The 103,730-nt window shown below is 64.3% G+C and carries 87 protein-coding genes and 1 pseudogene; 41 read left to right on the forward strand and 47 right to left on the reverse strand.

What is annotated here, in order from left to right:
* Window positions 1-172: 172 nt before the first annotated feature.
* The 5 genes from ACFE70_RS09605 to ACFE70_RS09625 all read right to left on the reverse strand — a co-directional run bounded on the left by ACFE70_RS09605 (window position 173) and on the right by ACFE70_RS09625 (window position 5,084).
* Window positions 173-535, reverse strand: a complete 363-nt coding sequence (locus ACFE70_RS09605; protein WP_375417519.1) for an endonuclease domain-containing protein — start codon at window positions 533-535, stop codon at window positions 173-175.
* Between the two features lie 114 nt (window positions 536-649).
* A complete protein-coding gene (locus ACFE70_RS09610; protein WP_375417520.1) occupies window positions 650-1,513 on the reverse strand; it encodes a transketolase in 864 nt (287 codons plus the stop codon).
* 104 nt (window positions 1,514-1,617) lie between these two features.
* Window positions 1,618-2,070 (reverse strand): thioredoxin-dependent thiol peroxidase, encoded by a 453-nt coding sequence (gene bcp / locus ACFE70_RS09615; RefSeq protein WP_375417521.1) that lies wholly within the window; start codon window positions 2,068-2,070, stop codon window positions 1,618-1,620.
* 255 nt (window positions 2,071-2,325) lie between these two features.
* Window positions 2,326-4,338 (reverse strand): M23 family metallopeptidase, encoded by a 2,013-nt coding sequence (locus tag ACFE70_RS09620; RefSeq protein ID WP_375417522.1) that lies wholly within the window; start codon window positions 4,336-4,338, stop codon window positions 2,326-2,328.
* A 131-nt stretch (window positions 4,339-4,469) separates the two neighbouring features.
* Window positions 4,470-5,084 carry a fumarylacetoacetate hydrolase family protein gene (locus ACFE70_RS09625; RefSeq protein WP_375417523.1) on the reverse strand — a complete coding sequence of 205 codons (615 nt, stop codon included), beginning with the start codon at window positions 5,082-5,084 and terminating at the stop codon, window positions 4,470-4,472.
* A gap of 241 nt (window positions 5,085-5,325) precedes the next feature.
* Between ACFE70_RS09625 and ACFE70_RS09630 the strand changes: the two genes are divergently transcribed.
* Both ACFE70_RS09630 and ACFE70_RS09635 read left to right on the forward strand, forming a co-directional pair.
* Window positions 5,326-6,120 carry a M48 family metallopeptidase gene (locus tag ACFE70_RS09630; RefSeq protein WP_375417524.1) on the forward strand — a complete coding sequence of 265 codons (795 nt, stop codon included), beginning with the start codon at window positions 5,326-5,328 and terminating at the stop codon, window positions 6,118-6,120.
* A 119-nt stretch (window positions 6,121-6,239) separates the two neighbouring features.
* Window positions 6,240-6,845, forward strand: a complete 606-nt coding sequence (locus ACFE70_RS09635; RefSeq protein ID WP_375417525.1) for a hypothetical protein — start codon at window positions 6,240-6,242, stop codon at window positions 6,843-6,845.
* 283 nt (window positions 6,846-7,128) lie between these two features.
* Here the strand turns inward: ACFE70_RS09635 and murC are convergent, their stop codons facing one another.
* A complete protein-coding gene (gene murC / locus ACFE70_RS09640) occupies window positions 7,129-8,550 on the reverse strand; it encodes a UDP-N-acetylmuramate--L-alanine ligase (protein ID WP_375417603.1) in 1,422 nt (473 codons plus the stop codon).
* A gap of 226 nt (window positions 8,551-8,776) precedes the next feature.
* Here murC and dnaB point away from each other — a divergent pair, with 226 nt between their 5' ends.
* From dnaB to ACFE70_RS09655, 3 genes are read left to right on the forward strand one after another with little or no spacing between them, the layout of a single operon-like run.
* Window positions 8,777-11,446 carry a replicative DNA helicase gene (gene dnaB, locus ACFE70_RS09645; RefSeq protein WP_375417604.1) on the forward strand — a complete coding sequence of 890 codons (2,670 nt, stop codon included), beginning with the start codon at window positions 8,777-8,779 and terminating at the stop codon, window positions 11,444-11,446.
* Window positions 11,447-11,479: 33 nt separating this feature from the next.
* Entirely contained in the window at window positions 11,480-11,860 is a 381-nt protein-coding gene (locus tag ACFE70_RS09650; protein ID WP_375417526.1) for a hypothetical protein, read from the forward strand.
* A gap of 11 nt (window positions 11,861-11,871) precedes the next feature.
* On the forward strand, window positions 11,872-12,642 hold the full coding sequence (locus tag ACFE70_RS09655) for a sulfite exporter TauE/SafE family protein (RefSeq protein WP_375417527.1): 771 nt from the start codon (window positions 11,872-11,874) through the stop codon (window positions 12,640-12,642).
* A gap of 75 nt (window positions 12,643-12,717) precedes the next feature.
* Here ACFE70_RS09655 and ACFE70_RS09660 read toward each other — a convergent pair whose 3' ends face one another.
* Both ACFE70_RS09660 and ACFE70_RS09665 read right to left on the reverse strand, forming a co-directional pair.
* Window positions 12,718-13,923, reverse strand: a complete 1,206-nt coding sequence (locus ACFE70_RS09660; protein ID WP_375417528.1) for a PepSY-associated TM helix domain-containing protein — start codon at window positions 13,921-13,923, stop codon at window positions 12,718-12,720.
* 675 nt (window positions 13,924-14,598) lie between these two features.
* On the reverse strand, window positions 14,599-15,657 hold the full coding sequence (locus ACFE70_RS09665; RefSeq protein ID WP_375417529.1) for an LLM class flavin-dependent oxidoreductase: 1,059 nt from the start codon (window positions 15,655-15,657) through the stop codon (window positions 14,599-14,601).
* A gap of 212 nt (window positions 15,658-15,869) precedes the next feature.
* On the opposite strand from ACFE70_RS09665, the gene ACFE70_RS09670 reads away from it, so the two are divergent.
* Window positions 15,870-16,583, forward strand: coding sequence for a dienelactone hydrolase family protein (locus tag ACFE70_RS09670; RefSeq protein ID WP_375417530.1), 714 nt, complete (start codon window positions 15,870-15,872; stop codon window positions 16,581-16,583).
* Window positions 16,584-16,667: 84 nt separating this feature from the next.
* Here the strand turns inward: ACFE70_RS09670 and ACFE70_RS09675 are convergent, their stop codons facing one another.
* Complete coding sequence (locus tag ACFE70_RS09675) at window positions 16,668-17,711, reverse strand: bile acid:sodium symporter family protein (RefSeq protein WP_375417531.1); 1,044 nt, start codon at window positions 17,709-17,711, stop codon at window positions 16,668-16,670.
* Between the two features lie 179 nt (window positions 17,712-17,890).
* Window positions 17,891-18,424: a hypothetical protein gene (locus ACFE70_RS09680; RefSeq protein WP_375417532.1), complete on the reverse strand. Its 534-nt coding sequence runs from the start codon at window positions 18,422-18,424 to the stop codon at window positions 17,891-17,893.
* Window positions 18,425-18,589: 165 nt separating this feature from the next.
* Here ACFE70_RS09680 and ACFE70_RS09685 point away from each other — a divergent pair, with 165 nt between their 5' ends.
* Window positions 18,590-19,639, forward strand: coding sequence for an SDR family NAD(P)-dependent oxidoreductase (locus ACFE70_RS09685; RefSeq protein ID WP_375417533.1), 1,050 nt, complete (start codon window positions 18,590-18,592; stop codon window positions 19,637-19,639).
* Between the two features lie 40 nt (window positions 19,640-19,679).
* Here the strand turns inward: ACFE70_RS09685 and mutM are convergent, their stop codons facing one another.
* Together mutM and ACFE70_RS09695 are read right to left on the reverse strand one after the other, a co-directional pair.
* Complete coding sequence (gene mutM / locus ACFE70_RS09690) at window positions 19,680-20,528, reverse strand: DNA-formamidopyrimidine glycosylase (protein ID WP_375417534.1); 849 nt, start codon at window positions 20,526-20,528, stop codon at window positions 19,680-19,682.
* Between the two features lie 167 nt (window positions 20,529-20,695).
* Entirely contained in the window at window positions 20,696-21,637 is a 942-nt protein-coding gene (locus ACFE70_RS09695; protein ID WP_375417535.1) for a membrane-binding protein, read from the reverse strand.
* A 348-nt stretch (window positions 21,638-21,985) separates the two neighbouring features.
* Between ACFE70_RS09695 and ACFE70_RS09700 the strand changes: the two genes are divergently transcribed.
* Window positions 21,986-22,798 carry a polyphosphate kinase 2 family protein gene (locus ACFE70_RS09700; RefSeq protein ID WP_375417536.1) on the forward strand — a complete coding sequence of 271 codons (813 nt, stop codon included), beginning with the start codon at window positions 21,986-21,988 and terminating at the stop codon, window positions 22,796-22,798.
* A gap of 153 nt (window positions 22,799-22,951) precedes the next feature.
* Here ACFE70_RS09700 and ACFE70_RS09705 read toward each other — a convergent pair whose 3' ends face one another.
* The 6 genes from ACFE70_RS09705 to ACFE70_RS09730 all read right to left on the reverse strand — a co-directional run bounded on the left by ACFE70_RS09705 (window position 22,952) and on the right by ACFE70_RS09730 (window position 28,535).
* A complete protein-coding gene (locus tag ACFE70_RS09705; RefSeq protein WP_375417537.1) occupies window positions 22,952-24,733 on the reverse strand; it encodes an ABC transporter ATP-binding protein in 1,782 nt (593 codons plus the stop codon).
* Window positions 24,734-24,927: 194 nt separating this feature from the next.
* Window positions 24,928-25,305, reverse strand: coding sequence for a DoxX family protein (locus tag ACFE70_RS09710; protein ID WP_375417538.1), 378 nt, complete (start codon window positions 25,303-25,305; stop codon window positions 24,928-24,930).
* 625 nt (window positions 25,306-25,930) lie between these two features.
* Entirely contained in the window at window positions 25,931-26,206 is a 276-nt protein-coding gene (locus ACFE70_RS09715; protein ID WP_375417539.1) for a hypothetical protein, read from the reverse strand.
* A gap of 172 nt (window positions 26,207-26,378) precedes the next feature.
* On the reverse strand, window positions 26,379-26,624 hold the full coding sequence (locus tag ACFE70_RS09720) for a hypothetical protein (RefSeq protein ID WP_375417540.1): 246 nt from the start codon (window positions 26,622-26,624) through the stop codon (window positions 26,379-26,381).
* A 316-nt stretch (window positions 26,625-26,940) separates the two neighbouring features.
* On the reverse strand, window positions 26,941-27,156 hold the full coding sequence (locus tag ACFE70_RS09725; RefSeq protein WP_375417541.1) for a KGG domain-containing protein: 216 nt from the start codon (window positions 27,154-27,156) through the stop codon (window positions 26,941-26,943).
* Between the two features lie 182 nt (window positions 27,157-27,338).
* Window positions 27,339-28,535 (reverse strand): chemotaxis protein CheB, encoded by a 1,197-nt coding sequence (locus ACFE70_RS09730; protein WP_375417542.1) that lies wholly within the window; start codon window positions 28,533-28,535, stop codon window positions 27,339-27,341.
* A gap of 241 nt (window positions 28,536-28,776) precedes the next feature.
* Between ACFE70_RS09730 and ACFE70_RS09735 the strand changes: the two genes are divergently transcribed.
* The 4 genes from ACFE70_RS09735 to ACFE70_RS09750 all read left to right on the forward strand — a co-directional run bounded on the left by ACFE70_RS09735 (window position 28,777) and on the right by ACFE70_RS09750 (window position 38,421).
* Window positions 28,777-31,902: a CheR family methyltransferase gene (locus ACFE70_RS09735; protein ID WP_375417543.1), complete on the forward strand. Its 3,126-nt coding sequence runs from the start codon at window positions 28,777-28,779 to the stop codon at window positions 31,900-31,902.
* Between the two features lie 903 nt (window positions 31,903-32,805).
* Complete coding sequence (locus ACFE70_RS09740) at window positions 32,806-33,246, forward strand: hypothetical protein (RefSeq protein ID WP_375417544.1); 441 nt, start codon at window positions 32,806-32,808, stop codon at window positions 33,244-33,246.
* A gap of 118 nt (window positions 33,247-33,364) precedes the next feature.
* On the forward strand, window positions 33,365-35,824 hold the full coding sequence (locus ACFE70_RS09745; RefSeq protein WP_375417545.1) for a PAS domain S-box protein: 2,460 nt from the start codon (window positions 33,365-33,367) through the stop codon (window positions 35,822-35,824).
* Window positions 35,825-36,018: 194 nt separating this feature from the next.
* Window positions 36,019-38,421, forward strand: coding sequence for a beta-glucosidase (locus ACFE70_RS09750; RefSeq protein ID WP_375417546.1), 2,403 nt, complete (start codon window positions 36,019-36,021; stop codon window positions 38,419-38,421).
* Between the two features lie 55 nt (window positions 38,422-38,476).
* Here the strand turns inward: ACFE70_RS09750 and ACFE70_RS09755 are convergent, their stop codons facing one another.
* Window positions 38,477-39,130 (reverse strand): NTP transferase domain-containing protein, encoded by a 654-nt coding sequence (locus ACFE70_RS09755; protein WP_375417547.1) that lies wholly within the window; start codon window positions 39,128-39,130, stop codon window positions 38,477-38,479.
* 259 nt (window positions 39,131-39,389) lie between these two features.
* Here ACFE70_RS09755 and ACFE70_RS09760 point away from each other — a divergent pair, with 259 nt between their 5' ends.
* On the forward strand, window positions 39,390-39,674 hold the full coding sequence (locus tag ACFE70_RS09760) for a hypothetical protein (protein WP_375417548.1): 285 nt from the start codon (window positions 39,390-39,392) through the stop codon (window positions 39,672-39,674).
* Between the two features lie 123 nt (window positions 39,675-39,797).
* On the opposite strand, the gene ACFE70_RS09765 is transcribed toward ACFE70_RS09760, so the two are convergent.
* The 7 genes from ACFE70_RS09765 to ACFE70_RS09795 form a co-directional block, all read right to left on the reverse strand.
* The gene (locus ACFE70_RS09765) at window positions 39,798-40,946 is read right to left on the reverse strand and encodes an XdhC family protein (RefSeq protein ID WP_375417549.1); all 1,149 of its coding nucleotides are present in this window, start codon (window positions 40,944-40,946) and stop codon (window positions 39,798-39,800) included.
* 109 nt (window positions 40,947-41,055) lie between these two features.
* Entirely contained in the window at window positions 41,056-43,383 is a 2,328-nt protein-coding gene (locus ACFE70_RS09770; RefSeq protein ID WP_375417550.1) for a xanthine dehydrogenase family protein molybdopterin-binding subunit, read from the reverse strand.
* Between the two features lie 76 nt (window positions 43,384-43,459).
* A complete protein-coding gene (locus ACFE70_RS09775) occupies window positions 43,460-43,960 on the reverse strand; it encodes a cupin domain-containing protein (RefSeq protein WP_375417551.1) in 501 nt (166 codons plus the stop codon).
* 68 nt (window positions 43,961-44,028) lie between these two features.
* Window positions 44,029-45,015 (reverse strand): FAD binding domain-containing protein, encoded by a 987-nt coding sequence (locus ACFE70_RS09780; RefSeq protein WP_375417552.1) that lies wholly within the window; start codon window positions 45,013-45,015, stop codon window positions 44,029-44,031.
* A 155-nt stretch (window positions 45,016-45,170) separates the two neighbouring features.
* Entirely contained in the window at window positions 45,171-45,839 is a 669-nt protein-coding gene (locus tag ACFE70_RS09785) for a (2Fe-2S)-binding protein (RefSeq protein ID WP_375417553.1), read from the reverse strand.
* Between the two features lie 338 nt (window positions 45,840-46,177).
* Window positions 46,178-47,167 carry a cation diffusion facilitator family transporter gene (locus tag ACFE70_RS09790; RefSeq protein ID WP_375417554.1) on the reverse strand — a complete coding sequence of 330 codons (990 nt, stop codon included), beginning with the start codon at window positions 47,165-47,167 and terminating at the stop codon, window positions 46,178-46,180.
* A 312-nt stretch (window positions 47,168-47,479) separates the two neighbouring features.
* Window positions 47,480-48,514: a Brp/Blh family beta-carotene 15,15'-dioxygenase gene (locus ACFE70_RS09795; protein WP_375417555.1), complete on the reverse strand. Its 1,035-nt coding sequence runs from the start codon at window positions 48,512-48,514 to the stop codon at window positions 47,480-47,482.
* Window positions 48,515-49,010: 496 nt separating this feature from the next.
* On the opposite strand from ACFE70_RS09795, the gene ACFE70_RS09800 reads away from it, so the two are divergent.
* The 3 genes from ACFE70_RS09800 to ACFE70_RS09810 all read left to right on the forward strand — a co-directional run bounded on the left by ACFE70_RS09800 (window position 49,011) and on the right by ACFE70_RS09810 (window position 53,226).
* A complete protein-coding gene (locus ACFE70_RS09800; protein ID WP_375417556.1) occupies window positions 49,011-51,725 on the forward strand; it encodes a putative Ig domain-containing protein in 2,715 nt (904 codons plus the stop codon).
* A 236-nt stretch (window positions 51,726-51,961) separates the two neighbouring features.
* On the forward strand, window positions 51,962-52,621 hold the full coding sequence (locus ACFE70_RS09805; RefSeq protein WP_375417557.1) for a response regulator: 660 nt from the start codon (window positions 51,962-51,964) through the stop codon (window positions 52,619-52,621).
* A gap of 266 nt (window positions 52,622-52,887) precedes the next feature.
* Window positions 52,888-53,226 (forward strand): hypothetical protein, encoded by a 339-nt coding sequence (locus tag ACFE70_RS09810; protein WP_375417558.1) that lies wholly within the window; start codon window positions 52,888-52,890, stop codon window positions 53,224-53,226.
* A gap of 455 nt (window positions 53,227-53,681) precedes the next feature.
* Here ACFE70_RS09810 and ACFE70_RS09815 read toward each other — a convergent pair whose 3' ends face one another.
* Window positions 53,682-55,253, reverse strand: coding sequence for a hypothetical protein (locus ACFE70_RS09815; RefSeq protein WP_375417559.1), 1,572 nt, complete (start codon window positions 55,251-55,253; stop codon window positions 53,682-53,684).
* 106 nt (window positions 55,254-55,359) lie between these two features.
* Between ACFE70_RS09815 and ACFE70_RS09820 the strand changes: the two genes are divergently transcribed.
* Both ACFE70_RS09820 and ACFE70_RS09825 read left to right on the forward strand, forming a co-directional pair.
* Window positions 55,360-55,635, forward strand: coding sequence for a hypothetical protein (locus ACFE70_RS09820; RefSeq protein ID WP_375417560.1), 276 nt, complete (start codon window positions 55,360-55,362; stop codon window positions 55,633-55,635).
* Between the two features lie 57 nt (window positions 55,636-55,692).
* Window positions 55,693-56,118, forward strand: a complete 426-nt coding sequence (locus tag ACFE70_RS09825; RefSeq protein ID WP_375417561.1) for a hypothetical protein — start codon at window positions 55,693-55,695, stop codon at window positions 56,116-56,118.
* Window positions 56,119-56,289: 171 nt separating this feature from the next.
* Here the strand turns inward: ACFE70_RS09825 and ACFE70_RS09830 are convergent, their stop codons facing one another.
* Window positions 56,290-57,201 carry a diacylglycerol/lipid kinase family protein gene (locus ACFE70_RS09830; RefSeq protein WP_375417562.1) on the reverse strand — a complete coding sequence of 304 codons (912 nt, stop codon included), beginning with the start codon at window positions 57,199-57,201 and terminating at the stop codon, window positions 56,290-56,292.
* 274 nt (window positions 57,202-57,475) lie between these two features.
* Here ACFE70_RS09830 and ACFE70_RS09835 point away from each other — a divergent pair, with 274 nt between their 5' ends.
* The 3 genes from ACFE70_RS09835 (at window position 57,476) to ACFE70_RS09845 (ending at window position 60,097) form a co-directional block, all read left to right on the forward strand.
* Entirely contained in the window at window positions 57,476-58,480 is a 1,005-nt protein-coding gene (locus ACFE70_RS09835; RefSeq protein ID WP_375417563.1) for an App1 family protein, read from the forward strand.
* A 142-nt stretch (window positions 58,481-58,622) separates the two neighbouring features.
* The gene (locus tag ACFE70_RS09840) at window positions 58,623-59,030 is read left to right on the forward strand and encodes a response regulator (protein WP_375417564.1); all 408 of its coding nucleotides are present in this window, start codon (window positions 58,623-58,625) and stop codon (window positions 59,028-59,030) included.
* 17 nt (window positions 59,031-59,047) lie between these two features.
* Window positions 59,048-60,097, forward strand: a complete 1,050-nt coding sequence (locus tag ACFE70_RS09845; RefSeq protein WP_375417565.1) for an adenylate/guanylate cyclase domain-containing protein — start codon at window positions 59,048-59,050, stop codon at window positions 60,095-60,097.
* Between the two features lie 83 nt (window positions 60,098-60,180).
* On the opposite strand, the gene ACFE70_RS09850 is transcribed toward ACFE70_RS09845, so the two are convergent.
* The 6 genes from ACFE70_RS09850 to ACFE70_RS09875 form a co-directional block, all read right to left on the reverse strand.
* On the reverse strand, window positions 60,181-63,393 hold the full coding sequence (locus ACFE70_RS09850; protein WP_375417566.1) for a cyclic nucleotide-binding domain-containing protein: 3,213 nt from the start codon (window positions 63,391-63,393) through the stop codon (window positions 60,181-60,183).
* A gap of 124 nt (window positions 63,394-63,517) precedes the next feature.
* Window positions 63,518-64,465, reverse strand: a complete 948-nt coding sequence (locus ACFE70_RS09855; protein WP_375417567.1) for a YitT family protein — start codon at window positions 64,463-64,465, stop codon at window positions 63,518-63,520.
* 64 nt (window positions 64,466-64,529) lie between these two features.
* A complete protein-coding gene (locus ACFE70_RS09860; RefSeq protein WP_375417568.1) occupies window positions 64,530-66,584 on the reverse strand; it encodes a tetratricopeptide repeat protein in 2,055 nt (684 codons plus the stop codon).
* A gap of 301 nt (window positions 66,585-66,885) precedes the next feature.
* Complete coding sequence (locus tag ACFE70_RS09865; RefSeq protein WP_375417569.1) at window positions 66,886-67,509, reverse strand: hypothetical protein; 624 nt, start codon at window positions 67,507-67,509, stop codon at window positions 66,886-66,888.
* A 548-nt stretch (window positions 67,510-68,057) separates the two neighbouring features.
* Window positions 68,058-68,918 (reverse strand): hypothetical protein, encoded by an 861-nt coding sequence (locus ACFE70_RS09870; RefSeq protein WP_375417570.1) that lies wholly within the window; start codon window positions 68,916-68,918, stop codon window positions 68,058-68,060.
* A gap of 298 nt (window positions 68,919-69,216) precedes the next feature.
* Window positions 69,217-69,378: a hypothetical protein gene (locus ACFE70_RS09875; RefSeq protein ID WP_375417571.1), complete on the reverse strand. Its 162-nt coding sequence runs from the start codon at window positions 69,376-69,378 to the stop codon at window positions 69,217-69,219.
* 491 nt (window positions 69,379-69,869) lie between these two features.
* On the opposite strand from ACFE70_RS09875, the gene ACFE70_RS09880 reads away from it, so the two are divergent.
* The 5 genes from ACFE70_RS09880 (at window position 69,870) to ACFE70_RS09900 (ending at window position 73,987) form a co-directional block, all read left to right on the forward strand.
* Window positions 69,870-70,604, forward strand: coding sequence for a cytochrome b/b6 domain-containing protein (locus tag ACFE70_RS09880; protein ID WP_375417572.1), 735 nt, complete (start codon window positions 69,870-69,872; stop codon window positions 70,602-70,604).
* A gap of 13 nt (window positions 70,605-70,617) precedes the next feature.
* Window positions 70,618-71,466, forward strand: a complete 849-nt coding sequence (locus ACFE70_RS09885) for a molybdopterin-dependent oxidoreductase (protein WP_375417573.1) — start codon at window positions 70,618-70,620, stop codon at window positions 71,464-71,466.
* A 703-nt stretch (window positions 71,467-72,169) separates the two neighbouring features.
* Window positions 72,170-72,778, forward strand: coding sequence for a sigma-70 family RNA polymerase sigma factor (locus tag ACFE70_RS09890; RefSeq protein WP_375417574.1), 609 nt, complete (start codon window positions 72,170-72,172; stop codon window positions 72,776-72,778).
* On the forward strand, window positions 72,775-73,050 hold the full coding sequence (locus tag ACFE70_RS09895; protein WP_375417575.1) for a hypothetical protein: 276 nt from the start codon (window positions 72,775-72,777) through the stop codon (window positions 73,048-73,050). Before ACFE70_RS09890 ends, ACFE70_RS09895 begins: the two co-directional genes overlap by 4 nt.
* Window positions 73,051-73,219: 169 nt before the next feature.
* Window positions 73,220-73,987 (forward strand): SDR family oxidoreductase, encoded by a 768-nt coding sequence (locus ACFE70_RS09900; protein WP_375417576.1) that lies wholly within the window; start codon window positions 73,220-73,222, stop codon window positions 73,985-73,987.
* A gap of 53 nt (window positions 73,988-74,040) precedes the next feature.
* Here ACFE70_RS09900 and ACFE70_RS09905 read toward each other — a convergent pair whose 3' ends face one another.
* The 6 genes from ACFE70_RS09905 to ACFE70_RS09930 form a co-directional block, all read right to left on the reverse strand.
* Window positions 74,041-74,205 (reverse strand): hypothetical protein, encoded by a 165-nt coding sequence (locus ACFE70_RS09905; protein WP_375417577.1) that lies wholly within the window; start codon window positions 74,203-74,205, stop codon window positions 74,041-74,043.
* Window positions 74,206-74,593: 388 nt separating this feature from the next.
* Window positions 74,594-75,331 carry an SDR family oxidoreductase gene (locus ACFE70_RS09910; RefSeq protein WP_375417578.1) on the reverse strand — a complete coding sequence of 246 codons (738 nt, stop codon included), beginning with the start codon at window positions 75,329-75,331 and terminating at the stop codon, window positions 74,594-74,596.
* A gap of 106 nt (window positions 75,332-75,437) precedes the next feature.
* Window positions 75,438-76,388 (reverse strand): helix-turn-helix domain-containing protein, encoded by a 951-nt coding sequence (locus ACFE70_RS09915; protein ID WP_375417579.1) that lies wholly within the window; start codon window positions 76,386-76,388, stop codon window positions 75,438-75,440.
* A 52-nt stretch (window positions 76,389-76,440) separates the two neighbouring features.
* Entirely contained in the window at window positions 76,441-76,806 is a 366-nt protein-coding gene (locus tag ACFE70_RS09920) for an FAD-dependent oxidoreductase (protein ID WP_375417580.1), read from the reverse strand.
* Between the two features lie 164 nt (window positions 76,807-76,970).
* Window positions 76,971-77,528: an SDR family NAD(P)-dependent oxidoreductase gene (locus ACFE70_RS09925; protein WP_375417581.1), complete on the reverse strand. Its 558-nt coding sequence runs from the start codon at window positions 77,526-77,528 to the stop codon at window positions 76,971-76,973.
* 67 nt (window positions 77,529-77,595) lie between these two features.
* Entirely contained in the window at window positions 77,596-78,123 is a 528-nt protein-coding gene (locus tag ACFE70_RS09930) for a DUF417 family protein (RefSeq protein WP_375417582.1), read from the reverse strand.
* A gap of 424 nt (window positions 78,124-78,547) precedes the next feature.
* Here ACFE70_RS09930 and ACFE70_RS09935 point away from each other — a divergent pair, with 424 nt between their 5' ends.
* Entirely contained in the window at window positions 78,548-79,372 is an 825-nt protein-coding gene (locus ACFE70_RS09935; RefSeq protein WP_375417583.1) for a DUF1223 domain-containing protein, read from the forward strand.
* A gap of 120 nt (window positions 79,373-79,492) precedes the next feature.
* Window positions 79,493-80,047: a chlorite dismutase family protein gene (locus ACFE70_RS09940; protein WP_375417584.1), complete on the forward strand. Its 555-nt coding sequence runs from the start codon at window positions 79,493-79,495 to the stop codon at window positions 80,045-80,047.
* Between the two features lie 100 nt (window positions 80,048-80,147).
* Here the strand turns inward: ACFE70_RS09940 and ACFE70_RS09945 are convergent, their stop codons facing one another.
* Complete coding sequence (locus ACFE70_RS09945) at window positions 80,148-80,516, reverse strand: winged helix-turn-helix transcriptional regulator (RefSeq protein WP_375417585.1); 369 nt, start codon at window positions 80,514-80,516, stop codon at window positions 80,148-80,150.
* 364 nt (window positions 80,517-80,880) lie between these two features.
* Here ACFE70_RS09945 and ACFE70_RS09950 point away from each other — a divergent pair, with 364 nt between their 5' ends.
* From ACFE70_RS09950 to ACFE70_RS09965, 4 genes are all read left to right on the forward strand, one after another.
* Complete coding sequence (locus ACFE70_RS09950) at window positions 80,881-81,612, forward strand: SDR family NAD(P)-dependent oxidoreductase (protein WP_375417586.1); 732 nt, start codon at window positions 80,881-80,883, stop codon at window positions 81,610-81,612.
* Window positions 81,613-81,859: 247 nt separating this feature from the next.
* Window positions 81,860-83,404 (forward strand): aldehyde dehydrogenase family protein, encoded by a 1,545-nt coding sequence (locus ACFE70_RS09955; protein ID WP_375417587.1) that lies wholly within the window; start codon window positions 81,860-81,862, stop codon window positions 83,402-83,404.
* Window positions 83,405-83,621: 217 nt separating this feature from the next.
* The gene (locus ACFE70_RS09960) at window positions 83,622-83,783 is read left to right on the forward strand and encodes a hypothetical protein (RefSeq protein WP_375417588.1); all 162 of its coding nucleotides are present in this window, start codon (window positions 83,622-83,624) and stop codon (window positions 83,781-83,783) included.
* 85 nt (window positions 83,784-83,868) lie between these two features.
* Entirely contained in the window at window positions 83,869-84,054 is a 186-nt protein-coding gene (locus ACFE70_RS09965) for a zinc-binding dehydrogenase (RefSeq protein WP_375417589.1), read from the forward strand.
* 367 nt (window positions 84,055-84,421) lie between these two features.
* Here the strand turns inward: ACFE70_RS09965 and ACFE70_RS09970 are convergent, their stop codons facing one another.
* Together ACFE70_RS09970 and ACFE70_RS09975 are read right to left on the reverse strand one after the other, a co-directional pair.
* On the reverse strand, window positions 84,422-85,330 hold the full coding sequence (locus ACFE70_RS09970; protein ID WP_375417590.1) for a helix-turn-helix domain-containing protein: 909 nt from the start codon (window positions 85,328-85,330) through the stop codon (window positions 84,422-84,424).
* On the reverse strand, window positions 85,327-86,301 hold the full coding sequence (locus tag ACFE70_RS09975; RefSeq protein WP_375417591.1) for an NADP-dependent oxidoreductase: 975 nt from the start codon (window positions 86,299-86,301) through the stop codon (window positions 85,327-85,329). Before ACFE70_RS09975 ends, ACFE70_RS09970 begins: the two co-directional genes overlap by 4 nt.
* Window positions 86,302-86,735: 434 nt before the next feature.
* On the opposite strand from ACFE70_RS09975, the gene ACFE70_RS09980 reads away from it, so the two are divergent.
* The 6 genes and pseudogenes from ACFE70_RS09980 to ACFE70_RS10005 form a co-directional block, all read left to right on the forward strand.
* The gene (locus ACFE70_RS09980; RefSeq protein ID WP_375417592.1) at window positions 86,736-90,068 is read left to right on the forward strand and encodes an efflux RND transporter permease subunit; all 3,333 of its coding nucleotides are present in this window, start codon (window positions 86,736-86,738) and stop codon (window positions 90,066-90,068) included.
* 186 nt (window positions 90,069-90,254) lie between these two features.
* Window positions 90,255-91,439 (forward strand): efflux RND transporter periplasmic adaptor subunit, encoded by a 1,185-nt coding sequence (locus ACFE70_RS09985; protein WP_375417593.1) that lies wholly within the window; start codon window positions 90,255-90,257, stop codon window positions 91,437-91,439.
* 336 nt (window positions 91,440-91,775) lie between these two features.
* The gene (locus ACFE70_RS09990) at window positions 91,776-93,335 is read left to right on the forward strand and encodes an efflux transporter outer membrane subunit (RefSeq protein ID WP_375417594.1); all 1,560 of its coding nucleotides are present in this window, start codon (window positions 91,776-91,778) and stop codon (window positions 93,333-93,335) included.
* Window positions 93,336-93,732: 397 nt separating this feature from the next.
* Entirely contained in the window at window positions 93,733-93,897 is a 165-nt protein-coding gene (locus ACFE70_RS09995) for a helix-turn-helix domain-containing protein (protein ID WP_375417605.1), read from the forward strand.
* A gap of 51 nt (window positions 93,898-93,948) precedes the next feature.
* Window positions 93,949-94,236, forward strand: coding sequence for a hypothetical protein (locus ACFE70_RS10000; RefSeq protein WP_375417595.1), 288 nt, complete (start codon window positions 93,949-93,951; stop codon window positions 94,234-94,236).
* Between the two features lie 60 nt (window positions 94,237-94,296).
* Window positions 94,297-94,770: pseudogene (locus ACFE70_RS10005) on the forward strand (transposase); the annotation flags it as partial.
* A gap of 294 nt (window positions 94,771-95,064) precedes the next feature.
* Here the strand turns inward: ACFE70_RS10005 and ACFE70_RS10010 are convergent.
* From ACFE70_RS10010 to ACFE70_RS10020, 3 genes are all read right to left on the reverse strand, one after another.
* Entirely contained in the window at window positions 95,065-96,285 is a 1,221-nt protein-coding gene (locus ACFE70_RS10010) for a family 1 glycosylhydrolase (protein ID WP_375417596.1), read from the reverse strand.
* 185 nt (window positions 96,286-96,470) lie between these two features.
* Window positions 96,471-98,015: an aldehyde dehydrogenase family protein gene (locus ACFE70_RS10015; RefSeq protein ID WP_375417597.1), complete on the reverse strand. Its 1,545-nt coding sequence runs from the start codon at window positions 98,013-98,015 to the stop codon at window positions 96,471-96,473.
* Window positions 98,016-99,073: 1,058 nt separating this feature from the next.
* Window positions 99,074-99,931 carry an IS3 family transposase gene (locus ACFE70_RS10020; RefSeq protein ID WP_375417598.1) on the reverse strand — a complete coding sequence of 286 codons (858 nt, stop codon included), beginning with the start codon at window positions 99,929-99,931 and terminating at the stop codon, window positions 99,074-99,076.
* 641 nt (window positions 99,932-100,572) lie between these two features.
* Here ACFE70_RS10020 and ACFE70_RS10025 point away from each other — a divergent pair.
* The 3 genes from ACFE70_RS10025 to ACFE70_RS10035 all read left to right on the forward strand — a co-directional run bounded on the left by ACFE70_RS10025 (window position 100,573) and on the right by ACFE70_RS10035 (window position 103,437).
* Window positions 100,573-101,178 carry a TetR/AcrR family transcriptional regulator gene (locus tag ACFE70_RS10025; protein ID WP_375417599.1) on the forward strand — a complete coding sequence of 202 codons (606 nt, stop codon included), beginning with the start codon at window positions 100,573-100,575 and terminating at the stop codon, window positions 101,176-101,178.
* Between the two features lie 86 nt (window positions 101,179-101,264).
* On the forward strand, window positions 101,265-102,059 hold the full coding sequence (locus ACFE70_RS10030; protein ID WP_375417600.1) for an SDR family NAD(P)-dependent oxidoreductase: 795 nt from the start codon (window positions 101,265-101,267) through the stop codon (window positions 102,057-102,059).
* 343 nt (window positions 102,060-102,402) lie between these two features.
* Complete coding sequence (locus tag ACFE70_RS10035; protein WP_375417601.1) at window positions 102,403-103,437, forward strand: aldo/keto reductase; 1,035 nt, start codon at window positions 102,403-102,405, stop codon at window positions 103,435-103,437.
* 97 nt (window positions 103,438-103,534) lie between these two features.
* Here ACFE70_RS10035 and ACFE70_RS10040 read toward each other — a convergent pair.
* Window positions 103,535-103,730, reverse strand: a 196-nt coding sequence (locus tag ACFE70_RS10040) for a LytTR family transcriptional regulator DNA-binding domain-containing protein (protein ID WP_375417602.1), incomplete at its 5' end; no start/stop codon positions are given.

Raw genomic sequence — 103,730 nt, forward strand, 5'->3', positions numbered from 1 at the left:
GCTCGTGCAGGCCGGCGCCGAAGCCGCTGCGGGTGTCTTTGGAGTCGGCGTAGGGATAGTCTTTCATGGAGGGGGTAGGAAATTAGTAGAACGTCCAACTCCCCTTCTTTTTTAAGGAGGGGATGTTTCAGCGAAGCTGAAACGGGGGTGGTGCGTGTCGTTGAACAGAAACTCAGGTCGCCGTAAAATGGGCGGCAATATGATGCAAAACGCTGGCTAAATCCGACCAGACAACCTTGTTCTCGAACCGCAGCACCCGAATGCCGAGTGAATTCAAATAGGCTGTCCGGTGTGCATCGTGTAAATTACCGGTCACGGTAGAGTGGCCAGCGCCATCCAGCTCAATCGCTAGCCGTTCTTCGGGGCAGTAGAAATCGAGAATGTAAGCACTAACGCTGTGCTGGCGACGGAATTTGCGGCCGTCGAGCTGAGCGTTTTTGAGGCTGAACCAAAGTTTGGCTTCGGCAGGAGTGAGGCTATTGCGGAGAGTCTGGCGTTGATCTTTTTTGTTGGGAAGGTTGTGGTAGGTGGGCATAGAATCGGCTCATGCGGGCATAAATCGTTCAACGAGGGGCACCACCCCAGTTGCGCCTGCGGCGCAACGTCCCCTCCTTAAAAAAGGAGGGGAGTTTGTCGTTCTAGTTTCTGCCTAGTAGTCCGAAGCCGCCTCCACGCTGAGCTGCTGCAAGGCCAGCCCCAGCTGCTCATCATTCGGCGCCACGCCGTGCCACTTGTGGCTGCCCATCATAAAATCGACGCCGTAGCCCATTTGGGTGTCCATGAGGATGAGCACGGGCTGGCCCTGGCCGCTGCGCTGCTGGGCATCGGCCAGCGTGGGCAGGAGCTGGTCGAAGTCGTTGCCGTCGGTGGCCAGCACCTGCCAGCCGAAGGCCTCGAACTTGGCGCGCAGGTCGCCGTTGCCGCCGACCTGGGCCGTGGGGCCGTCAATCTGCTGGCCGTTGTTGTCGACGACGGCAATGAGGTTGTCGATTTTGTGGTGGGCGGCGTAGAGGGCGGCCTCCCAAATCTGCCCTTCCTGCAATTCGCCGTCGCCCATGAGCACGAACACGCGGCGGTCGTCGGCGTTGAGCTTTTTGGCCTGGGCCGCGCCGCAGGCCACGCTCAGGCCCTGGCCGAGCGAGCCGGAAGCCACGCGCACGCCGGGCAGGCCCTCGTGGGTGGTGGGATGGCCTTGCAGGCGCGAATCGAGCTTGCGAAACGTCATCAGCTCACTCACCGGGAAGTAGCCGCTACGGGCCAGCACGGAGTAGAAAACCGGCGAGATGTGACCGTTGGAGAGAAAAAATAGGTCCTGACCGGCGCCGTTCAGGTCGAAGTTTTCGGGCGAGTGGCGCATGACGTGGAAGTAGAGCGCGACCAGCAAATCGGCGCAGCCGAGTGAGCCGCCGGGGTGGCCCGAGTTCACGGCGTGCACCATACGCACGATGTCGCGCCGCACCTGGGCGGCCAGCTGGCGGAGTTCGACGGTGGTTTTCTCGGCGGTTGCGGACATAAGAGGGGGGTAGGGATTTGGGCAAAGGTAGACGCTGCGCTTAATGAAGAATTAAGAAGGAGGAATGAAGAAGTACCGGGAAAGCAATTCTTCATTCCTCCTTCTTAATTCTTCATTAATTCAGCAGCGTGATTCTTCGTGTCGGGGCGCTTGATAATTTTATCGATAAGACCCTCAGCGTCAATCAGAAAGGTGGTGCGCACGGTGCCCAGGTAGGTTTTGCCGTAGTTTTTCTTCTCCTGCCACACGCCGTAGGCCTGCACGATGGTCTTGTCCGGGTCGGCCAGCAGCGGGAAGGGCAGCTCGTATTTGAGGGCAAATTTCTGGTGCGACTGCGCGCCGTCCACGCTCACGCCGACGACCTGAATGTTCTGGGCCAGCAGCTCGGCGCGGTGGTCGCGCAGGTTGCAGGCCTGGGCGGTGCAGCCGGGCGTGTCGTCTTTGGGGTAGAAGTACAGCGCCACGCGCCGGCCGCGAAAATCTTGGAGGCGAATGAGGTTGCCGTCCTGGTCGGGGGCGGCGAAGTCAGGGGCTGGCTGGCCGGGTTCTAGGGGCATGAGGCAGTTTGGAGGGGGTAGGGAATAGTGGAGGGGAAAAACTCCCCTCCTTTTTTAAGGAGGGGATGTTTTAGCGAAGCTAAAACTGGGGTGGTGCCCGTCGTTGAACGACTTCGGCTGCAAAGAGGGGGTAGGGAAGCAGCCGGAGACTCGTCGTTCGGATGCTGTTCAACGACGCGCACCACCCCAGTTCAGCCGGCGGCTGAACGTCCCCTCCTTAAAAAAGGCGGGGAGCTTGCCGTTCTATTTTGTCTCTTAAAGTTTTAAAGATATGACCCGCTTATTCCCCGCCTGGTCGGCCAGGTGCAATTCCGCTGGGCCGCGCAAGGCGGAGCCGAGCGTGTCGCCGGCGATGGTGACGAGCGTGGCGTTTTTGTGCTCGAAGCGCAGCAGGCGGAAGCGCCCGCCGATGAGCAGCTGGTAGCTGGCCAGGCCTGACAAATCATCACCGACTTTAAAGAGCAGCTGCCCGCCGGGCCGGCCGATGAGCCGGCCGGAGGGGGGTAGGGAATCGGTGAGGATGCGGAAGGAGCCGAAGCGCCGGATGTCGACCGAAATCTGGCTCTGCCCGTCCCACTTGCCGCCCACGTAGGCCCGGCCGCCACCGGCCGCCACGCTATAGATGGCCGACTTATCCGGCTCGGCGGGCGCCGCACTAGGCTTGAGCGTCAGGCGCAGCGGGCGGTAGAGGGGCGTGAGGGCCGAGCCGACAGTCCAGAGGCCGCGGCCAGTGGGCTCAGGGCGGTAGGCGGTGCTCAGGTAGAGGTTGTCGAACAGGGTTTGGGGGCCGAAGGCTAAGGTGAGCTGCGCGGTGGCGTAGCTCACTTCCTCGCCGGCCCGAATCAGCGCCTGCCGGTCAAACCGCTTCATCAGCGGGCCGAAGCGCAGGGAATCCGGCCGGCCGGCGCGCAGGTCGTAGAGGTAGACGTTTTCGCTGCTCTGCGTGTAGCTGGGCCGGATTTCGAGGCGCTTGGGGCCCTGGTATAATTGCAGGTTAGCACCCGCCGCGGCCGTGTCGGGATGGACGGCGAATACCTTGAGCAGGTTGCGGCTGATTTCGTAGCGCAGGCTGGGCTTGCGCACTGCGGCCGAGCGGGTTTGGAAGTAGGCCGGGGCCTGCCCGCGCAGCACCACGCGCAGCGGCGTGCGGTTGCCATAGGAATCAGCGAGCGTGATATCAATCGTATAGACTTTGCCCGCCTCGACCTGCAGACGGCCGCTGCCGAGGCCGGCCGGGGTGTAAAAAACCAGGTCGTTGCCGGCATCGACCCACAGCTTTTGCAGGGACCGGCCGCTGAGGTACTGGTACTGAAAATCAACGAAATTAGCCACCTGCCGCGTGCCTATCACGAAGGGCACGCGGTCAATAGTATGCTCGTAGTGCGGCTGCCCGTTCACCTGCACCGTCACCTGCTGGATGCCGTTCTTGTTCCAGGCTTTGTCAAACCTGTCGAAGCCCTGCACCAGCAGGCCGATGCTGCCGAAGCACGAAATCGTGTCGGGCCACACGGTTGCTACGCCGGGGCCGGGCAGCACCTTGGGCACCAGCACGGCCTTCTCAAAGCGCTGATTGACGCGCGAGCTGATGTCGAGCGGCTCGACGGCGAAGGCTTGCAGCTGCGGGGCCACGTGGTCCTGGATTTCGGGGAAGCCACCCCACTGCAAGGGGTTGAGCTGCCGGTCCTGCTGGTCGCGCACTTCCCAGTGCAGGTGCGGGCCGGCCGAGCCGCCGGTGTTCCCCGACAAGGCCACGACTTCGCCGCGCCGGACGGGGTAGGCGCCGGGCTCCGGAAACATTTCCAGCTCGTAGCTCTGCTGCGCGTACTGGCGGCGGCGCAGCTCCTGGGCTACGGGCCCGCGAAACTCGTTCAGGTGGCCGTAAACGGTCGTCAGCCCGTTGGGATGCGTGATGTAGAGCACGTTGCCGTAGCCAAATGACGACTGCTTGAGCCGCGACACGTAGCCATCGGTGCTGGCATAGACGGGCCGGTTGACGGCGCCCTGCGTCTTGATGTCGAGGCCGCCGTGGAAGTGGTTGGGGCGCAGCTCGCCCATGCTGCCGGTGAGGTAGTTGGGCTGGCCGGGCGCAATCGGGAACAGGAAATAGCCCTTGGGCACGGCCACCCTCGCGCCCGCGGCGGCGCTCAGCGTCAGGTGTTTTTCGTCCGACGTGTCGGCTTCCTGGCCGCTGACCTGGCTGGTTATCAGGCCGGCGGCCAGGGCCAGCAGGGCCAGTAGGAGTTTGAGATTAATATTCTTCGTCAGCAAAATTTTCCTCGTCTTCAGGTTTTATTTAAAGCGTAGAGTGCGGGGCTTGCCCGCGCCCAGACGCCCGCGCCGTTTAATTAGCAACTCAGTTAAGTATCGTTCCCGCGCCGGGCGGGGGCAGGCCCCGCCCCCTACTTCACGGCCACTTCCAGCAGCTTTTCGCCTTCCAGGTAGCCCGTGAGCTGGTCGCCAATCTGCACCGGGCCCACGCCGGCGGGCGTGCCGGTAAAAATCAGGTCGCCCTGCTTGAGCGTGATATACTGCGAGACAAAAGCCAGAATTTTAGCGAACGGGTGCAGCATCAGCCCGGAGTTGCCCTGCTGGCGGGTCTGGCCGTTCACTTCGAGGTGAAAGCTGAGGTTGGCCAGGTCAGCAAAATCACTCACCGGTTTAAAGGTGGCCGAAATGGGCGCCGCGCCATCGAAGCCCTTGGCCAGCTCCCAGGGCAGGCCTTTGGCCTTGAGCTGGCTCTGCACGTCGCGGGCCGTGAAGTCGATGCCGAGGCCGATTTCATCAAAGTAAGTATGGGCAAACTCCTCCTCGATGTGGCGGCCATTCTTGCTGATGCGCAAAACCAGTTCCAGCTCGTGGTGAATATCCTGGGAGAAGGCGGGGTAGAAAAACGGCTGCCCGCGCTGTAAGAGCGCCGTGTCGGGCTTGAGGAAGATGACCGGCGCGGCGGGCGTCTCGTTGTGCAGCTCGGCGATGTGGTCGGCGTAGTTGCGGCCGATGCAGATGATTTTCATGGCAGAATAAAGACGTGGGAGAAGGCTTGCGAGCGGAGAAGGGGGGTAGGGGACGGGCCGCAATAGGCCGGCCGAAGCGGCGTTTGGCGAAGGGCAGCCCCAACTTCCGCGCCCCCCGCCTACGTATAGGTAGTACCAGCGCGCCGCCTGCTTGCGGCCCCAAAACTGCAACCGCCGCAGCAGATGCGCCCCGCCATTCCCTACCCCCTTGCGTTCTGCCAACCCTAAGTGCTTCATTCCCATGCTTAAAAAAGCGTTGCTTCTGACCTCGTTAGCATTGGCCACGGCCTGCGCCACGGTGCCCATCACTGGCCGCCGTCAGCTCAATCTGGTCTCGGATTCGGAAATTAACAGCCTCGCCGCCCAGCAATACCAGCAGGTGCTGGCCCAGAGCCGGCTCTCCACCGATGCCCAGCAAACGGCGATGGTGCGGCGCGTGGGTCAGCGCATTCAGGCGGCCGTTGAGACGTATTTCCGCCAGCAGAATGCCTCCGACCAGCTCGCTGGCTACCAGTGGGCGTTCAACCTGATTCAGGACGACAAGCAGCAGAACGCCTGGTGTATGCCCGGCGGCAAGGTGGCCGTGTACACTGGCATTCTGCCCATCACGCAGGACGAAAATGGCCTGGCCGTGGTCATGGGCCACGAAATTGCGCACGCCGTGGCCAAGCACGGCAACGAGCGCATGAGCCAGGGCCTGCTCACGCAGTTTGGTGGGGCGGCCCTGTCGTCAGCGCTGGGCGCCAACTCGACGGCCACGCGCGAGCTGGCCTCGCAGGCCTTTGGCGTGACCACGGGCGTGGCTTCGCTTAAGTTTGGGCGCGGCCAGGAAAGCGAGGCCGACCGCCTGGGCCTGATTTTCATGGCCATCGCCGGCTACAATCCTGACGGCGCCATCACGTTCTGGCAGCGCATGGCCGCCCGCGAAAGCCAGGCCTCGCCGCCCGAATTTCTCTCTACCCACCCCAGCAACGATACGCGCATCGCCGATATTCAGCGTGAGTTGCCGGAGGCGCGCAAATACTACAAAAAATAATAAATTAGCTATAAACAATGCAGCATCGGTTGCCCAGGCTAGTCTGCTATTTGCTAAGCGGCTCGCGTCCGCCATCATTGTTCATACCCGACGTGCTCACTGTTTATTACTCCCTGAAAATGCGTTTGCTTCCTCGTCTGCTGGGTCTGGGCCTGCTGAGCCTGCTATTTGCCCTGCTGACCATGTCGTGCGAAACCAGCCGCCGCGGCACCGAGGAATACGTGCGGCCCGACCGCGTCAAGGCCGTAGATGGCAGCCCCAGCGCCGACGAGCGGCCGTCAGAGGTAGCCAGCCGCCAGATTGCCCAGCTCAGCGAAACCGGGCAGATGGAGTACAAAACGTCGCAATCGGAGTTGGCGCGGGCCTTCATCCGGCAGTTTGGCGACGGCACCGTGATTGACAAGGTGATGGTGCGCAAGGCCCCTGGCAAGGGCCAGGAAGCGGCCGGCTATTTTCTGGTGGGCTTGGGCCTGCGCAGCGGCATGTTCCGGGCTATGGCCCTGCCGCTGCAAAACGGCGGCGACAACACGTTCTCGCTCAGCTCAGCCGCCACGCGCTACATCATCAGCGGTGTGGGTTGCAATAGCTGCACCTTCAATTTCGAGGGCACCCGCATCGTGGGCACGACCTGCGCCGATAACTCCGGCGGCTCCCGCTGCGATTTGCGCGTCGAGCCCACCAACTCCCTTTTCACGCGGCGTCCCGGCGCCGCCCCCGCCCGATGAGCAACGGACAGAAATGGCTGGTGCGCCTGGCCCTGACGGCGCTGGCCGTGCTGCTGACCAATGACTCCGGGCCCCGCAAGCCTAAGAAATAAGCGTACCTCCCTTCCCTACCCCTCTCCAAAAAAGAGGGGGCGCCACGGCAGCGTGGTTGAGCCGAAGCCGAAGTCTAGCATAGAAAAGCTCGCTGCTTACTTGCAGCGGGCTTTTTAATTTCTCTACTGTACCTGCCTTGTGCCGTGGCGCCCCCTCTTTTTTGGAGAGGGGTAGGGAGGGGAGGTGCACGTTAGCCCACCACCTGCCGCGCCAACGCCACTAAATCCAGCCCATCAAACGTGCCCGACGACATGAGCAGCAAATTCGTGTCGGCCCACCTTTCGCCTTCCAAGTAAGCGGCCAACTCCCGGCTGTCGGTAAACACGCGCAGGTCCGGCCGCTGAAAGGCTTCGGCCACTTGGGCGGCGGCGAGGGGGGGTAGGCGCTTGTGGGTCAGCACTTGCGGGTTGAAATAGACCACGGCCACGTCGGGCGCATCGAAACAGTGGGCGTACTGCGGCAGAAACGCCGGGTTGAGTGAGCTGAACGTGTGCAGCTCCAGGCAGGCCACCAGGCGCCGCTGCGGGAACTGCGCTTTCAGGGCCGCCGACGTGGCCTTGAGCTTGCTCGGCGCATGGGCGAAGTCCTTATAAACTACGGAGGTAGCGCCGGCTTGCAGCAGCTCCAGGCGGCGGGCCGCGCCGGGGAAGGTCTCGACGGCTCGGTAAAAATCCTTACCCTTGATGCCGAGCTGCTTGCAGACCTCGCGCGCCGCCGAGATATTGCGCAGGTTGTGCGGCCCGAACACCTGAATCGGCACTTCCTCGTCTTTCTTGGTTACTAAAAACGTGCGCCCGTCGCGGATGATGTGCTCGTGCGGGCCGTAGCCGATATACTTGACGTCGGGGTTGTTGGGCACGGTCACGAGCTGCACCTGCTCGTCGTCGTGGTCGTAAATCAGCACGCCGGCCTTGGGCGTCATATCGGCGAAGATGCGGAACTGCTCGCGGTAGTTTTCCTCGGTCGGAAAGACGTTGATGTGGTCCCAGCTGATGCCCGAAATCACGCCGATGTGGTGCTGGTAGAGGTGAAATTTGGGCCGCCGGTCGACGGGCGAGGACAGGTATTCGTCGCCCTCGATGATGATGATGGGCGCCTCCTCGGTGAGCTGCACCATCAGGTCGAAGCCCGCGAGCTGCGCGCCCACGGCGTAGTCAAAAGGCTGATTATAAAACCTGAGCACGTGCAGAATGAGCGCCGTGATGCTGGTTTTGCCGTGCGAGCCGCCAATGACGATGCGCTGCTTGTCGCGGCTGGCTTCGTAGATATACTCGGGAAAAGAATAGATTTTCAGGCCCAGCTCCTGCGCCCGCAGCAGCTCTGGGTTGTCGGCGCGGGCGTGCATCCCGACGATGACGGCCGTCAGGTCCGGGGTGACGCGGGCCGCGTCCCAGCCTTCGCGGGGGGGTAGGAGGCCGGCGGCGGCCAGGCGCGCGCGCGCGGGCTCAAAAATCTCGTCGTCGGAGCCCGTGACCTGAGCCCCGCGCCGGGCCAGGGCCAGGGCCAGGTTGTGCATGATGCTGCCGCCCACCGCAATCAGGTGCAGGCGCTCGGGGGCGGGCAGGGCCGTAACCGGCGCTAAATCAGAAACTTGGGGGACAGAAGCTGTCATGCGGCGGAAATAGAAACGGGCAGGTTGGCCCGGCCAGGGGGGTAGGGATGGGGCGGCGAAAGTACGGCCGTTCGGCCGCCGGGCACGTTCGGCGCCGGAAGGGGGGTAGGGATTCATAGCAAAAAGAAACGGAAAATCCAGGTCAATTTTTGCCTTCGTTTCGGGTTAGCTTTGTTGTTCGACGCCTGGCAACATGCCGGTAACCTGGCGCCGGCTTTGCCCCATGATGAACGACAAGATGGACGACCGCCTCAAGCAATCCGCGGCCCGCGCCAAGGCCGCGCTGGCGGGCCGCAACGCGCCACAAGCGTATCAGGGCGGCCCTTCGGGCAAGCTGCCGCCCCAGGCCCTGGAGCTGGAAGCGGCCGTGCTCGGCGCCCTGATGCTGGAAAAAGATGCCCTGACGACGGTTATCGACATCCTCAAGCCCATCAGCTTCTACAAGGATGGGCACCAGCGCATCTTCAAGGCCATTCTGAATTTGTTCGACAAATCGGAGCCCATCGACGTGCTCACCGTGGTGCAGGAACTGCGCGAGATGGGCGAGCTGGAAGCGGCCGGCGGCGGCCTCTACGTGGGTAACCTGACCTATAAAGTGAACTCGGCGGCCAACGTCGAGTACCACGCCCGCATCATCACGGAGGCCGCCATCAAGCGCGAGCTAATCCGCGTGGCCAGCGAAATCCAGCGCGACGCCTTCGAGGACACGACCGACGTGTTTGAGCTGCTGGACAAGACCGAGCAGTCGCTCTACGAAATCTCGGAATCCAACATCCGCAAGAACTTCGACGACATGCGCTCGCTGATGGGTAAGGCCATCAAGGAGTTGGAAGAAAAGAAAAACCAGAAGGACGGCCTGACCGGCGTACCCAGCGGCTTCTCGGCCCTGGACCGCGTGACGAGCGGCTGGCAAAACTCTGACTTAGTAATAGTTGCAGCGAGACCGGGCATGGGCAAGTGCCTCGGAAAAGGCACGAAAGTGCTCATGTTCGACGGCACGCTGCGCAACGTGGAAGACGTGCAAGCCGGCGAGCTGCTGATGGGCGACGACTCGACGCCGCGCCGGGTGCTGAGCCTGGCCCGCGGGCGCGAGCCGATGTACTGGGTGCGCCAGAACAAGGGCGACGACTACCGCGTGAACGAGAGCCACATTCTCTCCCTCAAACGCTCCCGCAACGAAGGCCCGCACCGCCGCGGCGACGTGCTCAACATTACGGTGAGGGATTATATTAAGAAGGGACCGAAGTTTCGTTCAAATTATAAGGGCTACAAAGCGGCCGTGGAGTTTGCCGAGAAGACCTTGCCGATTGACCCATATTTCCTAGGTGTGTGGTTGGGCGATGGCTCCAGCAATAATTGCCGCATCACGGGCCAGGACAGCGAAATCATCGACTATCTGCATGAATACGCCGGCCAGCTAAATATGCAGGTTACGGTCGGTACGGCCCCGGACCGCTGCAACAGCTACGGCATCACGCGCGGGCAGCAAGGCGGCAGCCTGCGGCAGTATTCGCTGCAAAATGAGCTGCGCCAACTAGATGTGCTTGGCAACAAGCACATTCCGCAGCGCTTCCTGATTAACTCAGCCCAAAACCGCCTGCGCCTGCTGGCGGGCCTGATTGACTCTGACGGGCACCTCGACCCGGTGTCGAATGGCTACGAAATCACGCAGAAGAACTACGAGTTGGCGCGGCAGATTAAGTTTCTCTGCGACACGCTCGGCTTCCGAACCTCGCTGATTAAGAGGAAAGCTAGCATTGCCCGCATCGGCTACGAGAGCGAAGTGTACCGGGTGCGCATTTACGGCGACATCAGCCGGGTGCCGGTGCGTGTGGCCCGCAAAAAGGCCCTGCCCTGGGCCAGTCCGGTGGACTGGCGCCTGACGGGCATTGCCGTCGAGACTGATGGCGAAGATGACTACTACGGCTTCGAGATTGACGGCAACCGGCTGTTTTTGCTGCAAGACTGCACCGTGACGCACAACACGGCCTTCGTGGTCTCGGCCATGCGCAATGCGGCGGTGGACTTTGGTAAGCCAGTAGCGATTTTCTCGCTGGAAATGTCGTCGTTGCAGCTCGTGAATCGTCTGATTTCGGCGGAGGCGGAGCTGGACTCGGAGAAAATCAAGAAGGGCAGCCTAGCCGAGCACGAATGGGCGCAGCTCAACCACAAAATCGCGGCGCTTTCGGCGGCGCCGATATTCATTGACGACACGCCCGCGCTCAGCATTCGGGAGTTGCGCACCAAGTGCCGCCGCCTCAAGGCGCACCACGACGTGTCGCTGATTATCGTGGATTACTTGCAGCTTATGTCGGGCAACACCGACGGGCGCGGCGGCAACCGCGAGCAGGAAATTGCCTCCATCTCGCGGGCGCTCAAGGGCATTGCCAAGGAGCTGAATGTGCCCGTGATTGCCCTCTCGCAGCTCTCGCGCTCGGTAGAGACGCGCGGCGGCGACAAGAAGCCGCAACTCTCGGACCTGCGCGAATCGGGCTCCATCGAGCAGGATGCGGACATGGTTATTTTCCTCTACCGGCCGGAATATTATAAGATTACCGAGGACGAGATGGGCAATCCGACGCAGGGCATGGGCGAGGTCATTATCGCCAAGCACCGCAACGGCTCGCTGGAAACCGTGCAGCTTAAGTTTATCGGCCGCTTCACCAAGTTTGGCGACCTCGACGGTGACGGCTTTGCTGACGGGGGCAGCTTTGCCGGGGGCGGGGCGCCCGCGTTCAGCCCCGGCGGGCTGCCGAGCAGCAACTTTGACAACGAGCCCGGTGGGGGAAATTTTGCGCCGAATACGATTCGACTGGGCAGCAAGATTAATGAGGCGCCCAGCCCTACCCCCTTCCCCAAGGGCAACGCGGCGCGCGACGAGGAGCCGCCGTTTTAGATTTAACGTTCGTACTGCTATTTTCACTCTCCTATGCCTACCCCCGAGCAACGCCTCGATCAATTGGAGCCAGTTGTCAGCGAAATGCTGGCCAAGCAGGACGAAATCGCCGCAAAAGTGGAACGTGTGTCCGCGCAGGTACGGCAGCTGGCCGTCAGCACGACCACCGCGCTCACTGCGCAGAGTGAAAATATCGTCTTCTTACTGAATCAAGCGCAACAGCTGAAAGAAGGCCAGGCCAAGTTGGAGCAAGGTCAGGCTAGGCTGGAGCAGAGTGTGGGGGAGTTGGAGCAAGGCCAAGCCAAGCTAGAGCAGGGCCAGGCCAAGCTGGAACAGAGTGTGGGGGAGTTGAAACAGCAGATGACCCAGGGCTTCAGTCAGCTTTTCACACTGCTGAATGAGAAACTTAGGTAGAGTCCGATTGCATGAGTAGTACGCTGCTTCTGCTGTGTTTGGCCGCCTTGCTGGCGGGCTTTATAGATGCCGTGGTGGGCGGTGGGGGCCTGATCCAATTGCCGGCCATGCTGCTGCTGTTGCCCAACGTGCCGGTGCCCACGGTATTCGGCACGGGCAAGGTGTCGAGTTTGGCGGGCACGGCGGCAGCGTTGCGGCGCTACCTGGCGGGTGGGCTGGCGGGGGCGGTGCGCTGGCCAGTGGTGGGCACGTTGGCGCTGGCAGCGGGGGTAGGCGCGCTGCTGGGCGCGCGGGCCGTCAGCCTTTTGCCCAAGGAGTTGGTGCGCCCGCTGGTGCTGGCCTTGCTGGTCGTGATGGCCATCTACACGCTCTGGCGCCAGGATTTCGGGCAGCTGCACCGGCCGCGGCTGGCCGGGCGCCGGGCCTACGTGGTGGCGGCCGGGCTGGGGCTGAGCCTGGGCTTTTACGACGGCTTTTTCGGACCGGGCACGGGCAGCCTGCTACTGTTTACGTTCGTGGGCGTGTTCGGCTATGATTTTCTGGCGGCCTCGGCTTCGGCCAAGCTCGTGAACGTAGCCACAAACCTAGCCAGCCTCGTGTATTTCATCCTCAGCAAGCAGGTACTCTTCGCCGTGGCCTTGCCAATGGCGGCCTGCAATGTCCTGGGTTCGACGCTGGGCGCGCGGCTGGCGCAGCGCCGGGGCACGGGCTTCGTGCGGGCGCTGTTTCTGGTTGTGGTCAGCGCCTTTATTCTGAAGCTGGGCTGGGAAGTGCTGGCGTGAGCCTTTAGGGAGTTAGAAGTAAAGAGTTAAAAGGACCAATTGCCTTTTAACTCTTTACTTCTAACTCCTTATTGATCAGCCCACTGCTTGCAATTGGCGGGGCCGGTTGCGGTTTCGGCGGCGACGGTTGAGCCACAGCAGCGTGCCGGTGATGGGGAAGGTGGCGCCCAGCAGACCCACGGCCAGCGCCAGCAGCTTGGTGGGCCAGCCCCCGACGGCACCCGTGTGCACGGGCTTGAACAGGCCGCGAATGCGCTGGCCCAGCGGGCGCTGCTCGTAGGTCTGCTGGCTGAGCACCCGGCCCGAATACTGGTCCAGGTACACTTCATCAGTGGCGTTTTCGAGGCTTCGGCCGGGCCGGAGCGTGGCGACGCGGATGCTGCCGGTCGGCTCCTTGGGCAGTTGCAGATTGTAATACTCGGCGGCGGGCGCCTGCCGGCGGGCGGCGGCCAGCGCCGCGGCCAGGGGCAGGGCCGCGGCGCCCGGCGCCGGCGCGGCCGACAGCGGCGGCTCCGGCCGCTTCGGGGGCGAGCTGGTCAGCTTGTTAATGCCCGCGCCGACCCAATCGAACGACATCCCTACCCCCGTCAGGGCCATGATGAGCAGGAAAAGGGCCGAGTAAAAGCCCAGCACGGTGTGCCAGTCATACGTCAGCTTCTTGGCGCTGCCGCCCCGCTTTATTTGCAGCCGCGCCGAGAGCGCCCGGCGCGTGGCCGGCCACCAGAGCACCAGCCCGGTGCTCAGAATAAAGAGAAAAACGGCGGCACTCACGCCCATCACCAGCTTGCCGGTGGGGCCGGCCACCAGGCCGCGGTGCAGCTGCTCGACGGTGTGAAAAAACGTGTCGCGCGGGTTCAGCTCGCCCGTGATGGCGGCCGTGTAGGGGTTCAGGTAGAGGCGCAGCCCGCCGCCGTCGCCCTTGCCGCCGGGGCCGCCTTTGCCCTCCTTGCCGGGCTTGGGGCCGGCCGGGGGGGGTAGGGAGTTGGCCGGGGCCGGCGCGGCCAGGCTGATTTCGACGGTGCGGGCCGGGTCGGCGTACACTTTCAGGCCCGTGATGCGGGCTTCGGGCCTGGCGGCTTGCACGGCGGCCAGCAGGCGCTCCGGCGGCAGCGGCGCGGCGGCAGCGGACGTCACGAAATAGCGCGCCGGGTACAGGGCCTGCTCGATTTCCTTCTCGAATGCCAGCACGCTGCCCGTCAGGCACGCGAACACGATGAGCAATCCCGAAGCCAGCCCCAACCAGCGGTGCACTTGCAGAAACACGGTTTTAGTCGGACTCATGGGCGTATTCTTCTGTTAGGGAGCGCCGCGCTAAATGGGTTTCACGCAGGGTTGCGCAGGGTTAAAACGCAGGGTCTAGCTTCGCCGTACTTTGGTTCGCAGGGCGCAAATGGCGCTCAGGTGCAAAATTGAGGTTTATTAATTTAACGGCTAGATTCCCTACCCCCTCCCAAGAGCTGAATCTGTGCAATTTATTTAATTCGGGCCATTCACGCTTACAGCTTGTAGCTCAGCGAGGCCGAAAAATTACGCGGGGCGATGGGGTTGCTGCTGTTGTCGTGCACGTTGTAGCTCAGCTCGTCGGGCAGGTTGGCCAGCTTCAGGCGCAGCGAAAACCGCTCGTAGGCGTAGCCCAGCGGGGCATCGGGCAGGAAGTAGTTGGGCAGGGCAACGTACTTGTTGGCGTCGCCAGTGGCCGGGAAAGGCCGGCCGGTGGCGAGGGTAGGAAAGTGGTTTGATGAGCAGTAGCTTCGACGGTCAGCTCCTGGGGTACGTAGCCTAAGTTGCTGATGGTGAGCACCTACCAGCCGGCCGCCAGCCGCAGCTGAAAGCGGCTGTCAGCGTCGGGCGTGGTGCCGCAGTTGCTGCCCTTTACCCGCACCGCTACTTGGTCGGCGAGCTGGCCGTCGGCCAGGGCCACGCGGCCCACGGTACCGCCGCTCCGAAGGCTGCATTTTATTCGGCTAACTCCGCCACCGGCTCGGCGGCGGAAGTAGCAGCCGTTAGGGCGAAAGCTTCGGCCAGCAGCTCGTAGGAGCGGCGGCGGTCGGCGAAGTCGGCCGTGATAGTGACGGCCGTCACCTCGTCCACGCCGCAGTTGGCGGCGAGGCGAGTAAGCTGGACGTGCACCTGCTCGGGCGTGCCGCTCACGATGCGCGACTGATTATAAACCAGTTGCGCCTGGTCTTGGGCGGAAAACCGGTAGGCGCGCACCTCGGCGGGAGTAGGAAACAGACCCCGCTCGCCCTTGCCGAAGCGCAGCAGCTGCAGCTCCATCGCGGCGCGCAACTCCTGGGCTTTCGTCTCATCATCAGCGCAAAGCACGAACACGGCCACGTTGGCCAGCGGCGCGGCTAGCTCCAGAGAAGGCTGGAACCGCGCCCGATAGGACTGCACCGCCTCGGCCGCGCCGTGGCCGTTGATAAATTGGGCAAACGAAAACGCCAGGCCCAGGTGCGCCGCAAATAGTCCGCTCTGCCCGCTGGAGCTGAGCAGCCACAGCTCCGGCGCCGTGGCCGCCAGCGGAATGGCCTGCACCCGCTCGTGGATGGTGTCGGGCACGCGCTCATCGCGCAGATACGCTTGCAAGTCAAGCAGTTGATTTACAAAGTCCTGCTCGCTGAAGGTGTTGGCGGGATTGAGGGCGTGGGCCGTGAGCCGGTCGCCGCCGGGCGCGCGGCCCATGCCCAAATCGATGCGGCCCGGAAACAGACTTTCGAGCACCCGGAAGCTTTCGGCCACTTTCAGGGCGCTGTAGTGGGGCAGCATCACGCCGCCCGAGCCCAGCCGGATGCGCCGCGTCAGGCCGCCGAGGTGGGCGATGAGCACTTCCGGCGCCGAGCCGGCCAGCATGTTGGTGTTGTGGTGCTCCGAGACCCAGAAGCGGGCATAGCCCAGGCGGTCAGCGAGTTGGGCCAGCTCGACGGTTTCGAGCAGGGCCTGGCGCGGGGTGCTGCCGGGCCGCACCGGCGACTGGTCGAGCACGTTGAGGCGCAGGGAGGGGGTAGGAACCATGTTGGCAGTGGAAAAAGCCCGCGGGCCCAAAAGCCAGCCGGGCCGCGGAAGGGAAACGCTAGAACCGCCCGCCGCCGGTTCCGGTTCGAGCCGCGGAAGGGGGGTAGGGAATTGGAAGGCGAAGCAGGCGGGAGCTGGGACGCCGCCCGCACCATGAACAATCGCCGGCTCAGCTGTTAGGCATCCAACTTCTTGCCCCACTTCCCTCCTCCATGAGCGACCAGAACTTCGTTTCCCTGCCCGTAGCCAGCGCCCCCGACATGCGCGCCTACACCGTATTTCCCGCCGCGGCGGGCCCGGCGCCGGGCATTATTCTACTCCAAGAGGCCTTCGGCGTGAACCAGCACATCCGCAGCGTGGCCGACCGGCTGGCGGCGGCCGGCTACGCCGTCATTGCGCCGGAGCTGTTTCACCGCACGGCCGCGCCGGGGCTGGAAATTCCTTATTCCGACTTTGCCAGCGCCATGCCGCACTTCCAGGCCATTTCGGTGGAGGGGCTGACCGCCGACTTGCAAGCCGCTCACGGTTGGCTGAGTGCGCAGTCCCAGGTGGTGGCCGATAAAATCGGCAGCGTGGGGTTTTGCCTGGGTGGGCGGGTGTCGTTTCTGGCGAATGCGGTGCTGCCGCTCGCGGCGGCCGTCTCGTACTACGGCGGTGGCACGCAGCTGCTAAAAGACCGCGCCGCCGAGTTGCACGCGCCGCACCTGTTCTTCTGGGGCGGGCTCGACCAGCACATCAGCCAAGCGCACGTAGCCGAGGTCGTGGCCGCGGTGGAGGCGGCCGGCAAGCCCTTTATCAACACTGTCATCTCTTACGCCGACCACGGCTTTCACTGTGATGAGCGCCCTAGCTACCACCCGCAGGCCGCCCAGGAGGCCTGGGCGCTGACGCTGGCCTTTTTTCAGGAGAAGCTGGGCAGCAAGTAGCGCGGGCCCTGTAGTCCGCGAGTGCACCATTAAGCTTGTTCACTCGCGGACTACAACCGAAGGACAGCGCAGCTAAAGTCCGCGCTACTGGTTCTGGCGGCCCAGGTACTGCGCCATGCTGCTGGCCAGAATGATTTGCAGGGCGTGGTAGAGCATGAGCGGCAGCAGAATCAGGCCCGTGGCGGCGCTGGCCGGAAACAGCAAGCTCGCCATCACGCTGCCGTGGACGAGCGACTTTTTGGAGCCGCAGAACACGGCCACCATTTGGTCGGCCCGCGGCAGGCCCAGCAGGCGGCTCAGGCCCCAGATGAGGGCGACAACCAGCAGGTATAAACCCGTCAGGCCCAGGCCCAGCCAGGCCACGTCGGCGGGCTGGTAGCGGTGGAAGATGCCCTCGGCAAACGACTCGCAAAAGGCCGTGAACACGATGAGCAGGATGGTGAGCTGGTCGAAGATGCGCAGGCCGGCGCGGTGGCGCTCGGCCCAGGCGCCCAGGCGGCTGTGCAGCAGAATCCCAAGCCCGACCGGCAGCACCACCTGCCAGAGCAGTTGCGTCGCCAGGCTCCAGAGCTGCCCGCCGGCCGCCGTGGTGTGCAGAAACCAGCCCGTGAGCAGCGGTGTGAGAGCTATGCCCAGCAGGCTGGAAATGCTGGCGTTGAAGATAGCCGCCGGCAGGTTGCCGCCCGCGATGCTCACCATCACCACCGACGTGGAAACCGTGCTCGGCAGCGCGCACAAAAAGAAGAGGCCCGGCCAAAGCAAAGTATCGGCTTCGGGCCCAAAAAACGGCCGGGCCGCCAGCGCTAGCGCCGGAAAAAGCGCGAACGTGGCCAGCTGCACCAGCGCGTGCAGCCGCCAGGTGCGCATTCCGGCGCGCAGCTTTTCCAGGCTCAGCTTCAGGCCATACGAGAAAAAAACCAGCGCCACGCCGGCCGTAGTAATGGCCTTCCAGGGCACCACGCTGGCCCGGCTGCCCAGGCCCGGCGCGAAGTAGGCCAAGGCCACCACGCCCAGCAAGGCCAGCAAAAACCAGTCGAGACCGGCGCGGGTCAGCAGTGCCGCGAAGCCAGTGGAGGTTGGGTTGGGGGCGGCAGGGGGGGTAGGGATGGGAGCAGCGGGCGGCATCATGCGGCAAATACGCCAAGCGCCGCCTGCATGGCTGAGCGAGCCGGTGCCGCCGCGCACGAGCCAGGAAGCAAAAAAGCGTCCGGCTGCCGAAGCCGGACGCTGAAAAGCAGGCTGTTAAGGGTAAATTCCTCCGGTAAGGGGGGTAGGGGCTGAGCCGTTTCTGATGGAAGCTTAGTGAGCTACTCGACCGCGCCGCCGGGCAGGCCGGGCACGGCCGTGCCGGTAGTGGCCGGGGCGCTGGGCAGGCCCATTTTCTCTTCGCGCTTGCGCTGATATTTGTTGAACTGGGCGGGCGTGAGCACGTCTTTCAGGGCCGAGAGGCGCGAGGAGCCCACATCTTCGATGTAGGCTTGCAGCTTGCGCGGGTTGGTGCGGTAGCGCAGGCGGGCCTGCTCGACGTTGCGCACGCCCGTGGTATTGATGGTGCGCACCTTCTCGGTTTGCTGGGGCGTCAGGGCCAGGGCCGCGCGCATGTTGTCGGTCAGGGCGTTGGCGCGGGCGGCGACGCGCTCATCATCGAGAGAGGGGGTAGGACCGGCCTCGGCAGGAGCACCGGACCTGGTGGTGGCCAAGGCGGTGCCCGACTTGGACTTGGCGCTGGGCAGGCCGGCGGTCTTCGTTTTGGTCTTGACCGTGGCCGGCCGGGCGGGTGCCTGGGCGGCGGCCAGCTGCGCACTCAGGGCCAGCAGGCCGAAAAGCAGGGAGAATCTCATGAGAAGTGAAAAGACGAAGTAAGGGAACAGGGCAGCTCAGGGCCTCACCGATGCCGCTAAACGCCGGGCCGGTGGCTTTGGTGCAGGCAGGCTCAGCCAAAAATAATGCCGCCCGCCGCCGGGTCCGCCGTAACCTTTCGGGCGGTCTTTACATACAGCTTACCTATGAAAAAGACAAACCAGAACTGGCTGCTGGCCGCCGGCGTGAGCGGTGCCCTGGCCGCCTTCACGCTATGGAGCAACCGCCGCGGCAGCTATGATTTGCAGGGCAAAGTGGTGCTTATCACCGGCGGCAGCCGCGGCCTGGGGCTGGTGCTGGCCCGGCAGGCCGTGGCCGAAGGCGCCCGCGTAGCCATCTGCGCCCGCGATGAGGCCGAGCTGGCGCGCGCAGGCCAGGAGCTGGCCGAGCTGGCCGGCGATGCCACCCACATCCTGGCCCTGGCGCGCGACATCACGCAGGCCGAGGAGGTGCGCAGCCTGGTAAGCGAGGTCGAACGCCGCCTGGGCCCCGTCGATGTGCTGATAAACAATGCCGGCATCATCACGGCCGGGCCACTCGAAAACCTGGACGTGCGCGACTTCGAGGACTGCATGAACACCCATTTCTGGGCGCCGCTGCACGCCATTCAGGCGGTGCTGCCGGCCATGCGCCGCCGCGGCGAAGGCCGCATCGTCAATATCTCCTCGCTCGGCGGCAAGGTGGCGCTGCCGCACATGTCGGCGTATTCGGCCAGCAAGTTTGCCCTCACTGGCCTCTCCGAGGGCTTCCGCGCCGAGCTGAGCCAGCACGGCATTCGCGTCACGACGGTGTGTCCGGGCCTGCTGCGCACCGGCAGTCCCCGGCAGGCGCTGGTCAAGGGCCAGCACCAGAAGGAGTACGCCGTGTTCAGCATCGCCGACTCGCTGCCGGGCCTGACGATGAGCGCCGACCAGGCCGCCCGCAAAATCTGGAACGCCACCCGCCGCGGCGACGGCGAAATTATCCTTTCCCTACCCGCCAAGCTGCTGGCCACCTTCCACGGTGTGCTGCCCGGCACCACCACCGACGTGCTGGGCTGGCTTAACCGCACCCTGCCCAGCCCCAGCGAAAGCGGCGCCGGCAACGAGCGCCGCAAGGGCTACGAAAGCGAATCGGCCCTGAGCCGCTCGCCGCTCACGGGCCTGAATAAAATAGAAGCGGAGAAGAACAACCAGCACGGCCCGGGCCGGCACTAGCCTGGAGTCGCCGTCTCCGGGCCCGTTGGTGTCCGGTGCGCTAAGCGGGGGTAGGGAATTGTGGCGGCGCTGGCTGGCACTCGCCGCACACGTAGGTCGCCCGGCCGCCGACGTAGTATTTGCCGATAGCCGTCTCGGGGTGGCGGGGGCAAAACTTGTGGGCGTCGGAGCCGGGCGTGCCGTGGGCGGCCTCATCCCATTCGCGGGCATGAATGAGAAAGGAAGCCGGAAAGTGCCGGTAGTTGGCCTCGTGGCTGATGGCCGTGGTCAGCACCAGCTGGATAGCCTCGTGCAAGACTTGAAACTCTGCTTCAACCAGCGAGAGAGCTGGCCGCTCGGGATGAATCCGGGCCTGAAACAAGACCTCATCCACAATCCAGTTGCCCAGCCCGGCCGTGATGCCCTGGTCGAGTAGCAGGGGCTTGATGGCCACTTTGCGGCGGCCCAGCTTGGCTTGCAGCTCGGCAGCCGTGATGGCCAAGGCATCGGGGCCAAGCTTCTTGGCTTTTTGATGCGCGGCCACGCTCTCGGCCACGCGGATGCGGCCAAACTTGCGCGGGTCGATGAAGGCGAGCTTGAGGCCGGAATCCTGGAGGTGCAGGGCCACGCGGGTGAAACGCGGGGCGTCGGCCTCATCCCGGTAGGCGCCAATGTCGCCGGTCATACCGAAGTGCAAGACCAAAACCCGACCGTCATCTAATTGCAGAAAACAGTTTTTGCCCAGCCGCCCGGTGCCCGTAATGGTGCGGCCGGCGAGGGCCGCGCGCAACTCATCTTCGGGCTGGGCCAGCACGTGGGCATCATTAACCTGCACGGCGGCAATGGTCTGGCCTACGGCGATTTCATCAATAAAGCGGCGGTAGGTTTCAACTTCGGGTAATTCGGGCATCTTGGTAGCAGGAGGGGGTAGGGAATAAAAATGTCTGTCATGCTGCGCCCGCGAGTCATCTTATTAGATAAGGACGAGCACTAACAATTAGTTACTGCGTCGTTCTCCGGTGATAAGATGCTTCGCGGGGCGCAGCATGACAGACGAAAAGGAAGCACCAGCCGCGCCTAAATCATCTTCGCTACGCGCTGGCCGGCCTGGTTGTACACGTCGCCGCGGGCGGTGATGAAGAGGTGGCGCTGCTGGCGGTCTTCGAGCACGAAGGGAAAGTCGGGGCTGCTGGTGCGGCGCACGCGGCCCACCACTTCAGCCGCCCGGGGCTCCTCGCTGTCCTCGTCGAGGCGCACCACGCTCAGGTTACTGGTGAGGTAGTAGGGCTGGTCGGGCTGGTCGCGGAAGGTGAGCTGCCCTACCACCTGCACGGGAGTAGAAGCAGCGCTGGCGACCGGACGGCGGGGCGCACTAGCCCCAATGGGCGCGCTGGTTTCGGCCGGCTGCCGGGCCGGGCGGCTCAAGGCTACCGGCGCGGCCGAGGGGTGGGGCTGGCGGACGCTGGCCACGAGCTGCCCTTCGGCGCGCTGCCAGCCGGCGCCGATGGCCGCCAGGCGCGGGGTGCGGCCGGGGTGCGTGGGCGAGCCTTCATCAGTAGCGACGGCCGCCAGGGCGGCCTGCGACTGGGCCAGGCTGGCGCCCATCTTGCGCAGCACGAAGCCCGAAAACTCGTCGGCTTCCAACTCGTCGGCCGGCTGCGAGCCGCCGCCGCGCAGCGTGTGGCCGTTGAGGTGGTGGCCCATTTCGTGCGCCAGGATGCTGATGCCGGCCCAATTGGTGCGGCCGGCGCGGTTCACGGCCGCCAAAAATTCGGGGTTATAGAAGAGGTAGCGCTGGCCGTTATACATGACGGCGGCGGCATTTTCTACCTCCGTGGTGGCGCGCAACTCAAAGCGGGGCTTGAGGCCCACCACGTCCGTGATTTCGCGCAGCACATTGCTGGGGCCGGGCGCGGCGGCTGGCTGCGCCTGCGTAGCCGCCGGGGCAGCCGCGAACAACAGGGCCGCCAGGGGCAGCGCGGCGCCGAAACGGCGAAGGAAAGCGGGAAGCAAGGTCATGGCAAAAAGATAAGAATATGAAGCCTAAATGCAATTCAGAGGCCAGAATCAGGCCCGACAGGCAGCACCGGCGGCTGGCTATAGAACGTCGGAAAGCAGCGGTTTCGTTTGTTTTGCCGTAAGAAAACCAGCCGCTGGCAAAGGGCGAGTTTCTGCCTTGGAAGGCTGCTCTTGGTGGAAAAATCGGCAGTCAGGGCTGCCTGGCGCAAGGAGGGGGGGGTAGGGAATCTGACGATTAAAATCCTCTCCTTGCGGTACCTTTCCAGCCAGGCTGCCTGGGCTCCGTAGCGCTGCCCGCAGCAGGCCAGGCTGTTGCTCTTTGCTTATCATTCCCAATCCCCTCTGCTTATGAAATACCCCGCTACGCCCGCCGTGCTCGTCACGGACGCTGACTTCCAGTTAGCCGATATCAAGCCCGATTCCGACAAGCACTTCAAGGATAAAGACGACGCCGAGAAGCGCCTGGCCAAGCTGCGCCCGCGCCTGGCCGACTTGCAGGAAAACCTCTACGCCGAGCACCAGCGCAGCCTGCTGCTCGTGTTTCAGGCCCTCGACACCGGCGGCAAAGACGGCGCCATCGAGAAGCTGCTCACCGGCGTAAACCCGGCCGGCGTGCAGGTGGCCTCGTTCAAAGCGCCCTCGCACGAGGAACTGGCCCACGACTTTCTCTGGCGCATCCACGCCCAGACGCCCAAGCGGGGCCACATCGGCGTATTCAACCGCTCGCACTACGAGGACGTGCTCGTGACTAGGGTGCACAAGCTGATTGAAAAGCCCGTCTGGACGACCCGCTACCAGCACATCAACCAGTTTGAGGAACTGCTCACGGCCAACGGCACGCGCATCCTCAAGTTCTTCCTGCACATCAGCAAAGAGGAGCAGGCCGAGCGCCTGCAAGCCCGCCTCGATGACCCGGCCAAGCGCTGGAAGTTTGACCCCAACGACCTCAAGGAGCGCGCCCTGTGGGATGAGTACCAGGCCGCGTTTCAGGACGCACTGGCTAATTGCAGCACCGCAGCTGCGCCTTGGTTTGTGGTGCCGGCCGACAAGAAGTGGGCGCGGGATTTGGCCATTACAGAAATCGTGGTGGCCGTGCTAGAAGATATGAATCCGCAGCCGCCAGCCGCCGAGTTCGACGTGAGCGCGATGGTGATTGAGTGAGGTATCAGCCCGCCCGACGGAGTACTTCACCCCCGGCCCCCTTTTTAAAAAAGAGTTAAAAGTTAAAAGTGAAGAGTTAAAAGAACCGCCTGCTTTTTAACTCTTCACTTTTAACTTTTAACTCTTTTTTAAAAAGGGGGCCGGGGGTGAAGTTTACGCCGCCGCCAACTCCCCCGCCGGCTCCTTGCGCTCGCCAATCTGCTGGCGCCACATGGCATAGTAGAGGCCTTTTTGGGCCAGCAGCTCGGCGTGGCGGCCCTGCTCGGCCACGTGGCCGCGCTCCAGCACGAAGATGCGGTCGGCGTGCAGGATGGTGCTCAGGCGGTGGGCGATGAGGATGGTGACGTGCTGGCGCGAGCCCGACAGCTCCCGCACGGTGCGGCCGATTTCCTCTTCCGTGAGCGAGTCGAGGGCCGAGGTGGCTTCGTCGAAAACCAGGAGGGTAGGGTGGCGCAGCAGCGCGCGCGCGATGCTCAGGCGCTGCTTTTCGCCGCCCGATACTTTCACGCCGCCTTCGCCGATGACCGTGTCGAGGCCGAGCGGCGCGCGGGCCAGCAGCGTATCGGCCGCTGCCTGATGCAGCGCGCGCAGGCATTCTTCGTCGGTGGCGTTGGGGGCCACGAAGCGCAGGTTTTCGCGGATAGTGCCAGCGAAGAGCTGCGTGTCCTGGGTCACGAAGCCGATTTGCTCGCGTAGCACGTCCAAATCCAGCCTCGCGCCGGAGACGCCGTTGTAGAGGATTTGGCCGGACAGGGGGGGGTAGAGACCCACCAGCAGCTTGACCAGCGTGGTTTTTCCGGAGCCCGATGGCCCGACAAAAGCAATGGTTTCGCCCAACTCGGCCCGGAAGGTGATGCCGTCCAGGGCCGGCACGTTGGCCGTGAGGTGCCGGAAGCTGACCTCCTCGAAAGCCAGGGTTTGCAGCCGGCCGATGTCCTGTGGGTGGGCGGGCTTGACTTCCTGGGGCGTGTCGAGGATGGCCTGGTAATTGGCCAGCGACGCCTCGGTTTCGCGGTAGGTGCTGATGATGCTGCCCAGCTCCTGCAAGGGCCCAAAAATGGCGAACGAGTAGATGAAGAACGAGAAAAATTCGCCCAGCGTGATGCGCTGCTGCACCAGCACGAAGAGCAGCAAAAACAAAATCACGTTGCGCAGCAGGTTCACGAACGTGCCCTGCACGAAGCTCAGCGAGCGCAGGTAGCGCACCTTGCGCAGCTCCAGCTTCAGGATTTTGACCGTCGTCGCGTTCAGGCGCTGGGTTTCCTGCTGGGCCAGGCCCAGGCTCTTAATCAGCTCGATGTTGCGCAAACTCTCGGTGGTGGAGCCGGCCAGGGCCGTGGTTTCGGCCACGATGGTTTTCTGAATGACCTTGATTTTGCGGCTCAGAAAGTAGCTCAGCAGGCCCAGCGAGGGAATGGTGAGAAAATAGACCGCCGCGATGGGCCAGTAAACGCTGGCCGCGTACCAAATCACGAACACGATGCCGACGAGCGCCGTGAAGAGCACGTTCACGAACGAGGCAATGAGCTTCTCGACGTCGGTGCGCACCTTCTGGAGCTTGCCCAGCGTCTCGCCCGAGCGCTGGTCCTCAAACACCTGGTAGGGCAGCTCCAGCGAGTGGCGCAGGCCATCGGAGTACAGCTCGGCGCCCAAGCGCTGGGTGATGACGTTGACGTAATAGTCCTGAAAGTTCTTGGCAATGCGCGAGACCATCGCCACGCCCATCGCGGCCAGAATCAGCGGCCCGGCGACTTGCAGAAACGGGCCAAAGGCAAACTCGACCCGCGGCGCCCCCACTTTGGGCACCACCCGGTCGACAATTTGTCGAAAAATATAGGGGTCGAGCAGCGAGAATATCTGGTTGATAGCGGCCAGCACCAGGGCCAGCACCAGCAGGCTCCAGTAATGACGCAGGTAGGAATAAAGCAATTTCATAAGAAAGGAATCAGGGTAAAAAACCAGTCATCCTGCGCAGCGCGAAGGACTTTATCACGCTGGAACGACCGTCGCAACAACGAGTTGTTCCAGCGTGATAAAGTCTCTCGCGCTGCGCAGGATGACCGGTTTGGCTAGGAGGATGACAAAGGGCCGGGGCAAAGGGTGCCGAAATCCCTACCCCCTTCCCACACCTATACCGCCATGCGGTCGGTGGTCAGCGGCTCGGGGCGGCGCAGGAAGTAGAGGATGGCCAGGCCCACCAGCAGGCCGATGGCGAACGTGCCCCCGCTAATGCCGCCCGGAATCTTGGTGGCGTGCATCACGACGGCGCCCAGCATGATGGCCATCAGGCCCAGCGCGGCCAGGCGCGTGGTGCGCGGCACCAGCAGGCCGATGCCGCCGAGCAACTCGGCCCCACCGACGAGGGCAGCCATCCAGCCCGGCAGGCCCATGCTGCCGAACATACCCGTGGTCTTGTCCAGGTCGCTGAGCTTGTCGAAGCCGGACTTGATGAATACAACGGCGAGCAGAACGGCCAGAACCCAGGCGATGATATTGCGAATATTCATGGGTAGTAGGAAGTAGATGATGAGGTTGAAAGACGGAAATTACCTCCCTGATGTTTTGCGGCCAGTCGTTTTGAGCGCGTTTTTTTGGCTGGGGCCGGCCGCCACCGGCCATCAGAGGCGCCTGCGCGGGCGGCGAGTCTGGGAAAGCTCCGCCGAAAGATTCGGAGCTTAAATTAAAAAACACCGGCAAAATACCGGAAAACGGGTATTTCGCCGGCCTTTTAGGAGGGCGTTCTTTGTAGTGGTCGTGCCGCACCCGCTGGGGCGGGCCGAACCGTATTGGGGCCGGGTATCGTGGTGGAGAGCCGGCCCCCAGCCCCCGACGCTGGCTGCCCGCTGCTCTCCCTGGCGAGACCGGGCAGCCAGTTTTGGGCAAGCCGGCAAGGCCCGGCGGCGCCCGCTGTTCGCCAGGCAGCTGCCCTGCCCAGACGGGCGAACAGCTATCCCGCCATCAGGCCACGCCACAGCCCCGACGGGCGTCTGGCAGGGCCTGAGTTGCTGAAGGGGGGTAGGAAGCAGGCGCTGGCGGAGAAGCCAGCGAGCCGAAGCAGCCGGCGATGCCCGTGTGGTTCGGCCACGCGGCTCTTTGGCGCCAAACGCGAAAGGGAAGGGGGTAGGAAACCCGCTAGGCGACCAGCACGGCCTCTTCCAGGCCGAGCTGCCGCAGCAGCTGCTCCATGCTCAGCACCACGCCCTGGCAGTAGCGCTGCGGCCGGGCCCAGTCGCCCACGAAGGCCACAACCTCATCGGGGCGCTCCAGCGGGCACAGCACGTAGATAGCCGGCTGGCCCGGCCCCTGCAAGCGCACGTAAAGCGGCGCGAAGGCATCGCCGGGCCAGTAGGGGCCGGGCGAGGACGTGCAAGGCTGGAAGCCGGCGGCAGTGAGCTGTTCGGGGGTCATGGCCAACGCGAAAAAATAGAAACCGATGGGTTGGCGCGGGCAGCAGTCGCGCCTGACTGTGAAGGTGTTGCAAATCTACAAGTAATTATGCAAATAATTATACCTGAAAATGGGTATTTTTCGGGTACAGCTATTCGTTTTATAGCGGCTGGAGGGCTCCGGCGCGCACCGCTCAGCTCAGGCGGCGCAGCAGCTGCTTGAGCGTGGGCTCGTAGCCCCAGCAGTACCAGTAGGTCCAGGGCCGGGCCCAGTCGCCCACGAAGGCCTCCACCTCGCCGGACGTGCCGGTCAGGTGGCGCACATAGGCAGTGCCTTGCGCCTGCATTCGGGTGTAAAAGGTGCCCATCTCCTGCCGCCAGCAAAGTGGTGGCTGGGGGCACAGCTGAAAGCCGGCGGCGTAAAAATCCTGCGGTGTCATAGCTGAATCAGGGAAAAAGATAGCGCAGCGCGTACTGTCCAAACAGACCGGTTTATGAGGCAAGCTCCCTCAGCTCAGCCTACAAATATCTCTACCCTATCACCGGTATTATATCCGTAAAAAACAGGATTTTTACCGGCGTTAAATACGTATTTCGCTTGTTCGCTATTAGTGTGCTGCCGCCAGCGCCCGCCGGCGCGGCCTCCGGAGCCTCACCAAGCGAAGCCGACGACTACCCGGCTGAAAAGAGTTCAGCCCGCTGGCGCGACCAGAAGTCGCACCAGCGGGCTGAAACAAGTAGTTACGGGCCGCTAGCTTAGCGCAGGGTGCCCGACGCGGCGCTGGCGCGGGCCTGGCCGCCCTTGCGGCCGGCGTCGCGAGCCGACTCCGAGGTCCACTTGTGGGCGCGGCCACTCTCGTGCGAGGCCCGGCCGCCTTCGCTGGCGATGCGGCGCTGGGTCTCGGGACTCATGGCGGCGAAGCCGCGCTTGGCGGGGGTAGCAACCGCCTGCTGGGAGGAAGTAAGTTTCATGAAGTGTATTGGCTTGAAAAGGGTGAATAAGTTGAACACTCCCTCCAACGGCCCGGCCGGACTCGCGGCTGTCCCATCAGCTTGAAAAACTCCCTTTTAATCTTAAAATACCACCTTCTACCGAGCAGCTCTGCGGGCATTACGTAGCTGAGCTTGCGGCTATTGCGGAGCTAGCCTGCCACCTACGAATTATGAGCCGGACCGCCGGTCGTCAGCGGGCCAGTTGCCGGGTCGGAGGGGGGTAGGGAATGGCCATTGGCGCCGGGCGCGAAGCCGTTGGCCTCGGGCGCGGTGCCGTTGGCGCTAGCATTGCTGGGGCCGGACGTGCCGTTGAGCAGAAACTCGCGCAGGCGGTTGATGTGGGTCTTGATTTCGGCGATGCGCTCCTGCTGCTGCACGCTGTAGGGCCCCTCGCCACGGGTGGCCATGCTGCTGAGCAGATTGCGGCGCTCTTCCAGCTGGCGCAGCGCCACCCAGAGGCTTTCCTCGAGCAGGTGCTGGCCGCTTTCGAGCAGGGCCTGGGCCGTGAAGGCGTGGCCGGTGTGGCAGCGGTAGCGCAGCACGTTGCCGGCCTTCAGCTCCCAGAGCGAGCCCCCGCAGTCGGGGCAGGTGATGGAGGCCGGATGGCCCAGCTGGTTTACTTCTTCGATGGTTCCCACGATGCGTTCGGCAATGTTGGCTTCAACTCTTAAATCATCCGGAATAGTCCCGGCACCGGGCGGGGCGGCGGGCGGGTTGAGGGCCATTTCGCGCAGCAGCGGCCCCATGCTGCTCACGGGCACCACGTAGTCGACGGCCACGTGGCGCAGGGCGCTCTCGGGCATACTCGGAAACTCGGCGTCGGCGGGGTCCTGCACCACGGCCCGGCCCCCGCAGCGCTTAATGTAGTCGAGGCCGGCCGTGCCGTCGTGCAGCATTCCGGTCAGCACCACGCCCACCACGCGCGGCCCGTAGGCCACAGCCGCCGAGCGAAACAGGGTGTCAGCGGCGGGGCGGTAGCCGTTTTCGTGGGGGCCTTTGGTCACCAGCAGCTGGCCGCTGTCGCCCACCAGCAGGTGGCGGTCGGGCGGGGCCAGGTAGAGGCAGCCCGCTTGCAGGCGCTCGCCGTGCCGGGCCTGGCGGCAACTCAGGCCGGTGTGCTGGCCCAGGCGGGCCACCAGGTATTCGGCGCGCTGGTCGGGGGCCAGGTGCTGCACCACCAGCACGGCGGCGGGCAGCCCGGCGGGCAGCTGCTGCACCAGGTCGATGAGGGCGGGCATCCCGCCGGCCGAGGTGCCCACGACAATGAGCGCGCCCGGCGCCGCCCGCGGCGCTGCGTCGGCGGCCAGGTGGGGGGTAGGGGCCGCAGAAGCCGAAGCAGGGGAGGGGTCAGGGAGCATGGCGGAAATAGAACGCGAGCAGCAGGGGCCGCTGATACTCCTACGAGATTACGCCCGGCCGGGACTAACTTTGAGCATTACCCGGTCGCGAGCAAGGCAGTGCCTGAAGAAGGCCCGGCAGCTGGCCGCCACCCTAAATCCCGGTGGGCTCGCCGGGCACCGTCGGGGCAGGCGGCGCTGCCGCCGCGCTCCGGCTCAGGGCGGCGGCTGGCCGTTTCCCTACCCCCCCTTCCGCCGCCGCATGGCCGTTCAAACCTCTCCCGCTGCTCCCGCCCGCCCGAATCTCAGCCCGGCGGTAGCCAGCTCTACCCCCGCCGCCGTCCCCGAACTACCGGAGGTGGTGCCGGGGCGGCGCCTGCGCGCCGATGCGCCCGTCACGTTTCCGGTGGTGGCGCTGGGCGGCTCGGCGGGGGCGCTGGAAGCGTATGAGCGGTTTTTCCGGCAGCTGCCGGCTACGTGCGGGCTGGCCGTGGTGGTGGTGCAGCACCTGCTGGCCGAGGTGCCCAGCGCCCTGCCCGAGGTGCTGCGCGGCTTCACCAAGCTGCCGGTGCAGGAGGCCACCGACGGCCTGGCCCTGCAAGTCAATCACGTGTACGTGGCCCCGCCGGGCCAGGAGCTGAGCCTCTTGCACGGCACGTTCGTGCTGCTGCCGCCCACGCTGCCCGCCGCCCAGCGCCTGCCCATCGACTTCTTTTTTCAGAGCCTGGCCAAGGACGCCCGCGAGCGGGCCGTGTGCGTCATTCTGTCGGGCGCGGGCTCGGATGGGGCGCTGGGCCTGAAGCTGGTGATGGAAAACTTCGGCATGGTGATGGTGCAGGACCCGGCCACGGCCGCCTGCGACAGTATGCCGCGCGCGGCGCTAACCACCGAGTTCGTCGATTTCGTGCTGGCCCCGGAGCTGATGCCGGCCCAGCTGCTCGACTACGTGGCCCGCCTGGAGCAGCAGCGCCTGCCGCGCCGCGCCGCCCGCCCGCCCGATGCGCCACCGGCCGGCTTGCAGGGCGTCGGCACGGGCGAGGGCCAGCCCGTGGGCGCCCGCCCGGCCCACGCCCTGCAAAAGATATTCGTGCTTATCCGCCAGCAGTCGGGCCACGACTTCAGCCTCTACAAGCGCAACACGATGCTGCGGCGCATCGAGCGGCGTATGAACTCGCACCAGATTCAGGAGTTCGGCCACTACGTGCGCTACTTGCAGGAAAACCCGCCCGAGGTGGCCCTGCTCTTCAAGGAGCTGCTGATTGGCGTCACCAAGTTTTTCCGCGACGCCGAAGCCTTCGAGGCGCTGCGCGGCCACCTGCGCGAGCTGCTGAGCCAGCGGCCGGCGGGCACCACCATCCGGGTCTGGGCGCCGGGCTGCTCGACGGGCGAGGAAACCTACTCGCTGGCCATGCTGCTGCACGAAACCGCGGCCGAGCTGCGCCCCCGGCATCCGCTGCGCTTTCAGCTTTTCGCCACCGACCTCAACCCCGAAGGCGTGGACGCCGCCCGCCACGGCCGCTACCCCGCCAACATCGAGGGCGACGTGAGCCCGGCCCGGCTGCTGGCTTACTTCACCAAAACGCCCGGGGGCGGCTACCAAATCAAGAAAGAGCTGCGCCAAATGGTGATTTTCGCCGTGCACAACCTCAACCGCGACCCGCCCTTCACCAAGCTCGACCTGCTGGTGTGCCGCAACCTGCTCATCTACCTCAGTGCCGAGTTGCAGCGCAACCTGCTGCCCGTGTTTCACTACGCCCTGCAACCGGGCGGCCTGCTGTTTCTGGGGCCCAGCGAGAGCATCGGTGGGCTGAGCGAGTTGTTCACGCCCCTGGACGCGAAATGGAAAATCGCGCGCCGCGCCGAGCTGCCCGTCCCGCTGCAGCCGCTCAGCAGCTTCTTTCCGCTTTCTGCCACCCTGCCTTCGCCGGCCACGGCCCTGACTTCTGCCATGCACTCCCCTGCCACCACCGCCCGCCCGCGCCGCGAGGGCGGCACCTTCGCCACCCTGGTGCAGCAGCGCCTGCTGCTGCACTATGCCCCGCCGGCCGTCGTGGTCAATGCCAAGGGCGAAATCATGTTCGTGCACGGGCGCACCGGCCGCTACCTGGAGCCGGCCCCCGGCCTGGGCACGCTTAACCTGCTCGACATGGCCCGCGAGGGGCTCAACTTCGAGCTGAGCACGGCCGTGCACCGCGCCGCCCAGGAGCGCGCCGACGTGCAGCTCGACGGCGTGCGGGTGCAAACCGACGCCGGCCCGCAGCTCCTGCGCCTGCACGTGCGCTACCTGCGCGAGCCCGACGCCCTGGCCGGCCTGCTGCTCATCACCTTCGAAGACCAGCCTACCCCCCCCCGCCGCGCCCGGCGCCCGGCCGGCACCGCCCCCGCCGAGCCGGAGCGCGACGCCCTGGTGACGGCCCTGGACAAGGAGTTGAGCTTCACCAAGCACCGCCTGCAAACCACCATCGAGGAGATGGAAGGCGGCCTGGAGGAGCTGAAAAGCACCAACGAGGAGTTGCAGTCGGCCAACGAGGAGCTGCAAAGCACCAACGAGGAGACCATGACCAACAAGGAGGAAATGCAGAGCCTCAATGAGGAGCTGATGACCCTCAACCTGGAATACCAGACCAAGAGCGAGGAGCTGGGCCAGGTGGCGGCCCTCGACCTCAAAAACCTGCTCGACGCCACCGAAATCGCCATTCTCTTCGTCGATAATGAGCTGGTCATAAAGCGTTTCACGGCCGCCGTGGCCCGCATCATCAACCTGGCGCCCGGCGACGAGGGCCGGCCGCTGGCCCACTTCGCGCCCAGCCTGCGCCACAGCCCCCTGCTGGCCGAAACCCGGCAGGTGCTCGACCGCCTCGTGGCCCACGAAAGCCAAATCCAAACCACGGCCGGCGAGTGGTTTGCCCTGCGCATCGTGCCCTACCGCACCCTCGACAACTACATCAGCGGGGCCATCATCACCTTCACCGAAATCAACCAGCTCAAGCAGCTCGAAGGCCGCCTGCAAACCAGCGTGCGCCTGGCCGAAGGCATTGTGGCGGCCGCGCGCGAGCCCCTGCTGGCCCTCGACGCCAGCCTGCGCGTGCTGGCCCTGAACCCGGCGTTTGCCGCCTTGTTTGCGCTCGACGCGGGCGCCGCCCAGGGCCAGCCGCTGGCCGCCCTCAACGGCGGGGCCTGGCAGCCGCCGACCCTGCACCAGCAGCTGCTCAGCCTGCTCGACCCCACCGGCCCCACCGAACTGAACGGCCTGCCCCCGGCCGCCGACTTCGAGTCGGCCAGTCCCCACCGCCTGCGCCTCTACGCCCGCCGCCTGCCCGCCGCCGAAGACGGCCAGGCTGCCGGGGTGCTGCTGGGCCTGGAGTCGGGCGACGGGGGTAGGGACTAGTGATTAATGGGTGGGGAGGCGGGGCGACCCATTGGTAGAAGTCCCTACCCCCTTCCCGGTGAGCAAAGCCCCGGCGGGGCGACCCAACTGGCTGCGCGCGTCCGGCGCGAATAGTTTGGGTTGCCCCGCCGGGGCTTTCCGGCTTCCCGGCGCCCCCATTTCACCGATGAAACCAGGCAGCGTGCGCGGCGGCGCAGCGGAATAAGCAAATAAGCGGTAAGCAAATAAATTGGTGGGCGGCGGGACAGGAGTCGCGAGTCATGGGCACACGGACGAGCCAGAAAAGCCGGGGCGGGGCGGGGTAATATGCCGGGAAACTTTTGCAGGTTTGAAAGGTGGGCGCTGAACTCCGCGCGCCCGGCCCGGCTCCGGCGCGCGGGCTTCCGGCCCATGAATCAGGAATAAAAACGCCTTGGCATACTCGACTATCGGCTGGGCTTTCTCCTGAGAAACTAATTAATTATCAAGCCCTTGTCTTCGCACCAGCTAAACGCTCCGGCTCCGGCGTGCCTCTTTCTCGTGTTCGCGTCGGCGCGGCCGCGGCCGGTATTTTCCCTGCTCGCCGGCTGGCGGAGCCGGGCCGGGCCGGCGCTGCCTTGCCGCGTTGGTGCCCTGGCGGCGGCGCCGGCACCCGCTCCTAATACACTATACCCGCTATATTTAGGGCCGCTAGTTACTGCTTACTGATTGAAGCTGTTTAGGAAGTCCTAAAAACCAATTTAGCATGTCCTGCGGAGCTTGTCGCAGCATCGCTACCGCTTCGTTGGGGTTGTTCAACGAAGCGGTAGCGATGCTGCGACAAGCGGACGCTAGATAAAGCAGGACCGTCTTTCGACTTCCTAAACAGCTTCATTATTAAATCCTTTTCCTGCATCTATTCTCCTACCCCTACTTCTTTTTCCGATGCTGATTCATTCGCTATCAGACACCGACGGCAGCCGGTGCCGCCTGGTTTTTGAGGAACATAACCAGTGGCTGCGGGCCACCTGGAGCGGCTACGTCGACTACCTGGAAGCCATGCGCGGGGCCGAGTCGTACCTGGCCCGCGTGGCGCCCTTCCACTGCTCCTGCCTGCTCAACGACAACCTGGCCCTGGAGGGCCCCTGGTTTGACTCGCTCGACTGGCTGGAGCACGCCTGGCTGCCCCACGCCCAGCGCCTGGGCCTGCGCTACGTGGCCCACGTGGTGCAGGCCGACACGCGCACCGATATCATCAGCCGCTCGTGCCCCCGGCCGCTGCCCAACGGGCTGGACCTGCAAATCTTCCACCGGCTGGCCGAGGCCGAAGAGTGGCTGCGCCAGTGCCAGCGGCACCCGCAGCCGCTGGTGCGGCAGGGGGCCTGAGGGCTGCTCAGCCCGTGCCGCGCCGGGCTGCCCGGCCGGCCGGAAAAGGGGCCGGAAAAGGGCCGGTTGGCGCCGCAAGGTTGGGTGGGTAGGCGGCCAGGCCTTACTTTCGGAAATAATGGCCGAATCCCTACCCCCCCCTCACGGAGCCGATGCCCCCCGCGCCCTCCCCGCCAGCGAGTCGGCGGCGGCGCTGCTGGCCCTGCGCCAGCGCGCCGAGCAGCGCCGCCACCTCGTCACGCAGCCCGTCCAGGGGCAGTCGCCCGACGAGCTGCAGCGCCTGGTGCAGGAGCTGCAAATTCACCAGATTGAGCTGGAAATGCAGAACGAGGAGCTGCTGCTGGCCCAGGCCGAGGTCCAGCAGGCGCGGGCCCAGTACGTCGATTTGTATGATTTCGCGCCCGTGGGCTACGTCACGCTCAGCGCGGCCGGCCTCATTGAGCAGCTTAACCTGAGCGCCGCCCGCCTGCTGGGCACCAGCCGCCAGCGCCTGGAAGGGCGCCGCCTGGCCTTGTTCGTGGCGCCCGCCGACCGGCCCGCGTTCCACGGCTTTCTAACCCAGGCCCAAGCCGCCGAGCACAGCCTGAGCTGCGAGCTGCGCCTGCTGCGCGAGGATGGCACGCTGTTCTTCGCGCAGCTCGAGGCCCTGCGCGCCGCCGAGCCGGCCGGCCTCCCGGCGGGTGCCCACCCCGCATCGGCGCCCGCCGCGCGCGTGCGGCTGGCTCTGCTCGACAGCACGGCCCGCCACGAAGCCACCACCGAGCTGGCGGCGCTGGCGGCCCGCCACGCGGCCACCGCCGAGCGGGAAGCCAGCGCCGCCCGCTTCCGCAGCCTGTTCGAGCAAAGCCCCGATGGGATGCTGCTGATTGATAATGACCGCTTCGTGGATGGCAACGCTGCCGCGCTGCGCCTCTTTGGCCTGACCGATAAAAGTCAGCTGCACGGCCAGCCCGTGGACATCTTCTCGCCCGAGCGGCAGCCCGATGGGCGCCGCTCGGGCGAGAAGATGCCCGAGCACCTGGCGGCGGCCCGGCACCAGGGCTGGAGCCGCTTCGAGTGGTACCGGCAGGATGCGGCCGGCCAGCCCCAGTGGCTGGAAATAACGGCCGCGCCCGTGGTCATCGGGCCGCAGTCACTGATGCAGATGGCCGTCCGCGACATCACGGCCCAGCGCGCGGCCCGCGAGCAGCTGCAAGCCAGCGAGGCGCGCCAGCAGCTGGCGCTGGCCGCCACGGAGTCGGGGGTGTGGCGGCGCGACCTGCGCACGGGGCTGTTTGAGGGCGACGCCCGCACCTGGAGTATCCTGGGGTGGGCCGGACAGCCGGAGCCGCTGCCGCTGAGCGAAACCGACCGGGGCGTTCACCCCGACGACCTGCCGCTGCTGCTGGCGGGCGTGGAGCGGGCCCTGCGCGAGCAAACGCCCATCGAGATGGAGCACCGCTACTACCGGCCCGACGGCGAGCTGCTCTACCTCCAGGTGAGGGGCCGGCTGGAGCCCGCCGGGCCGGACGGCGAGTCGGCCAGCTTCACGGGCCTGGTGCGCGACGTGACGGCCCGGCACCAGACCGAGGAGGAACTGAATTATAAAAACCGCCTGCTCGACCGTCTGCTTCATAACCTGCCCGTGGTGCTAAGCCAGATTACCCCCGAAGGCCGCTACCTGGAGCTGGCCGGCCAGGGCCTGCGCCGGCTTGGCATCGCCGACAACACCTGCGCCGGCGCCCAGATTGAGGACGTGTTTCCGGCCCTGGCGCCGGCCTTGTATGAGCTGCACGCCGGCGGCCCGCTCAGCTTCGTGAGCCGCACCGAGCTGCGCGGCGAGCCGGCCTACTACCAGCACTACGGCTTTTTCGACGAGCAGCGGCAGCGGGTGGTAGTGTTTTCTATTGATGTGACCGAGCGCGAGCACCTGCGCGAGGAAAGCCTGCGCCAGCAGCGTGCCCAGCAGCACGCCCAGCAGCAGCAGGTGCTGGGCGCCACGCTCGAAGCCCAGGAAGCCGAACGCCGCCGCATCGCCGAGAGCCTGCACAACGGCCTGGGGCAGCTGCTCTACGCCGCCAAGCTGACCTTGGCGGGGCCGCCGGACGTGGCCGTCCGCCGGGCGCTGCCCCTGCTCGACGAGGCCATCCGGGCCACGCGCACCATCTCCTTCGAGCTGACGCCGGGCGTGCTCAATGATTTCGGGCTGGCCACCGCCCTGCAAGAGCTGGCCAAGCGCCTGCCGCGCGAGGCCCTGCGCCTGCGCCTGCACCTGCACGGGCTGGGCGCCCAGCGCCTGCCCCCGGCCGTGGAGATGGCCGCCTACCGCATTGCCCAGGAGCTGCTCAACAACGTCATCAAGCACGCGCAGGCCCGCGAGGCCAACCTGCACGTGACGCTGCTGGCCGGCCCGCCCGCCGAGCTGCACCTGCTCATGCAGGACGACGGCCGCGGCTTCGACCCCGCCGAACCACTCCCCCTGGGCGGTGGCAGCGGCCTGCGCAGCATCCGCCACCGCGTCGAGCTGCTCGACGGCCGCCTGCGGCTGGACTCGCGGCCCGGCCAGGGCACGGCCATCGCCGTCGAGCTGCCGCTGTGAAGGCGTAGTGAAAGCGCCGTCACTGGCGGGGCACCCGGCCGCCCGGCGGGCCGGTGCAGCCCGGCGAGAGGGGCGCCGCCGCATTGCCGTTCTATGTTTCGTAGGCTGCGTTAAGCGCCACCAAAAAGGAAGCGCGCCCCTTCCTCACTTAGCAGCCCCACCCCCGAGTTTCCTACCCCCCCTCGCTTTCGCCAATGCCTACCCACTCAACTTTTTTTGCCGCCGGCTCGAAACGTCTGCGGCGCTGCGGCCCGCTCACCGGCGCGGTGCTGCTGGCCGGCACCGTGCTGGCGGCGGCGCAGGCCCCGCGCGCCCCGCAGCTGGGCCAGGCGCCGCTGAAAGAAATTCTGGCCGCCCTCACGCCGGAGGAGAAAATCCGGCTCGTGGTTGGCGTCGGCTACCCGACCGGCGCCCCCGGGCCGGAGTCACTGGCTGGCAATCCCGCCGAGGACAAGACGCCGCAGAAAGTGCCCGGCGCAGCCGGCCGCACCCACGCCGTGCCGCGGCTGGGCATCCCGCAGCTCACCCTTTCCGACGGCCCGGCCGGGGTGCGCATCGACCCAATTCGGGGCGGCGACAGCACCAGAACCTACTACGCCACGGCCTTCCCGGTGGCCACGCTGCTGGCGTCGAGCTGGGACACGACGCTGGTGCACCGGGTGGGCGTGGCTTTCGGCAGCGAGGTGCGCGCCTACGGCATCGACGTGCTGCTGGCGCCGGGCCTGAACATCCACCGCAACCCGCTGGGCGGGCGCAACTTCGAGTATTATTCCGAAGACCCCGTGGTGGCCGGCCACATGGCGGCGGCCTTCGTCAATGGGATTGAATCGAATGGCGTGGGCACGTCCATCAAGCATTACGCGGCCAATAACCAGGAGTTCAACCGCCTCAAGCTCAATTCCAACGTGAGCGAGCGGGCCCTGCGCGAGACTTATCTGAAGGGCTTCGGCATCGCCGTGAAACGCTCGCAGCCCTGGACGGTGATGTCGTCCTACAACCTGGTCAATGGCACCTACACCTCCGAAAGCCGCGACCTGCTCACGAGCATTTTGCGCGATGAGTTTAACTTTAAAGGTCTGGTAATGACCGACTGGTGGGGCGGCAAAAACGCCGTAGCCCAGCTCCAGGCCGGCAACGACCTGCTCATGCCTGGCACCCTCAACCAGCTGGAAGCCCTGCGCGCGGCCCTGAAAAGCGGCCAGCTCACCCCGGCCCAGCTCGATGCCAACGTAGCCCGCGTGCTGGCGCTGGTACTCAAGTCGCCCACCTTTAAAGGCGACAAATACAGCAATCAGCCCGCCCTGAAGGCCGATGCCGAAGTAGCCCGCCAGGCCGCCGCCGAAAGCGTGGTGCTCTTGCGCAACGAGGGCGCCGCCCTACCCCTGCCTGCCGGGCGCAAGGTGGCCGTGTACGGCACGGCGGCCTACAACCTGATTGCGGGCGGCACCGGCAGCGGCAACGTGAGCAAGGCCTACAGCATCTCCGTGGCCCAGGGCCTGGCCGATGCCGGCTTCGCCGTCGAGGCGTCGCTGCGCCAGCGCTACACCCAGTACCTGCAAGCCGAAAAAGCCCGCCTGCCCAAAACCAGCCCGTTTGACCCCGTGCCGGTTATCGCCGAGCTGGTGCCCGACGCCGCCCAGCTGCAAGCCCAGGCCCAGGCCAACGACGTGGCCGTGCTCAGCATCGGCCGCAGCGCCGGCGAGGGCGGCGACCGCAAAGTAGCCGACGACTTCACCCTCACCGCCGCCGAGCAAACCCTGTTGAAGCAAGTGAGCACGGCGTTTCATGCGGCGGGCAAGAAGGTGATTGTGGTACTCAACGTGGGCGGCGTGATTGAAGTCGCCAGCTGGCGCGAGCAGGCCGACGCCCTGCTGCTGGCCTGGCAGCCCGGCCAGGAAGGCGGCCACGCCGTGGCCGACGTGCTCAGCGGCCAAGTCAACCCGTCGGGCAAGCTGGCCACCACCTTCCCAGTCAAGTACGAGGACGTGCCCTACGGCGCCGACTTCCCCGGCAAGGTGCGGCCGGGCGCCGCGCCGCCCACCAACTTCATGGGCGGACAGGATGCGGACAACACGTATTCGGAAGGCATCTACGTCGGCTACCGCTACTACAACACCTTCAAAGTCAAGCCTGCCTATGAGTTCGGCTACGGCCTGAGCTACACCACGTTTGGCTATGGCCCGCTCAAGCTGAGCGCGCCGGTTTTCAGCGGCAAAATGACCGCCACGCTCACGCTCACCAACACCGGCAACGTGGCGGGCCGCGAGGTGGTGCAACTCTACGTGAGTGCGCCCGCTGGCCGGCTCGACAAGCCCGAAAGCGAGCTGAAAGCCTTCGCAAAAACCAGCCTGCTCCGGCCCGGCCAGTCACAGACGCTCACGTTCACCCTGACGGCCGCCGACTTGGCTTCGTTCAACACCGCAACCTCGGCCTGGGTGGCCGACGCGGGTACCTACTTGGTGAAGGCCGGCGCGTCGTCGCTGAATATCAAGCAGAAAGCGGTCTTTCAGCTGCCCAAGCAGTTAGTAGTGGAAAAAAGCCGCAAGCTGGTCACGCCGCAGGTGCAGTTTGCTGAGCTGAAACCAGCAAAAAAGTAAGTAGCAGCAGGAGGTAGCGACGCGGAGTATCGCGTCGCTACCTCCTGCTGCCCTCCTAATACTGGGGCCCGTCTGCCAGCAGCTGCGCGTACTGCGCGGGCGTATCCACGTCGACGGCGCCGGCCGGAAAGTCAATGGTCGCCAGCTCGGAGGGGGGTAGGGAAGCCAGCAGCTGCTGGGCGCCGGCCGCGCCGCTAAGCGTCCGCAGCCGCTCAAACAACGCCGACCCGAACACCACCGGCACGCCCGCCGTGCCCGCGTAGGCCGAAGCCACGGCCACCCGGCCCGTTTCGTGCTGCACCCGCAGCAGCGCTTGCAGGTGCGCGGCCGTGAGCAGGGGCTGGTCGCAGAGCAGGAGCAGCACGGCCGGCGGCGGGCCTTCAGCAGCAGCAGTAGCAGAGGGGGGGTAGGCGGCCAGCGCCGCCATCCCGGCCCGCACCGAGGCGCCCAGGCCCTCGGCCCACTGCGCGTTGCGCGCCACCAGAAAGGGCAGGCCGGCCACCTCCGGCAGCAGTTCCTCGTGCAGGGCGCCGGTGACGAGTACCAGCGGCCGGCAGCCGGCGGCGGCGGCCGTTTCGGCGGCGCGGCGCAGCAGGGTTTGACCCCGGTAGGCCAGCAGTTGCTTGGGCTGACCCAGCCGGACGGAGGCGCCGGCGGCGAGCAGCAGCAGGGCGGGCGGAACGGTTGCCGGAGTTGGCGAAAAAAGCATGGGGTAGGGAAGGAGCGGCCGTCAGCGAAGAGCCAGACTGGGGCGCGAGCCGAAAGTTTTTGCGTCCCGGCGTTAAACTTCGTGGTCGGGATTTTATCTAACGGCAGTTACTGAGAAGCAAATCAGGAAGTGGCGCTGCCCGCCGCCAGGCGCGCGAAACTAACCGCGGCGCGGCGAGCGCCGAAAATTATTCCAGCCTCCAATTTGTTTATTTCAGTGGCATTTACCTTCAATTAAACGCGCTTCGGCGCCTTACGCCATGAGAATTAAATCGTTGTTTTTCGCTTTCGGACTAAGTCTGCTTGTGCTGGGTGGCCTCAGCGGCTGCGTGGCCTCCGCCGGGGTGGGCCCCGACTATGGCTACTACCCGCCCGTGCGGCAGCCCTACTACCGGCCTTATCCGCCCCGGCCGGTAGTGGTGGTGCCGGCGCCCTACTACCGCCGCCCGGTGTACCGGCCCGCCTACCCACCGGCGTATCGCCCTGCCTACCGGCCGCGCTACGACGGCTACCGGGGCGGGCCTTATGGGCGGCGGGGCCGCTAAGTCGGGCCAGTTTTCTGACTGACGTTGCCTTTGAGCCGGGCTGTTCACTGCATAAGCGGGCAGCCCGGTTTTTGCTGGTAGTCAGAATTTTGGCTGACTGATGGTCCGCCAAAAGAGATAATTTTATTCTGCCGTTAGGAAGAGGCCATGCACGGCGCCGGCCCGCTCGCGCAGCGGACGCCCGTCGCGCCGGTGGCGGCGGGCCTGGATTTCGGCCACGATAGTCAGTGCGATTTCCTCGGGGGTTTCGCTGCCCAAATCCAGGCCGATGGGGCTGTGCAGGCGGGTGCTTAGCAGCTCGGCCTGCTCTTCTTCGGCGAGTTCCAGCTCAGTGAGCAGCCGGCCGGCCTTGGCGCGGGGGCCCAGCAAGCCGATGTAGGGCGTGGCGGCGGGCAGGTGGCGGACCAGGGCCGCGAGGTCATAGGCGTAGTTGTGGCTCAGCAGCACGGCGTAGGCGTCGCCGGGCGGCGGCTCGTGCCCGATGGCGCTCACCGGCACCACGCGCACGGCGGCCGCCTCGGGGAAACGGGCCGCGGTGGCCAGGTTGGGGCGGCCATCGAGCACGGTGAGGTGCCAGCCCAGCGAAGCAGCCAGGCGCACAAGCGGCTGCGCGTCGTTGCCGGCGCCGTAGATAATAACTTTTAGCGGCGGCATCAGCAATTCCAGCAGCGCCCGGACGGGGCCGGCATCGGTGTCCAAGTCCAGCACCTGCGTGGTGCCCAGGTCGCCGCGAGCCAGCGTGGCGCGGGCGGCCTCGGCCAGCGGGGCGGCCAGGGTGGGCGCCCCGCTGGCCGAGGCCGCGCCGGCCGCCGTCAGCAGCAGGCGCTGCCCTACCCCCGCCTGCAAGCCCAGGGCCTCATCGGTGCTGAAAACCGTGGCCAGCACGGCCGGCTCGGGATGCTGGGCGAAGCCGCGCAGCAGTTCCACGGGGTTGTCGGGCGCGGCAAAATCCAGCGGCTCCAGCAGGATGCGCACCACGCCCTGGCAGCCAGGGCCGAGGCCGTGGCGCGGGTCGTCTTCGTCGCGGGTGTCATACGTGACCAGCGCCGGCTGGCCCCGGAAAATGGCCTGCCGTGCCCGCTGCCGCGCATCACCCTCCAGGCAGCCCCCGCTGATGGCGCCCGTGAGCTGCCCGTCCTCGGCCACTAACATCCGCGCCCCTGGTCGGCGGTAGGCGGAGCCCAGCACCTCCACCACCGTGGCCAGCGCGCAGGGCCGGCCGGCGGCGCGGTGCTGGTCGTAGGCCAGGAGCAGGCGTTGGAGTTCGGTCATAATTTCAGCGAGGGGGTAGGGCGAGGGGGAACACGGGGGTTAGGTTAAGAACAAAACAGGCGCTCATGGCGCGCGCAGCGCAGCAGGAGCGCCTGTTTTGCTCACTGCGCTATACCACGACCCCGCCGAGTACTTTTTCCGGCGTCAGGGGCAGGTCGCGCAGGCGCTTGCCGGTGGCGTGAAACACGGCGTTGGCGACGGCGGCGGCCACGCCCACGGTGGCAATTTCGCCGATGCCCTTCACGCCCATTGCGTTAATGAACGGGTCGTTTTCTTCCATGAACTCGACGGTCATGGCTGGAATGTCGGCGTTGGTCGGGATGTGGTAGCCGGCCAAATCGGCGTTGGTGTAGCGGGCGAAGTGCGGGTCGCGCTCGGTATATTCCATCAAGACCGAGCCGATGCCGAACACGGCGCCGCCGATAATCTGCGAGCGGGCCGTCTTGGCGTTCAGAATGCGGCCCGCGCCGATGACGCTCACCCAGCGCGTGACGCGCACCGTGCCCAAGTCGGCATCAACGCGCACCTCGCAAAAGTGCGCCCCAAACGAGTGCATGGAGTGACCGCCGCTGTCTTCCTGGTGGCCGGAGTCGGCGCCGCCGGGGGCGCGGCCGGTTTCGTAGCCGGCGCCGTACTTGCCGTTGCCCATGCCTTCGAGGTCGGTCATGGTGTTGCGGTTCATGAGTTCGGCGAACCCCTCGCTTTTCTGCTTGTTGGACTTGAGCATGAGCCGGCCGTTTTCGCCCACCACATCTTCCGCTTTCGCCCCGAACAACGGCGACTTTTTATCGGCCACGGCCTGCTTGGCCAGCTTCTGATACACGTCCTGCACGGCCATGAAAATGGACGACGACACCGTACCCGCCGCCACCGAGCCGCCGGAGTTGGGCGCCGTGGGCAGGGTCGTATCGCCCAGCTCAAACCGGATTTTGTTCAGTGGCAGGCCCAGCGCGTCGGCCGCTACCTGCGTCATCACGGTGTAGGTGCCGGTGCCCAGGTCAGTGGCGCCGCTCTGCACCACGGCGTGGCCGTCGGCGTAGAGGCGCACGCGCGCGGTGCCCTGCGAATTATGAACGGGGTAGGAAGCCGTGGCCATGCCGATGCCCATCAGGTAGCGGCCCTGCCGGGTGGCGCCGGGCCGCGGGTTGCGGCTTTTCCAGCCAATCAGCTCGGCGCCGCGCGCGTAGCACTGCTTGAGGCTCTTGCTGCTCCAGGGCTTATTAACGCTGAAATCCTTGTCGGCGTAATTGCGCAGCCGGAGTTCAATGGGGTCAATGTTGAGCTTGTAAGCCAAGTCATCCATCAGGCTTTCGAGCGCGAACGAGCCCGGACCCTCGCCCGGCGCGCGGGTGAAGGTCGAGGTCATCACGTCGGCGCGGGCCATGTCGTAGTGGCTCTCAAAGTTGTCGCAGGCGTAGAGCAGGTTGATAATCTTGCTGTTCGACTCAGCGTAGGTGTCGAAGGGCGAAGTGGTGGAGGTTTTCTCGTGCTTGAGGGCCAGCAGCTTGCCCTCGTTGGTGGCGCCCAGGCTCAGTGTCTGGCTCTGGTCTTCACGGTGGCCCATGCTCGTGAACATCTGCTGGCGGGTCAGGGCCAGCTTCACCGGCCGGTTCACGACCTTGGCCGCCAGCGCCGTGAGCACCGTGTGGGGCCAGCACGAGCCCTTGCACCCAAAGCCGCCGCCGATGTACTTAGTTATAACCCGCACCTGCTCGCGCGGCAAACCCAGCATCTGCGAGAGCGCGGTTTGGGTGCGCGTCACGCCCTGCGCCGCGTCGTACACCGTCAGGCGGTCAGGGCCTTCCCAGACGGCCGTCGTGGCGCCGGGCTCTATCGGGCTGTGATGATAGACGGGGTGCGAATAAGTGGCCGTCATTTTGACGGGCGCGGCGGCCATCGCGGCGGCTACGTTGCCGCGCTTGGTGTGGCCGGGCTGCTTGCCATCCTGGGTGGAGAGGGGGTCAAACAGCTTTGCCTTGGGGTCGCGGAAGGTGGCAATAAGTGCCGGGGCCGCCTCGTAGCGCACCTGGAGCCGGGCGGCAGCTTCCCTGGCGCGGTCCAGCGTGTCGGCCACTACCACGGCTACGGGCTGGCCGGCGTAGTGAATCTCCGGCCCGGTGAGGGGTAGGAACCCCATCGGCGCGCCGATGTCCTTCTTGCCCTGCGCGTCGTTGGGCGTCTTAGCCAGCTTAGGCAGGTTGAGGTGGGTGAGCACGGCCAGCACGCCCGGCTCCTTGAGCGTGGCGGCCGTGTCGATGCTCAGAATCCGGCCCTTGGCGATGGAGCTGGTCGCCAGCACGCCGTGCACGAGCCCCGGCAGCGGAAACTCGGCGGAGTACTTAGCCGCGCCGGTCACCTTGGCGTGACCATCAACGCGGCTCACGGGCTGCCCGACAAGGCCGCCAGCGGTGTTGGAGAAGAAAGGTTCGGGTGTCATTTAGCAGATAGCGTTTAACGGGCCGACAAAGCGAAGAAGCCGTTCGGTAATCCTGATGGGTAGACTTTAGCGCCTTTTACTTGGTGAGATAATCGGGCGGAAACAGCTCCTGGCCATACCTTTTGGCTACTTCCGCCAGCCTTTGCTGGTCGGCCGGGCTCATCGGCGGGGGCGGGGGTAGGAAAGCGCCGGCCGCCACGGGCTGCCCGATTTCCTGGAAAAACTTCTCCAGACCCGCCGGCACGACGGTGCATAAGAGACGCGCCACCGCATCGGTTTCATTTTTAAAGCTGTGCACCGGGCCACCGAGGGGAATACTGACAAAAGCGCCCTGGCGGGCCGTGTAGGTTTGCGACTCGCTGCGCACCACGACTTCGCCTTCCAGCACATAAAACGACTCCTGGAAACCAGCGTGCGCGTGGGGTCCCGGCCCACCGCCGGGCGGTATTAGCATCTCGATGGTGGCGTAGGCCCCGCCGGTTTGCTCGCCGGTTATCACCAAGCGGTAAGTATCGCCGATTACCGACAGTTCCTGACCGTCCGGCGCATCAATGGTTATCACAGCGGTTGGTCTCATGGGGTTGTTTGGCTAGGAATTGAAGGTGGCAGGTGGGCTGGCTCCGCAGCCCGCGCCCTTAGTGTTGGTTACCCCAGCGCCGCCACATCCGTTAAGGCCCGCACGAGCGTGCGCTGGGCCAAGTCCACTTTAAACTTATTGTGCTCGCGGGGCGAGGCCTCGCGCACCGCCGCCGCCGCCGCCGCCCGGAAAGTCGCCTCCGTGGGCGCCTGGCCCACGAGCAGCTTCTCGGCCGCCTGCGCCCGCCACGGCACCGTCCCTACCCCCCCCAGCGCCACGCGGGCCGAGCGGATGACGCCCGCCTGCACATCGAGCCCCACGGCGGCCGAAACCAGCGCGTAGGCGTAGGAAGCGCGGTCGCGCACTTTCAGATACAAGGACCGGCGGGCGTGAGCGGCGTTGGGTATTGTTATCGCCGTAATCAGCTCACCGGGCTGCAACTGGTTCTCAATGTGCGGCGTGAGGCCGGGCAGCTTGTAGAAATCGAGCAGCGGCACCTGCCGGGTCTGGCCCTTGGCATCGGTGAGGCTGAGCACCGCGTCGAAGGCAACCAGGGGCACGGTGAAATCAGAGGCGTGGGTGGCGATGCAGGCCGGGCTGGTGCCCAGGATGGCCAGCGTGCGGTTGTCGCCGGTTTGGGCGGGGCAGCCGGAGCCGGGCACGCGCTTGTTGCACGGAAATGCCACGTCGCGGAAGTAGGGGCAGCGCGTGCGCTGAAGCAGGTTGCCGCCCAGGCTGGCCATGTTGCGCAGCTGCGGCGAGGCCGACAGCAGCAAGGCCTGCGACACGGCCGGAAACTCCTTTACCACCAGCGTGTTTTCGGCCGTGTCGCTCATGCGCTCCAGGGCGCCGAGCCGCAGGCCGGTGGCCGTGGCGCTGATGCCCAGCAGCGGCAGCCGGTTGATGTCCACGAGCTGCGAATGGTCCTCGACGTGGGCCTTCATCAGGTCCACCAGGGCCGTGCCCCCAGCGATGAAAGCGGCCTGCTTATCGGCTTTGAGGGCGGCGCCGGCTTGCTGCGCCGTAGTGGCGGGCGTGTAGCTGAAGTTGTTCATAGTCTATTGCTGATAGCAGAGAAAAGCGGTCATGCAGAGCGCAAGCGAAGCACCTCGCGTGCAGCAGTAATCAAGCTTAACCTAACGATTAGGTTAGTGCCGCGCGCGAGATGCTTCGCGGGGCTCAGCATGACGTTGTTTTTAGCCAGCTCTTTTTAGCCCTTACTATTGCCCGTGCCCGCCACTTCGCGCACGGCGGCCAAAATATTGGGGTAGGCGCCGCAGCGGCACAGGTTGCCGCTCATCCACTCGCGAGCCTGGTCGTCGGTGCCGGCGTGGCCTTCCTTGACGCAGGCCACGGCCGACATAATCTGGCCGGGGGTGCAGTAGCCGCACTGAAAGCCGTCGTGCTTGAGAAACGCGGCCTGCATGGGGTGCAGCTCCTCGCCTTTGGCCAAGCCTTCGATGGTCGTGATTTCCTTGCCCTGGCTCATGATGGCCAAACTCAGGCAGGCATTGACGCGGCGGCCATCCACGAGCACGGTGCAGGAGCCGCACTGGCCGTGGTCGCAGCCTTTTTTGGAGCCGGTCAGGTCCAGGTACTCGCGCAGCGCGTCGAGCAGGCTGGTGCGGGGCTCGGCGCGCAGGCTGCGGGTGGCACCGTTGATTTTGAGCTTGATTTCCGTCACGCCGCGCACGGTGGCGGCCGGGCTGGCGGCGTCCACGCCCGCGGCCAGCGCGCCGGCCGGGCCCAGCAGGGGCGGGGCCAGCGCAGCACCCAGCAGGCCGCCGGTTTGCTTGAGAAAGTTGCGGCGCGAGGCGCCGCCGGTGCCGGGCGCTTGGGCGTCGGAGGTGTCGTCGGGGGGTAGGGGCGGAGCTTGCATGGTGAAAAGGTACGAAAAAGTTGAATTTTAGCCTCTTGTTCAGTTCTTAATTACCCTAATCTTTTCTGCGGCGGGCCGGGGGTGGGGCGGACTTCCGCCCGCCGCTCGTGCCGCTTGGCTTAGAGCCTATTATGTACTTTCCAGCACGTGGATGCAGTTTCCGGCGCGCATTGCCTGTTGTCGAATCGACAGAATCAGACCAGCGCATCAAAAATTGCTGCCACAGGCTGCAAAACGCATAAAAAGTGCATAACAGGCTCTAGTAGTGCAACGAAGGCCGTTCTTGCGCCGGACGGGGGGCTTCCCCTTCCCTACCCCCCCCTCACCGTCCCTACCCTTCAACGACAAACGCCCGGCTCATCCGGCAAGGCCACGAGCTGCTCGATTTGTACAGTGCAGTGGCTGATGCGAAACTGCGCCCGCAAATCCCGCTGGAGCTGTGCCAAAAAGGGATTGTCGCCGCCGCTAGGCCGCACGAGGTGGGCGGTGAGCGCAGTTTCGGTGGTGCCCAGGGGCCAGACGTGCAAGTCGTGAACCTCACTAACTCCTGGCTGTGCCAGCAAAAAGGCCCGGATTTTCGCTAAATCAACGCCCGCTGGCGCCGCCTGCACGCTCAGGTGCAGGGTTTCGCGCAGCAGGCCCCAGGAGCCGTAGCCTACAAGTCCTAAAATGACGAAGCTCAGCAGCGGGTCAATCCAGCGCCAGCCCGTGAAATAGACCACGGCCCCGCCCACCACCACGCCCGCCGACACGAGCGCGTCGGTGAGCAGGTGCAGGTAGGCGCCGCGCACGTTCACGTCGGCGCCGTGCTCGCCGCGCCGGAACAGCCAGGCGCTGAAGCCATTAATGACAATGCCCAGCCCGGCCAGCAGCATGACGAGCTGGCCGTTCACCGGGGCCGGGTCGCGCAGGTGCTGAATGGTTTCCCACAAAATGACGCCCAGCGCCGCGTAGAGCAGTAGCGCATTGAGCAGCGCCGCCTGAATCGTAAGCCCCTTCAAACCATACGTATAGCGCCCCGCGGCGGGGCGCCGCGCCAGCCGGCCCGCGCCCCAGGCCAGGCCCAAACCCAGCACGTCGCCCAGGTTGTGGCCCGCATCCGAGAGCAGCGCCGCCGAGTTGGCCCAGTAGCCGCCCCCGGCCTCGGCCAGCACGAACACCGCGTTCAGCAGAATCCCTACCCCGAACGCCAGGTTGAACGGCATGTCGGGCGAGGGGCCGTGGTGATGGTGGCCGGGCGCGCCGTGGTCGTGGCCCGAATGGTCGTGGCCCGAATGGTCGTGCTCGGGTTGATGTTGACTTGGAGCGGAAGAAAGAGCGTCAGCCATGAGAGAAAAGCGGCAAAGTGCCAGGCCCACAAAACGATGGAGTAACCGGGAGCCGAAAAGGTGGCCTCGGCGCCCGCCCGGCAAGCTACGCCAGGTAGCTGGCTGGCAGCTTGATTAAACACCGAAAAGCCCGCCACAATTACGCGGCGGGCCTTGTTGAGCTAAATCTTATAGTTGGACAGCACTAGCTGCTCAGCCAGCCACCGAGCGGTTTCAAGACGCCCTCTCGTAGCTGCGGCCACGGTGCTCATAGGCTCTGCTTACTAGCTCATTACCTTGCAGTTGCGGTAAGGAGGTGAGTGAATGTGCCGCTCAACTAGCCAGCACGCGCTGCGCGGGGCCGGCGGCTGTTGCGGCCGGCCCCGCGGGGCGGGGCCGCCACTTGGCTGCATCCATCACCAGCGTTACCAGCACGGCGTGGGGTAGGGTCACGACCGAGGCCACCACCAGCGCCAGGCTGAACCAGGCCGCCCCATCGGGCAGGCGGGCGGCCAGCAGATAGCCCAGCACCAGCAGTGCCGCGCAGCTCAGCAGCAGCAGCGGTGCGGCCCGACGAATGAAAAAGCCCAGTTGGCGTAGCAGCTCCCGCCCCGGCTGGCCGGGCACCCCGGCCGGCGCGGCGTAGCCCAGCAGTGGCGTCAGGCGCAGCACGTGCTGCAAGCTGTGCCAGAAGATGAAGTAGACGCCCACCGACAGCAGGGGGGGTAGGGATACGAACAGCAGCAGCAGCACCGCCACATCGCGCGCGTCCAGCCCCAAAGCGGCCCAGTGGCGGCGGGCGGCGTAGCCGCCCCACAACGCCAGGTGCCCGGCCGCTACCACCAGCCCCAACCCCGTGGCGGCCGCCCCGAAAGCGCCGGCCGCCACAGGCCGGGCCCCGGCGAAAGTGAGCAGCCCATTAATGATGCCCAGCGTGTCGGCGGGCCAGGCCAGGGCGGGCACGGCAAACAGCAGCAGCCCCCGCAACAGGCTGTGGGCCAGCCACTGGCCGGGCCGCTGGGGTTGCTCCGGCGCATCGGCCGAGCCCCAGTGCCAGACGGTCATCCCAAAAAACAAGCCCACCGTCATCGCCGGCCAGCGCCACCACAAGGCCAGCACCAGACCCGCCAGCCCCAGGTAGCCGAGCAGAAACCAGCCCCAGTAGCGCCCCGAGCGCAGCGACACGGCCGGCCGCGCGCCCGGCACCACCAGCTGGTCGCAGGCGCCGTGGGCAATGCCCAGGCCCACCAGGCCCACGGCCAGCAGCGGCGCCAGCACCGGGCCCGCCGCCTGCGGCGCCGCCGCGCCCAGGCCCGCGGCGGCCAGCACGGCCGCGTAGGAGTAGCGGCGGGAGATAAAAGGAGGCATAAACGCGGTAGTAATAAGGTTCATAATATTTAATAAGTAAAGTATTCAGACCGCTAAAGCCCGTTGCCGGGCTAGTGTTTGGGGCTGACGCTAGTTTGTTGTTTAATAGCTGTTTACTCTTCTAATAATTCAGTTTCGCAGCTTGATAAGGTGCTTGGCCGCGGCCGGACCGCCGGGCCAAAGCCCGCTGGGCCGGCCGGGTAGCTCAGGCTCGCCATCGGCGCTGGGCTGGGCCGGGCCTTACCGGGGGACGGGGGGGTAGGAAAATCAGAGTTCATCGCTCTTTGGGACCAGTTGGTCGAAAATTCTTCCTAGTGGGCTTGGAGAAGTGGGACACTGCTATAAATTTGATTTTTATAATATTATATGTATAAAATAAGTATTTAGTTAATTATTAGTAGGACAATAAACAGCGTGCGTTGCGGGACAACTGCAAAGACTGTCAGGTTTTTTCACTGAATTTTCATACTCCCCACTTTACCCTTTCCTTTTTACCATGAAACAGCTCGACTCAATTACCAATGACTTGCTGGCGCTGCCCGCGGGGGCGGCTTCCGGCTCGCGGCCGGCTGGCTGGCTGCTGTGGCGGGCGCTGCTGCTCGGCCTCGTGCTGGCCTTTGGCGCCGCCCGCCCGGCCCAGGCCGGCCATTTCCGCTACGGCTCGCTCACCTGGCGCACCATCGCCACCGACCCAAGTAAGCAAACCGTACAGTTCAAGGTCAGCCAGTCGTGGCGGCGCAGCTTTAGTGCGTTCGAGAACGTGACTGTGGGCTCGACGGTGCTGACCGACGTGCTGGACTTCGGCGACGGCAGCACGGCCGATATCGTGCTCACCGTCACGTCGGTGGATGTGGCCGGCGACAGCTTCTACGGCGAAGCCGCCATCACCCACACCTACGCGGCGGCCGGCAACTACCGGGCTTTCTTCACCAACTGCTGCCGCCTCTCGACGCTGGCCAACAATGCCAACGGCAGCTGGTTTGTGAACTCGCTGGTGAACGCCGGCACCGGCAACAACTCGCCGGTTTCGACCGTGGCGCCGATGGTGAACCTGGCCACGGGCCAGAACCCGGCCTCGTTTCTGCTGCCCGTGAGCGACCCCGACGGCGATGCCGTCACCTTCGCACTAGCCACGGTGGCCGACTTCAGCGGCAACCCGTTTCAGAATGCGCCCACGCTGGCCGTGGATGCGCGCACGGGCCGCGTGACCTTCAACACGGCCATCATGGCCGTCGGGCAGCTCTACAATGCCGTTATCAAAGTCAGCGACGGCCAGACCAGCATTTTGGTCGATTTTATTATCAGCATCACGGCCACCTCGACGGCTCCGGTGTTCGACTACAGCCTGACGCCGCCCAACGGCTTCGTGTACCGGCTCGCGCCGGGCCAGCCGCTCACCTTCGGCGTGCGCGCCACCGACAGCGACCCCGGCGACCAGGTGCGCTTGCAGGCCTTCGGGCTGCCGCTGGGCGCGGGCACCGCGCCCGCGCTGCCCACCACCGCCAACCCCGTGCAGAGCACTTTCACCTGGACGCCGACGGTGGCCAACCTGGGCACCAGTATCATCAACTTCGTGGCCCAGGACCTGGCTGGCGTGCAAGCTTCCACCTCGGTGACGATTGAAGTAACCCAGCGGCCGGTGTTCGACGTGCCGCCTACCCCCGCCTACGGCAGCGTAGTGCAGGCCACGCCCGGCACCGCGCTGAGCTTTCCTATCCAGGCCTCGGACCCCGACGCCACCGACCGGGTAAGCCTGGTGAGCGCGACCGGGCTGCCCGCCGGCGCCGGCTTTTCGCCAGCCCTGCCCACGGTGGCGGCCAACCCCAGCCGCACGCAGCTGAGCTGGACGCCGGCCGTGGCCAACTGGGGCCCGCACGCCGTCACGCTTACGGCCCGCGACACCCACGGCGACCAGGCCACCCACACGCTCAACTTCCTCATCAACTCGGCGCCTGCTTTCACGTCGCAGCCCGGCAACCTGGCGCTGGTGGCGGGCCAGCCTTTCCGCTACAACATTAGCGCCACCGACCCCGACCTGCCCTACGGCGACCGGCTGGCCTTGGAAGGCCCGGTGCTGCCGGCTTGGCTCCGGCTCGTCGACAATGGCAACGGCACGGCCACGCTCAGCGGCACGCCCGGCCCCGCCGACCTGGGCCGCCACCCCGTCACGCTGGCGGCGGAGGACACCTACCACCACGGCAACACCTACGGTCATATCACGCAGCAGTTTGTGCTGAACGTGACCGCCCCGGCCGCGTGCGCCGTGCGGCTGACGGCCACCGGCACCAACCCCAACTGCCTGATGGCCAACAGTGGCCACAGTACCCTGGCCGTGGCCGGCGCCACCGCCCCCCTCACCTATGCCTGGACCGGCCCGAACGGCTACCGCTCGGCCGCGCCGAGCCCCAGCGGGCTGGCCGCCGGCACCTACGCCGTGACCGTGACCGACGCCAACCGCTGCACCGCCACCACCCGGCTGACCCTGACGGCGCCCACCCCGGCCGTGCCGCCCACGGTGGCCGTGGCCCTCAGCGGCAGCGCCGTGGCGGGAATGCCGGCCAACACTCTGTTCCTCGGCTACGGCCCGCAGACGGCCACGCTGACGGCCAGTGGCGGCGTGCGCTACCAGTGGAGCCCCAGTGCCGGCCTCAGCAATGCTGGCATTGCTAATCCCGTATTCGCGCCCACGGCGGCCGGCACGTACACCTTCACCGTAACGGCCTTCAACGCGGCCGGCTGCGGCGCCTCGGCCAGTGTGACGCTGCGCGTGCTCGATGCCCGCTGCGGCAACAACCCCAACAACCCCAAGGTGCTGATTTGCCACAACGGCCACGAAATCTGCATCTCGCCCAACGCCGTGCCCGCCCACTTGGCCCACCGCGCCCAGCACGGCGACTACCTGGGCGGCTGCGGCAGCCCGCCCGCCGCTCAGCCGGCTGCCCAGCCGGCCGCCGTGCTGCTCGAAGCCTTCCCCAACCCGCTCACGGCCGGCAGCGCGGTGCGCTTGCGCGTCGGCGCCACGGCCCCGGCCTCGGTCAAAATCTACAACCAGATGGGCTACCTCATGGCCACGCTCTTCAACGGCGTGGCCGAGGGAGGCCGCGACTACCTGCTGCCGGTGAAGTCGGCGCAGTGGCCCGCGGGCCTCTACCTCTGCCACGTCGTGAGCCAGGGCCAGACCCGCGTGCAGCGCCTGGTGGTGGTGAAGTAGCCTTTTGCGAACAAATAGCCTATCGCAACTAAATTAAGTAGTAGCTGTTGCCTATTTAAAAAGCCCTTCGGCGTCGGCTGAAGGGCTTTTTTGGCGCCGGCCGCTGCGGTTTTTGGGCCGATGCGCGCTCACTTAACTTTCCGCTAACCTGCTGAGAATCCGACCATCGCTATGGTTCAGCTTCCAGGTCTAGCTTCCAAATGCTACCTTGCTGGTCTATTATTTCCCTTGTAGCTATGATTACGACTCGTATTTTTCTGGTCGACGACCACGCCCTGCTGCGAAAGGGCCTGCGCTCGCTGCTGAGCAACCAGCCCGACCTGTGCGTGGTGGGCGAGGCCGGCAATGGTCACGAGCTGCTGGCCCAGCTGCCCGCCACGCCCACCGATGTAGTGCTGCTCGACCTGAACATGCCCGGCATGAATGGCGTCGAAACGGCCGGCCAACTGCGCGAGCACTACCCCGCCGTGCAGGTGCTGGCCCTGAGTATGCTCGACGAGACGGCCTACATCTACCAGATGCTCGACGCGGGCGCCCGCGGCTACATCCTCAAAAATGCTGGCCTCGATGAGATTATCCACGGCATCCGCACCGTGGCGGCGGGCCGGCTTTTTCTGTGCTCGGAGGTGGGGCTGGGAGCCCTGCTTCAGCTGCGCGGGGGCGCCACCGGCGTGGCTGGCATCACCGCCGCCGGGCAGCTGAGCAACCTCTCGAAGCGCGAAATTGAGGTTTTGCAGCTCATCGCCGAAGGCTACACCAACCAGGAAATCGCCGACCGGATTTTTACCAGCAAGCGCACCGTCGAAACCCACCGCCAGAACATTATCGACAAGACGCAGATGAAAAACACTGCCTCGCTCATCCGCTTCGCCGTGAGCGAGGGCCTGGTGACCTGAGGCGGCCTGGCCCCGGCAAGGGGGGTAGGGATTGGCGCCGCCGGGCGCCGGGCCGCCAACCAAGAGCAGGCGTGCCCGGCCTAGTCGGAGATGGGGATAGGAAAAAGAAATCCGTATAAAGTGCAACCCGCAATCCGTAGTTACGCGCAGGTGGGGGTAGAAAACGAGGCGGAACTTTGTGCAGCCAAGTGATTGAGTAGCGGCCCTGCTCAGCCAGAAGTCCGGCCGTTGCCGGTGGCGCTGCTATCCTCCCCTTCCTATCAGCTATGAAAGTGATTTATCATGAGGCCCTGCCCCAGAGCTACCTGCTGGTGCTGGCTCCCGGCGTGGCGGTTTCGGCCACCGAGCTGGCGTCGCATCTGCGCCGGGCCTGCCGCAGCGGCAAGGCCGCCGTGTGGGTTGATTGCCGCCTGCTCGACGACCTGTCGGCCCCGGCGGCGCGGCTGCTGTGGGCCTGCCACCTGCGCCGCCGCCACGTGCGGCTGGTGCTGTGCCGCGTCTGCGAGGACGTGGAGCAAACGCTGCGGCTGACGTTTGCCGGCCCCGCGCCCGGCCTGTGCCTGGTGCCCATGCTCGATGACGCAGCCGGGCAAGGCGGACTCTGAGTTCCCGGCGGCGCTTCGCGACGGGTGGCGGCGGATGCATTAAAGGCCGAAAAGCAGCATATGACCACGCCAGGGCCTACTTTTTTATTTAAAAGGGGGCAATCGTGCTGGTTTGCAGCTTCCCTACCCCCCCTTGGGCTGCCAGGGTGGGCGGCATCTACTTGGTTTCAGAAAATCAGCCCGCTGCCAGCGTATCCTTTGGCAGAAGACTGGCTTCTTTAACGCGCAAGCCAAACCGGCTGATATGCGCAGCGAGGTCTAAAAAGGCCTTTCCTGGTCGAAATGTTGTTTTCCACGGAGCAAGCGGCCCGTAGTATGCGGGACGCGCCACGGGTTTGTGCGGACTTTCTTTTTGCGGGCCCCGCGTCGCCTTGCTCCCTGCCTGCTCCCCACGCCGCCGAGTGGCTCAGCGTGCCGGCCGCGCGCCAGGCCGGTAATTCCGTAGCTCGCGTCGGCTAGGGCGCCGGCGCGGCGGGCGCCGGCGCGGCCGGCGGCAGCGCCGGGCCGCAGTCGCAGAGCACCTGGCGCTCGGGCAGCGAAACCCGGTAGTCGGGCAGCGAAACCTCCTTCATGTACACCACCGTGAGGTGGCGCAGGGGAGGGTGGGTAGGGTTTTCGTGCCAGATGCGCAGCAGGTAGTTGCAGTAATAGGGTCGCATCCAGGCGTTCTGCACGAAGAGGTAGTTTTCCGAGTATTTGCGCCAGCGGTCATTGGCAAACAGCGCTATCACCGAGGCGGGCTTCGCGTAGCGCACGGGCGCACCGCCGCGGTTGAGGTCGAGCAGGCGGCCGTCGGCGGTGGCGCCTTCGAGCACGTACCAGCCATCGTCCTTGAACACGGCCGGCGCGAACATGCCCCAGTGCTGGTCGGTGCGGAAGAGGTAGCCAAACCAGCGCGTGGGCGCCGGCATGAGCTGGCCGGCCGGGCGCAGCACAGCCACGTCGTCGAGGTTCCACCAGCACACGTAAGCCAGTACGCCCGCCACGAAGCCTTCGCGCAGGCCGCGCAGCCGGCGCCGGCTGCCCGCCGGCAACCCGCCCTCGGTGGTGCGCTCCAGGCGCAGGCGCCAGGGCAGGGCGGCCCACGCCGGCCGGGCCAGGCGCAAGCGCCCGCCGCGCAGCCGCGCGCCATATGGCGCGAACTTCTGGCTCAGCCAGTCCAGGGCCACCGGCGGCAGCAGGCCCAGCACTGAGGCCAGGTTAATGGCGAAAAACAACCCCACGTAGAGCGTCAGGCTGATGCCGAGGTGAAACCCAAACAGCACCCCAATGGCCAGCAGCCGCCAGAAGGCCACGCCCACCGGCAGAAACAGCACGAAGGGCAGGAGCAGCTCGGTGTAGTAGGCGGCGAAGGTGAGAAAGCGCAGCAGGGTGGGGTAGGGGTAGAGCAGCCGGCCGCCGGGCAGCAGCACCTGGTCGAGGCTGAAGGCGTAGTAGAGGGCCGTGCCGTCCTGAGTCCATTCGGGGCCGGTTTTGAGCAGGGCGGTGCACCAGTAGAGCAGGGCCAGCTGCACCACATAGGCCACGGTGGCGGCACTGAAATACTGGTAAGTAGGCGGCGCGGGCGCGCGGCGCGCCGGCCACGACCACACCCGCCCCCAAGGCAGGAAGATGCCCCAGAACAAGAGCATCCGCAGCAAGTCGTCGCCGCCCTGCCCGATGAGCGGGTTGCGGTTTTGCACCGAGACCAGCAGCAGCCACGAGCCCAGCGTGGCCAGGCGCGGGTGATAGCCCAGGCCCAGGGCCACGGCCAGCGCCGCCGCCAGTCCCAGCAGCAGCGCCTGCGCCTGCCAGAGCCCGCTGGCCGTGTGCAGCGAAAACTGAAACGGCGTCCAGGCGTGGTCCATGAGCGCGCCGATGGGCAGCACGCCCAGGTTGGCGTAGTGGGCCTCCACATCGGTGCTGCGAATGAGCACGTCGGCCAGCAGCACGGCGGCTGTGGCCACGCGCAGCAAGGCCAGCGCCCGCAAATCGAGGATGAATGGCCGCCGCAGCACGGCCCAGAAACCAGTCTCTGAAAGGGGCATAAAAAGAATTGGGACACCAGCCCAAACGCCAACAAGGCGAAAAGGCGACCATCAGAATGGCCGGCCTCTTCGCCTTGCGGTCAGAACTTAAAAAGAAGATTAGCGCGTGGTCGTGCCGCTGGTGGTGCCCGACGTGCTCGTACCGCTGGTGGTGCCCGACGTGCTTGTGCCACTGGTGGTGCCCGAGGTCGTGCCGGTAGTCGTACTGCCGCTGGTGCTGCCCGACGTGCTACCGCTGGTGCTGCCCGAGGTCGAGCCCGACGTGCTGCCGGTCGTGCCGGTGCCGGTGGTGCTGCAAGCGCTCAGGCTCAAAGACAAAGCGAGGGCGCCGGCCCAGAATGAATACGAAATGTGCTTTTTCATAAGAAGAAGTGGGGGGTGAAAAAAATGTGCTGAAAGAACCGAAACGAAGTCGTGGGCTCTTTATTGTCCGGTGGTCGTGCCGGTGCCCGTGCCGCCGGCGGTGGTGCCGCCCGTCGAGCCCGACGTGCTCATGCCGCTGGTGCTGCCACCGGCCGTAGTGCCGCTGGTGCTCATGCCGCCGGCGGTGGTGCCGCTGGTCGAGCCTGAAGTGCTCATGCTGCCGCTACCGCTGGTGCTGCTCATGTCGCCGCTGCCGCTGGTCGAGCCGCTGGTGCTCATGCTGCCGCCGGCGGTGGTGCCGCTGGTCGAGCCCGAAGTGCTGCTCATCGAGCCGCTACCCGAATCCATCGTGCCCGAGCCGCTCATGGCGCCGGTCGAGTCGCTGCTCATGCTCGAGCTGCTCGACTCAGTGGTTGAAGTGGACGTGGAGCTTTCGCCGCCGGCCTTGTCGCTGCTACAGGAAGTCAGCAAGTTGGCGCTCAGCATGAGGGCAGCCAGGTAAATGAGTTGCTTTTTCATAAAAAAGAGTTGGTTTGGTGTTTGGAGTTGGTTTATACGGGCTGCAAATAAAAGGTAACCGCGGGATAAACACGTAATTTTTTTGATATAAAAATGCAGAAAATTAAGTAGTAGCCGCATAAAGCCGCGCCCGACGTCCGCCCGGCGCCTGCCCCTACCCCCCCGCTGCGGGTGAGGGTGCCGGCACCAGCACCCGCAGCGCGCCGGGCCGGATGTGCGCGTCGACGTGGGTGGTCTTGCCCCGGTACTCGCCATCAACCTGCAAATCGACTGGCCGGCGCACGTCCAGATTGACGGCCGTGGTGGAGAAAATCTCGACCACGGCGGGGTCGAAGGGCCGGAAGCGCCAGAACATCTTCAGCAGCTCGCGCCCCACCAGGCGGCGCAAAATCACGACCTCGAAGCGCCCGTCAGTCACGTCGCCGTCGGGGTTGATGGCCGCGCCCGTGCCGTAGACGCGGGCGTTGGCCAGCACCACCATGAAGGCGGCGCGCTCGACCTCTTCGCCGGCGCTGGTTTGCACCCGCACCCGCATCAGGCGCCGCCGCAGCACCGACCAGAACGCGGCCCGCGCGTAGCCCAGCAGCCCGTGCCAGCTCCGGCGCTGGGCGTGGCGCACGAGCTGGGCATTGAGGCCGATGTCGCTCAGGTGCAGGCATAAATCAGTCCCATTGAGGTAGAGCACGTCCACGGCTTTCTCCTGGCCGCCCGTCACCACGGCCAGGGCCTCGGCCGGGGGCAGGGGTAGGGAAAGCTCGCGGGCCATGCCGTTGGCCGAGCCGGCGGGCAGGATGCCCAGGGGTAAATCCGCGGCCAGGGCCAGCTCGGCCACCAGCTTTACGGTGCCGTCGCCGCCCACCGCCACGAGACAGTCGGGCCGGCGGCTGGCTACCTGCTCGCGCAGGCCCGCCGCGGGGTCGGGGCCGCTGAGCGTGAGCACCTCGGCCGAGTGGGGCAGGGCCGCGAAATAGTCGCCGATGGTTTTCTCCCAATCCGACTTGCCGGCGCTGCCGGAGCCGGAGTTTACGAAGAATAGATAGCGCAGCGGCGAGGAAGGAGCAGGCATAGCGAGCAAATTGGGAAAAGAGGGCCTTGGCCGGTTTGGCGCGGGGCTCTGCCCCGTGCCGGGTAGTTGCTGGCTTCTGGCCGGCTCGCGCTGCCAGGATGTTGATTCCAGGGGGTAGGGCTCAGGATGTAAAGCTCAGACATAGTCGTTTTGTGGGCCGGAGGCCCACTCATTAGCCGGCACGGGGCACCGCCCCGCGCCAGACCGGTCCAACCGAACGGCATCTCCACCGTAACGAATTTTCCGGCGGTCCGGCCGAACAATTCACAAGTTGATGACCTCTACCCTCCTTGCCTGGCTCGGCCTCACCCGCCAGCCCGTTATCAAGCTCTATCGCGGCTTTGGCAGCCCCGGCCGGGTGGTGGTGCAGGGCCACGCCTTCCGGCAGAGCCCCCTGCCGCAGCCCGGCCACGGCCGCTGGCTGGGGGCCACGGCCTGGCACCTGCTGCGCCTGTTTCTGGTGCGGCCCTGGGCCGATGCGCCGGTGCGGGTGGGGGTAGGGAATCAGCGCGTGGGCGCGCGCACCGACGCCGACGGCTTTTTCCGCGTCGAGGTCGAACTCCCTACCCCCCTCGCCCCCGGCTGGCACCCCACCGAGGCTGCCCTGCTCGCGGCCGGCTCGGGCGCGGTGCTGGCCCAGGCCACGGCCGAAGCGCACGTGCCCTACGAGACGCCCTACGCCTTTATCTCCGATATCGACGACACGTTTCTGGTTTCGCACTCGGCTACGCGCTGGCAGCGCCTGTGGGTGCTGCTGAGCCGGCCCGCGCGCGGCCGGGCCGCCTTTGAAGGGGTGGTGGCCCACTACCAGTGGCTGGCCGCGGCCGGGGCGGCCACCCCCGCGCAGCCCAACGCCTTTTTCTACGTCTCCAGCAGCGAGTGGAATCTCTATGATTATTTGCTGGAGTTTGCCGCCCACAACGCGCTGCCCAAGGGCGTTTTTCAACTGAGCCAGCTCAAACGGGCCGGCCAGCTCTGGCGCACGGGCCAGAACAAGCACGCCACCAAGCTCGACCGCATCGTGCGCATTCTGGCCGCCTGCCCCGGCCAGCTTTTTGGCCTGCTCGGCGACGACTCGCAGCAGGACCCCGGCATCTACGCGGCGGTGGTGCGGCGCTTTCCGGGGCGCATCCGGGTGGTGTATCTGCGCCACGTGCACGCCGGCGGGCGCGCCGCCGCTGAGCAGGCGCTGGTCGAAATAGCCGCCGCCGGCGTGGCCACCTGCTACTTCGAAGACAGCCGCGCGGCCTTGCGGCATTCGAGGGGGGTAGGGCTGTAGGGCCAGAAGCGCCGCCGCTGCCGCCCGCAACTGCCGGCCCGGCCGGCGCGTTTGCTTATCCTATTGCCATATTGCAATTCGAACGCGCCAGGGTCCTCTGCGGGGCCGCGGGCGGGGCGGTGAATCTTCTTATCCGGCCACGATGAAAATTCTGGTAGTTGATGACGAAGTAGATGCGCGCCTGCTCTTTGAGCAGCGCTTCCGCCACGAAATCCGCAGCGGGGTGCTGGCGTTCGCCTTCGCCTATTCGGGCGAGGAGGCGCTGGCTTATTTGCAGCACGAGGAACACTATTCGGAGATAGTGCTGATTTTATCGGACATTAACATGCCCGGCATGAGCGGGCTGGAGCTGCTGCGGCGCATCAAGCAGGAGCACCGGCTGCCGCCCACCGTAATGATGATAACGGCCCACGGCGACGCGGCCACCTACCAGCAGGCCCTGGCGCTGGGCGCCAACGACTTTCTGACCAAGCCCCTTGATTTCAGCGCCCTCCGGCAGAAGCTCCTGCCCCTGGCCGGGGCCGGAATTCCAGACCAAGAAGCTAGCTAGCATACGTATTCTGAGCCATGAAAACCCACATTCTGGTAGTCGATGATGAGCCCGACTTGGAGCTGCTCATCAAGCAGCGGTTCCGGCGCAAAATCCGGGAGGGCACCTACGAGTTTCGCTTTGCCCACAACGGCGAGGAAGCCTTGACGCGCCTGGGTGAGATGCCCGAGCTGGACGTGGTGCTCTCCGACATCAATATGCCCGTCATGGACGGGCTGGCGCTGCTCGGCCGGCTGGCCGAGGTCAATCCGCTGGTCAAGGCCGTGATGGTATCGGCTTATGGCGATATGGCCAATATCCGCTCGGCCATGAACCACGGCGCCTTTGACTTCGTGTGCAAGCCCGTCGATTTTGCCGACCTGGAAGTGACCATCGACAAGGCCGGCCGCCACGTGCAGCAGCTGCGCCAGACGCTGCGCGCGGTGCAGGAAAACAACATTCTGCGCATGTACGTCGACGAAACGGTCATCAACTTCATGAGCCGGCCTGACTTCCAGAACACGCTCATGGCCAGCGAGACGGTGGCGGCCACGGTGCTCTTCATCGATATCTGCGGCTTCACGTCCCTGGCCGAGGTGCTCTCGCCGGGCGCCGTGGTGGGGCTGCTCAACACGTATTTCGACCAGGCCGTGCGCGAGGTCATTGCCCAGGGCGGCTACATCGACAAGTTCATGGGCGACGCCGTGATGGCCGTCTTCCGCGGCGACTTCCACCTGGACCGGGCCATCGACGCGGCGCTGGCCGTGCGCAGCGTGGTGCAGGCCAACGGCCAAACGACTTTGCCCAACGGCGAGGCCTACCAGCCGGCGCTCTCCATCGGCCTGAACTCCGGCGAGATGGTGTCAGGCAACATCGGCTCGGTTTCGCTCAAGCGCTTCGACTACACCGTCATCGGCGACACCGTCAACGTGAGCCAGCGTTTGCAGGGCATTGCCCACCCCGGCCAGATTATCATCACCGAGACGATTTATGAGCAGGTGAAAGAGTCGTTTCAGTGCCGGCCCTTGCAGCCGGTCAGCCTCAAGAACAAGGCCCGCCCGGTGATGATTTACGAGGTCGTGGCGTAGCCGTAGCGCGGACTTTGTAGTCCGTGAGTGAACCGTTTTACCGGCGCATTTGCGGACTAGGACTACAAAGTTCGCGCTACAACTCAGGCGGCGACGGGCGGCATCTTCTCGTTCTGGCGGCGCAGGCGCTGGCACAGCACCCGCATGATGCTGCGCACGACCTCGGCGCACTCTTCCAGCACGTCGTAAAAATCTTCCTGGTCAATGCGAAACGCCACCACCGGCCCCAGCGCCACGGCCGTGGCCGAGCGGGCTTCGGCGTCGAGCAACGCCAACTCGCCAAAGAAGTCGCCCTGGCGGAAGGTCGTCAGCTGGCGCGGGCCGTCGTAAATGCCCACTTCGCCCTCGCACACGACAAAGAGCGAGGTGCCCAGGCTGCCCTTGGCAAAAATTTCCTGCTCAGGCTCAAAAACCACCTCCTTCATGATGGGCACGATGGTGCCGAGCACGTTCTCGGGCGTTTCGGCGAAGAGCGTAGTGCCCTTGAGCAGCAGCACGCGCTGCTGGGCCGAGCGGCAGGGGGTAGGGGCGGAGGTGGTGGTCATGGCCGGTGGGGAAATGGCAGGGTGCAGGATTTGAAAATGGTCGTGGGCGGCCGGGCGCAGCAGGGGCAGCTGGCGCAGCAGCGCTTCGGCGCTCTCCCGAATCAGGGCATCGTCGGTGAGCAGGTGGGGGTAGAGGTACGCGACCGTGGCCGGCTGGGGGTGCCACTGGCGCAAAGCCACCCCGATGGTCCAGGCCGAAAACGCGGCCAGCCCCCGGCGCACGATGGTGGTTTGGATGGGCTCGGCCGACAATGCCGGGCCCAGCAGGCTGTCGAAGGTGAGCACCTTGTCGCTGAGCCGGCCCACGTCGAGCATGGCCTGCAAGCCCTGGTAGAGCGGGCGCGGAATCAGGTTGTCGAGCATTTCGAGGGCGTTGGCCTGCCGCTCGCCGGCCGTGTGGGCGGCCCCGCGCTGGGCATCGCGCATGGGCTGGCGCTCATAGACTTGCATGAGCAGCCCGAACAGGCGCTGCTGGCCGCGGCGCAGCTCGTAGCGCAGGGCCGTGCGCAGCTCGGTGTTGGCGCTCACCATGCCGTGCAGCAGGTGCTGGGCCAGCCGCAGCTCTTCCTCCACCAGCCGCTGAAACACCGGCGCGTCGGCCGGCACCGTGGCGAAGCTGCCCAGCGCCTTGAGCGCGGCGGCGCGGGCGGGCAGGTTGGGGCCCTGGGTTACTTCCAGCAGCAGTTGCCGGGCGGCCGGCGAGGCCAGGCGGGCGCATACCTGGGTCAGGGCTTGCAGGCGGCGGCCGTCGGTTTCCGGGGTCATGGCCGCTTTCAGGGGGGGTAGGGCGGCGGCACCCAGGCGCACCAGGCTGGTGGCGGCCGGCTCCCGCACGGCCTTCACGAAGAGCAGGCGGATGAGCTGCTCCAGCAGGGGGGGGGTAGGCAGGTCGGCGGCGGCGTGCACGGCGGCCTGCACCAGCGCGGGCTCCGGACTGCGCAGGCCGGCCGCCACTAGTTCGACCTGCTGGGCCGGCGGCAGCAGCCCCACCAGGGTCAGGGCCACGAGGCGCGCCTCAGCAGCGGGGGCGGCGGCCACGGCGGCCAGGCTGGCCAGAGCCGGGGCATCGGTGGGCGCCGCCGCCAGCCGCCCCCGGATGGCGCCCTGCCGCACGGCCAGGTCCGGGTGGTCGAGCAGGTCGGCGGCGTGGTGGTGGTGGCCGGCCAGGTAGGCGGCCAGCTCGCGCAAGCCGGGGTCGGGGTCGCGGAGCACGAGCTGGCGCAGCAGGCCGGCATCGGTGTGCGCGCCCAGCAGGCTCAGCACCCGGTGGCGCACCCGGCGGTCGGCGTGCCGGAGCAGCGCCTTGGCGGGCCCGGCCAGCGCCGCGGGCCCGGCCCGGCGCAGGTGCTCAATGGTTTGGAGGGTTTGCTCCGGGCTGGGGGGGTAGGGAATAGCCTCGGTCGGCGCCGGGGCGGCGGGGGCCTCGGCGGCGGCGCCGTCAAGCGCCGGGCCTTCGGTGAAGCGCAGGCCCAGCGCGCCCTTCAGCTCGTCCAGATATTTCTGATAAGTCCGTTGCAGCAAGAGCAGCGCGCCCAGCAGCAGCAGCCCCAGCCAGGCGAACAGCAGCCCCTGATTAACCCCATCAAACTCGGCGAAGCCCAGCAGCGCCAAGCCGCCCAGCCCCAGGCCCAGCGGCTCGTAAAAACCCTTGACCAGCGTGTGGCCTTCCAGGCGCTCAGCGGGCGTCAGGGGCTGGAACAGGACCAGAAACACGGGCTCGAACAAGGCCCGGCGCAGCACCTCCAGGGCCAGATACAGCCCGCCGAAATACAGCATCTGGGCGGCGGGCCCGGCGTGGGCCACTTGCAGCCCGCCAAAGCCCAGCACGCCGGCCAGCGCCGCCAGCGGCAGCGCCACCAGGGTCCGGCGCACCCCCAGCCGGTCAAGGCCGTGGCGCGAGAAAAGCAGCTTGAAGACCATTGCCAGCAGGTAAGTCAGGGCCAGCACGCCGCCCACGTAGGGCAGCACGGTGGCCTGGTCGTGGAGCTTGTGCTTCACGTTAATAAAGAAGCTGTACTCGACGCCCGCCGCCACCGCCGCCAGCGCCAGCAGGCTGAAGCCCATCGCCCGAACCAGGGGGCTGCCGCCCAGCAGCCGCTGGCTCAGCGGCGAGCGCAGCGGGCGCGGCCCGCGCGGCGGCGCCGGCCGGGCCTCTATCACCCGTGCCCGGAAGGTGTTGCGCTGAATGAGCAAGGCCAGCAGGTAGAACCCAAAAGCCAGCAGCAGCAGCCCATATAGCTCGTTCTGGGCGTGCACGAAGACGGCCAGCACGGCGCCCAGGGCCTTGGCCGGCAGGTCGCCGGCGCTGATGACGCTGAACAGCCGCCGCCCCTGCCGCACATTGAACACCACCGCCGACATGCCCCAGAACTCCAGGTTGGTGAGCAGGTAAATCAGGCGGTAACCCGCCATCACGGCTACGGCCGCCCCCACCGACGGCCCCAGCCGCAGCACCAGGCCCAGCACCAGCGTGAGCACGGCCGCCGCCAGCAGCGCCCGCCCCGCCAGCCGCCGCAGCGGCCAGTGGTGCTCGCAGTAGGCGTAAAGCCGCCCAACTCCCATCATGGCCAGCGCCCCGGCGCAGTAGCCCAGCGGCAGGCTGCGCTCGGGGTGGTTGGCCAGCAGCAGCACGTTGGCCGCCACGTACACGAGGATGGTGCCGGTGCCGAGCAGAAAATTATGGGCGAAATACAGCCAGACGGTGCGCGTCTCGCCCGGCCGCACGCCCAGAAAACGGTACCATTTCTCCATGATAATGGGGTGGGTTAGCCTGTAGGGTGCGGGGCTTGCCCCCGCCCGGCGTCCGCGCCGATTGATTAGTAGCTCAACGATTTTGTTCAACGACGGGCGGGGGCAAGCCCCGCACCCTACAGCCCTAGTGCAGCGCCCGCTTCTTTATCAGGCCGCCGCGCATGTCGCTGACACTCTGCATAACTACGAACGCCTGCGGGTCAATCTTATGAATCTCATCGGTTAGCCCGACCACCTCCAGGCGGGTAACGACCGTGAAAATGGCTTCTACTTTCAGGCGCTGGTGGCCGTGCGTGCCGAAGCCTTGGGTGCACTCGTAGACTGTGGCGCCGCGGCGCAGCTGGTCGGTTATCAGGCGCCGGATTTGGGGACTGTGAAACGAGATGATGGTCAGGCCAGTGTATTCCTCGATGCCGACGAGAATGAAATCGACGGTTTTGGCCGCCGCCAGATACGCCAGAATGGAGTACAGGGCCGTCTCGATGGACAGCAGCCAGGCCGCCGCACTAAAGATAATTATGTTGATAACCAGCACGATGTCGCCCACCGAGGCCGGCAGCTTGCGGGTCAGGTACACGGCCAGGATTTCGGTGCCGTCGAGCACGCCGCCGCCGCGCATGGCCAGCCCTACCCCCGCCCCCAGGAAAAAGCCGCCGAAGACGGCGATCAGCAGCTTGTCCTGGGTGAGGGGCGGAAACGAGACCAGTAGCAGCGCGACCGCCAGAGTCAGGATGGTGAGCAAGGTTTTGAGGGCAAACTTGCGCCCGAGCTGGTAGTAACCCAGCACCACAAACGGGATGTTAATCAGCACAATCAGCAGCGAGAGCGAAGCGCCCGTCAGCTGGCTGATGAGCAGCGAGATGCCGGTCACGCCGCCGTCGATAAAGCCGTTGGGCAGCAGAAACCCCTTCAGGCCCAGCGCCGCCGAAAACACGCCCGCCAGCAGCAGCACGCCGTGCAGCAGCAGCGCCTGCCAGTGCTGCCCCAGGTAGGCGCGCAGCCCCGCGCCGCCCGCCGCCGGCGGCAGCTTGCGAAAGCGCAAGCGCGTGGGAATGAGGTGTTCGAGCAACATCGCAAAAACCGGAAAGCTGCTTGCCGTTTGAGTTTAAGCTACTTTAATAGTCTGACTACTAGTGTCAAGCGAGCACCCGCTCGTGCGCCGCCGGCACCGGCAGGCAAATCGTGAACTCGGTGTACTGGCCTTCCTGGCTCTCGACTTCCAGCGTGCCGCCGTGGCCTTTGGTGATGATGTCGTAGCTCAGCGACAGGCCCAGGCCGGTGCCCACGTCGGTAGGCTTGGTGGTGAAAAAGGGCTGGAAGATTTTCTCGCGCACGGCCGCCGGAATCCCTACCCCATTGTCGCGCACCCGCAGCCGCACCTGCCGGCCGGCGCGCCGGGTCTGCACGCCCACCTCGGGGCGGTAGCTCTCGCCAGCCTGCCGGCTTTTCTCGGCCACGGCATAAAAGGCATTGGTGAGCAGGTTGAGCAGCACGCGGCTCAGGTCCTGGGGCACGAGGGGCAGTGGCGGCAGCTGCGGGTCGAAATCGGTGGTGAGCGTGGCGTTGAAGTCCTTGTTCTTGGCCCGCCAGCCCTGGTAAGCCAGGCGCAGGTACTCGGCCACCAGCGCGTTGAGGTCGGTGGGCTGGCGCTGGCCGGTGCTGGTGCGCGAGTGCTCCAGCATCCGCTTGACGATGCCGTCGGCGCGGTGCCCGTGCTGATGAATCTTGACCTGGTTCTGGGTCAGCTCGCTTAGCAGCTGGCTGATGGTGAGCCGGCCGCTGCCCGAGAGCGGCTCCCTGGCCAGCTCCTCTTCCAGCTCGGCCACCAGCTCCACGCTCAGGTCGGCGAAGTTGGTGACGAAGTTCAGGGGGTTTTGCATCTCGTGGGCCACGCCCGCCGTCAGCTCACCCAGCGAGGCCATCTTCTCGCGCTGCACCAGCTGGTCCTGGGCTTCTTGGAGCACGTTCAGGGTCCGGCCCAGGCTGTCGCGGTGGGCGGCAATCTGCTGGTTTTTCTCTTCCAGCATCCGGTTGGCTCGCTGCTTGAGCAGCACGTTGCGCCAGAGCAGCGCGGCCAGCAGCCCCAGCCCCGTCAGGCCCGCTAGCAAGCCGTAGAGCTGCTGGCGCTGCCGGGCTTCCTTCTGGGCTTGCAGCTGCCGGGTTTTGGTGAGCAGGTTAATCTGGGCCTGCTTCTTGTCCAGCTCATAATTGTGGCGTAGCGCAGCGGTTTTCGCTTGAATATTTTCGCCGGCAAGCGTATCGTTATAAGCCAAGTGCAGATTGCGATACTCGTAAGCCCGCGCGAAGTCGCCGCGCTGGGCATAAGTCTGGGCCAGAATATCACTGGCAATACGAATATTTTCGTTGCTGCGCGTCTGCTGGCTGAGTTGCAGGCCGTGGTGAGCTAAGGTTAGGGCGCTGTCAGGCTGCCCGGTGAGCAGGTATTGCCGCGCCAGCATCAACTCCACTGATGGCAGGTTGTAGTTGTCGTGGGTGGCTTGCACTAGGCGCCAGGCGCGCCGGCCGTGAGCCAGCGCCTGCGGGTGGTTGCCTTGGAGATTATAAACTTCCGCTAGATTCGTTTCGTCTGCTATTTCTCCTGATGTGTTGCCCAGGCGTTGGCTTAACTGCAAGGAGCGCTGGTGGTATACTAGCGCCTGGGGCCAGTTTTTCAGCGCCAGAAACGAATTGCCCAGCCCATTCAGCGCCTGTAGCACCACGCGGTCATCCCCGATTTGCTCTCCACTTCGCAGAGCATCCTGTAATAGCGGCAGCGCTTGGCTATAATTCTCCATTACATAGTAGCTGTTGCCCATCGCCACCTTTAATCGAATCTGAGTTGGCACATCGCCCACCTGTTCGGCCAGGGGCAGGCCTTTTAAAGCGGCGGCCAAAGCAGGGACTGGATTACCCTGCAACATGTCGATGTAACTTAATTCTAGCCATGCCTGGCCCAACTGCTGGCGGTAGCCTCGGTGGGCAAATAATTGGCGCGCCTGCTGGGCACAACGCCGAGCTTGTGCGTAATTCAACTGCCGGCGGTATAATTTACTAAGCTCTAACCAGGCTTGGCCCTGGCCGATGTGGTCGGCCAACCGCTGAGCCAGCGTTAGTGCTTGCTGACCCAATTCGGTGGCCTGAGCGGCATCCGTAGGGCGCACTTGCTGCATCAAGTCCAGCAGCCAGCGCACACGGAGTGTATCAGGTTGAGAATGCGCACTTAGCAGCTGACGCAAGCTGTCTGCTTGGCGCGATTGTCCCGCCGCGGGCGGCGATAGCAGCACGCAACTTACTACTAGTAGTACAATCCCTTGTCTCATGCTGGTGGACAGTATGAATCAGCTAGTTCAAACCGAGGTCTGTCTAGAACCCTGTAGCAAGCCAATAGCCGAGCGAGCCGCTTTCCAACTAACTGTCGACGTCAGGCGGAGGCGCTTACTATCTGAATTGGCTTCGCCTACCCCCCTTTGCCCAGTTCAACCTTCTGAGTTATCAGTCGGGCATATGTATCACACCTAGTATTTGCCGTCCTAGTAGCTCCTGCCCTCGCACTTGCTGGAGGCCGCCCGCTTCAGATGAGTCGTCTTCGGAATAAGAGCTTTCGGACCCGTCATTAGTCCTGGCCGGGGCCGGCTCAGTGGGCTCCGACGGGGCGTCGGCTGCTTTGGACGTAGGGGCCACAGTAGGAAGCTTGATGCTTCCCAGATGCATTAACTTAGGATGCCGCGTATGCGAGTTCCCAACCGGATAAACCAGTATGGGTCCGAAATCAGTCTCAATAGTATTTCCGGGTATATCACAGAACGCCTCAAACACCTTCTCGGCCTCCTCGCGATTCTTGGCGTTGTAGAACAACGACAAGGGCTTTTTCAGAAAATCTTCTTGGGTCAGTTCCTCAATGCCTTCGACCCTAACCAGGCGCAACTCATACCCGGTGAGTTGAAAGCTGACTGCCTGAGCCGGCAGCGGCGGCTGCGGTTTCTGGCCTAGGGCAGCGGCGTACTGCGCGACAGTTTCTTCCCAGATGATGGACGGAACGGCTACCTCAACGACGGGCAGGTCAACGGCTGAAACATCAGCTTCAATCATGTGAGCGAAAGAGGAGTCAGGTGTCATGAGTAGAGGAGGTTAAGTGAAAAAGGCGAAATCAATGCACCAAGCCGCCAATACTTCTTTAATTGCGGTGTGCGTGAGGGGTAGGGTATTGCTCGCGTGCCGCGCCAGGCTACCCTTGCTTGTTCCGTGACAAGCCGCTGGATTTGGTTCTTCGCGCAGTGAGTATGGTACTTCTTGCGCTCAGACCGCCCTTGAAAATTGACTAACTACCTGCTACTGGAGATATTATAATGGATACTCCAATAGCAGAGAATTGTCCTTTTCTCATTCTACTTGGAGGGATTGTAAATCGGTCCCGCGACTAAAAAGAGAATCAATACGGCGGTCGAGAGAGCTACCATGACCAAAAGGGTTAAAAGGTGAAAATGATATGGTGAATGTATGAGCTATTGTAAAGATGTCCAAATAATTTATCAAATATTCATATAAAATACCTACTTCCAGGTAGACGCGCCAGGCCGCTGGCCAGCGCATTAGGCAATGTCGTTCAGCCCGCGCGACCTCACTCTCAATCCCAAAACTGCCGTAGCCACCTGCCAGGCTAGCAATCAGCGCGGGCTAATCTTAAAAAGGCGACCGCGCTCGTTGCTCAGCAGCAAGTCGCGGTCGGTGAGAAAGACCAGGCCCTCGGCCTGCCCGGTGGGGGGTAGGCGCCGGTACGCTTTCGGGCCGTGGAAGAGGCGGGCGCTCGGCGGGCCGGCAAATAGAAAGAGGCGCCCGTAGCCGAGCAGCGCAACCGTCTGCCCATCCGGGCTCAGGGCCGCCGCCGTGATAAGCGTGCCCAGCCGCAGGCTGTCGCGCAGCATGGCCACGTGCCGGCCCGGCCGGGCCGGCAGCACGTAGTAGCGGGTACGGCGGGCGGGGCTCCGGTCTTTGGTGAACAGGTGCAGCGAGTCGCGGTAAAACACCAGGGCTTCGCAGTCGAAGTGCCGCCGCGCGCGGCCGGGCGGAAACGCCAGCTGGTCGGGGTAGCGAAAGGCAATGGTATCCACCTGGGGCGGCCCGGCGCCCAGGGTGAGGCGGTAGATGACCAGGTCGCGGCGCTGGTTGCCGTTGTTGCCGAAGTCGCCGATGTAGAAGCGGCCCGCCGGGTCGCGGGCCAGGTCTTCCCAGTCGCGGTTGGGCAGCGGGGCCAGGGGTAGGGAACGGCGCAACTGGTCATCCAGGCCGGCCAGGTAGAGCGTGGCGGGTGTGCCGCCGTCGCCGTGGGTCCAGACCAGGCCAGCCGAGTCGGCCGGGGCCAGGCCGGAGCTTTCGCCAATCGGCAGGCGGCCCGGCAGCCGGACCAGGGCATAGCGGTGCCCCGAGTGCTCAAACCGGCCGTGCCCACCCGGCGGCGGGGCGCCGCTGAGCAGGGCGTGCAGGAAAACTAAAACGGGGAAGAGGTGGTCACGCAGCACGTACAGCATCCGGCGTATACGGGCGCCGCGGCAGCGGGCCGGAACTGACGGCAACCCCATCCAGGCGAGCAGTTCCGGTTCAGTTTTTAAGTAAGCCCTGGGCCCGCTCCGACCTGTATTTATCGGCCCAAACCACTGTTTTGCAGCAATCGGGGTCGTTGCCGCCCCACATGCCTGTCTCGTCGCCGTAGAAAATCATTGGCGAGCCCAGGTACCGCGGCTGGAAGGCGACAATCAGCTTTTGTTTTTGCCGTTGGGCGGGCGTGGGCTGGCGGGCATTATAGCGCTGGTTGTTGCTCTTCTGACTCTAGTTGGAATAATCGTCCCAGTTGCCGAATTTCTTGCCGTCGGAGTTAGCCACCGCGCTCCCGGTGCGGGTGGCATCGTGGCTGCCAACCAGGTTTTGCATGTTCAAAGCCACGTCGGGGCTGAAGGCGTTGAGGCCGGCCGTAGCCACTAGTATGGACATAAGATTCAAGCAGAACCCACTCCGCCTCCGTTAAATCGGTTGGATAAACAGCCCGTGACATACGGCAAAGGTGCATGGCCCTTTTAGTTCCCTACCCCCTCTAAGAAGCTGTATGAGTTAACCAAAAAGCACTTTTAGGCGGTCCTGCGGAGCTGGTCGAAGCATCTCTACCGCTTCGTTGAACGATTCAAATGGCGCGGTAGAGATGCTTCGACCAGCTCAGCAGGACCGTTTTTACTTAACATAATCAGCTTCTAAGGCTTTACTGGCTTGCTGAACCAGCAGGCCAGCAGCAGGCCCGGCCCCGGCCCGCTGCTGGCCTGCTGCCGGGCCAGCTGGTTCAGCAAGCCAGTAAAATTTAAAAACCAGTAAAACTTAAAAAAGCGGTGGCGTGTAAGGCTGGCCCCGGTCAGGCGTCTGGCAGGTTGGCTTCAAAATATATTCGTAATCAGCCAGCTGCCCTTGAATCTCTTTCTCTTAACCCGCTGCGTATGAAAGTCCTTGTTGAAAAGCACCCGCTAGCGATTCGCTGGTTTCACTGGGTCAACTTCCCGGTGCTGAGCTTGATGATTTGGAGTGGATTGTGGATTTACTGGGCCAACGACGTGTACCGCCTCGGCTGGGGCAGCACCACGCTGCTCCAGTTCTTCCCCGACTCGTTCTACCGCGCCTTTAAGCTCGACCACAAGCTGGCCCAGGGCATGAGCTGGCACTTCGTGCTGATGTGGGTGTTCTTCCTCAACGGGCTGGCCTACGTGCTCTACACCGCTATCTCGGGCGAGTGGCGCTACCTGCTCCCTACCCGCCACTCGTTCAAGGAAGCCATTCAGGTTACACTGCACGACTTGGGCCTCAACAAGAAGCCGCTGCCGGTGCGCAAGTTCAACGGCGCCCAGCAGCTGGCCTACACGTCGGTGATACTGATGGGGGTAGGGTCGCTGCTGACGGGACTGGCCATCTACAAGCCGGTGCAGTTTGGCTGGCTCACCAACCTGCTGGGCGGCTACGCTTTTGCCCGCATCCTGCACTTTGCCCTCACCATCGGCTACGTGCTGTTTTTCATTGTCCACATCGCCCAGGTCGTGCGCGCGGGCTGGAACAACTTCCGGGCGATGGTTGCCGGCTTCGAGATTCGGGAAGTCAATCCCGCCACCGGCGAAACCGTGGCCGGCCCGCCTACTATGCCCGCCGCCGAGGCGTCCCTGTCTCCCGCGCCCCGCGCCTAATGCCCTACCCCCCATGACCGACGAAACCCATTCCACTCCGGCTCCCACTCCAGCCGAAGCCGCCGCCGAAGCGGCCATGCTGCAAGACGCCACCAAACGCTCGCGCCGCGCCTTCATCGGCCTGGGTCTGGCCGGGCTGGCCGGTCTCGGTGGCTGGCGCTGGCTGCTGGGCCGCCCCCAGGACGAAGGCATCCCCGCCCCGTTGCGCAAGGTGCTGGATTTCAACGCCGGCCTCACCCAGGACTATTATCAGAATACCCGCCTGGCCCCGGAATTCGCCAAATCCCAGGCTCGCGCCCCGCGCGCCAACGGCAACGTGGGCCTGGGCGCCGAGAACTTCGACCCCGCCACCTGGCGCCTGACGGTGCACGGCTACGCCCCCGCCGGCACCGCCGCCCGGAGCCACGAGTTCACCCTGGCCCAAATCAAGGCCCTGCCCCGCACCGAAATCACGACCGAGCTGAAGTGCATCGAGGGCTGGAGCGTGATTGTGAGCTGGGCTGGGGTGCGCTTCGCCGACTTTCTGGCCCAGTACCCGCTCGCTACCCGCTCGGGTCAGCCCATTGCCGACCCCAACCACCCGCCGAAAGAGGACACGCCGCGCTACGTAGGGCTGGTGACCCCCGACGAGGCCTACTACGTGGGCCTGGAACTGGAAAGCGCCCTGCACCCGCAGACCTTGCTCTGCTACGAGATGAACGGCCAGCCCCTGAGCCAGGAGCACGGCGCCCCGCTGCGCCTGGTTTCGCCGCTCAAGTACGGCATCAAGCACCTTAAGCGCATCGGCAGCATCGCCTTCGCTGACACGCGGCCCAAAGACTACTGGGCCGAGCTGGGCTACGACTGGCACGCCGGGCATTGAGGACCTATTTCAATGGGCGGTCGGGCGGCGCAGGTAGCGAAGCTTCTTGTTCGGGGTAGTAATCAGGATGCCGGAACAACGATTGGACTACTACCTGCCCGAGAGGCCGCGTTCCTGGCTTGATGCGCTCCCTGCTCGGCATGATGGCCTTTTTAACGCTTAACTCTTAACTCAGGGGGAGGGCCGATAATTAATTGCGCGAATGGTGTGAGGAGGTTGAATTGGGGGCGTCAGGCCCGAGTAAGCGTAGCACCTCATTCCCATTCCATGTCCAAATTCTTCCAAACAGCCGGCGGGTTCCTGCTGCTGGCCGCCCCGGCAGTGGCCCAAACTTCGCCTACTCCCCCTCGTCGCCTCAGCTATGACCGTGGGCGAACATCATCGGCAAAACCAGAACGCCGATGACCGCCGCGCCCAGCCAGGAGAAGGTCAGGCTGTAAGGCTTGGCCATCCATCGTCCTATATACGAGCAAAAGCTAGGGCTTGAATCGCTCCTGCCCTCTTAAAGTGTATTTCAGGAGGTAGTCATGCAGAGCAAAGCGAAGCATGACTGCCTCCTGACTTTTCACTTTTAACTCCCCTCTATTCCCGGTGACCTCCCTTAAGCAGAATCCGTATGACTGAGCTATGTTATTATTTTGCAGGCACTTTCAGTGATAGTTAAGGTTAGTGACCTGCTCACTCAGCGCCGCGCCGCTCTTCTATGACGCCCACTCAGCTTGCTTCCCCGGAGCCCCGACTCTGGCTCACCCGTTTCGGCGATGAGCTGTACCGCTTCGCCCTGGGCCGGGTCTCCGACACCGTCGCGGCCGAAGAGCTGGTGCAGGAAACCTTCATCAGTGCCCTCGGGGCGCTGGACTCGTTTCGGGGGCAGGCCTCGGAGCGCACCTGGCTGTTCGTGATTCTGAAGCGTAAAATCATCGACCACTACCGCCGCCAGGCCCGCTCGCCCTTCGTGCCACTGGAGCCGACCCCCGGCCAGACACCCGAAGCCGAGTTCTTCCAGCCCGCCGACGGCCACTGGCACGAGGAGCAGCGGCCCAATCCCTGGTCGGTCGGCGGCGACGAGGGGCGCGGCGACGTGGTACTGGAGCAGCAGGAGTTTCAGCAGGTGTTGCACGACTGCCAGCAGCGGCTTTCGGCCCAGCAGCGGGCCGTGTTCGAGCTGCGTTTTGTCGAGGAATTGCCGGCCGAGGAAATCTGCCAGGAATTGAACATCTCGGCGTCCAACTACTGGGTTATTGTGCACCGGGCGAAATTGTACCTGCGCCGCTGCCTCGAAAAAAACTGGTTTCTAGGCCCTACTACATGAGCATTTCTTCTCCTCTATTCAACTGCCAGCAAGCTACCCTACTCGTCGAGCGCCGCGCCGACGAAGTGCTGCCCATCAACACGCGCGTGCAGCTCTGGGCCCACCTGCGCCTGTGCCCCTACTGCCGCCGCTACGAGGTGCAGAGCGCGCTTATCGCCCGTCAGGCGAAAATCGCCGCCCAAACCCGCGTTGTCACTGAGGCGGCCCTGTCGGCGTCGGCGCGGGCGCGCATTCAGCAGGTGCTGGACACGAGCGGCCCGCTGCCGCGGTAGGCGGCTATTACGCCTACAATTACGGCCGCTTTTTTTGGCGCTGATTGCTGGTTGGCTGCCCTACTTCCCGCCGCTCGTTGCGCCTGAACCGTGTACCGCGACCAACGCTACCCGCGCCGAGCGCCGTACTTTTTCCTAATAACCTGCTCACCTGACTAATTCTCCCCGGATGAACGCAAACTGGACCCTGACCGGCCGCCGGGCCCTGGTCACGGGCGGCACCAAAGGCATTGGCTACGCCGTCGCCGACGAGCTACTGAGTCTGGGCGCGGAAGTGCTCATCGTGGCCCGCAATGCCAACGATGTGGCCGCGGCCGTCGCGGGCTGGACCGCGCGCGGGCTGCCCGCTACCGGCCTGGCCGCCGACCTGGCCGCGCCCATCGGGCAGGCCGCCGTATTTCAGCACCTGCAAGCACAAGCGCAGGGCCTGGACATCCTGGTCAATAACGTGGGCACCAACATCCGCAAGCCCTTCCTGGAGTTTACGCCGGCCGACTACGAGCGGCTGTTCCAGGTGAATCTGTTCAGCACGCTGGCCTTGTGCCAGCTGCTTTATCCGCTGCTCAAGGCCTCCGGCCACGGCGCGATAGTGAACGTGGGCTCGGTCGCCGGGCAAATCGACGTGCGCACCGGCCCGCCCTACGCCATGACCAAGGCTGCCCTGGCCCAGCTCAGCCGCAACCTGGCCGTGGAGTGGGCCCCCGACGGCATCCGCGTCAACACCGTCTCGCCTTGGTTTACGCGCACCCCGCTCACCGAAGACGTGCTGGCCCGCCCCGGTTTCCTCGACCAGATTCAGGCCCGCACGCCTCTGCGCCGCGTGGCCGAGCCCCGCGAGATGGCCGCCGCCGTGGCCTTCTTCTGCCTGCCCGGCGCCAGCTACATCACCGGCCAGAACCTGGTCGTGGACGGGGGCATGACGGCCCAGGGGCTGTAGGCGGGCTAGTCGCTCCCGGCATTTACTCTATAAATCTGCTGCTTTCCCGGCAGCTAAAAAGCCGCCGCATATTCCTTAGCAAAGTCTTCGACCTTGACCTGGCCCATCACATGAAGCTGGTGCCGGTCGTAGTCCTGCCGCAGTGCACCGTTGTGAATGCTGGCCCCTAGTTCGGCGTACATGGCGGCCACGTGAGCCGGAATGTGGGCTTGATCCAAATCGCTTTAGGCTTGATTGTTAGGGAAGATCAGCCGTTGCAGCCCCGCCTTGCCAATAGCAGCCCCCAGCACCCGCGCGGTTTCGGTGGCCGTGCACTCATTGCTGGCCACGTAGCGCACGGTCCGGCCGGCGGCCGGCCAGGTTAGCTCTTCGGCAGCGATGGCGGCAATGTCCTGGGGATGTGAATGGTGGGCTACCTGGCCCGCTGGCTGCTGATGACCGTAACCGTGTGGCCTTGTTGCACCAGCGCTTGGGCCAGAGGCCGACTGATATGTCCTGGCGAACCGGTGAGAATAACGTTCATGATTTTGGGGTTGGACGAGTGGCTTTGCTTAACAGGATGAATAACCCCGCGGCCGCCCATTACCGCTGACCGCGGGGCCAGTGCTACCAGGGGCTGATGCCCGTCTCCGGCGCATTATCATCACTGAAAAACTGGCCGGTTGGACCATCCGACGCTAACAGGGCGGCCTTGACCACGCGCGTGGCCGCCTCAGGCACGCTACCGGGTCCGCTGTGGTGGTTGAAATCGGTGGCAGTATACCCGGGGTCTACGGCGTTCACCTTGAAAGGAGTGTCGCGCAGTTCCTGGGCCAGCATCACCGTGTAGGCATTCAGCGCCGCTTTGGACGGATGGTAGGCAGCTCCCGTAATATTATAATACCGCCAGGAAGGGTCATGGTGCAGCGTCAGCGAGGCCAGCCCCGTCGTTACGTTGACAATTCTTGGTTCTGCCGACTGCCGCAGCAGGTCGCTAAATGCCTGTGTTACCGCTATCACGCCGAAAACGTTGGTTTCAAACACCTGTTTAATCAAGTCGACGCTGGTGCTCAGGGTCGGTTGCGACATCCCGCCGAGGATGCCGGCATTGTTGATGAGCACGTCCAGCACGGGCGTTTTCCGGCCTAGCGCCTGCCGGGCGGCGGTTATCGAGGCACTATCGGCGACATCAAGCTGAATCGGCTCCACATTAGGCAGGCCTTCCGAGTGGAGCTGGTCGACGGCCTGCTGGCCGTTTTGCAAATCGCGGCTGCCCAGGTACACGTAATAGCCGTGCTGGAGCAGCTGGCGAGCCGTTTCGAGGCCAATGCTTTTGTTGGCGCCGGTAATAAGAACGTACTTCATGGGGAATGGGGGTAAGTGAAGTGAAGAGCCGGGTTATTTGAACAGCCCAAAGGTCCCCCAGCCCGAAACGGGGACCTAACGAGATTCAAACGAAAGTGTAAGAGATTCAAACTACAGCCGGCGGCGCAGTGGCCGCATGGCCCTGACTGAGCAAGGCGCGCAGAGCGGACGGGGTGGTGCCGGTTTGCTTCTTGAAAAAGTTGTTGAAGTAGGTCGGGTACGCAAAGCCCAGCCCGTAGGCAATTTCGGCGGTGCTCCAGCTCGTGTGCTGAAGCAGGGCTTTAGCCTCGCGCAGGATACGCTCGGCGATGTGGGCGGACGTGGGCTTGCCGGTGAGCGCGCGCACGGCCCGGTTCAGGTGGTTGACGTGCACCGAGAGGCAGCGGGCAAAATCGCCGGGGGTGCGCAGCTTCAGCCCGTGGTTGGGCGAGTCGATGGGAAACTGCCGTTCCAGCAGCCCTTGGAACAGGGACACGATGCGGGAAGTGGCGTTGGGATGCGGGTAATAGGTGGCTTGCGGCTGGAGTTTCAGAGCCTCGTGAAAAATCAGATTCAGGTAATTGCGCACGACTTCCTGCCGGTAGGCGTAGCCCGAATTCATTTCCTGCAACATCTTGGCAAACAGGTGGGCTAAGTCGGCGTACCGCGCCTCGTCCACAAAATACACCGGGTCGCTGCCGAGCCGGAACAGCGGCGACTCCTGCAGGCTGGCGGCGCGGTCGTTGATAATGAGGAATTCCTCGGTAAACATGCACAAGTAGCCGCCCTGCTCTTCCGAGACAGGTTCCCAGGAGTAGGGAATCAGTGGGTTGGAGAATACCAGCGCGGGCCGCTCAATCAGCACGCCGCGGGTAGCGTAGTTGTAGCGGCTGCTGCCGGTGAGTAGCGCAATCTTGTAGTAGTCGCGCCGGCCAAACGTCAGCTTGCGGAGGTGGAACTGCTCACGGGCATACACATTGAACTGGCCCGAAGCGACGACGGCGGGCAACGGACCGGCGGGGACTTCCGCACGACGCAGGTTGGGCGAAACAGCAGGAATCAAGGTAGATGAAGACATGCTCAAAATTAAGCAAATCAAACTGTGATGGGCTTCTACGGGCAGCGCTAGCCTATATCAGCAGTTGCCCGGCCGCCCAGCGACCCGATTCCACGGTCCCGTCCAGCCGGCCCCACTCGCTGGCCGAAGTTTCGACCCCGGTCCAGTGCAGCGTACCCGCCCAGTGGGGCTGCCGCAGCAGTGCCGGGCCCTGCGGCGCTACCTGCGCGGGCGGCTGCTCGTCGCCGGGCACGCTGGTCAGCGGCTGCTGGGTCCAGTCCAGCTCGTGGTAGGCCAGGGGGGCGCCGGCCGGCGGGCCAAATATCCGCGCGAGCTGGGTTAGCACGGCCGCTTGCCGTGCCGCGGCTGGGGCCGTGCGCAGCGGGTGCCCCGCCTCAAAAAACCCGAACAAGGCGCCCAGGCGGCTATCGGCGGGCAAGGCATCGTGGAATTCGACCAGCGGCCCCCGCTGGCTGATGGCGAAGCCCGACCAGCCCCGCGCCCGCCAGAACTACACGGCCACGCCCTTCATGGCGTGGCTCATCCAGGTGGGCACGGCGCGCAGCGTCTGCAGCAGGGCAGGGGGTAGGGCTGGCTCAAACACTATGCTGTGCTACCAGCCGCGGCGGCAGCGCCAGGTCGGTATTCGCGCAGCGGGACGTAGCCCTTCTCAGGTTTTAAATTATCAAAGTCAATGGCCGCGCACTGATACCCCATGCTGCTGAGCGTCACGATGCGGGCGCCGGACGTGGCTTGCAGCACCGGGTACAACCGGCCGGTAGGGGCAAAGTGGCCGAGGAAGTTGACGCTGAATTGCAACTCGTAGCCTTCGGCGGTTTTAGCAGCCGGCGGGGTCGCCACTCCAGCATTGTTCACCAAGATGAGCAGCTGGGCATGTCGTTGCCGAAACGAGGTGGCGAAGTGTTCAACCGAGCGTAAATCGACTAAATCCAGCACGCCCGTTTCGAGCGTGCCGCTGCCCGGTTGGGCCAGGATGGCCGTTCGGGCCTCGGCAGCCTTCCGCTGATTTCGGCAGGCGAGCACCACGTGGGCACCGGCCTCATACAGGGCCAGGGCCGTTTCAAAGCCCAGGCCGACGTTGGCGCCGGTTACAATGACCGTTTTACCGGTTTGGTCCGGGATATTCTCTCTGGTCCGCACGATGATAGTGCGCTGAAAAGTCCGGCCGCTGCTTCCATAAGCCGCGGCCGGTGCTGTTTCGGCAAAACTAGGCCCGAAAGGCCCGGCGCGCCTCGGCGGCCGTGTAGAGGGCGGCGCCCAGCAAGGTTAAATCTTTAATCAGGAAGCTGCCCATGCTGCCGGGTACCCACAGGCCATCGACCACGGCAAAGGCGCCCGGCGTGGTGAAGAGAAAGGAAACCGTGGTCAGGAAGATGACGATGGCGCCCAGGCTGCCGACGTAGGAGAGCCACGGCGCCACCGGCCGCAGGGCCAGGAGCACGGCGACCAGAATCTCGGCGCTGCCCACGAGGTTGGAGACAGTGCGCACGCTCAGCACATCGTAGAGCCAGGCGAAAAGCGGGCTGTGGGTGAACAAGGGCTTAATGGTTTCCGCCTCGGTGGGCGTGAACTTAAACAAGCCAATCCAGGCCAGAATCAGGACCAGGCTGTAGCGCAGCACCACGGTGCCGGTGCGTTCCAGCGTAGAGGGGGGGTAGGCGGCGGCGAGGGGCCGGGCCGAGGCCGAGTAGGGCAGAGGTGTCGGGGCGTGGTCGACGAGCAGGGAGTTGTTCATGGTCAGCGGAGAGGAAAAGTGGGGGAAGTGATTTGCCTGACCGACGCCCCCTGCCGCCAAAGCTTACAGCCGCGCCCCGGATTCGTCGTGAAAACGTGCCGTAGCCCGGCGGTAAGTTCAGGCCACGCCTGACAGGAGGTTTACTTGCCCGACTTGTCCGAGCGGCCCGCTTCGTGGGTTCGTGAGCTGAGCCATCACCGGACAGCTGAGCGGGAAAGGCCGCGCGGGTGCCTGGCTCAAGGGGTGCGCCGCCACTTGCCGCCTCGTTCTATGCCCGCGTCTATGCTCGCCCGCCGAGCCGTGCGGCCCTCATTGGGCGAGGCCGCGCCCTGCTTTGCCGCTCAGCCCCAGTAGCTGTAAGGGCTGGGTCCTGGCCGCGTCAGGCTTCCCGAAACGCCGTTGTTTCCCCTCACTGCCTTTTCTTATGCACCGTATTGCTTTGGCCGTAACGCCCCTGCTGCTGACCGCGGCTTCCGCCGTCGTCCTGGTGAGTTCCCGCCCCGCACCGGCACCCGGCCGGGCCGCCCGCCCGGCTGCGGCTGCGGCCCCTACGGCCACGGTGCCCGTCGTGGTCGAGCTGTTCACCTCCGAAGGCTGCTCGTCGTGCCCTTCGGCCGATGCGGCCCTGCGCGAGCTGACGGCCGCCCAGTCGGTGCCCGGCGTCGAAGTCATCGCCCTGGGCCAGCACGTCGACTACTGGAACCGCCTGGGCTGGAAGGACCAGTTCTCGGCGGCGCAGTTCACCCAGCGCCAGCAGTGGTATGCCCAGGGCTTCGGCGAAGGTAACTACACGCCCCAGGCCGTGGTCAACGGCCGCTATGAGTTCGTGGGCAGCCAGAAAAGCACTCTGGCTCAAACCGTGGCCAAAGCCGCCCAGGCGCCCCGCGCCACCGTGACGTTAACCCGCTCGGCGGCCGGCGCCCTGCACGTGCAGGTCAGCCACCTGCCCGCCGGCACCCAGGCCGCCAGCGTCGAGCTGGCCCTGACTGAAACCGGCCTGTCCTCGCAAGTGGGCCGGGGCGAAAACTCGGGCCGCCTGCTGCGCCACGCCGCCGTGGTGCGCTCGTGGCGCCCGTTGGGCGCCGTGAAGGCCGACGGCACGTTTGTCGGCACCACGCCGCTTGACCTCAGCTCGAACTGGAAAACCGACAATCTGCGGGCCGTGGTGCTGGTGCAGGAAACCGGTTCGCGCCACGTAGTGGGGGTAGGGAGCCTGCCGCTGGGCAGCAAGAGCACGGCGCTCAACTAGCTGGCCCGGCCTGCACATCCTCTGTCGCTGCTGTGGACGGCTCGCGTCGCGCCCGCCATCCCCACTGGCTGGGACAACATCACCCAGGCACGGGCATCAGCCCCGCATCCTATTCTATTGATGAACCACGTTTTCGACTTTATCGGCGGCCCCGCCGGCCCCTGGCAAGTGGTGCAGGCAACGACCCTCGTCGGCGATTCCCTACCCCCGGTTTCCCATCTGCAACGGCAGCCCAGCCCCAGCGCCGAATCGGCGACCGTACCCGCCGGCAGCTGGGCGCTACGCGGCCTCATCAGCAACCTGCGCTACGCCGAGCGGGTGGAGAAAATGGCCTTAGTCGCTGTCCAGGCCCCACTGGGCCGGGCCGCGGCCCGCTGCGCTGCGCTCATTCCGCTGCGCAAATCCGCGGCCTGGTGGGAGTTAGCGCAGGACGAGCGGCGGGCCATCTTTGAAGCCGCCTCGCACCACACCCAGACGGGCCTGAAGTACCTGCCCGCCATCGCCCGGCAGCTCTACCATTGCCGGGACCTGGGCGGGCCCTTCGACTTCCTCACCTGGTTTGAATACGCCCCGGCCGACAGCGCCGCGTTTGAAGACCTCGTCGGGGTCCTGCGCCAGACCGAAGAGTGGACCTACGTGGACCGGGAAGTTGACTTACGGCTCGTGCGGCTCTGAGGAGCCTGTAGGCAAATCACATCAGACTGGCCCGCTCATCTGGCGTCCGCTTGTTGAAGCATCTCTGGCCCGACGGCACCCGAAAAGGGCTATTTATCGGTTAGCCCGGCATCGCTGTTAAACTCGCCGTCAGTACCGGTTCCAGCTCCGGGCGGTGGGCGTTGCCCCATTGCTCCATCACCTCAATCACCGGCAGCAGGGACTGCCCCAGGCTGGTGAGCTGGTACTCGACTTTGGGTGGCAGCTCGGGGAAGATGGTTTTGCACACCAAGCCGTGCTGCTCCAGCTCCGTCAGCTGCACGTTGAGCACGCGCCGCGTGGCGCTGGGGATGCTGCGCTGCAAGGCGCTCGGCCGCTGAATGCCTTGGGCAATGCAGGAGAGCAGGGTAGATTTCCATTTACCGTGCAGCACTTCCTTGGTGAGCACGGAGCCGCAGGCCAGCGTGTTGACAATCTTCTTCTGGTACATCAGGGGAGGCGGGTTGGGGGAAGATACGGCCGTAGGGAGCCGGGATTAAAACCGCCCTAGGGGCTAAAAGTATCGGGTGCCGAATAACTTCTCCGTACTTGCCCGGCCGCCCGGCTCGTCGGAATTTTGCCTTGTGAACCGCGCAGCAGTTGCGCAGATACTTACGAAGCCAGTAGTGTCAACCCGGCTCAAGCAAGCCGCACAAGCAAAAACATAGAGCGGTCCCCAAGTTGGTGTACAATCGTCCTTCGTGTTTCGCCTCACCCCCCGGCCCCCTCTCCGAAAAAGGAGAGGGGAGCCAGACGATTCAGCCCTGTACACTGACCTGAGAACCGCTCTAATTCCAAACAATCAATCCAATAGCATGGAAAAGCTCACTGGAAAAGTAGCCGTTATTACCGGCGGCACGTCGGGGATGGCCCTGGCCACGGCCAAACTATTTGTCGAAGAAGGCGCCTACGTCTTCATCACGGGCCGCGACCCGAAGAAGCTCGACGCCGCCGTGCGAGCCATCGGCCGCAACGTGACGGGCGTGCTGGGCGACGCGGCCAACCTGGCCGACCTCGACCGCCTCTACGAGACGGTCGGGCGGGAAAAAGTCAAAATCGACGTGCTCTTCACCAGCGCGGGGGCGGCCGGCTTCGGCAAAATCGGGGAGATTAGCGAAGAGCTGTTCGACACCATTTTTGACCTGAACGTGCGCGGCACGCTCTTCACGGTCCAGAAAGCGCTGCCGCTCTTCGCCGCGGGCGGCTCGATTTTGCTCAATGGGTCGGGGGCCTCCATCAAAGGGTATCCGGCTAACAGCGTGTACAGCGCCAGCAAAGCGGCCCTGCGGGCGTTCGTGCGCGGGTGGCTAGTAGATTTGCAGGACCGCCACATCCGGGTCAACCTGCTGAGTCCGGGCGCGATTGACACGCCCATGATGGCCGCTACTGGCCCGGAGTTTAAGGACCAAATCGCCGCCCTGATTCCGCGCGGCGAAATGGGCCGCCCGGAGGAGGTTGCCGCCGCCGCCCTGTTTCTGGCTTCCAGTGATGCCAGCTTCGTGAACGGCATCGAACTCTTTGTGGACGGCGGCATGGGCCAGATTTAGCCCAGTAGCCACGGCCGGTCTTAAAAGCTTGGTCAAATGCGACTTTTGAACTAGCCTTTTAAGACAGGCCATCTCGCCCGCTGACTAATGCTATCGTTATTTACCGCTGATTACTTACGCGGGAGAGCTGCTTCGGCAAGCGGACGTCAGATGAAGCATGACCGCCTTTACTTCAGCAGAACCGCACAGTTCGCGGTTACCTTCCATCAACCAACTGCTCGTTTCCCCCCAACTATTCTCTTCGCTCATGCTCAAGATTGTTTCTCCCCAACTGGAATTCGGCGAGCTGCGGCGCCAGGTGCAGCAATTCGCCCCGGAAATTTTCGACCACGACGGCCGCTACCTCAACCTGCTGGAAGGCCGCTGGCAGGAGCCGGGCCAGCCGCGGCCCTTCACGTCGTCCGTTGATGGCTCCGAGCTGGGCCAGCTGCCCATGCTCGACGCGGCCACGGCACTGCGGGCCGTACTGGCGGCCAAAGCCGAGGCGCCCGCCTGGGCCGCCGTCGACCTGGACGAGCGCCGCGCCAAGGTGCAGGCCTATCTGCACGAGCTGCGCGAGCGCGCCGACCTGATTGCCAAGCTCTTGATGTGGGAAATCGGCAAAACCTACAAAACTGCCTTCAACGACATCGACCGCTGCATTGAAGGTGCCCAGTGGTACGTCGACCACATCGAGGGAATGCTCGGCGAGCGCCAGCCGCTGGGTTTGGTCTCGAACATAGCTTCCTGGAATTACCCGTTCTCGGTGCTGCTGCACGCCGTGCTGGTGCAGGCACTGGCCGGCAACGCCGTGATTGCCAAAACGCCCACTGACGGCGGCTTCATCTCCCTGAGCCTGGCCTTCGCCCTGGCCCGGCGGGCGGGCCTGCCCCTGAGTTTGGTCAGCGGCGCGGGCAGCGAATTGAGCGATTCGCTGGTCAAGCACGACGCCGTCGACTGCCTCAGCTTCGTAGGCGGGCGCTACAGCGGGCGCGCCATCGCCGATGGCTTAGCGCAGAGCCACAAGCGCTATATGTTTGAGATGGAGGGCGTCAACGCCTACGGCCTCTGGGACTACTCGCAGTGGGACACGCTGGCCGAGCAGCTCAAAAAAGGCTTCGAGTACGGCAAGCAGCGCTGCACGGCCTACGTGCGCTGGGTGGTGGAGCGGCGCCTGTTCCCGCAGTTCTTGGAAACCTACACCGAAACCGTGCGCGGCCTGCGCATCGGCAACCCGACCCTCGTGGATAACCCGGATGACCAGCTGCCGGAGCTGGCCTTCGGCCCGCTCATCAATGCCGCCCAGGCGCAGGCCCTGGACGAGCTGCACGCCGACGCGCTTCACACCGGCGCCATCCCCATCTACGAGGGCCGCCTCGACGACGCCCTCTTCCTGCCCGGCCAGGACCGCGCGGCCTACCGGGCGCCGCGGACGCTGGTCGGCCTGCCGCGCCACAGCCAGCTCTACTACAAGGAGCCCTTCGGCCCCATCGACTCCATCGTGCTCGTGGACCGCGTGGAGGAGCTAATCGGCGAGATGAACATCAGCAACGGGGCGCTGGTCGCGGCCGTGGGCAGCGACGACGCGAAATGGGCCGCCCGCACGGCCAAGGAAGTCCGGGCCTTCAAGGTCGGCGTCAACCAGCTGCGCTCGCGCGGCGACCGCGAGGAAGTGTTCGGCGGGCTGGGCGAGAGCTGGAAAGGCGCCTTCGTGGGCGGCAAGTACCTCGTGGAGGCCGTGACCAGCGGCCCGGCCAGCCAGCCCGTGCTCGGCAACTTCCCCGACGCGACGCTGCTGCCGGCCGTTATTTAGAATGGCGTAGGGTGCGGGGCTTGCCCCCGCCCGGCGGTCGTGCCGCTGCCCCTGGTTTTGCGCGAACGCCGGGCGGGGACAAGCCCCGCACCCTACAGCGCAGTATAACCCAAGTTGCGCAGTCCACACCCGAAGCCCCAGCGGGGTCCGACCCGGTAGGGCGGCCCATCGGTAGAAATTTCCCTACCCCCCTCGTCGTTATCAAAGCCCCAGCGGGGTGACCCAAATCGACTGCGCAAAATGCGTAACTGGTTGGGTCGCCCCACTGCCCATCGCCGGCCTCACCGCCTGGGCCGGCCTGATAGAGTACGGGCACCGGCGCCTGGGTCAGACGGTGCTCACCCAGGGCACCGGCGGCGTCTCCATTGCGGCGCTGTAAATCGCCAAGGCCGCCGCCGCGCGTCATTGCCACGACCGGCAGCGCCGATAAGGTAGCCCAGCTCAAAGCCCTGGGCGCCGACTAGGTGATTAACTACCGCACCACGCCCGCCTGGCCCGCCCAGGTCAAAGCCCTGACCGGCGGCGAGGGCGTGGATTTGGCCATCAACACGGTCGGCGGCGACCTCCTTGAGCAGTCGCTGCAAGCTATTCGGCACGGAGGCTTTGTGGGCTTCGTGCCGACCATGACCTGGCCCAGGAGCGCTTCGTGATGGCCGACGGCAGCGGAAAAATGTGGCTGGCCTACCAATAGGAGTACACGCGCCGGCCCGCGTTCGGAAACGCACGCGCCCGTGAAATGAGGGTCCGCCCGCGAATGAGCTAAGTATTCGACAGCACAGCTATTTTCCGTTTTGGCGTGCAGCGACAGGGGTAGGGTGCGCCGGCCGGCATTCCCTACCCCCCTTCCTCTTGCCTGGCCTCGTCCTGAAACCTTCGGGCGGGCGAAAAGTGCTGCGCTTTTTAGCTCGCTGAACCGTGCAGCTGTAGTACGGTTGAGTCATAACAGTTTTTAAGCTGGGGTGCAGAATGTAGAGACGCGACACTTCGCGTCTCCTCGCAGTACGCGGGGCGCAGTAATCAATTAAAAGAGGCCCTAAACTCCAAAGGCGACAAGTTCGTTTTTGTCTTGAACAGCTTGCTGAATGATTGCAAATGTTCAAAACCCAGCTCGTAAGCAATTTCGCTCACGCTTAGGTTAGTGGTCGATAATTTTTCTTTGGCTTTGGCGAGTAGCTTGGTATGAATATGCTGCTGGGTGTTTTGTCCGGTTAATACGCGCAATAAATTGCTTAAATATTTGGGCGAAAGTTGCAGGTATTCGGCAACGTATCGAACGGTTGGTAAGCCTCTTTCTGTCAAATCAGCGCTGTTGAAATACTCATGCAGCAGGGCCTCTAACCGTCCGATTACCTGATGATTGGCTTTTTCCCGCGTGATAAACTGGCGATGATAAAACCGGTCCGCATAACTCAGCAGACTTTCAACGTGTGAGACAATAATTTGCTTACTAAACTGGTCGATAGCGGAGTTATACTCCTGCTCAATAGCCAGAATAATATTCGTGATGGTTGCCTCTTCCTTAGCGGAAAGAAACAAGGCTTCACTGAGCGAATAATCCCAAAAATCGTACTGCCTGATGGTTTTGGCCAGCGGCGTATTCCAGATAAAATCAGGATGGATGTAAATCACCCATCCTGATTTTTCTACCTCTTCGCCTTTGTCGGCAACCGCGATGCTGAACACCTGGTTGGGTGCCATAAAGGACATGATGCCTTCGTTAAAGTCAAATGGATGCTGCCCATATTTGACGTTGACGTTACGCATTCGCTTGACGGAAATGGAATAAAAATCCAAGACCATACTCGTCGCCTCCTCGCCGTCCCGGTGCGGCACGGTGCCCACATCCACGACGCTGAGGAGCGGATGCTGGGGCTTGGGCAACTGCACAAACTCGTGAAACTCGCTTATCGTCTTAAAATGCCTCATGCCGGCTCGTCGTCTTTTCTTACTTCCAGTACCAGCTTGCCCCGCACGTGCCAGGTCTGGCTCTCGCCGTGTGCTTTCGCTACCTGCTCCAACGGAAACACCTGACTCACGAAAACCTTCACTTGGCCCGCGTCAATCAGTTGGGTAATTTCGGTTAGCCAGTCCTGCCGGGGTTGGTTGGCAGCGAGTTCGCCTTTAACCTGTTTCTTAGTCAGGGCCGCCTGCACCGCCTCGTCGAAGGGGAAATCGGTATTGACGCTGACCAGAATTCCGCCTTCCTTTAGGACGGTCACCGCTCTCAAGCGCTCCGCGTTATCGCGCAGCGGCGAGGCTTCCAACACCACATCCAGGTCGTGCACCAGCTCTTCAAACGGCTGGCTCCGGTAATCAATTACCTCGTCGGCCCCCAGCTGCTTGACGTACTCCAGGTTGCCGGCCGAAGCTACTCCAATTACGTAGGCACCTTTGGCTTTGGCAAACTGCACGGCGAAACTCCCTACCCCCCCAGATGCACCCTGAATGAGAATGCGTTGCCCTGGCTGGAGTTGGCCGTGCTCGAAGAGGGCCGTCCAGGCCGTGAGGCCGGCCAGCGGCACCCCCGCCGCTTCGTTGAAGCCGAGGCTCTTCGGCTTAAGGGCAAATTGACTGGCTTTGGCCGCGCAATACTCGGCGTAGCTTCCGTCGCCGGGAAAATTAGGAACCCCGTACACGGCATCGCCTTTCTGAAAGGCGGTTACCTCGCTGCCGGTTTCTTCTACCGCGCCGGCCGCATCCCAGCCCAAGGTCATCGGCAATTGCAAGAGGGGCCTCAGAGCGTCGTTGCTGCCTTCCCGAACTACCCAATCGACCGGGTTTATGCCACTGGCATACACTCTAACTAAAATTTCATCCGGCGCGGGAACGGGACGCGCTACATTTTCTATTTGTAGGACCTCCGGTCCGCCAAATGCGTGAATTCTTACTGCTTTCATAAGGAGCTGTTTTTCTTGTTGTTGACGATGCAAAGGTCGCCGCTTAGTGAGAAGCAGATTTAATCAAAATGCCTTTTGTTTTAGTCGAAATGACGGAATGTATTGAATGATGTAAAAAAGTAGTCTAGAATCAATTGGTTATGATTGCCCTACCCCCCGTACTGCAAGGAGACGCGAGGTGTCGCGTCTCTACCTCAGGTGCCGACTGTATACCAACCTGGGAGACGTTTTGACTTTATTTTAAAAGATATAGGGAAAGCAGGCAGAATCACAGCAAACCGTCATGCAGAGCGCAGCGCAGCATCTCGCGGGCAGCACTAATCAGCTCTCTCAACGATTAAATTACTTCCCCGAGCGAGATGCTTCGCGTTGCTCAGCATGACGGTCTGCTGTGATTTCGCCTGCTTTCCCTACCCCCTCTTAGAAAACCTACCATGTGGATAGTTCGGCTGGCGCTGGCGCGCCCTTACACGTTCATTGTTATGGCGCTGCTCATTCTCGTGGGCGGCGGGCTGACGATTCAGCGCATGGCGGTTGATATTTTCCCCGATATCCCGATTCCGGTCGTGGGCGTGGTGTGGGGCTACGCGGGCATCGCGCCCGAGGAGATGAACCAGCGCATCGTGATTCCCAGCGAGCGGGCCTTCACCACGACGGTCAACAACATCGAGCACATCGAGTCGCAGAGCCTGAAGGGGGTAGGGCTCATTAAGGTATTCTTCCAGCCCGGCGCCAACCCCGACGCGGGCGTGGCCCAGCTCACGGCCATCACCCAGACGCTGCTGCGCGTGCTGCCGCCCGGCATCACGCCGCCGCTCATCATCCGCTACTCGGCCTCGAACGTGCCGATTGCCCAAACCTCGCTCAGCTCCGAGACCCTGGGCGAATCCGACTTGTTCGACGCGGCCAACGCCTTCATCCGGCCGGGGCTGGCCGTGGTGCAGGGTGCCTCGGTGCTCTTGCCCAACGGCGGCAAGCCCAAGCAAATCATGGTCGATTTGGACCCCGACAAGCTGGCGGGCAAGAACCTGAGCGGCAACGACGTGGTGCAGGCCCTGCTGGCCCAGAACGTGATTATTCCCGCCGGCTCGGCCAAAATTGGCGACCGCGAATATGATGTCAAGCTCAACTCCAGCCCCGAGGCCATCGCCACGCTCAACGACCTGCCCATTAAGACCGTGGACGGCACGGCGGTCTACATCCGCGACGTGGCTTTCGTGCACGAGGGCGCGGCCGTGCAAACCAACATCGTGCGCCAGAACGGCCGCCGCACCGCCATTATTCCCATCCTGAAAAGCGGCTCGGCCAGCACGCTCGCCATCATCGATAAAATCAAGGCGGCCCTGCCCAACATCCAGGCCAACGCGCCGCCCGGCCTGGACATCAAGCTCTTGTTCGACCAGTCGTTTTTCGTGCGCGCCAGCATCCAGGGCGTCGTCATCGAGGCCTGCATCGCGGCGGCACTCACTGCGCTCATGATTCTGCTGTTTCTGGGCTCGTGGCGCTCCACGCTCATCATCGCGACCAGCATCCCGCTCTCCATTCTGGTCAGCATTATTATTATGAATATTCTGGGGCAAACCCTCAACATCATGACCCTGGGCGGGCTGAGCCTGGCCGTGGGCATTCTGGTCGATGACGCGACCGTGGAAATCGAGAACATTCACCGCAACATGGGCATGAAAAAGCTGCTCAAGCGCAGCATTCTCGATGGCGCCCAGCAGATTGCCACGCCCGCGCTGGTCGCCACGCTGGCCATTTGCATCGTGTTCGTGCCGGTGTTTTTCCTGGGCGGCGTGGCCTCGGCCATTTTCGCGCCGCTGGCCACGGCCGTGATTTTCGCCATGCTCGCGTCCTACATCCTGAGTCGGACGCTGGTGCCGACGCTGGTTATGTTTCTGCTGCGCAAAGAGCTGCCCATCTACCACGCCCAGGAGGAAGCCGAAGTGCCCAGCGCCCGCGTCCGCAACGGCCAGCCCGTGAGCCAGGCCGAGTGCGACCTCGAACACATTCGGCGTCAGCAGTTTGAGAAGGCGCACCCCAGCGGCTCGGCCGAGGAAGAGGCGGAAAACGAGATTACCGACGCGGAGCGGCAGTCGGCCGAGGCTATCACCAAAACCTGGGTCTGGCGCCTGCACGTAGCTTTCGAGCACCGATTTGAGCGGTTCCGGGCCGGCTACGGCCGGGCGCTGGACTGGGCCCTGACCAACCGGCCGAAGGTGATTGCGGCCTTCGTGGTCTTGTTCGTGGGCTCGCTGGGGCTGTTTCCGCTCATCGGTCAGAACTTCTTCCCGACCGTGGACGCCGGGCAGCTGCGCCTGCACGTGCGCGTGCCGACCGGGACCCGCCTGGAAGAAACGGAAGTCCGCTTCCGGCAGGTCGAGGACGTGATTCGCCGCGTGATACCGGCTGAGGAGCTGGATTTGGTGCTCGACAACATCGGCCTGCCCGTGATTCCCATCAACCTGCTGCTGAGCGACAACCCGACCATTGGGGCCGGCGACGGCGAGATTCTGGTCAGCATGAAGGAGGAGCACGGTCCCACGGGCGACTACATCAATGAAATCCGCCGCCAGATTCATAAGCAATATCCCGACCTGACCATCTTCTTCCAGCCCGCCGACATCGTCAACCAGACCTTGAACTTCGGCCTGCCGGCCCCGATTGATATTCAGGTTATTGGCCGCGACAAGGCCGCCAACCAGCGCATCGCGGGCGAGCTGCGCGAAAAAATCAACAAGGTGCCGGGCGTGGTCGATGCGTTTGTATATCAAGCGTTTGACCAGCCGCAGCTGCGCCTGGATATTGACCGGGTGCGGGCCCAGCAGGCCGGGCTTTCGCAACGCGACATCGCCAACAACGTGCTGGTCAGCCTCTCGTCCAGCACCCAGACCAATCCCAACCAGTGGCTGAACCCCACGACGGGCGTGAACTACACCGTGGCCGTGCAAACGCCGCCCCGCGTCCTGTCCACGCTCGACGAAATCGGCAACATCGGCGTCACCAGCGCCACTCAGGGCCAGGCCCAATTGCTCAACAGCTTCGCCACGGTGCGCCGCACCGAGACCACGGCCGTAGCCTCGGACTACAATATTCAGCGCACCGTGGACCTCTACGCCAGCGTGTCGGGCCGCGACCTCGGCGGGGTAGCCAAGGACGTGCGCCAAATCCTGGCCGACGCCGAGAAGAAGCTGCCCAAAGGCACCACGCTGGCGTTGCGCGGACAGGCCGACTCGATGCGCACGTCCTTCACCGGGCTGGGGCTGGGGCTGGCCGGCGCCATCGTGCTGGTGTACCTGCTCATGGTCGTCAACTTCCAGAGCTGGATTGACCCGCTCATCATCATTACGGCCCTGCCGGGCGCGCTGGCCGGCATCCTCTGGATGCTATTTGTGACCCAAACCACGCTCTCGGTGCCGGCGCTGATGGGCGCCATCATGTGCATCGGCGTGGCGACGGCCAACAGCATTTTGCTCGTCACCTTCGCCAACGAGCGGCGCGAGGAAGAGCCCGACCTTTCGCCCCGCGACGCGGCCCTGGACGCCGGCTTCACCCGCCTGCGGCCGGTGCTGATGACGGCGCTGGCCATGATTATCGGCCTGCTGCCCATGTCGTTGGGCATGGGCGAAGGCGGAGAGCAAAACGCCCCACTGGGCCGCGCCGTTATTGGCGGACTGCTGCTGGCGACGGTGACAACCTTGTTCTTCGTGCCGATTATGTTTTCGTACCTGAAAAAGCCGGCTGCTGTGCAAGCGGCTAAAGCTTAGGCTAACCGAGGTAGAGACGCAATAGTTGGAGTCTCCTCGCAGGGCGGGGGGTAGGGTAATCAAATTAATCAAGATTACTACGCCCCTCGCCCTGCGAGGAGACTCCAACTATTGCGGCTCTACCCCCGTCCGGCGCCCCTGCCGCCTTAGAGGGGGGTAGGGATTTTGTTAAAAATTGGTTTTCTAATGCCTGGTTCTAATTCATCAAGCCGCTTCTGGCTGCTCATTCTCGGCGCGGTCGTCGTCTTCGCCGGCCTGTTTCTGCTCGGCTACCTGCCGCGGCACAAGCAGGAAAAAGCCCGCGACGCCGAGGCCAGCCAACTGGCCGCCGCCGTGCCCGCCGTGACCGTGGTGCCCGCTCAGGCGGCGCCCGACACGACCACGCTTGTTTTGCCCGCCGACACCCGCTCGAACCGCGAGACCTTCGTTTTTGCTCGCGCCAACGGCTTCGTCCGCTCGTGGTCGGCCGACATCGGCCAGCGCGTGCGGGCCGGCCAGGTGCTAGCCGAAATCACAACTCCCGAATTAGACCAGCAGATTGCCGCCTCGCGCGCCAACCTTGGCCTGGCCCGCACCAGCTACCAGCGGCTGGCGACCGTGCCGCTGGCCGGCGCCATTTCCAAGCAGGAGCTGGACGCGGCCCAGGCTCAGTACACGGCCCAGCGGGCCGGCGTAGAGCAGCTGCTGGCCCAGCAGAACTTCCGCCGCGTCACGGCCCCGTTCAGCGGCATTGTCACGCAGCGCAACGTGGAAGTGGGCAGCTTGGTCAACAGCAGCAACGCGGCCGGCACGCAGCTGTTCAAGCTGGAGCAAACCGATAAGCTGCGCGCCTTCGTGCAGGTGCCCCAGAACTTTGCGCCGGCCATTAAAAACGGCTTGCGGGCCGATTTTCTGGTGCCCGAGTTTCCGGGCCGGGCCTTCGCGGGCCGCGTGGTGCGCGACGCGGGCGCCCTGGACCCCGGCACGCGCACGCTGCTCACCGAAGTGCTGGTGCCCAACGGCCGCGGCGAGCTGCGGCCCGGCTCCTACGCCCAGGTCCGGTTCCACGTGCCGCGCACCGGGCCGGGCGTCATCATTCCGGCCAACGCACTGGTGCCGGGCGGCACCGACACCCGCGTGGCAACCGTACAGAACGGCAAGATTCACTACCAGCCCATCACCACGGGCCGCGACTTCGGCTCGCAGCTGGAAGTCGCGCAGGGCCTGAAAGGCGGCGAGCTGCTGGTGCTGAACCCGGCCGAAACCCTGACCGAAGGCCAGACCGTGCAAACCAAGGCCTTCCACGCCCCGCCCAAACCCGCCGGCCCGCCGCCCCCCAAGCCCCGCCCCAACGACCCCGACGCGCCCCGCGTGTCGTCGCCGCTGAAGTAAAGTGGGCTGGTTAGGAATCCATTAGAACGTCATGCTGAGCTTGTCGAAGCATCTCGCTCGGGGAAGTAATCAAGCCGAAAGAAGGTCATGCAGAACGCAGCGAAGTGAAGCATCTTGCTGGGGGAAATAATTCAATCATTGTTCTTTCACTTGGATTAGTCAGTGAGCGAGATGTCTCGCGTTGCTCGACATGACCGCCTCTTAATTTGATTACTGCCGCTTGATTACTGCCGCACGCGAGATGCTTCGACAAGCTCAGCATGACAATCTGCTGGCCTTTCCCAAATTCCCAAAGCCCTACCCCCCTCCGCCTGGCCAGCCCCGCGCCCCACTGCCATGAGCTTCCGCCTCTCGCTTCTTTCGTTCATCCTGCCGCTGCTGCTGAGCGCCTGCGCCACGGCTCCGCGCTACCAGCCGCCGGCCGTGAGCACGCCCGCGGCCTGGCAGCAGGCCGTGCCCGCCGATACGGCCGGCTCCCGCGTTCCGGCGGTACGGGAGACGCGGGCGGCAGTTTCTACCCCCTCGTTTGGCGGCCCTACCCCCTCGGCCCAACCCAACGCCGCCCGGATGGCTGCGGCCGATTCGGGGGCGGCGCGCGGCCTCAAGCCCCAGCTGCTGGCCCCGCCGCCCCCGGAAACGCCGTGGTGGACGGTCTTCAACGACCCCGTGCTAGCCCAGCTCGAAGAGCAGGTCCTTAACCAGAACTTCAGCGCCCAGGCGGCCCTGGCCCGCGTCGACCAGGCGCGGGCGCGCCTGCAAGTGGCGGACTCGTACCGTAGTCCGGACGTCACGCTCAACCCCGGCGCCTACCGCACCCAACTCTCGGCTCTGCGGCCGGTGCCCTTCGACGTGCCGGCCCGCCCCGTGGTGCAAACCCAGTATTTCCTACCCCTCAATGTGAGCTACGAAGTGGACGTGTGGGGCCGTATCCGGCGCACCGTGCTGGCCGCGCGCGCCGACGCCGAGGCGGCGTCGGCCGATGTGCAGGCCGTGCGCCTCTCGCTGACGGCCGACGCGGCCACGTACTATTTCAACCTGCGCGGCCTTGACGCCGAGCTGGCCGTCCTCGACAGCGCCCGGCTCGTGCGCGTGCAGAACGTGCAGCTCACCAGGGCCCGGTTTGAGGCCGGCGTGGACAACGAGATTGGCTGGCGCCGGGCCGAAACCGAGCTGGCCAACGTGGAAGGCAGCCTGCTGGAGCTACGCCGACAGCGGGCCGGGCAGGCCGCCGCCCTGGCGACGGTCGTGGGCCAGCCGGCCAGCTCCTTCGCGCTGCCTGCGCTGCCCGACCCCGCGCTGTCGGCGGCCCCGGCCGTGCCGCTGGCGCTACCCACCGCCCTGCTGGGGCGCCGGCCCGACCTGCGCCGCGCCGAGCGCCAGCTTGCCGCCGCCGACGCCCGCGCCGAAGCCGCCCATCTGACCCGGCGCCCGGCCGTGCAGCTCAATGGCTTCATCGGCCCACAAAGCGCCACGCTCGCCAAGCTGGCGCAGATTTCCAATGGCTACACTTACTACCTGGGCGGCGGCGTCGCCATCCCGCTCTTCAACGGCGGCCGCCTGCGGGCCAACGAGCAGCTGGCTCAGGCTCAGTACCGCGAGCTGGAAGCCCAGTACCGGGGCGCGGCCCTCACCGCGTTCGAGGACGTGGAAACCGCCCTGGCCAACCTGCGCCTGAGCGCGGCCCAACTCGCGGCCCAGCAGCGAGCCCTGCGCGCCGCCCGCCGCGCCGGCCGCCTCACCGAGGTGCGCTACCGCAGCGGCCTGACCAACTACTTCGAGGTCGTGGACGCCGACCGCCAAACCCTGGACGCCGCCCGCCTGCTCGCCCAAACCCAGGCCGCCCAGCTGCGCTACGCCGTGCTGCTGGTGCGGGCGCTGGGCGGCAGCTGGCAGTAAACTGGCCGCTCGCGGGGTGAGGGCTGCGGCGGAGCTGCCGTTCTGGTCAGTCTCAATAGGGATTAAGTTGTTCGGCCGCCATTAGCCATAAGACTTATTTCTAAACACTTTCTTCTCGTTTGGCGTGATGCCAGTTCCAGATGCCGACGGCGAGGACTAAGAGCCGGTCGTTGAAGGCGGCGACTTTGGTGGGGCAAGTTTGGGCCCGCAGCCTCGGCGTCTGGCCCCGCTGAGGGCGCGCTCGACTTTGACGCGGCGGTGGGCGTGGGTGCGGTTGGCGGCGCGTTGCGCCCCGGTCAGGGCCGCGTCGGGGCTCTTTTTGCTGCGCCGGGGCTGGTGGTGGGGCCGGCTTCTTTGCCCAGTGAAAACGAAAGACACGTCTAACGTCCGCTAGCGCATCCTCGATACCGCCGCCCGGCTCTTCTACCAGCAGGGCTACCCGCTCACGGGCATCAACCAGCTTATTGCCGCGGCGGGCGTCGCCAAGGCCAGCCTCTACCAGCACTTCCGCACCAAGGATGATATTCTCCACGCCTACCTTCAGCCGGTGAGCCAGCAGTAGTTCCGGCAGATTGATGAGGCAGTTGCCCCCGGCACCACTCCGAAGGCGAAAGTGCTGACCGTGTTTGACATGCTGAATGATTTCCTCGTTGCCGTGGACTTTCGCGGCTGTAACTTTCAGAACGCCCTGATGCAGCTGCCGCCGGAAGAGCAGGAAGTCCGGGCCTTCATCCAGAACCACAAAAACCGGATGGGCCGCGTGTTTGCTGGCCTGCTCAGCAATGAGCCGCTGGCCGAGAAAATCACCTTGCTTTTTGAAGGGGCTTTGATAAGTAGTCAGATGCTAGGCAGCCCTACCCCCGTTGCCACTGCCCGGCGCCTGGCCGGGCGCCTGCTATGAGCTTATTTTGACAAGGGGCTTAGGAAGCAAAAGCTAGAGAACGAAGTGTAACTCTCTGTTGTGGGGCCAGTTAAACACAATTATAAATGCAGCAAACTCTCGGAGGTCAAATTTCGCTACTTGCTGCCCCTGTTTGCCTTGGATTTGACGGCCTCGGATGCGGCGCGGCTGACGGGCTTGAGCGTGCGTTCGCTCAACGGCGTCTACCTGCATCTGCGTCGTCGCCTGCCCCAGCGCTGCCCCGCGCCGGTCGAGTTGGGTGGCGCGCTCGAGCTGGACGAATTGTACTTCGGCCCGCGCCGGGTGCGCGGCAAAAGGGGCCGGGAGGCCGGGAGCAAAACTATCGTCTTCGGCTTGGTCAAGCGCGGGGGCCAGGTGTACATCGAGATGGTGCCGGATTGGTCGAAAAAAAGTAGCCTGCCCCAGTTTGCTGACGTGCCCAAGCATACCTTTCTGCTGCCTTTGAAAGAGTGCGAGTTTCGGTTCACTCATCGCTACCAAAACCTCTACAAAGTCTTGCTTAAAGAACTTCGTCAGACAGCCCCTAAAAGCTGGTACTGCTTCCTAAGCCCCGTACAAAATCAGGCAGCTCTTAGTCGGAGTACCTTGTTTAAAAGGCCGAATATGCTTTGCTCAGCGGCCCACCTGAGCAGCTGGCTACCACGCCGGTTACGCGCCTGCTCCCGGCCGGGCTCTCCTCTGCTCTCTTTACTTGAACCTGCCCGGCGAGTACAACTTCTCCGACCGGCTCCTGTCAGCCGACGCCCCTTCGATACAGACCTGATTGCCGCCTGCCCAGCCAGCGCAGGCTGAGTCGGCGGTTTTCCTCTATTCGTTTAGCAACACCCAGGGTTCCTGGGTGAACAACCGTTGGGCGGGCAGCACGTGCTGCCAGTCGCGGATGATTTGCTGATAGGCTGTGCCCACGGGCCGGATGTGGCGGTCCAGGTCGTAGAGGCCCAGCGGATTTACTACCCCCTTGTTTTCGCGCAAGGCCGAGTCCCAGTCCACCTGGTCGGTGAGTGAGTACCAGGTGAAGCCCACGATGGGCACGCCGTCGTAGCGGGTGCGCAGCAGGTTAGCCCACTGCTTCCAAAGCCACTGCACGGCCTCGTCGCCCTGGGGGCCCTGGGCGAAGTTGGTTTCGGTATGCATCACGGGCAGGTAGTAGCGCTCGTGGTACTGCTTGGTGATGAGGTAGTAGCCGTACACCTCGCCCGATGGTCGGACGCTGCCGTCGGCGGCCACGCGGTGCTCGTTGGTGTTGTAGTAGTCGTTGCCCATCACGCACCGCTCTTTAACCTTGTTCTGCAGAAAGAAGTGGTATTCCTCGCGGGTCATTCCATTATCCAGCAGGTACTCGTACATGCCCGAGTCCACGCGGTGGCCGTAATTCAAATCCAGCGAGAGAAATCGTTTGTAATTCATGATTTCGGCCAACTTAGCGGCCTGAATGTTCTCGGCGTGGTGGTACTCGCTGCTTTCGCTCTGGATGAAGATGGCGTCGGCCCGCACTTTTAAGATGGCGTGCATGGCCAGCACGTTGGCCTTCACCAGGTACTTGAGGGCCGTGACGAAGGCCCGGTCGCCGGTCAGCTGCTCGTTCCACCAGCCCAGCAGGGCCGAGAACTTGGCACAGACGTAGATTTCGTTGACCGGCGTGTAGAATTGCACCCAGGGAAAGCGCTCGGCAAAGGCGCGGGCATAATCGGCGAACAAGGCCGGAAACTCGGGATTCTGGAAGTTGCCCAGCCAGTCGGGCACGCCGAAGTGGCACAAATCCACGATGGGCGCGATGCCGCGCCGGCGCAGGTCGGCAAACGTCTCGTCGGCGAAGCGCCAGTCGTACTTCCCTACCCCCAGCCAGGTGGTGTGAATGGGCGGGCCGTAGCGCAGAAACTGGATGCCCAGTTCCTGCACGCAGTCAAAGTCGCGGCGCCAGTGCTGGTAGTGGCCGCACTTGTCCAGCTCGTCCACCCGCACCCGGCCGTTGGCGATAGTCGGATTGCTGTTTTCAATTCCGGTGGCAAATAAAAAGGGGAGAGCCATACGCAAAAGGTTCGGGCTAAAAATGGGGAGATAAGCTTTGCTGCGCCTCCTGCCGGCTCACGAACCCGATGGTTCCTGACCCGGCCTCAGCATAAATGCGGGGCTGGTAGCTAAACAAAGTAGTGCCAAACACGGGCCTTCGTCGCTGATTTGTCGAAAACCGTGAGCAATAAAAAACCCGCCTTTTAGGCCGCTGCGGGCAAGAGCGTGGCATCGGCGTAGTTACCGAGCACGGGCTGATTGGCCTCGCCCTGCGTCACGGCCTCGACCAGCAGCTTGCCCCCGACGAAGGCGCCCTTCCAACTCTCGCCCAGGCCGCCGAACACTTCGTCCCGGTCGCCGCGCGAGCGCAACTGGTTGATGCCCATCTTGAAGGCCCGCACTTCCTTGGCCGTGCGCCGGGCCCACTGTTCGTCGTCCGAAGCCAGGGCTCCTACCAGAGCGCCGTTGCTGATGTTCATTTCGCCCACTAATTCCTCGGTCCGGTCCACCAGCACGATGCTGTCGATGGGGCCGAAGGGTTCCTTGAAGTATAGCTCGCTCTGCCGGGGCAGCCCAACCAGCGCGCGCGGCGTCCGATAGGCCGACCGGTCCTGGCCGGGCAGGAACAGGCGCTCGTCGAGCCGGCCCTCGTAAACGGGCGTGGCCCCGGTTTTGAGCGCGTCGGCGTAGAGGCGGTCCAGGTCTTCGGCCTGCGCGCGGTTGATGACGGGCCCAAAGGCCAGGGTGGGCAGCGGGTCGGCGGCCTCATCGACCAGGGTAGGATTGCCGATTTTCAGGCTGCGGATGGCCGCGGTGTAGGTTTCCAGAAATTGCGGAAACAGCTTCCGCTCGACGACAAAGCGCACGTAGGCCGTGCAGCGCTGCTTGCCATAGTCGTAGCCTTTTTGCAGCTGGTCGGCCAGCTGGTCCCACTGCGAGTAGTTCCAGATGCCGTAGGTGTTCACGCCCTCCATTTCCAGCAGGTAGCGCTTATGCTCCTGGCTCAGCGCGTCGGCGATGTTGCGGCCATTGTAGCGCCCGCCCACGAAGCTGAGGCAGTCCACGGCGTCATTCTTGACTAGCACGTCGCTCAACTCGGCTCCCGAGCCGCTGACCAGCGTGACGGGCAGGCCGCAGCGCCGGGCCAGGGCAAAGGCCAGGCTCAGGGAGATGAAGCCGCCGTCAGTGGGCGTTTTGGCAATCACGGCGTTGCCGCACAGCGCCTGCACCAGCACGGCGTGCAGCAGCACCGACATGGGGTAGTTCCAGGAGGCAATGTTGCTCACCAGGCCCAGCGGCGTGCGCTTCCCCAGCATTTCCTCGATATTATCGACGTACCACTGCACGCCCTCGATAGCGCGGTCAATGTCGGTAAAGCCGGCTTTATAGGTTTTGCCGATTTCCCACATCAGCAGCTTGCCAATCAGGTCGGCGTGCTCGCGCAGTTGGTGCAGGCAGTCCTGCACCTTGGTCCGGCGCTCGTCCAGGTCGGTGGCGGCCCAGGCAGCGGCTTCCTGTTTGGCGGCGCGCACAGCGCGCAACGCTGTGTCATGGTCGAGCATCGGTAGGCTGCCCAGCAGCGTACCGTCGATGGACGAGTGAAACGGCCGGGGCTGCCCCGGTTCCTGCCAGCGGCCTTCCAGCAGGTTCAGAAACGCCCCGGCCGGGGTGAAGACTTCGGGCGCCGCCTGCTTGGTCTGCTGGAGCAGTAAGCTGAATTCGATTTGCGGAGAAATAATTTTGGGCATGAGGGAGGAGGTTGAATATCGGCATTCGGGCGCTTCGACGGCACCGCTGAATGGCGGCAGGTGGATGGTGGGAAACAGGCGGAGCGTGAAACGGCTGGTGGGGTGCACCGGCAAATTGCTCCCGGCTGGTAGTAGCCGGCTAGGGGCATAGGATGCGGGCGAAGCGGGCCCGCAGCGAAACTGCGCGTGTAGGCGGATAGCCCTGACGAATACTTCTTTTCCTGCCGCTGATGACCGGACCGCTAGGCGACGGCGCTAAGGCCAGCGACGCAGTGGTGGTCCGTGTAGGCAGGTAGGCTGGGCGAGGGCTGCTGGCAGCGGTGGACTGTTGGGGTCAGCTAAAAGTTTAGTACGAAACTCAATTGGCGACCTCAAATAGGTCCTCAACGCACCTTTTGCGTTTTGCGAACGCACGTTTACAGCCTGTAAAAGGCATCTGAACACCCCTGTTAAGCAGTGCTAGCTATCAGAGATGCTTCTCGTTTGAGTTTCGCACCAAACCTCTAGCCGGCCCCCTATTTGGTTGAGTATAAGACGGTTTCTTACAAGTTGGAAAGGAGTCTCAGCCCGTTCAAAGCAAGGCAGGATTCCTTCCGACCAGGCAGCCCACCGGCGCCACTCCCTACCCCCCTCCAACCAGACAAAGCCCTGTCGGGGCGACCCAAGCCGTAGCGCTTATTGCGCAAGCAGCTTGAGGCGCCGCGCTGAGGCTTTGTCTGGTTGGAGGGGGGTAGGGAATGGCGCCGAAAAGCCGTCCGGCTGCGGCGCGCGCTGCGTCCGGCAGCGGGCTAATCAAACAGGAAAGCGGTCATGCTTGCCTTTGGTTTGCATGACCGCTCTGCTTACTACTTACGAAGCCGACATTACCAGGAAATGGGGGACGAAGCTATAAGGTATAAGATTCATTTACACTTCCTCCTCGTGTCAATAAGGGCCTGAATTTTCCTGCCCTTGGCCATGCGGACGAGGGTGAAGGCGCTGGCTCCGCAATATTGGCTCTTGCCATCTATAAAAAACTCGTAGGGAGTCCAGACGGTGGCTAGGTTGAGGTGGTCCAGTTAGGCGAGACAGTCTAGGGCAGTCTTTTTAAGTTGTTGTGGATAAAAGGTTTGCGGGGTTTGATAAGCGAGCGCCGAGTGGCGGCGCTCGTGATTGTAGTAGTCAAAATAAGTGGCCACGCTGTGCTGGGCATCGGTCAAATCGCGGAAGACGGGCCAGTCGCGTTGTGCGAGTTCTTCGGTTTTGAGGCGCGACCACAGACTTTCGGCCTGGGCATTGTCGAGGCACTCGCCGCGTCGGCTCTGCGAGCGCACGGCCCCATGCTGGTGGAGCAGGGTCCGGTAAGCGTTGCCGCAGTACTGCCCGCCCCGGTCGGAGTGGACCAGTAGGCCCGCCGCGGGTTGACGGGCCAGCAGGGCGCGACGTAAGGCACTAGTCACCAACTCTTCAGGCATGGTAGCTAGCACTTGCCAGCCGACTACTTGGCGGGTGTGGGCATCCTGAAAAGCGCACAGATAGGTCCACTGTCCCGAGGCGAGCGGCAAGTAAGTGATATCGCTGATCCGGACCTGGTTGGCTGGCGCAGGCGCGGGCTGGTCGAGCAGGCGATTAGGCGCGCACCGCAAGCCATGCGTGGAGTCGGTCGTGCGCGGCGTAAACGCCCGCGGCTGCACCGCCCGCAGCCCCCAGCGACGCAGTTCGGCCCGTAAGCGCTGGCGGCCGACGCGGTAGCCCTGGGCTTGTAGCTCCGCCCGTAGGCAGCGGGTGCCATAGCGCTGCTTATGGCGGGTAAAGGTCTGAATCAGCGCTAGTTTCCATCCGCCTGCTCCCAGGGGCTTGGCCTGGCTCACCGCCCGTGCCCCCCAGGCGTAGTAGCGAGCAGGTGTGACGCCCAGCACCCGGCGAAGCAACTGCACTGGATAAGTAAGGGATAAGTAAGGCGCTGCTGGTCAATGAACTGATAGCGGCTCACGAGGTCGGCGGGGTGCTGAAGATGGCGATGGCTTTTTTTAAAATCTTTAACTCCTGCGCCAAGCGCTTGTTGGCCGCTCGCCACTGGCGCACCTCGGCGGCTTCGGCGGGGTCAGCGGGCAGCGTTGGTAGCGCCTCTTGCTGCCACTTATAGAGCAGTTTGGGATTGAGCGCGGGCGGCTTAGGTCGAGCGGCTTTCGCTCGCTACGCGCAGGGCTTCGGCTCTGAAGGCCGCATCGTATTTACGGCGTTTATCGGACTTTTCCATTGGGAAGAAAAGTACTGCCCAATTCTGTCTCGCTCAGCTAGACCACCTCACTCAGCTGCAAGGCTATTCCACCTTGCGCTGCCGCGACGATTAGCTAATCATATTTCCCAAACAGCCCGAACTTGTGGCCAGCATATAAGCGGGCGAACTTCGTCGTATTTTGCCGCTTGGCCCCCATATGCATAGCAAACGGAACGGCTGACTTACCTCGGCAAGCAATGGCTGCCTGAGTTTGTTTGAACCAGAAGCCCTGTTCTCGGGGGCTGCGAAACCTTGCTCGTGTTGTGGCTACTTGTGACCTACTTGATGTTTGGAGTAATGCCCGATAAAACCAAACCTGCCATGCGCGGCCGGCCCACTGCATACGACGAGAAGACCGTTTTGGAAAAGGCGCAGCAAGTATTCTGGCGCAAAGGCTATACGGCGACCTCGCTGGAAGAACTGCTGACAGCTATGGGCATGGGCAGCGGCAGTTTTTACCATGCTTTTAAGGGAGGAAAAAGGGAGGTGTTTCGAAAAGCGCTGCAACAGCGCCGGGAGGCGTTTAATCAGTTTGAAAAGGAACTTAGCCAAAGCGAAGCTCCGCTTGGTCTTATCAAGAACTTTTTCCGCAGCATGGCCACCGCGGAGCGGGTGGCGCATTTGCAGGGGTGTATCGTGGTAAACACGGTAGTAGAGATGGCCTTTCTGGATAAAGAATTGGAAGAGGAGGCGATAACCATTCTAAAAGAAGTGGAGCAACTCTTCGTTCGGGTGATGGAGCAGGCCCAACGAAAAGGCTCGTTGCAAAACCAGACCGACCCCGCTATTTTGGGCCGTTACCTGCTCACGCTCTGGAACGGGCTGAATGTTACGCGGCGCATGTATCCCGATAATGAAGAACTCCGCAAACAGATTGAGATGCAGCTGGAAATCATCAGCTGAATTTCTTGTAGCTATTTTTGTAATGAACAACACAGAAATAGAAACAGCCACCATTCCTTCCCCAGCCCGGATTACCGGGCCGCCTTATGGACTTGCAATTAAACTCCAAGACTGCCTTCATCAGTGGTTCAACTCAGGGCATCGGCTTTGCCATTGCCCGCCTGTTACTGTTAGAAGGAGCAACGGTTATCATCAATGGCAGAACTGCGGAAAGAGTAGCCGATGCCGTTAATCGGTTAACACAAGAAATGCCCGAAGCCAAGGTTTCGGGCATTGCCGCGGACTTTGCCCACGTCGCCCAGGTGCAGGCCTTAGTGGACGCCCTGCCGGAAATTGATATTCTAGTCAACAATGTTGGCCTGTTTGAACTCAAGGAATTCGCCGATATTCAAGACGAAGACTGGTACCGCTTATTCGAGGTGAACGTGCTGAGCGGCATTCGGCTGGCTCGGGTTTTATTGCCTAAAATGCTGGCCCGAAACTGGGGGCGGGTGCTTTTCATCAGCAGTGAATCTGCCGTGCACATTCCCGCCAACATGATTCATTACGGGATGACGAAGACCGCGATGCTCTCCATCAGCCGCGGCCTGGCGGAACTCACAAAAAATACCGGGGTAACAGTCAACAGCATTTTGGGCGGGCCTACCTATTCAGAAGGGGTAGCAGATGCCGTGCAACACCTGGCCGGTGCTCAAAACCGGCCCGTAGAAGAAGTGAAATCGAACTTAATGCAGGCCCTAAACCCTACGTCCTTGTTACAGCGCTTTCTTGAACCGGCGGAGCTGGCGAGCCTCGTAGCCTATTTGGCCAGCCCGTTGTCCCTTGCCACCAACGGAGCTGCCCTACGGGCCGATGGCGGCATTCTCACGACGATTCTTTAACTGGCTGTAGCTACGCTATTCGGGCAGGCACATGATGTAAACCCAACTGGGCATGCAAAGGGAATACAAGAAGCCCCAGGCTACTGGAATCAGCCTGACTGCCGTCTTGGGCCACTACATCTTCCCTCAAACCGTCAAAATGCCACTCAGCCACCTGGGATAAAGCCTGCAAGTGAATTCGTTCTTCACCGCTGCGAGAGGGCGGCTTGGCGTGAGCCCCGGCTGGTGACTTGGCGAAGCTAGGGTAAAAGAAGGGGGGTAGGGAATACATTTTCCCTAAGTGAATCGGTTTTCCCGTCTTGCCAGGCGGGCGCTGCTGTCGGAACCTTGCAGAAAAAAACCGATGAACTACCAACTATTTGGCACCAAAACGGGGCTATGGGTGAGTGAGCTGGCGCTGGGCACCGGCATGTTTGGCACGGCGTTCGGCTACGGCGCCGAACCCGACGCCGTGCAGGACATGCTACGCGGCTACGCCGAGGCCGGCGGCAACTTTATCGACACCTCCGAAACCTATCAATGGGGCGAAGCCGAGCGGCAGCTCAAGGACTTTCTTTCCCCCCAACGCAGTGATTTTGTCCTGGCCTCCAAGTACACCGCCGGCGTGGGAGCCGCGCCCGCGCTGGGCCGCCTGGGCAACCACCGCAAAGCCATGACGCAGGCCGTGGAAGCGAGCCTAAAGCGCCTGGGCACCGACTACCTGGACGTGTACATGGCGCACCTGCCCGACGGCGTGACGCCCGTCGAAGAAATCGTGCGCGGCTTTGACGACCTGGTGCGGGCCGGTAAAATTATTTACGGCGGCCTCTCCAACTTCCCGGCCTGGCGCGTGGCCACGGCCGCCACCCGCGCCGATTTGCGCGGCTGGGCCCCGCTGGCGGGCATTCAAGTCGAATACAATTTGGTGCAGCGCACGGCCGAGCGCGAACTGCTGCCCATGGCCGAGGGCCTGGGCCTGGGCGTGATGGCGTATTCCCCGCTTGGAGCCGGGGTGCTCTCCGGCAAGTACCGGCGCGGCGAAACGGGCCGGGCCACCGCGTTCACGGGCGTGCCCCCTACCCCCTCTCCCCAAACCAATGCCGTGCTGGATATTCTCCTGGCTGTGGCAGACGAGCTGACCGCTACGCCCAGCCAGGTGGCCACGGCGTGGGTGAAAGCCCAGGGAGTTATTCCCATCATTGGCCCGCGCACCCGCGCCCAGCTCGACGACTACCTGCTGGCGGCCGCCCTGCGGCTGAGTGCCGACCAGCTCCAGCGCCTGACTGACGCCTCGGCCGTACCGGCCGGCTACCCGCACGAGCTGCTGGCTACCCAGCAGGGCACCCTCACGGGCAACCGCGCTGACCAGGTTAGCTGGCCGGCCCGTTCGGTCGCTTAATCACTGAATCAGGAAACGGCGCCAGCCAGGGTCACTTCCTTACGCCGAGCCCCTCCTTACCGGCCCGCAGCCGCGGGCCGGTAAGGAGGGGCTCTTTTTATTCCAGCCACGCCTTGAATGCCCCGGCCTTGTCGCGGCTGACGAGAACTTCCTGCGGCAGCGGCGGGCTCAATTCGAGCTTGAGCTTGCCGTTGAAGTACGGGTGCAAGCGGTGCACGGCGCGTACGTGGGTGAGCAGTTGGCGGCTGGCCCGGAAAAACTGGCGCGGGTCGAGCAGGTTTTCCAATTGCTCC

The organism is uncultured Hymenobacter sp., assembly GCF_964243305.1.
GTDB lineage: Bacteria > Bacteroidota > Bacteroidia > Cytophagales > Hymenobacteraceae > Hymenobacter.

What these genes read in the sequence shown, in the direction of transcription:
- ACFE70_RS09605 (WP_375417519.1), bottom strand. Translation starts at nt 535, where the DNA reads ATGCCCACCTACCACAACCTTCCCAACAAAAAAGATCAACGCCAGACT.
- ACFE70_RS09610 (WP_375417520.1), bottom strand. Translation starts at nt 1,513, where the DNA reads ATGTCCGCAACCGCCGAGAAAACCACCGTCGAACTCCGCCAGCTGGCC.
- bcp (WP_375417521.1), bottom strand. Translation starts at nt 2,070, where the DNA reads ATGCCCCTAGAACCCGGCCAGCCAGCCCCTGACTTCGCCGCCCCCGAC.
- ACFE70_RS09625 (WP_375417523.1), bottom strand. Translation starts at nt 5,084, where the DNA reads ATGAAAATCATCTGCATCGGCCGCAACTACGCCGACCACATCGCCGAG.
- ACFE70_RS09630 (WP_375417524.1), top strand. Translation starts at nt 5,326, where the DNA reads ATGCTTAAAAAAGCGTTGCTTCTGACCTCGTTAGCATTGGCCACGGCC.
- ACFE70_RS09635 (WP_375417525.1), top strand. Translation starts at nt 6,240, where the DNA reads ATGCGTTTGCTTCCTCGTCTGCTGGGTCTGGGCCTGCTGAGCCTGCTA.
- murC (WP_375417603.1), bottom strand. Translation starts at nt 8,550, where the DNA reads ATGACAGCTTCTGTCCCCCAAGTTTCTGATTTAGCGCCGGTTACGGCC.
- dnaB (WP_375417604.1), top strand. Translation starts at nt 8,777, where the DNA reads ATGAACGACAAGATGGACGACCGCCTCAAGCAATCCGCGGCCCGCGCC.
- ACFE70_RS09650 (WP_375417526.1), top strand. Translation starts at nt 11,480, where the DNA reads ATGCCTACCCCCGAGCAACGCCTCGATCAATTGGAGCCAGTTGTCAGC.
- ACFE70_RS09655 (WP_375417527.1), top strand. Translation starts at nt 11,872, where the DNA reads ATGAGTAGTACGCTGCTTCTGCTGTGTTTGGCCGCCTTGCTGGCGGGC.
- ACFE70_RS09660 (WP_375417528.1), bottom strand. Translation starts at nt 13,923, where the DNA reads ATGAGTCCGACTAAAACCGTGTTTCTGCAAGTGCACCGCTGGTTGGGG.
- ACFE70_RS09665 (WP_375417529.1), bottom strand. Translation starts at nt 15,657, where the DNA reads ATGGTTCCTACCCCCTCCCTGCGCCTCAACGTGCTCGACCAGTCGCCG.
- ACFE70_RS09670 (WP_375417530.1), top strand. Translation starts at nt 15,870, where the DNA reads ATGAGCGACCAGAACTTCGTTTCCCTGCCCGTAGCCAGCGCCCCCGAC.
- ACFE70_RS09675 (WP_375417531.1), bottom strand. Translation starts at nt 17,711, where the DNA reads ATGATGCCGCCCGCTGCTCCCATCCCTACCCCCCCTGCCGCCCCCAAC.
- ACFE70_RS09680 (WP_375417532.1), bottom strand. Translation starts at nt 18,424, where the DNA reads ATGAGATTCTCCCTGCTTTTCGGCCTGCTGGCCCTGAGTGCGCAGCTG.
- ACFE70_RS09685 (WP_375417533.1), top strand. Translation starts at nt 18,590, where the DNA reads ATGAAAAAGACAAACCAGAACTGGCTGCTGGCCGCCGGCGTGAGCGGT.
- mutM (WP_375417534.1), bottom strand. Translation starts at nt 20,528, where the DNA reads ATGCCCGAATTACCCGAAGTTGAAACCTACCGCCGCTTTATTGATGAA.
- ACFE70_RS09695 (WP_375417535.1), bottom strand. Translation starts at nt 21,637, where the DNA reads ATGACCTTGCTTCCCGCTTTCCTTCGCCGTTTCGGCGCCGCGCTGCCC.
- ACFE70_RS09700 (WP_375417536.1), top strand. Translation starts at nt 21,986, where the DNA reads ATGAAATACCCCGCTACGCCCGCCGTGCTCGTCACGGACGCTGACTTC.
- ACFE70_RS09705 (WP_375417537.1), bottom strand. Translation starts at nt 24,733, where the DNA reads ATGAAATTGCTTTATTCCTACCTGCGTCATTACTGGAGCCTGCTGGTG.
- ACFE70_RS09710 (WP_375417538.1), bottom strand. Translation starts at nt 25,305, where the DNA reads ATGAATATTCGCAATATCATCGCCTGGGTTCTGGCCGTTCTGCTCGCC.
- ACFE70_RS09715 (WP_375417539.1), bottom strand. Translation starts at nt 26,206, where the DNA reads ATGACCCCCGAACAGCTCACTGCCGCCGGCTTCCAGCCTTGCACGTCC.
- ACFE70_RS09720 (WP_375417540.1), bottom strand. Translation starts at nt 26,624, where the DNA reads ATGACACCGCAGGATTTTTACGCCGCCGGCTTTCAGCTGTGCCCCCAG.
- ACFE70_RS09725 (WP_375417541.1), bottom strand. Translation starts at nt 27,156, where the DNA reads ATGAAACTTACTTCCTCCCAGCAGGCGGTTGCTACCCCCGCCAAGCGC.
- ACFE70_RS09730 (WP_375417542.1), bottom strand. Translation starts at nt 28,535, where the DNA reads ATGCTCCCTGACCCCTCCCCTGCTTCGGCTTCTGCGGCCCCTACCCCC.
- ACFE70_RS09735 (WP_375417543.1), top strand. Translation starts at nt 28,777, where the DNA reads ATGGCCGTTCAAACCTCTCCCGCTGCTCCCGCCCGCCCGAATCTCAGC.
- ACFE70_RS09740 (WP_375417544.1), top strand. Translation starts at nt 32,806, where the DNA reads ATGCTGATTCATTCGCTATCAGACACCGACGGCAGCCGGTGCCGCCTG.
- ACFE70_RS09745 (WP_375417545.1), top strand. Translation starts at nt 33,365, where the DNA reads ATGGCCGAATCCCTACCCCCCCCTCACGGAGCCGATGCCCCCCGCGCC.
- ACFE70_RS09750 (WP_375417546.1), top strand. Translation starts at nt 36,019, where the DNA reads ATGCCTACCCACTCAACTTTTTTTGCCGCCGGCTCGAAACGTCTGCGG.
- ACFE70_RS09755 (WP_375417547.1), bottom strand. Translation starts at nt 39,130, where the DNA reads ATGCTTTTTTCGCCAACTCCGGCAACCGTTCCGCCCGCCCTGCTGCTG.
- ACFE70_RS09760 (WP_375417548.1), top strand. Translation starts at nt 39,390, where the DNA reads ATGAGAATTAAATCGTTGTTTTTCGCTTTCGGACTAAGTCTGCTTGTG.
- ACFE70_RS09765 (WP_375417549.1), bottom strand. Translation starts at nt 40,946, where the DNA reads ATGACCGAACTCCAACGCCTGCTCCTGGCCTACGACCAGCACCGCGCC.
- ACFE70_RS09770 (WP_375417550.1), bottom strand. Translation starts at nt 43,383, where the DNA reads ATGACACCCGAACCTTTCTTCTCCAACACCGCTGGCGGCCTTGTCGGG.
- ACFE70_RS09775 (WP_375417551.1), bottom strand. Translation starts at nt 43,960, where the DNA reads ATGAGACCAACCGCTGTGATAACCATTGATGCGCCGGACGGTCAGGAA.
- ACFE70_RS09780 (WP_375417552.1), bottom strand. Translation starts at nt 45,015, where the DNA reads ATGAACAACTTCAGCTACACGCCCGCCACTACGGCGCAGCAAGCCGGC.
- ACFE70_RS09785 (WP_375417553.1), bottom strand. Translation starts at nt 45,839, where the DNA reads ATGCAAGCTCCGCCCCTACCCCCCGACGACACCTCCGACGCCCAAGCG.
- ACFE70_RS09790 (WP_375417554.1), bottom strand. Translation starts at nt 47,167, where the DNA reads ATGGCTGACGCTCTTTCTTCCGCTCCAAGTCAACATCAACCCGAGCAC.
- ACFE70_RS09795 (WP_375417555.1), bottom strand. Translation starts at nt 48,514, where the DNA reads ATGCCTCCTTTTATCTCCCGCCGCTACTCCTACGCGGCCGTGCTGGCC.
- ACFE70_RS09800 (WP_375417556.1), top strand. Translation starts at nt 49,011, where the DNA reads ATGAAACAGCTCGACTCAATTACCAATGACTTGCTGGCGCTGCCCGCG.
- ACFE70_RS09805 (WP_375417557.1), top strand. Translation starts at nt 51,962, where the DNA reads ATGATTACGACTCGTATTTTTCTGGTCGACGACCACGCCCTGCTGCGA.
- ACFE70_RS09810 (WP_375417558.1), top strand. Translation starts at nt 52,888, where the DNA reads ATGAAAGTGATTTATCATGAGGCCCTGCCCCAGAGCTACCTGCTGGTG.
- ACFE70_RS09815 (WP_375417559.1), bottom strand. Translation starts at nt 55,253, where the DNA reads ATGCCCCTTTCAGAGACTGGTTTCTGGGCCGTGCTGCGGCGGCCATTC.
- ACFE70_RS09830 (WP_375417562.1), bottom strand. Translation starts at nt 57,201, where the DNA reads ATGCCTGCTCCTTCCTCGCCGCTGCGCTATCTATTCTTCGTAAACTCC.
- ACFE70_RS09835 (WP_375417563.1), top strand. Translation starts at nt 57,476, where the DNA reads ATGACCTCTACCCTCCTTGCCTGGCTCGGCCTCACCCGCCAGCCCGTT.
- ACFE70_RS09840 (WP_375417564.1), top strand. Translation starts at nt 58,623, where the DNA reads ATGAAAATTCTGGTAGTTGATGACGAAGTAGATGCGCGCCTGCTCTTT.
- ACFE70_RS09845 (WP_375417565.1), top strand. Translation starts at nt 59,048, where the DNA reads ATGAAAACCCACATTCTGGTAGTCGATGATGAGCCCGACTTGGAGCTG.
- ACFE70_RS09850 (WP_375417566.1), bottom strand. Translation starts at nt 63,393, where the DNA reads ATGGAGAAATGGTACCGTTTTCTGGGCGTGCGGCCGGGCGAGACGCGC.
- ACFE70_RS09855 (WP_375417567.1), bottom strand. Translation starts at nt 64,465, where the DNA reads ATGTTGCTCGAACACCTCATTCCCACGCGCTTGCGCTTTCGCAAGCTG.
- ACFE70_RS09865 (WP_375417569.1), bottom strand. Translation starts at nt 67,509, where the DNA reads ATGACACCTGACTCCTCTTTCGCTCACATGATTGAAGCTGATGTTTCA.
- ACFE70_RS09870 (WP_375417570.1), bottom strand. Translation starts at nt 68,918, where the DNA reads ATGCTGTACGTGCTGCGTGACCACCTCTTCCCCGTTTTAGTTTTCCTG.
- ACFE70_RS09875 (WP_375417571.1), bottom strand. Translation starts at nt 69,378, where the DNA reads ATGTCCATACTAGTGGCTACGGCCGGCCTCAACGCCTTCAGCCCCGAC.
- ACFE70_RS09880 (WP_375417572.1), top strand. Translation starts at nt 69,870, where the DNA reads ATGAAAGTCCTTGTTGAAAAGCACCCGCTAGCGATTCGCTGGTTTCAC.
- ACFE70_RS09885 (WP_375417573.1), top strand. Translation starts at nt 70,618, where the DNA reads ATGACCGACGAAACCCATTCCACTCCGGCTCCCACTCCAGCCGAAGCC.
- ACFE70_RS09890 (WP_375417574.1), top strand. Translation starts at nt 72,170, where the DNA reads ATGACGCCCACTCAGCTTGCTTCCCCGGAGCCCCGACTCTGGCTCACC.
- ACFE70_RS09895 (WP_375417575.1), top strand. Translation starts at nt 72,775, where the DNA reads ATGAGCATTTCTTCTCCTCTATTCAACTGCCAGCAAGCTACCCTACTC.
- ACFE70_RS09900 (WP_375417576.1), top strand. Translation starts at nt 73,220, where the DNA reads ATGAACGCAAACTGGACCCTGACCGGCCGCCGGGCCCTGGTCACGGGC.
- ACFE70_RS09910 (WP_375417578.1), bottom strand. Translation starts at nt 75,331, where the DNA reads ATGAAGTACGTTCTTATTACCGGCGCCAACAAAAGCATTGGCCTCGAA.
- ACFE70_RS09915 (WP_375417579.1), bottom strand. Translation starts at nt 76,388, where the DNA reads ATGTCTTCATCTACCTTGATTCCTGCTGTTTCGCCCAACCTGCGTCGT.
- ACFE70_RS09930 (WP_375417582.1), bottom strand. Translation starts at nt 78,123, where the DNA reads ATGAACAACTCCCTGCTCGTCGACCACGCCCCGACACCTCTGCCCTAC.
- ACFE70_RS09935 (WP_375417583.1), top strand. Translation starts at nt 78,548, where the DNA reads ATGCACCGTATTGCTTTGGCCGTAACGCCCCTGCTGCTGACCGCGGCT.
- ACFE70_RS09940 (WP_375417584.1), top strand. Translation starts at nt 79,493, where the DNA reads ATGAACCACGTTTTCGACTTTATCGGCGGCCCCGCCGGCCCCTGGCAA.
- ACFE70_RS09945 (WP_375417585.1), bottom strand. Translation starts at nt 80,516, where the DNA reads ATGTACCAGAAGAAGATTGTCAACACGCTGGCCTGCGGCTCCGTGCTC.
- ACFE70_RS09950 (WP_375417586.1), top strand. Translation starts at nt 80,881, where the DNA reads ATGGAAAAGCTCACTGGAAAAGTAGCCGTTATTACCGGCGGCACGTCG.
- ACFE70_RS09955 (WP_375417587.1), top strand. Translation starts at nt 81,860, where the DNA reads ATGCTCAAGATTGTTTCTCCCCAACTGGAATTCGGCGAGCTGCGGCGC.
- ACFE70_RS09970 (WP_375417590.1), bottom strand. Translation starts at nt 85,330, where the DNA reads ATGAGGCATTTTAAGACGATAAGCGAGTTTCACGAGTTTGTGCAGTTG.
- ACFE70_RS09975 (WP_375417591.1), bottom strand. Translation starts at nt 86,301, where the DNA reads ATGAAAGCAGTAAGAATTCACGCATTTGGCGGACCGGAGGTCCTACAA.
- ACFE70_RS09980 (WP_375417592.1), top strand. Translation starts at nt 86,736, where the DNA reads ATGTGGATAGTTCGGCTGGCGCTGGCGCGCCCTTACACGTTCATTGTT.
- ACFE70_RS09985 (WP_375417593.1), top strand. Translation starts at nt 90,255, where the DNA reads ATGCCTGGTTCTAATTCATCAAGCCGCTTCTGGCTGCTCATTCTCGGC.
- ACFE70_RS09990 (WP_375417594.1), top strand. Translation starts at nt 91,776, where the DNA reads ATGAGCTTCCGCCTCTCGCTTCTTTCGTTCATCCTGCCGCTGCTGCTG.
- ACFE70_RS10010 (WP_375417596.1), bottom strand. Translation starts at nt 96,285, where the DNA reads ATGGCTCTCCCCTTTTTATTTGCCACCGGAATTGAAAACAGCAATCCG.
- ACFE70_RS10015 (WP_375417597.1), bottom strand. Translation starts at nt 98,015, where the DNA reads ATGCCCAAAATTATTTCTCCGCAAATCGAATTCAGCTTACTGCTCCAG.
- ACFE70_RS10025 (WP_375417599.1), top strand. Translation starts at nt 100,573, where the DNA reads ATGCCCGATAAAACCAAACCTGCCATGCGCGGCCGGCCCACTGCATAC.
- ACFE70_RS10030 (WP_375417600.1), top strand. Translation starts at nt 101,265, where the DNA reads ATGGACTTGCAATTAAACTCCAAGACTGCCTTCATCAGTGGTTCAACT.
- ACFE70_RS10035 (WP_375417601.1), top strand. Translation starts at nt 102,403, where the DNA reads ATGAACTACCAACTATTTGGCACCAAAACGGGGCTATGGGTGAGTGAG.